General features: G+C 70.5%; 104 protein-coding genes and 2 pseudogenes (2 of these 106 cut by a window edge). 50 read left to right on the plus strand and 56 right to left on the minus strand.

All coding sequences use genetic code 11. From position 1 onward, the window contains the following. Both ACH4S7_RS21905 and ACH4S7_RS21910 read left to right on the plus strand, forming a co-directional pair. Positions 1-277, plus strand: partial view of a hypothetical protein gene (locus ACH4S7_RS21905; protein WP_398522904.1) — the 3' portion only. 113 nt of this gene lie to the left of the window's left edge; 277 of the gene's 390 nt are visible here — the last part of the coding sequence; its start codon lies off the left edge, out of view; it ends in the stop codon at positions 275-277. Positions 278-380: 103 nt separating this feature from the next. Next, positions 381-761, plus strand: a complete 381-nt coding sequence (locus tag ACH4S7_RS21910; RefSeq protein WP_398522905.1) for a hypothetical protein — start codon at positions 381-383, stop codon at positions 759-761. A gap of 16 nt (positions 762-777) precedes the next feature. Here the strand turns inward: ACH4S7_RS21910 and ACH4S7_RS21915 are convergent, their stop codons facing one another. The 6 genes and pseudogenes from ACH4S7_RS21915 to ACH4S7_RS21940 form a co-directional block, all read right to left on the minus strand. Then, on the minus strand, positions 778-2241 hold the full coding sequence (locus ACH4S7_RS21915; RefSeq protein WP_398522906.1) for an MFS transporter: 1464 nt from the start codon (positions 2239-2241) through the stop codon (positions 778-780). 101 nt (positions 2242-2342) lie between these two features. Next, positions 2343-2906 (minus strand): dihydrofolate reductase family protein, encoded by a 564-nt coding sequence (locus tag ACH4S7_RS21920; protein ID WP_398522907.1) that lies wholly within the window; start codon positions 2904-2906, stop codon positions 2343-2345. A gap of 196 nt (positions 2907-3102) precedes the next feature. Further along, positions 3103-4366 (minus strand): annotated as a pseudogene (gene mgt / locus ACH4S7_RS21925) (macrolide-inactivating glycosyltransferase). Continuing rightward, entirely contained in the window at positions 4363-5748 is a 1386-nt protein-coding gene (locus ACH4S7_RS21930; protein WP_398522908.1) for an ABC transporter substrate-binding protein, read from the minus strand. Before ACH4S7_RS21930 ends, mgt begins: the two are co-directional and overlap by 4 nt. Further along, positions 5748-6578, minus strand: coding sequence for a carbohydrate ABC transporter permease (locus ACH4S7_RS21935; RefSeq protein ID WP_398523179.1), 831 nt, complete (start codon positions 6576-6578; stop codon positions 5748-5750). Before ACH4S7_RS21935 ends, ACH4S7_RS21930 begins: the two co-directional genes overlap by 1 nt. Further along, positions 6578-7489 carry a carbohydrate ABC transporter permease gene (locus ACH4S7_RS21940; protein ID WP_398522909.1) on the minus strand — a complete coding sequence of 304 codons (912 nt, stop codon included), beginning with the start codon at positions 7487-7489 and terminating at the stop codon, positions 6578-6580. Before ACH4S7_RS21940 ends, ACH4S7_RS21935 begins: the two co-directional genes overlap by 1 nt. Before the next feature lie 253 nt (positions 7490-7742). Here ACH4S7_RS21940 and ACH4S7_RS21945 point away from each other — a divergent pair, with 253 nt between their 5' ends. Beyond that, on the plus strand, positions 7743-8594 hold the full coding sequence (locus ACH4S7_RS21945) for a phosphotransferase enzyme family protein (RefSeq protein ID WP_398522910.1): 852 nt from the start codon (positions 7743-7745) through the stop codon (positions 8592-8594). Positions 8595-8917: 323 nt separating this feature from the next. On the opposite strand, the gene ACH4S7_RS21950 is transcribed toward ACH4S7_RS21945, so the two are convergent. Both ACH4S7_RS21950 and ACH4S7_RS21955 read right to left on the minus strand, forming a co-directional pair. Beyond that, positions 8918-9640 (minus strand): 3'-5' exonuclease, encoded by a 723-nt coding sequence (locus tag ACH4S7_RS21950; protein ID WP_398522911.1) that lies wholly within the window; start codon positions 9638-9640, stop codon positions 8918-8920. A 74-nt stretch (positions 9641-9714) separates the two neighbouring features. Beyond that, the gene (locus ACH4S7_RS21955) at positions 9715-10947 is read right to left on the minus strand and encodes an SAV2148 family HEPN domain-containing protein (RefSeq protein WP_398522912.1); all 1233 of its coding nucleotides are present in this window, start codon (positions 10945-10947) and stop codon (positions 9715-9717) included. A 307-nt stretch (positions 10948-11254) separates the two neighbouring features. Between ACH4S7_RS21955 and glgX the strand changes: the two genes are divergently transcribed. Next, on the plus strand, positions 11255-13375 hold the full coding sequence (gene glgX, locus ACH4S7_RS21960; RefSeq protein ID WP_398522913.1) for a glycogen debranching protein GlgX: 2121 nt from the start codon (positions 11255-11257) through the stop codon (positions 13373-13375). Between the two features lie 102 nt (positions 13376-13477). After that, the gene (gene treY / locus ACH4S7_RS21965) at positions 13478-15823 is read left to right on the plus strand and encodes a malto-oligosyltrehalose synthase (RefSeq protein ID WP_398522914.1); all 2346 of its coding nucleotides are present in this window, start codon (positions 13478-13480) and stop codon (positions 15821-15823) included. A gap of 215 nt (positions 15824-16038) precedes the next feature. Here the strand turns inward: treY and ACH4S7_RS21970 are convergent, their stop codons facing one another. After that, entirely contained in the window at positions 16039-16602 is a 564-nt protein-coding gene (locus ACH4S7_RS21970; protein WP_398522915.1) for an FHA domain-containing protein, read from the minus strand. A 373-nt stretch (positions 16603-16975) separates the two neighbouring features. On the opposite strand from ACH4S7_RS21970, the gene ACH4S7_RS21975 reads away from it, so the two are divergent. The 4 genes from ACH4S7_RS21975 to ACH4S7_RS21990 all read left to right on the plus strand — a co-directional run bounded on the left by ACH4S7_RS21975 (position 16976) and on the right by ACH4S7_RS21990 (position 22663). After that, complete coding sequence (locus ACH4S7_RS21975) at positions 16976-17872, plus strand: GNAT family N-acetyltransferase (RefSeq protein ID WP_398522916.1); 897 nt, start codon at positions 16976-16978, stop codon at positions 17870-17872. A gap of 196 nt (positions 17873-18068) precedes the next feature. Then, positions 18069-19814: a malto-oligosyltrehalose trehalohydrolase gene (treZ, locus tag ACH4S7_RS21980; protein WP_398522917.1), complete on the plus strand. Its 1746-nt coding sequence runs from the start codon at positions 18069-18071 to the stop codon at positions 19812-19814. A gap of 76 nt (positions 19815-19890) precedes the next feature. Beyond that, a complete protein-coding gene (locus ACH4S7_RS21985) occupies positions 19891-20895 on the plus strand; it encodes an aldo/keto reductase (protein ID WP_398522918.1) in 1005 nt (334 codons plus the stop codon). A gap of 214 nt (positions 20896-21109) precedes the next feature. After that, the gene (locus ACH4S7_RS21990; RefSeq protein WP_398522919.1) at positions 21110-22663 is read left to right on the plus strand and encodes an FG-GAP-like repeat-containing protein; all 1554 of its coding nucleotides are present in this window, start codon (positions 21110-21112) and stop codon (positions 22661-22663) included. Between the two features lie 138 nt (positions 22664-22801). Here the strand turns inward: ACH4S7_RS21990 and ACH4S7_RS21995 are convergent, their stop codons facing one another. Then, positions 22802-23278 (minus strand): ArsI/CadI family heavy metal resistance metalloenzyme, encoded by a 477-nt coding sequence (locus ACH4S7_RS21995; protein ID WP_398522920.1) that lies wholly within the window; start codon positions 23276-23278, stop codon positions 22802-22804. A gap of 80 nt (positions 23279-23358) precedes the next feature. Between ACH4S7_RS21995 and ACH4S7_RS22000 the strand changes: the two genes are divergently transcribed. The 3 genes from ACH4S7_RS22000 to ACH4S7_RS22010 are packed head-to-tail and all read left to right on the plus strand — an operon-like array spanning position 23359 to position 25260. Further along, positions 23359-23757: an ArsR/SmtB family transcription factor gene (locus ACH4S7_RS22000; RefSeq protein ID WP_398522921.1), complete on the plus strand. Its 399-nt coding sequence runs from the start codon at positions 23359-23361 to the stop codon at positions 23755-23757. Next, the gene (gene arsB, locus ACH4S7_RS22005; protein ID WP_398522922.1) at positions 23754-24866 is read left to right on the plus strand and encodes an ACR3 family arsenite efflux transporter; all 1113 of its coding nucleotides are present in this window, start codon (positions 23754-23756) and stop codon (positions 24864-24866) included. Before ACH4S7_RS22000 ends, arsB begins: the two co-directional genes overlap by 4 nt. Continuing rightward, positions 24859-25260 (plus strand): arsenate reductase ArsC, encoded by a 402-nt coding sequence (locus ACH4S7_RS22010; protein ID WP_398522923.1) that lies wholly within the window; start codon positions 24859-24861, stop codon positions 25258-25260. Before arsB ends, ACH4S7_RS22010 begins: the two co-directional genes overlap by 8 nt. Positions 25261-25320: 60 nt before the next feature. Here ACH4S7_RS22010 and ACH4S7_RS22015 read toward each other — a convergent pair whose 3' ends face one another. The 3 genes from ACH4S7_RS22015 to ACH4S7_RS22025 form a co-directional block, all read right to left on the minus strand. Beyond that, positions 25321-26445: an aminopeptidase P family protein gene (locus ACH4S7_RS22015; RefSeq protein WP_398522924.1), complete on the minus strand. Its 1125-nt coding sequence runs from the start codon at positions 26443-26445 to the stop codon at positions 25321-25323. Between the two features lie 181 nt (positions 26446-26626). Next, positions 26627-27583 carry a hypothetical protein gene (locus ACH4S7_RS22020; RefSeq protein ID WP_398522925.1) on the minus strand — a complete coding sequence of 319 codons (957 nt, stop codon included), beginning with the start codon at positions 27581-27583 and terminating at the stop codon, positions 26627-26629. A gap of 81 nt (positions 27584-27664) precedes the next feature. Then, positions 27665-28285: a nucleoside/nucleotide kinase family protein gene (locus tag ACH4S7_RS22025; protein WP_398522926.1), complete on the minus strand. Its 621-nt coding sequence runs from the start codon at positions 28283-28285 to the stop codon at positions 27665-27667. A gap of 44 nt (positions 28286-28329) precedes the next feature. On the opposite strand from ACH4S7_RS22025, the gene ACH4S7_RS22030 reads away from it, so the two are divergent. Continuing rightward, positions 28330-28761: a VOC family protein gene (locus tag ACH4S7_RS22030; protein ID WP_398522927.1), complete on the plus strand. Its 432-nt coding sequence runs from the start codon at positions 28330-28332 to the stop codon at positions 28759-28761. Positions 28762-28845: 84 nt separating this feature from the next. Here the strand turns inward: ACH4S7_RS22030 and msrB are convergent, their stop codons facing one another. From msrB to ACH4S7_RS22050, 4 genes are all read right to left on the minus strand, one after another. Then, positions 28846-29253 (minus strand): peptide-methionine (R)-S-oxide reductase MsrB, encoded by a 408-nt coding sequence (msrB, locus tag ACH4S7_RS22035; RefSeq protein WP_398522928.1) that lies wholly within the window; start codon positions 29251-29253, stop codon positions 28846-28848. Positions 29254-29266: 13 nt separating this feature from the next. Further along, positions 29267-30661 carry a UDP-N-acetylmuramate--L-alanine ligase gene (gene murC, locus ACH4S7_RS22040; RefSeq protein WP_398522929.1) on the minus strand — a complete coding sequence of 465 codons (1395 nt, stop codon included), beginning with the start codon at positions 30659-30661 and terminating at the stop codon, positions 29267-29269. Between the two features lie 66 nt (positions 30662-30727). After that, positions 30728-31180, minus strand: coding sequence for an indole-3-glycerol phosphate synthase (locus tag ACH4S7_RS22045; protein ID WP_398523180.1), 453 nt, complete (start codon positions 31178-31180; stop codon positions 30728-30730). A gap of 124 nt (positions 31181-31304) precedes the next feature. Then, positions 31305-32141, minus strand: coding sequence for a pyrimidine reductase family protein (locus ACH4S7_RS22050; RefSeq protein ID WP_398522930.1), 837 nt, complete (start codon positions 32139-32141; stop codon positions 31305-31307). Positions 32142-32178: 37 nt separating this feature from the next. On the opposite strand from ACH4S7_RS22050, the gene zapE reads away from it, so the two are divergent. The 3 genes from zapE to ACH4S7_RS22065 all read left to right on the plus strand — a co-directional run bounded on the left by zapE (position 32179) and on the right by ACH4S7_RS22065 (position 35229). Then, positions 32179-33258: a cell division protein ZapE gene (gene zapE / locus ACH4S7_RS22055; protein ID WP_398522931.1), complete on the plus strand. Its 1080-nt coding sequence runs from the start codon at positions 32179-32181 to the stop codon at positions 33256-33258. A gap of 42 nt (positions 33259-33300) precedes the next feature. Beyond that, on the plus strand, positions 33301-33726 hold the full coding sequence (locus ACH4S7_RS22060) for an OsmC family protein (protein WP_398522932.1): 426 nt from the start codon (positions 33301-33303) through the stop codon (positions 33724-33726). Between the two features lie 144 nt (positions 33727-33870). Beyond that, positions 33871-35229 carry an alkaline phosphatase PhoX gene (locus ACH4S7_RS22065; RefSeq protein ID WP_398522933.1) on the plus strand — a complete coding sequence of 453 codons (1359 nt, stop codon included), beginning with the start codon at positions 33871-33873 and terminating at the stop codon, positions 35227-35229. A 188-nt stretch (positions 35230-35417) separates the two neighbouring features. Here ACH4S7_RS22065 and ACH4S7_RS22070 read toward each other — a convergent pair whose 3' ends face one another. Further along, positions 35418-36104 carry a flavin reductase family protein gene (locus ACH4S7_RS22070; RefSeq protein ID WP_398522934.1) on the minus strand — a complete coding sequence of 229 codons (687 nt, stop codon included), beginning with the start codon at positions 36102-36104 and terminating at the stop codon, positions 35418-35420. Further along, on the minus strand, positions 36101-37099 hold the full coding sequence (locus tag ACH4S7_RS22075) for an LLM class oxidoreductase (RefSeq protein ID WP_398522935.1): 999 nt from the start codon (positions 37097-37099) through the stop codon (positions 36101-36103). Before ACH4S7_RS22075 ends, ACH4S7_RS22070 begins: the two co-directional genes overlap by 4 nt. 83 nt (positions 37100-37182) lie before the next feature. Here ACH4S7_RS22075 and ACH4S7_RS22080 point away from each other — a divergent pair, with 83 nt between their 5' ends. Beyond that, positions 37183-37797: a TetR/AcrR family transcriptional regulator gene (locus ACH4S7_RS22080; RefSeq protein ID WP_398522936.1), complete on the plus strand. Its 615-nt coding sequence runs from the start codon at positions 37183-37185 to the stop codon at positions 37795-37797. A 179-nt stretch (positions 37798-37976) separates the two neighbouring features. Here the strand turns inward: ACH4S7_RS22080 and ACH4S7_RS22085 are convergent, their stop codons facing one another. Further along, positions 37977-38390, minus strand: a complete 414-nt coding sequence (locus tag ACH4S7_RS22085) for an organic hydroperoxide resistance protein (protein ID WP_398522937.1) — start codon at positions 38388-38390, stop codon at positions 37977-37979. A 132-nt stretch (positions 38391-38522) separates the two neighbouring features. On the opposite strand from ACH4S7_RS22085, the gene ACH4S7_RS22090 reads away from it, so the two are divergent. Beyond that, positions 38523-39011 carry a MarR family winged helix-turn-helix transcriptional regulator gene (locus tag ACH4S7_RS22090; protein WP_398522938.1) on the plus strand — a complete coding sequence of 163 codons (489 nt, stop codon included), beginning with the start codon at positions 38523-38525 and terminating at the stop codon, positions 39009-39011. Positions 39012-39145: 134 nt separating this feature from the next. Further along, entirely contained in the window at positions 39146-39988 is an 843-nt protein-coding gene (locus tag ACH4S7_RS22095) for a polysaccharide deacetylase family protein (RefSeq protein WP_398522939.1), read from the plus strand. Positions 39989-40069: 81 nt separating this feature from the next. Here the strand turns inward: ACH4S7_RS22095 and ACH4S7_RS22100 are convergent, their stop codons facing one another. Beyond that, a complete protein-coding gene (locus ACH4S7_RS22100) occupies positions 40070-41914 on the minus strand; it encodes a hypothetical protein (protein ID WP_398522940.1) in 1845 nt (614 codons plus the stop codon). A gap of 224 nt (positions 41915-42138) precedes the next feature. Here ACH4S7_RS22100 and ACH4S7_RS22105 point away from each other — a divergent pair, with 224 nt between their 5' ends. The 3 genes from ACH4S7_RS22105 (at position 42139) to ACH4S7_RS22115 (ending at position 43446) form a co-directional block, all read left to right on the plus strand. Then, positions 42139-42585 (plus strand): hypothetical protein, encoded by a 447-nt coding sequence (locus ACH4S7_RS22105; protein ID WP_398522941.1) that lies wholly within the window; start codon positions 42139-42141, stop codon positions 42583-42585. A 63-nt stretch (positions 42586-42648) separates the two neighbouring features. Beyond that, positions 42649-43011: a hypothetical protein gene (locus tag ACH4S7_RS22110; RefSeq protein ID WP_398522942.1), complete on the plus strand. Its 363-nt coding sequence runs from the start codon at positions 42649-42651 to the stop codon at positions 43009-43011. Positions 43012-43266: 255 nt separating this feature from the next. Next, positions 43267-43446, plus strand: a complete 180-nt coding sequence (locus ACH4S7_RS22115; protein ID WP_398522943.1) for a hypothetical protein — start codon at positions 43267-43269, stop codon at positions 43444-43446. An 18-nt stretch (positions 43447-43464) separates the two neighbouring features. On the opposite strand, the gene ACH4S7_RS22120 is transcribed toward ACH4S7_RS22115, so the two are convergent. Beyond that, positions 43465-44136 carry an AIM24 family protein gene (locus ACH4S7_RS22120; protein WP_398522944.1) on the minus strand — a complete coding sequence of 224 codons (672 nt, stop codon included), beginning with the start codon at positions 44134-44136 and terminating at the stop codon, positions 43465-43467. Positions 44137-44219: 83 nt separating this feature from the next. Here ACH4S7_RS22120 and ACH4S7_RS22125 point away from each other — a divergent pair, with 83 nt between their 5' ends. The 5 genes from ACH4S7_RS22125 (at position 44220) to ACH4S7_RS22145 (ending at position 50922) form a co-directional block, all read left to right on the plus strand. Continuing rightward, positions 44220-45062 carry a peptidyl-tRNA hydrolase gene (locus tag ACH4S7_RS22125; protein ID WP_398522945.1) on the plus strand — a complete coding sequence of 281 codons (843 nt, stop codon included), beginning with the start codon at positions 44220-44222 and terminating at the stop codon, positions 45060-45062. 201 nt (positions 45063-45263) lie between these two features. Beyond that, positions 45264-46697, plus strand: a complete 1434-nt coding sequence (locus tag ACH4S7_RS22130) for a DUF692 family multinuclear iron-containing protein (protein ID WP_398522946.1) — start codon at positions 45264-45266, stop codon at positions 46695-46697. Positions 46698-46701: 4 nt separating this feature from the next. Further along, positions 46702-47538: a TIGR04222 domain-containing membrane protein gene (locus ACH4S7_RS22135; protein WP_398522947.1), complete on the plus strand. Its 837-nt coding sequence runs from the start codon at positions 46702-46704 to the stop codon at positions 47536-47538. 312 nt (positions 47539-47850) lie between these two features. Beyond that, positions 47851-48861 (plus strand): TIGR04222 domain-containing membrane protein, encoded by a 1011-nt coding sequence (locus ACH4S7_RS22140; protein WP_398522948.1) that lies wholly within the window; start codon positions 47851-47853, stop codon positions 48859-48861. Positions 48862-49320: 459 nt separating this feature from the next. After that, positions 49321-50922: an alpha/beta hydrolase gene (locus ACH4S7_RS22145; RefSeq protein WP_398522949.1), complete on the plus strand. Its 1602-nt coding sequence runs from the start codon at positions 49321-49323 to the stop codon at positions 50920-50922. Between the two features lie 235 nt (positions 50923-51157). Here ACH4S7_RS22145 and hemQ read toward each other — a convergent pair whose 3' ends face one another. Next, a complete protein-coding gene (gene hemQ / locus ACH4S7_RS22150) occupies positions 51158-51871 on the minus strand; it encodes a hydrogen peroxide-dependent heme synthase (RefSeq protein ID WP_398522950.1) in 714 nt (237 codons plus the stop codon). Between the two features lie 4 nt (positions 51872-51875). Then, positions 51876-53351 carry a protoporphyrinogen oxidase gene (gene hemG / locus ACH4S7_RS22155; RefSeq protein ID WP_398522951.1) on the minus strand — a complete coding sequence of 492 codons (1476 nt, stop codon included), beginning with the start codon at positions 53349-53351 and terminating at the stop codon, positions 51876-51878. A gap of 225 nt (positions 53352-53576) precedes the next feature. Here hemG and ACH4S7_RS22160 point away from each other — a divergent pair, with 225 nt between their 5' ends. Both ACH4S7_RS22160 and ACH4S7_RS22165 read left to right on the plus strand, forming a co-directional pair. After that, positions 53577-54503: a DUF4349 domain-containing protein gene (locus tag ACH4S7_RS22160; RefSeq protein ID WP_398522952.1), complete on the plus strand. Its 927-nt coding sequence runs from the start codon at positions 53577-53579 to the stop codon at positions 54501-54503. A gap of 22 nt (positions 54504-54525) precedes the next feature. Further along, a complete protein-coding gene (locus tag ACH4S7_RS22165) occupies positions 54526-55899 on the plus strand; it encodes an FAD-dependent oxidoreductase (protein WP_398522953.1) in 1374 nt (457 codons plus the stop codon). A gap of 29 nt (positions 55900-55928) precedes the next feature. Here the strand turns inward: ACH4S7_RS22165 and ACH4S7_RS22170 are convergent, their stop codons facing one another. Together ACH4S7_RS22170 and hemE are read right to left on the minus strand one after the other, a co-directional pair. After that, positions 55929-56288 carry a VOC family protein gene (locus tag ACH4S7_RS22170; protein WP_398522954.1) on the minus strand — a complete coding sequence of 120 codons (360 nt, stop codon included), beginning with the start codon at positions 56286-56288 and terminating at the stop codon, positions 55929-55931. Positions 56289-56355: 67 nt separating this feature from the next. Then, the gene (hemE, locus tag ACH4S7_RS22175) at positions 56356-57420 is read right to left on the minus strand and encodes a uroporphyrinogen decarboxylase (protein WP_398522955.1); all 1065 of its coding nucleotides are present in this window, start codon (positions 57418-57420) and stop codon (positions 56356-56358) included. 92 nt (positions 57421-57512) lie between these two features. Between hemE and ACH4S7_RS22180 the strand changes: the two genes are divergently transcribed. The 6 genes from ACH4S7_RS22180 (at position 57513) to ACH4S7_RS22205 (ending at position 64604) form a co-directional block, all read left to right on the plus strand. Then, positions 57513-58202, plus strand: coding sequence for a DUF3000 domain-containing protein (locus ACH4S7_RS22180; protein WP_398522956.1), 690 nt, complete (start codon positions 57513-57515; stop codon positions 58200-58202). A 370-nt stretch (positions 58203-58572) separates the two neighbouring features. Continuing rightward, entirely contained in the window at positions 58573-59238 is a 666-nt protein-coding gene (locus ACH4S7_RS22185) for a response regulator transcription factor (RefSeq protein WP_355106390.1), read from the plus strand. 78 nt (positions 59239-59316) lie between these two features. Next, positions 59317-60600 (plus strand): HRDC domain-containing protein, encoded by a 1284-nt coding sequence (locus ACH4S7_RS22190; protein WP_398522957.1) that lies wholly within the window; start codon positions 59317-59319, stop codon positions 60598-60600. A 277-nt stretch (positions 60601-60877) separates the two neighbouring features. After that, the gene (locus ACH4S7_RS22195; RefSeq protein WP_398523181.1) at positions 60878-61096 is read left to right on the plus strand and encodes a cold-shock protein; all 219 of its coding nucleotides are present in this window, start codon (positions 60878-60880) and stop codon (positions 61094-61096) included. 164 nt (positions 61097-61260) lie between these two features. Further along, positions 61261-62481 (plus strand): thiolase family protein, encoded by a 1221-nt coding sequence (locus ACH4S7_RS22200; protein WP_398522958.1) that lies wholly within the window; start codon positions 61261-61263, stop codon positions 62479-62481. After that, a complete protein-coding gene (locus ACH4S7_RS22205; RefSeq protein WP_398522959.1) occupies positions 62478-64604 on the plus strand; it encodes a 3-hydroxyacyl-CoA dehydrogenase NAD-binding domain-containing protein in 2127 nt (708 codons plus the stop codon). Before ACH4S7_RS22200 ends, ACH4S7_RS22205 begins: the two co-directional genes overlap by 4 nt. Before the next feature lie 177 nt (positions 64605-64781). On the opposite strand, the gene ACH4S7_RS22210 is transcribed toward ACH4S7_RS22205, so the two are convergent. The 5 genes from ACH4S7_RS22210 to ACH4S7_RS22230 all read right to left on the minus strand — a co-directional run bounded on the left by ACH4S7_RS22210 (position 64782) and on the right by ACH4S7_RS22230 (position 71896). Beyond that, a complete protein-coding gene (locus tag ACH4S7_RS22210) occupies positions 64782-65852 on the minus strand; it encodes an NlpC/P60 family protein (RefSeq protein WP_398522960.1) in 1071 nt (356 codons plus the stop codon). Positions 65853-65871: 19 nt separating this feature from the next. After that, entirely contained in the window at positions 65872-66354 is a 483-nt protein-coding gene (locus ACH4S7_RS22215; protein ID WP_398522961.1) for a poly-gamma-glutamate biosynthesis protein PgsC/CapC, read from the minus strand. Continuing rightward, on the minus strand, positions 66351-68231 hold the full coding sequence (gene pgsB / locus ACH4S7_RS22220; protein WP_398522962.1) for a poly-gamma-glutamate synthase PgsB: 1881 nt from the start codon (positions 68229-68231) through the stop codon (positions 66351-66353). The genes ACH4S7_RS22215 and pgsB overlap by 4 nt, the downstream gene beginning before the upstream one ends. 6 nt (positions 68232-68237) lie before the next feature. Further along, positions 68238-70463 carry a cache and HAMP domain-containing protein gene (locus ACH4S7_RS22225; protein WP_398523182.1) on the minus strand — a complete coding sequence of 742 codons (2226 nt, stop codon included), beginning with the start codon at positions 70461-70463 and terminating at the stop codon, positions 68238-68240. Positions 70464-70696: 233 nt separating this feature from the next. Then, a complete protein-coding gene (locus ACH4S7_RS22230) occupies positions 70697-71896 on the minus strand; it encodes a CapA family protein (RefSeq protein WP_398522963.1) in 1200 nt (399 codons plus the stop codon). Between the two features lie 23 nt (positions 71897-71919). Between ACH4S7_RS22230 and ACH4S7_RS22235 the strand changes: the two genes are divergently transcribed. Both ACH4S7_RS22235 and ACH4S7_RS22240 read left to right on the plus strand, forming a co-directional pair. Then, positions 71920-72885, plus strand: coding sequence for a hypothetical protein (locus ACH4S7_RS22235; protein WP_398522964.1), 966 nt, complete (start codon positions 71920-71922; stop codon positions 72883-72885). Beyond that, positions 72885-73280, plus strand: coding sequence for an NTP pyrophosphohydrolase (locus tag ACH4S7_RS22240; RefSeq protein WP_398522965.1), 396 nt, complete (start codon positions 72885-72887; stop codon positions 73278-73280). The genes ACH4S7_RS22235 and ACH4S7_RS22240 overlap by 1 nt, the downstream gene beginning before the upstream one ends. Before the next feature lie 184 nt (positions 73281-73464). On the opposite strand, the gene ACH4S7_RS22245 is transcribed toward ACH4S7_RS22240, so the two are convergent. The 6 genes from ACH4S7_RS22245 to ACH4S7_RS22270 form a co-directional block, all read right to left on the minus strand. Beyond that, positions 73465-75012, minus strand: a complete 1548-nt coding sequence (locus ACH4S7_RS22245; RefSeq protein ID WP_398522966.1) for an amino acid permease — start codon at positions 75010-75012, stop codon at positions 73465-73467. Between the two features lie 213 nt (positions 75013-75225). Continuing rightward, positions 75226-77157 carry a 1-deoxy-D-xylulose-5-phosphate synthase gene (gene dxs, locus ACH4S7_RS22250; RefSeq protein WP_398522967.1) on the minus strand — a complete coding sequence of 644 codons (1932 nt, stop codon included), beginning with the start codon at positions 77155-77157 and terminating at the stop codon, positions 75226-75228. 266 nt (positions 77158-77423) lie between these two features. Then, complete coding sequence (locus ACH4S7_RS22255; RefSeq protein WP_398522968.1) at positions 77424-78731, minus strand: sugar ABC transporter permease; 1308 nt, start codon at positions 78729-78731, stop codon at positions 77424-77426. After that, the gene (locus ACH4S7_RS22260) at positions 78728-79543 is read right to left on the minus strand and encodes an ATP-binding cassette domain-containing protein (protein ID WP_398522969.1); all 816 of its coding nucleotides are present in this window, start codon (positions 79541-79543) and stop codon (positions 78728-78730) included. The genes ACH4S7_RS22255 and ACH4S7_RS22260 overlap by 4 nt, the downstream gene beginning before the upstream one ends. A 115-nt stretch (positions 79544-79658) precedes the next feature. After that, positions 79659-80771, minus strand: coding sequence for a substrate-binding domain-containing protein (locus tag ACH4S7_RS22265; protein WP_398522970.1), 1113 nt, complete (start codon positions 80769-80771; stop codon positions 79659-79661). A 121-nt stretch (positions 80772-80892) separates the two neighbouring features. After that, positions 80893-82092 carry an ROK family transcriptional regulator gene (locus tag ACH4S7_RS22270; protein ID WP_398522971.1) on the minus strand — a complete coding sequence of 400 codons (1200 nt, stop codon included), beginning with the start codon at positions 82090-82092 and terminating at the stop codon, positions 80893-80895. Positions 82093-82401: 309 nt separating this feature from the next. Between ACH4S7_RS22270 and ACH4S7_RS22275 the strand changes: the two genes are divergently transcribed. From ACH4S7_RS22275 to ACH4S7_RS22285, 3 genes are all read left to right on the plus strand, one after another. Beyond that, positions 82402-83340 (plus strand): endonuclease/exonuclease/phosphatase family protein, encoded by a 939-nt coding sequence (locus ACH4S7_RS22275; protein WP_398522972.1) that lies wholly within the window; start codon positions 82402-82404, stop codon positions 83338-83340. A gap of 263 nt (positions 83341-83603) precedes the next feature. Next, positions 83604-83987: a hypothetical protein gene (locus ACH4S7_RS22280; protein ID WP_398522973.1), complete on the plus strand. Its 384-nt coding sequence runs from the start codon at positions 83604-83606 to the stop codon at positions 83985-83987. A 160-nt stretch (positions 83988-84147) separates the two neighbouring features. Beyond that, on the plus strand, positions 84148-84537 hold the full coding sequence (locus ACH4S7_RS22285; protein ID WP_398522974.1) for a hypothetical protein: 390 nt from the start codon (positions 84148-84150) through the stop codon (positions 84535-84537). 28 nt (positions 84538-84565) lie between these two features. Here ACH4S7_RS22285 and ACH4S7_RS22290 read toward each other — a convergent pair whose 3' ends face one another. Continuing rightward, complete coding sequence (locus ACH4S7_RS22290; RefSeq protein WP_398522975.1) at positions 84566-85363, minus strand: aminotransferase class IV family protein; 798 nt, start codon at positions 85361-85363, stop codon at positions 84566-84568. A gap of 175 nt (positions 85364-85538) precedes the next feature. Here ACH4S7_RS22290 and ACH4S7_RS22295 point away from each other — a divergent pair, with 175 nt between their 5' ends. From ACH4S7_RS22295 to ACH4S7_RS22310, 4 genes are all read left to right on the plus strand, one after another. Then, positions 85539-86270, plus strand: coding sequence for a hypothetical protein (locus tag ACH4S7_RS22295; RefSeq protein ID WP_398522976.1), 732 nt, complete (start codon positions 85539-85541; stop codon positions 86268-86270). A 147-nt stretch (positions 86271-86417) separates the two neighbouring features. Continuing rightward, on the plus strand, positions 86418-86804 hold the full coding sequence (locus tag ACH4S7_RS22300; protein WP_398522977.1) for a RidA family protein: 387 nt from the start codon (positions 86418-86420) through the stop codon (positions 86802-86804). Positions 86805-86914: 110 nt separating this feature from the next. Beyond that, complete coding sequence (locus tag ACH4S7_RS22305) at positions 86915-87340, plus strand: VOC family protein (protein ID WP_398522978.1); 426 nt, start codon at positions 86915-86917, stop codon at positions 87338-87340. A gap of 121 nt (positions 87341-87461) precedes the next feature. Next, positions 87462-88319 (plus strand): alpha/beta fold hydrolase, encoded by an 858-nt coding sequence (locus ACH4S7_RS22310; RefSeq protein WP_398522979.1) that lies wholly within the window; start codon positions 87462-87464, stop codon positions 88317-88319. Positions 88320-88406: 87 nt separating this feature from the next. Here ACH4S7_RS22310 and ACH4S7_RS22315 read toward each other — a convergent pair whose 3' ends face one another. The 7 genes from ACH4S7_RS22315 to ACH4S7_RS22345 all read right to left on the minus strand — a co-directional run bounded on the left by ACH4S7_RS22315 (position 88407) and on the right by ACH4S7_RS22345 (position 92398). Beyond that, positions 88407-88763: a DoxX family protein gene (locus tag ACH4S7_RS22315; protein WP_398522980.1), complete on the minus strand. Its 357-nt coding sequence runs from the start codon at positions 88761-88763 to the stop codon at positions 88407-88409. A gap of 288 nt (positions 88764-89051) precedes the next feature. Further along, the gene (locus ACH4S7_RS22320; protein ID WP_398522981.1) at positions 89052-89246 is read right to left on the minus strand and encodes a hypothetical protein; all 195 of its coding nucleotides are present in this window, start codon (positions 89244-89246) and stop codon (positions 89052-89054) included. Beyond that, positions 89236-89367 carry a hypothetical protein gene (locus ACH4S7_RS22325; RefSeq protein WP_398522982.1) on the minus strand — a complete coding sequence of 44 codons (132 nt, stop codon included), beginning with the start codon at positions 89365-89367 and terminating at the stop codon, positions 89236-89238. Before ACH4S7_RS22325 ends, ACH4S7_RS22320 begins: the two co-directional genes overlap by 11 nt. Before the next feature lie 110 nt (positions 89368-89477). Next, complete coding sequence (locus ACH4S7_RS22330; protein ID WP_398522983.1) at positions 89478-89828, minus strand: hypothetical protein; 351 nt, start codon at positions 89826-89828, stop codon at positions 89478-89480. 26 nt (positions 89829-89854) lie between these two features. Next, a complete protein-coding gene (locus ACH4S7_RS22335) occupies positions 89855-90331 on the minus strand; it encodes a hypothetical protein (protein WP_398522984.1) in 477 nt (158 codons plus the stop codon). A 272-nt stretch (positions 90332-90603) separates the two neighbouring features. After that, positions 90604-91089 carry a hypothetical protein gene (locus ACH4S7_RS22340; RefSeq protein ID WP_398522985.1) on the minus strand — a complete coding sequence of 162 codons (486 nt, stop codon included), beginning with the start codon at positions 91087-91089 and terminating at the stop codon, positions 90604-90606. A gap of 94 nt (positions 91090-91183) precedes the next feature. Beyond that, positions 91184-92398, minus strand: a complete 1215-nt coding sequence (locus ACH4S7_RS22345) for a helix-turn-helix domain-containing protein (RefSeq protein WP_398522986.1) — start codon at positions 92396-92398, stop codon at positions 91184-91186. A gap of 305 nt (positions 92399-92703) precedes the next feature. On the opposite strand from ACH4S7_RS22345, the gene ACH4S7_RS22350 reads away from it, so the two are divergent. Then, on the plus strand, positions 92704-93846 hold the full coding sequence (locus ACH4S7_RS22350) for a methyltransferase domain-containing protein (RefSeq protein ID WP_398522987.1): 1143 nt from the start codon (positions 92704-92706) through the stop codon (positions 93844-93846). A gap of 89 nt (positions 93847-93935) precedes the next feature. Here the strand turns inward: ACH4S7_RS22350 and ACH4S7_RS22355 are convergent, their stop codons facing one another. From ACH4S7_RS22355 to ngcE, 3 genes are read right to left on the minus strand one after another with little or no spacing between them, the layout of a single operon-like run. Next, positions 93936-94814, minus strand: a complete 879-nt coding sequence (locus ACH4S7_RS22355; protein WP_398523183.1) for a carbohydrate ABC transporter permease — start codon at positions 94812-94814, stop codon at positions 93936-93938. Positions 94815-94866: 52 nt separating this feature from the next. Beyond that, positions 94867-95787 carry a carbohydrate ABC transporter permease gene (locus ACH4S7_RS22360; protein WP_398522988.1) on the minus strand — a complete coding sequence of 307 codons (921 nt, stop codon included), beginning with the start codon at positions 95785-95787 and terminating at the stop codon, positions 94867-94869. 56 nt (positions 95788-95843) lie between these two features. After that, positions 95844-97295, minus strand: a complete 1452-nt coding sequence (gene ngcE / locus ACH4S7_RS22365) for an N-acetylglucosamine/diacetylchitobiose ABC transporter substrate-binding protein (RefSeq protein WP_398522989.1) — start codon at positions 97293-97295, stop codon at positions 95844-95846. A gap of 515 nt (positions 97296-97810) precedes the next feature. Here ngcE and ACH4S7_RS22370 point away from each other — a divergent pair. Further along, a complete protein-coding gene (locus ACH4S7_RS22370) occupies positions 97811-101773 on the plus strand; it encodes a GH92 family glycosyl hydrolase (protein WP_398522990.1) in 3963 nt (1320 codons plus the stop codon). A gap of 108 nt (positions 101774-101881) precedes the next feature. On the opposite strand, the gene acnA is transcribed toward ACH4S7_RS22370, so the two are convergent. After that, positions 101882-104596 (minus strand): aconitate hydratase AcnA, encoded by a 2715-nt coding sequence (gene acnA, locus ACH4S7_RS22375; protein WP_398522991.1) that lies wholly within the window; start codon positions 104594-104596, stop codon positions 101882-101884. Positions 104597-105040: 444 nt separating this feature from the next. Here acnA and ACH4S7_RS22380 point away from each other — a divergent pair, with 444 nt between their 5' ends. Both ACH4S7_RS22380 and ACH4S7_RS22385 read left to right on the plus strand, forming a co-directional pair. After that, complete coding sequence (locus ACH4S7_RS22380) at positions 105041-105490, plus strand: DNA-binding protein (RefSeq protein WP_398522992.1); 450 nt, start codon at positions 105041-105043, stop codon at positions 105488-105490. 381 nt (positions 105491-105871) lie between these two features. After that, on the plus strand, positions 105872-107401 hold the full coding sequence (locus tag ACH4S7_RS22385; protein WP_398522993.1) for a helix-turn-helix domain-containing protein: 1530 nt from the start codon (positions 105872-105874) through the stop codon (positions 107399-107401). Positions 107402-107523: 122 nt separating this feature from the next. Here the strand turns inward: ACH4S7_RS22385 and ACH4S7_RS22390 are convergent, their stop codons facing one another. From ACH4S7_RS22390 to ACH4S7_RS22420, 7 genes and pseudogenes are all read right to left on the minus strand, one after another. Further along, on the minus strand, positions 107524-108741 hold the full coding sequence (locus ACH4S7_RS22390; RefSeq protein ID WP_398522994.1) for a tyrosine-type recombinase/integrase: 1218 nt from the start codon (positions 108739-108741) through the stop codon (positions 107524-107526). Between the two features lie 65 nt (positions 108742-108806). Beyond that, a complete protein-coding gene (locus tag ACH4S7_RS22395) occupies positions 108807-109100 on the minus strand; it encodes a helix-turn-helix transcriptional regulator (protein ID WP_398522995.1) in 294 nt (97 codons plus the stop codon). Between the two features lie 123 nt (positions 109101-109223). Then, entirely contained in the window at positions 109224-109913 is a 690-nt protein-coding gene (locus tag ACH4S7_RS22400; RefSeq protein WP_398522996.1) for a hypothetical protein, read from the minus strand. Between the two features lie 993 nt (positions 109914-110906). Further along, positions 110907-111449 (minus strand): annotated as a pseudogene (locus tag ACH4S7_RS22405) (SDR family oxidoreductase); the annotation flags it as partial. Further along, positions 111380-111703 carry an SDR family NAD(P)-dependent oxidoreductase gene (locus ACH4S7_RS22410; RefSeq protein ID WP_398522997.1) on the minus strand — a complete coding sequence of 108 codons (324 nt, stop codon included), beginning with the start codon at positions 111701-111703 and terminating at the stop codon, positions 111380-111382. The pseudogene ACH4S7_RS22405 and the gene ACH4S7_RS22410, both read right to left, overlap by 70 nt. A gap of 192 nt (positions 111704-111895) precedes the next feature. Then, complete coding sequence (locus tag ACH4S7_RS22415; RefSeq protein ID WP_398522998.1) at positions 111896-112438, minus strand: YceI family protein; 543 nt, start codon at positions 112436-112438, stop codon at positions 111896-111898. Between the two features lie 448 nt (positions 112439-112886). Beyond that, positions 112887-113654 carry an SDR family NAD(P)-dependent oxidoreductase gene (locus tag ACH4S7_RS22420; RefSeq protein WP_398522999.1) on the minus strand — a complete coding sequence of 256 codons (768 nt, stop codon included), beginning with the start codon at positions 113652-113654 and terminating at the stop codon, positions 112887-112889. Positions 113655-114310: 656 nt separating this feature from the next. On the opposite strand from ACH4S7_RS22420, the gene ACH4S7_RS22425 reads away from it, so the two are divergent. Together ACH4S7_RS22425 and ACH4S7_RS22430 are read left to right on the plus strand one after the other, a co-directional pair. Continuing rightward, positions 114311-115015, plus strand: a complete 705-nt coding sequence (locus ACH4S7_RS22425) for a GntR family transcriptional regulator (protein WP_398523000.1) — start codon at positions 114311-114313, stop codon at positions 115013-115015. 181 nt (positions 115016-115196) lie between these two features. Next, on the plus strand, positions 115197-115343 hold the 5' end (the start) of the coding sequence (locus ACH4S7_RS22430; RefSeq protein ID WP_398523001.1) for an NAD(P)-dependent oxidoreductase. Its footprint extends 813 nt past the window's final position; only the first 147 of its 960 coding nucleotides appear in the window; the start codon lies at positions 115197-115199; the stop codon falls past the right edge of the window.

Consider the following 115343-nt stretch of genomic DNA (forward strand, 5'->3'; position numbering starts at 1 on the left):
GCGCATCGCGGACGGGCTCGACCCCGGGTGGGCCCGGCCGATCGCGGAGACCGAGCGGGCTGCCGGCCCCGACGGGCCCACCCGGCTCCGCTCCTGGTGCCACGACGCCGGAGACCGGCGAGCGGCGCGCCTGGCCCTCAAGGACGGCGTGCCCGTCTCGCTGGTGGTGTCGGACGGCGTGAACGGCACCTACGCGCTGGCGATCCGGCCCGTCGTGGTGCGGTCGGGCGCCGACCCCGAGATACCCGCCGGCCTCCCCCCGCTCGTGCGGTCCTGAGGGCCTTCGCCGCCCCACCGGGGACTGCCCGACCTCCCCCCGTCCGCCCGCCCGAGTCACGGCCGGTGGGCATTCCGCTCACCTCTCATAGGACTGGTCCGCCGTGTTGCCATGCACCTCCGTCATCGAACTGCCCTACCTCGACATGCTGATCGAACTTTTCATCGCGGGGGAGGACACCGAGGGTGTCTCGCCCGACCACACGTACACACCCTGTGAAATCGAAGACGGCCATATCGGCGAGCACGCCAACCAGGTTGGCAACGGGGAGTCCGGGCGAGCGAGCTTATGGGTCCTCTGGACCGAGGCCGTGTTCCGGTTCGAGCTGTTGCCGTGGTGCGAGGCGCCCTCGCCGGACCGGACGGATGTCTGCGTGCTCTACGCCGGTCACCGGCTCGGCCACTCGTGGGCGGTGCGCGATCCGCTGCGGGATCTCCTCGAAGACGCGGCACGCGACGACATGACGGAGCAGGACCGGGAGTGACCCATCCGCCGCGCGCTCACGCGCGACGCGCCCGGGTGGCCAGCGCGGCCGCCAGGGCGCACGGCACGAGCAGCAGTCCGAAGGCGGCGCCGTAGCCGACGGGGGCGGTCGCGCCGAAGGCGAGGGAGGCGTTGAGGACGGCGGAGGAGACGCCCAGGACGGTGAGCTGGCCCAGGTTCTGGTTGGTCTGCATCGCACCGCTGGCGTAGCCCTGGCGGCCGGGCGGGCTGTGGGAGAGCGACAGCACGGTGAGGGACGGGGCGAGCAGGCCCATGCCGATGGCCGCGACGACCATGGCCGATCCGGCGATGTACGGGGGTGTCGCGGGGAACGTCCCGACGATCGCGACCGCGACCGCCACCGCGAGTATCAGCGCGCCGATGGCGACCAGCCGGTGGCGGGGGTGGTTCTCCAGCAGGCGGCCCTGCACCCAGGAGGCGGCGGCCCAGGCGATGGCCGCGCCCGTGAAGGCCAGTCCGATCCCGAGCGGGGACACATCGCGTTCGGTGACGAGCATCAGGGGTACGAACGCCTCCAGCGTGAAGAACACCCCCGAGCCCAGGCCGCGCAGCAGCACCGTGACCGGCAGTCCGCGGGCGGCGCGCCAGGTGCCCGGGGGCAGCAGCCGTGGCGCGAAGAGCAGCAGCAGGGCGAGCCCGCCGGCCGCGAACAGCAGATGGCGCGCGTCCCAGCCCGAGACGCCGTACTGCCCCAGGGCGGCACCCAGGCTGACGGCGGTCGCGGCCAACAGCGCGGGGCGCGGGCGGCCGTCTCCGGGCGGCACGGGTGCGGACGGTCCGGAGCGGCGGCGCAGGCTGGTCATCACGATCAGCGTGGGCGGGAGGGTGAGCACGGCCAGACCGAGGAAGACCGCGCGCCAGGACCACCATTCGGTCACCAGCCCCGCCAGCGGGGGGCCGACGAGGGAGGGCACGATCCAGCAGGTGCTCATCAGCGCCAGCACGCGCGGTTGCAGCCGGTCGGGGTAGGTCTGGCCGATGGCTGCGTTGATCGCCACGGCGACCATGCCGCCCGCGAGGCCGTCCAGGAAGCGGCCGGCCGCCAGTTGCCAGATCGAGGTGCTGGCGCCCGAGACCAGCAGGGTGGCCACCGCCAGCACCATGCCGGCGGCGAGCGGCCGGTGGGCCCCGGCGCGGTCGGACCAGTGGCCGCCCAGGACGCCGCCCAGCAGGCTCGCGGCCACGAAACAACCCGCGACGAGCGGGTAGAGCGACACTCCGTCGAGGTCCCGGGCCGCGGTCGGCAGGGTGGGGACGACGGCCAGCGCGGCGAGTCCGGTCAGGAACATCACGGCGGCGAAGACGGCGGTGGTGGCCGCGTACGCCCCGGAGAACAGGCCGTCGGCGGAGGCGGATCGTTTCCCCGCGCGGTGGGTCGGTGTCTTCCCGTCCGGTGGTGCCACGGGTTCCGTGGGTGCCTCCGCCGGGGGACTCGCGGCGCGTTGCGGATCGTCAGTCACGAGCGCACAAGCTATGCGCGCCCACTGACTCGTGCCACTTCTTTTCCGTCGCCCCTGTGTGATGGGCACGGGGGCGGTCAACGCAGGAGGCGCCGCGCCCGTCAGGCGCGCTTCGGCGCGAAGTGCAGGGTGGTGATCCCGCAGTCGAACGGCTTGGCCGCGACGAGGTCGAACCGCTGGTTCACGCCGGTGTCGGCGAAGACCGGGAGGCCGGCGCCGATCGCGGTCGGGTTGACGAACAGGTGGATCTCGTCCAACAGGCCCTGGGCGATCAGGGAGGAGGCGAGCGCGGCGCCACCGTAGGTGATGATGTCCCCGCCTGGCCGGGCCTTCAGCTCGCGCACGGTCTCGGCGAGGTCGCCACCGGCGACGACGGCGTTCTCCCACGGGGACTCGGTGAGGGTCCTGGAGATCACGACCTTGGGTGTGTTGTTCATCTTGTCGATGGCGTCCCGCGATTCGCCTTCCGGGCCGGAGGCCCAGGCCGGGATGAATCCCTCGGCGAGCCTGCGGCCCAGCACGATGCAGTCGACGGGCGCGGTGAGCGCCCCGATGTGAGCGGTGATGTCATCGGTCCAGGGAAAGGTGAGCCAGCCCATCTCGCCGTTCGGGCCCGCCATATAGCCGTCGACGGTGGTCTGGACCTGAAGCTTGAACTTGCGCACGGATCACGTCCCTCTTCTCGTTCTGGAGTACGAGAAAGGAGACTGCCACGGCGCGCGGGAATCATCGGTCCCGACCGCACGCGGCGTGGTGATCCAGCGCACATTCGGCGGGCGCGAGCGGCGGGGGCGAGACCTCGCCACCCGCCACCGCCACTCGGCACGCCCCCCCGTCAGTCGGCCCCGCCCGGGCCATGGCTCAGCCCCGGTCGGCCCCACGGCACAGCTCCGCCTCGATCAGGTCCGCCGCCCTCGGCGTACCCCCCTCGGACGCCATCGCCGTCCGGATCTCCGACAGCCGGCCCGCCACCTCCGGGTCCGCGACCAGGGACAGCACCGCCTCGCGCAGCTCTTCCGGCGTGGCCGTGTCGGAGTCCAACCGCCGGGCGACACCCAGCGACACCAGCATGTCCGCGTTGCCGAACTGGTCCACGGCCTGCGGGACCGCCACCATCGGGGTCCCCGTCGCGAGACCCTCCTGACTGCCGCCCGCACCCGCGTGGGTGATGAACGCGTCCGCCTCGCGCAGGATCGCCAGTTGGGGGACCCAGGTGTGGACCTCCACGTTCGCCGGGACGTCGCCCAGTTCGGACGGATCGACATAGCGGCCGATCTGGAGCACCGTGTGCCAGCCGGGGAGTGCGCCGAACGCCTCGACGCAGGCGCGGTAGAACGCCGGCTGCTTGGTGAACGACGAACCGAGCGACACCAGCAACACCTTCGCGGCATCGGCCGGACGCCGCCACTCCCCCTGGTCGGCCCGGTCGCCCTGGCAGGCGCCCACGAAGGTGTACACGGAGTCGTCCACCCGGTCCGCGTTCGGCTGGAGCGCCCGCGGGATGAGCACGATGGACCGCTCGGGGGCGCCGAAGCTGTCCGGGTCCAGTTCGCTGAGGCCGTTCTCGTCGAGCCAGGACTGGAAGTGGGCGAAGTACGCCTGACCCCGCTCGGACGCCTTCAGCTCCGCGAACATGGGCGCCGCTACCTCCTCCTCGTACCCCTTCCAGGCGACGAGGTTGGGTGAGAGCGAGATCGCGGGGACGCCCCACCGGTGGGCCAGCACCCGGGCCGGGTAGGCGGTGATGTCGTGGATGACGAGATCCGGCTCGTCACCGTCGAAGGCCGCCGCGAGCTGGGGCAGCGCCTGGACGGCGTCCTTGAGGAACGGCTCGATGTTGTCGATCAGCTCCGTGCCCCAGGCGTCCGGGTCCTCCTCCGTGGGCAGCACGGACTCGTAGATCACGGGGGTGGCGCCGGTGGCCGCGATCCGGTCGGCGTACGAGGCCGGGATGGCGTAGCTGACCCGGTGGCCGCGGGCCACCAGTTCCCGTACGACCTCGATGCTCGGGTTCACATGGCCGGCCGCGGCGATGGAGAACATGGCGATGTGCGCGGGGTGTCGTTCGTTCATGCCCACCACCGTAGGCGAGACGATACGTATCGTGCAAGTAGAGAAGTCTCAGCGCTGATATCTGGCCAGCACCAGATTTCCGTCCTTCACCAGCCGTTTCGCCAGCTCGTCGCGGTCGATGGCACCGCTGTAGAACTCCTGGTACGCCGGTGTCGCCACCTTGTCCTTCCACTCCGGGTACCCCCGTACCGACTGCGCGGGCGCCGGACGCAGCCGCGCCGCGAGTGCCGCACCGACCGCCCAACCGTCCTTCGGACTCCGCAGCGAGGGGTCGGCCAGCGCGGCGGTACCGGTCGGGAGCATCCAGTCCCCCTTGGCCAGCCGGACCATGTTCGCGGGCCGGAGCAGGAAGTCGATGAAGGCGGCGGCCTCCCTCTTGTGCGGGCTGTCCTCGGCGATCGACAGCGTCTGCGGGCTCACTCCCTGCGCCGTCCCATCGGCTCCGGCCGGCGCGGGCAGCACCATCCACTCGAAGCCCTCCGGTGCCTGCTGGACGATCTGCTGCCGGTACGAGAACCCCAGCGGCACCATCGCGTACTTGCCGCCGAAGAGACCGGGCAGGGTGTCCGAGCCGCCGGCGCCGAGGGTGGACCGGGAGGCGGTCCGGTCCGTGTTGACCTGATCGTGAATGGTCCCGGGGACCACCGCGTCCCGGTCCGTGAACCGGATCCTGACCTTGCCGTCGCCCTCCCGCTGGAAGAGGCGCCCCCCGGCCGAGAGCCCCAGATTGAGGGTGACCGAGACCGGCTCCTTGAGCGGCCAGGCCACCGCGTACTTCCCCTTGCCCATCGCCGCCGTCACCGTCCGGGCGATCTCCCGGAACTCCCCCCAGCTCCAGGGCCGCTCGGGGGTGGGGAGCCGGACACCGGACCGCTCCAGGATCTTCCGGTTGGCGATCAACACCCGGGGCTCCTGGAGGAACGGGACCCCGTAGATGCCCTTTCCGAAGGCCACCGTCTCCCAGCTCCGGGCCGGGATGTCGGACATCAGCCGCGCGGGCAGCAGTCCACGGAGATCGGCGAGATAGCCCCCGTACGCGAAGTCGGCCAGATCGTCGGAGGCGTCATGGATGACATCGGGGGCCTCGCCGCCCTCGAACGAGGTGAGCAACTGGTCGTGGACGCTGTCCCAACTGCCCTGCGCGTACTGGACCTGGACATCGGGGTGGCGCGCGTTCCACTCCCGTACCAGCTCCTTGTTGGCCTCGACCGACTCCTGCTGCCAGGCCAGCGACTGGAAGCGGAGCCGGATCTTTCCGTCCGCGCCGTCGCCGTCACCGTCGGAGCAGGCCGTGAGCAGCAGGGCCAGCACGGCGGCGACCACGGCGAGCCGGCGGCCCCGAGCGCGGGCGCGGGCACGGGAGGTGTACGGGTGGCGGACGTCGGGAGCGTGCGAGTGGCGGGGGCGCGGGGCGCCCGGGCGCGGGGTGGGCATCACTTGACCGCCCCCGCCAGCATCCCGCCGGTGATCCGGCGCTGAATGAGCGCGAAGATCACCAGCGAGGGGAGCGTCGCCAGGAACGCGGCGGCGGCGAGCGGACCGAGGTCGGCGACGCCCTCCGCCCCGAGGAAATGGGTCAGTACGACCGGCAAGGTCTGTTTCTCCGGGGTCTTGAGCAGGACGAGCGCGAAGAAGAACTCGTTCCACGCGGTGATGAAGGCGAACAGCGCGGTGGCCACGATGCCGGGCGCGAGCAGTGGCGCGGTCACCGAGACCAGGGTGCGGAGCCGGCCGGCGCCGTCCACCGACGCGGCCTCCTCCAGCTCGCGCGGCACCGCCCGGACATAGCCGGCGAGCATCCAGAGCGCGAACGGCAGCGCCCAGACGACGTACACCAGGATCAGCCCCGACAGGCTGTTGATCATCCGCAGGTTCTTCAGGACGACGAAGAGCGGAATGATCACCAGTACGAAGGGGAACGCCTGGCTGATCACCACCCAGCCGGTGGCGGCGGTGGCGAGCCGGCCGCGGTGGCGGGCCATGACGTACGCCATGGGGGTCGCGATCACCACCGCGATCAGGGCGGCGGAGAGCGCCACGATCAGACTGTTGGCCGCCGCCTGGAGCAGTGGCTGTTCGTCGAACGCCTGCCGGAAGTTGTCGAGCGTCGGATCGCGCGGAATCCAGCTCGGGTGGAGGGAGCCGAGCTCCCGTGCCGGTTTGAAGGCGGTGGAGATCAGCCAGAGGAAGGGGAACGCGAGGAAGACGAGATAGCCCAGCAGCGCGAGGTACTGCCCGGCGCGGCCCGCCCGACTGGTGCGGATCACTGCTCGTCGCCTCCCTTGAGCCGTCCCACGAGATAGAGCGCGAGCAGCACCGAGATCACCGCGACCATCACACAGCCCATTGCGGCGGCGTACCCGAACTGGCCGTAGCGGAATGCCTCCTCGTACGCGAAAAGCATGGGCAGCCGGGTCCGCCCGCCCGGTCCGCCGTTGGTCAGGACATAGACCAGTGCGAAGGAGTTGAAGTTCCAGATCAGATTGAGCGCGGTGATCGCGAGGGCGACGGGCCGGAGCGCGGGCCAGGTGACGGTGCGGAACCGGCGCCAGGCGCCCGCGCCGTCGAGGGCGGCCGCCTCGTGGAGTTCGTACGGGGTGTTCTGGAGCCCCGCGAGCAGCGCGATCGTCGTCTGGGGCATTCCGGCCCAGATGCCGACGACGATCACGGCGGGCAGCGCGGTGGCGAGCCCGGTCAGCCAGTCGCGGCCGTCGCCGAGGCCGAGATCGCGAATGGTCTCGTTGATGATGCCCGCGTCGGTGTTGTAGACGAGCCGCCACATGATGCCGACGACCACCTCGGGCATGGCCCAGGGGATGATCGCGAGGGCCCGCGCCAACCAGCGGAACCGCAGCCGCTGATCGAGGAGGAGCGCGAGGCCGAGGGCGAGGGCGAACTGCGGGACGGTGACGCCGACGGCCCAGACGAGCCCGATGCCGAACGACTCCCAGAAGAGGGTGTCCTGGAGCAGGTCCCGGAAGTTCAGGGTGCCGATCCACTGGGTGGGTTCGGTGCGGCCGGCCTGGGAGTCGGTGAAGGCGAGGGAGATTCCGTAGAGCAGCGGTCCGACGCTGAGGATCAGGATGGGGAGCAGCGCGGGGAGGACGACGAACCAGGCGCCGAGGTCCAGCCGCTCACCGGGCCGCCGTCGTTTCGTGGTCGTCGCCGACTTCATGAGTGCTGCCGTGCCGTGGTCGCCGACCTCATGAGTTTCGACTCCTTTGGGCGACCTTGTACCGGTATGCACACCTGGGCGGTGGGCTCCGTCATCGTGCTGACGGGTGACCTGTTCGTCAAGGACGCCACCGTGTGATGCGAGACTTTGGCGGATTCGCGCAGCCGAGACGGGTGCGCGGCGCCCGCGTGCGGCCGGCCCGCGCAGGGGACACAGGTGGGACACATCGGCGAGAAACGGGAGAGATACCGCGATGGACGAGACACGGGCCCGGAGGGTGCTGGCCGCCGCGGGGCACCCCGCCGACGCGGCACTGCTGGCACTGGGTGAGAACGCGGTCTTCGCGGCGGGCGATGTGGTCGTCAAGGTCGGCCGGTCCGAGGAACTGCTGGCCCGGGCCGAACGGGAACTCGCGGTCGGGCGGTGGCTCGCGACGGCGGGGGTGCCGGCGGTGCGGCCCGCCGAGCCGGGGGCCCGGCTCGTGGACGGTCACCCCGTGACGGTCTGGCACCGACTGCCCGACGCGGTGCGCCCCACCGAGCCGGCCGATCTGGCCGGGCTGCTGCGGCTGGTGCACGCGCTGCCGGCGCCGGACTTCCCCCTGCCGCGCCGGGAACTGCTGGGCGGGGTCGAACGCTGGCTCCGGCTGGCGGGGGATGCGATCGATCCGGCGGACGCGGCGTATCTGCGCGAGCGGCGGGACGGTTTCGCGGCGGCATCGGCGGCCCTGGTGCCGCATCTGCCGCCGGGGGCGATCCACGGTGACGCCCTGCCGCGGAACGTCCTGGTGGGCCCCGACGGTCCGGTCCTGGTGGACCTGGAGACCTTCTCGTCGGACCTGCGGGAACACGATCTGGTGGTGCTGGCGCTCTCCCGGGACCGGTACGGGCTCGCACCGGAGGCGTACGAGTCGTTCACGGCGGAGTACGGGTGGGATGTACGGGAGTGGGCGGGGTGCGCGGTGCTGCGGGGTGCGCGGGAGACGGCGAGCTGCGCGTGGGTGGCGCAGCACGCGCCGGGGAACGCGGCGGCGCGGGGGGAGTTCGAGCGGCGTGTGGGGTCGCTTCGGGAGGGGGCGGTGGATGTCCGCTGGCGGCCCTTCTGACCGGGGCTGTCGTCCCTGGGCCCCTGGGCGGGGGCCGGTCCCTGGACCCTGTGCGCGGGGCCCTGTTCCGCCGGCTCCTTGGTGCCGAGGGTCCGTCCTCAATCGCCGGACGGGCTGGAATTGAGGTCCGTCCGCAACGCCGGGCTGGAGTTGCCGGCCCTCGCCAGCGGCAGCCGGGGAAGAGCAAAGCCGAAGCGCCGCGACTCTGAGGCGCTCCTGTCGCGTCAGCCCCCTGGGCCAAAGGGTCCGTCCTCAAACGCCGGACGGGCTGCGATTGGGGTCCCGCCGTCAAACGCCGGACGGGCTGGAATCAGAGGGTGTGGTCAGGTCTGGGCCGGGGTGGGCTCGCGGAGGGGCCAGATGGCGTCGACCTCCGCGTCGGGGTTGCCCTTGCGGCGCAGGAAGGCTTGGAAGTCCTTCGCCCACTCCGCGTACCACTGGATCTGACGCTCATGCAGCTCCGCCGCCGGGAGTGCCGCGACCGAGGGGTGGCGGGCCGCCACCGCGCGGGCCACCCGGACCGCCGCCTCCGCGTCCGAGGTCGCGTCGTGGGCCGAGGTCAGCGCCACCCCGTACTCCGCGCAGACCGCTTCCAGCGTGCGCTTGCCCTTGCGGTAGCGGTCGACCGCGCGGTCGATGGTGTACGGGTCGATCACCGGGCCTATCCCCCGGCCCGCCAGCCGGTCGCTCAGTGACGGCAGTCCATGCCGCCGCAGCTCCGCGGTGAGCAGGGTCAGATCGAAGGACGCGTTGTACGCGACGACCGGAACACCACGCTCCCAGTGGTCGCAGAGCGTCCGCGCGATCTCGTCCGCCACCTCGCGCGCCGGTCGTCCCTCCGCCGCCGCCCGCTCACTGCTGATGCCGTGGATCGCGGACGCCTGCGCGGGGATGCGGACCCCGGGGTCCGCGAGCCATACGCGCCGGTCCACCGGCTCATCCGCGACCAGCCGGACGACCGCGGCCGTCACGATCCGCGCCTCGCCCGGATCGGTGCCCGTCGTCTCCAGGTCGAAGCCGACCAGCGGTTCCCCGTGCCAAGCCATCGTGGACCCCTCCTCAGTACCGCCGTGGTGCTCTCCCCCAGCTGGTACTCACCCTGCCACGCACCACTGACATCTCAGGAGACGGGGCGGGAGTCGGCCCATTCCGACTCGAATTCCTCGCGGTAGGTCTGGAAGAGTCCGTGCTCGCCCTCGGTCCCCGCGCGGACGACCGAGCGCCCGCCTCCCCTCAGCACCAGGACCGGCGCCTCCATGCCCCGCGCCTTGCGCAGGTACGTCTGGACGACGGCGAGCCCGCCGGGGCCGTCCCCGTCGACGAGGTAGGCGGTGACGCGCGGGGTCTCGTCGAAGACATGGATCTCGAACGCTCCGGGATCCCTAAGCGCGGCGCGGACCCGACGCATATGAAGGATGTTCATCTCCACCGTACGGCTCAACTCGCCCTTCTTGATGCCCAGCTCCCGCTCCCGCCGCTTGACGGCGCTGCTGGCCGGGTTGAGGAAGAGGAGGCGGGTGCGGCAGCCCGACTCGGCGAGCCGGATCAGTCTGCGGCCGGAGAAGTTCTGGACGAGGAGGTTGAGGCCGATGCCGATGGCGTCGAGCCGCCGGGCACCGCCGAAGAGGTCCTCGGCCGGAAGCTGGCGCTGGAGCCGGACCCGGTCGGGGTGGACGGAGACGACGTCCGCGTACCGGTCGCCGACCAGGTCCTCGACGGCGTCGACCGGGAGCCGGTCGGTCGCGGGGACACCGGCGCCGCTGCCGAGTATCTCCAGGAGGCGGCCGGAGGCGCGCTCGGCCTGGGCGAGGACGGCCTCGTTGAGCGCGCGGTTGCGGGAGACCACATTGCGCGCGACCTCCAGTTCGTCGAGCGCCAGTTCCACATCGCGCCGGTCGTCGAAGTACGGCTCGAAGCACGGCCAGTGCTGCACCATCAGCTCACGGAGCTGCGGCAGGGTGAGGAAGGAGAGGACGTTGTCGTCAGCGGGGTCGAGCAGATACCCCTTGCGGCGGGAGACCTCCCGGACCGCGACGGCCCGCTGGACCCACTCCTGGCCGGCCGGGCCGGCCGCGGCCACCACCCAGTCGTCGCCGTGGACCGGTTCGTAGATGGGGCGCAGCACCGCGGCGACCACGGCACGCAGCCGTTGTTCGACCAGGTTGAGCCAGATGTAGGCGCGGCCAGCCCGCTGCGCGCGGGTCCGTACCTCGCTCCAGGCGTCCGCGTCCCAGCCCAGCTCCGCGCCGATCTCCATCGGTCGGGCCAGCGAGACCGCGCCCGGTGTGACATCGGCGGCGTTCCCCTCATGACCCGTGTCACCGGGGGGTAGCTCCAGTCCTCCCGGGCTCACCCGCCCACCGCCTTCCCGTCCCCACCCAACGATCAAGGAAGGGTACTCCGCATACGGGACACGGTGCAGCCCGATCGTCAGGCTCATTTCCCAACTCCCTTGCGGCGTTCGAACGTTCCCGCTGGCGGGATCTGCCGGAGTGAGCGGATTCATAGCGGTACGGACCCGGCGCACGCCGGGGGTGCACGAGGGAACGCGATGTTGACCGCGTCGTCCACGGCCGCCGGGGGCGGGGTCGCGGTACTTTCGGAAGGATCCGGATCGTGCGTGTCCCCCTGCACCGGATCAGAACGGGATGAGTTCCTTCATGCAGGTCTGGCCGGGACAGGCGTACCCCCTCGGTGCCACCTACGACGGCGCCGGGACCAACTTCGCGGTGTTCTCGGAAGCCGCGCGGCGCATCGAACTGTGTCTGCTGCACGACGACGGCTCGGAGACGGCGGTGGAGCTGCGCGAGTCCGACGCCTTTGTCCGGCACGCGTATCTGCCGGGTGTGATGCCGGGTCAGCGGTACGGCTTCCGCGCCCACGGCCCGTACGCGCCGGATCGCGGGCAGCGGTGCAACTCCGCCAAGCTACTCCTCGATCCGTACGCGCGTGCGATAAGCGGCGGGATCACCTGGGGCGAGTCCGTGTACGGCTACCGCTTCGGCAGGCCGGACTCCCGCAATGACCTGGACTCGGCCCCGCACACCATGACCTCGGTCGTGGTCAACCCGTACTTCGACTGGGGCGATGACCGCTCCCCCCGGACGGACTATCACCGCACGGTGATCTACGAGGCCCATGTGAAGGGTCTGACGATGCTCCATCCGGAGCTGCCGCGCGAGTTGCGCGGTACGTACGCGGGGCTCGCCCACCCGGCGGTGATCTCGCACCTGACGGAGCTGGGGGTGACGACGCTCGAACTGATGCCGGTGCATCAGTTCGTGCAGGACCACCGGCTGGTGGACGCCGGTCTCCACAACTACTGGGGCTACAACACCATCGGCTTCTTCGCCCCGCACAACGCCTACGCCTCCTGGGGCGACCGGGGCGAACAGGTGCTGGAGTTCAAGCAGGCGGTGCGGGCGCTGCACCAGGCCGGTATCGAGGTCATCCTCGATGTCGTCTACAACCACACCGCCGAGGGGAACCACCTGGGGCCCACGCTCTCCTTCCGGGGGCTGGACAACGCCTCGTACTACCGGCTCGCCGAGGACCGCCGCCACTACACGGACACGACGGGCACCGGGAACTCCCTGCTGATGCGGAGCCCCCATGTGCTTCAACTGATCATGGACTCGCTGCGGTACTGGGTGACCGAGATGCACGTCGACGGCTTCCGCTTCGATCTCGCGGCCACCCTCGCCCGGCAGTTCCACGAGGTGGACCGGCTGTCGTCGTTCTTCGACCTGGTGCAGCAGGACCCGGTGGTCAGCCAGGTGAAGCTGATCGCGGAGCCCTGGGACGTGGGCGAGGGCGGCTATCAAGTGGGGAACTTCCCGCCGTTGTGGACCGAGTGGAACGGCAAGTACCGGGACACCGTGCGGGACCTGTGGCGGGGCGAGCCCCGGACGCTCGCGGAGTTCGCCTCCCGACTGACCGGTTCGTCGGACCTCTACCAGGACGACGGGCGGCGGCCACTCGCCTCCATCAACTTCACCACCTGCCACGACGGTTTCACCCTGCACGATCTGGTGTCGTACAACGACAAGCACAACGAGGCCAACGGCGAGGGCAACCGCGACGGCGAGAGCCACAACCGGTCCTGGAACTGCGGCGCCGAGGGCGACACGGACGACCCCGAGGTGCTGGCGCTGCGGGAGCGCCAGACGCGTAACTTCATCGCGACGCTGATGCTGTCGCAGGGGGTGCCGATGCTCAGTCATGGGGACGAGTTCGGCCGGACGCAGGGCGGCAACAACAACGCGTACTGCCAGGACAACGAGGTCTCCTGGGTGCGGTGGCCGGAGCCGGGCTCCTGGGACGGCCGGACGCTGCTGGAGTTCACCCGGGCGATGGTGTGGCTGCGGCGGGACCATCCCGTCTTCCGGCGACGGCGGTTCTTCCACGGCCGCCCGGTGGAGGGCACCCACGATGAGCTGACCGATATCGCCTGGTTCACTCCGGAGGGCAAGGAGATGACCCAGCGGGACTGGGGGGCCGCCCATGCCAAGGCGCTCTCGGTCTTCCTCAACGGACACGCCATCTCGGAGCCGGGCCCCCGGGGCGAGCGGATCTCCGACGACTCGTTCCTGCTGATGTTCAACGCGAGCGCCGATGACGTCGACTTCGCGGTGCCGGTGCACCACGGCCAGCACTGGCGGGTGGTGGTGGACACGGCCCGCGCGGAGGGGGTGCCACCGGGCGGCGGTGCCCAGGTGGCGGCCGGTGAACGCGTACGACTGGTGGGCCGCAGTATGGCGGTGCTACGACGGCCGGCCTAGGGAGTGTCACCCGGCGCCCGGGGTGGCGGCGCGTTCACTCGTTCGGCGGACACGCGTTCCAGGGGGTGGGAGAGAGCCCCCGGGGTGGGTACGTACGTTCGCATGAAGCCCACCGCCACCTACCGCCTCCAGCTCCAGCCCGGCTTCCCCTTCTCGGCGGCCGAGGCGGCCGTGCCGTACCTCGCCGGGCTCGGCGTCTCGCACCTGCATCTGTCGCCGGTGCTGGAGGCCGTGCCCGGGTCGACCCACGGCTACGACGTCACCGACCCCACCAGGGTCCGGGAAGAGCTGGGCGGCGAAGAGGGCCTGCGGGCGCTCGCCGGGACGGCCCGTACGCACGGCCTGAGCCTCGTCCTGGACATCGTGCCCAACCACATGGCCGCCGCGCCCGGCCACAACCCCGCCCTCTGGGAGACGCTGCGCGACGGGCCCGCCTCCCCGTACGCCCGCTGGTTCGACATCGACTGGACGGCCGGCGACGGGCGGGTGCTGCTGCCGGTGCTGCCGGGCCGGATCGGCGACGAGCTGACCGCCCTGCAGGTCGAGGGAGACGTTCTGCACCACGGGGCGCAGCGCTTCCCGCTCCGCGAGGGGACCGCCGGGCTGCCGCTCCCGGAGCTGCTCGACGCCCAGTGGTACCGGCTCGGTTGGTGGCGCCTGGCCCGCACCGAGCTGAACTACCGCCGGTTCTTCACCGTCTCCGGGCTGATCGGGGTGCGGGTCGAGGACCCGGAGGTCTTCGACGCCACCCACGCCACGATCCTCGCCCTGGTGCGGGACGGCGTCGTGGCGGGGCTGCGGGTCGACCACCCGGACGGGCTCGCCGACCCGGAGGCGTATCTGCGCCGGCTGGACGAGGCGACCGGGGGCACCTGCTGGACGGTGGTCGAGAAGGTCCTCACCGACGAGGAGCGGCTGCCGCCCGGCTGGCCGGTCGCGGGGACGACGGGATACGACGCGCTGCGCCGTATCGACGGCCTCCTCACCGATCCCGGGGGCGCCGCCGAACTCCTCGACCGGTACCGCGCGTACGCAGCGCCCGCCACCGACCGGGGCGGCGCCTGGGAGCCGACCGTGCGGCGGGCCGCGTACCGGGTGATCACCCATGAGCTGGCCGCCGAGACCGCCGCGCTGACCCGGATCGCCGAACGGATCTGCGCCCGGGACCCCGCCCTGCGCGACCACGCGCCCTGGGCGCTGCGGACCGCCATCCGGGAACTCCTCGTCCGGGTGCCGGTCTACCGGCCCTACCGGGTCGGCGGCGACGAGGTGCTCACCGTGCGGGCGGCGGCCTGCGCCAAGGGGGCGTTCGCCGTCGCGGCGGAGGCCACGGCGGTCGACGCCGTACGGGATCTGGCGCTGGGGCGGCTCGGCGCGGGCCCGGACCACGACGCCTTCCGGGCCAGGTTCGCCCAGACGGCGTCCGCGCTGCGCGCCAAGTCCGTGGAGGACACCGCCTACTACCGCTACACCCCGCTGCTCTCGGCGAACGAGGTCGGCGGGGACCCCGGCACTCCGGCGGTCAGCCCGGACGCCTTCCACGCCTACGGGGAGCGGCTGGCCCGCGACTGGCCCACCACCGGCACCGTACTCACCACCCATGACACCAAGCGGAGCGGGGACGTCCGGGCCAGGATCGCCGTCCTGTCCGAGTGCCCCGACCACTGGGCCGACTTCCTGCGCCGGGTCACGGAGGAGTCCGAGCGACTGCCCGGCGGGCGGGCGCCCGATCCACAGCTCGCCTGGGTGGCCTGGCAGACGGCGGTGGGATTCGGCTTCCCCTACGGCGAACGGCTCTCGGCCGCGCTGCTGAAGTCGGTGCGGGAGGCCGCCCTGCACACCAGTTGGACGGAGCCGAACGAGGCGTACGAGAAGGCCGTCACCGATTTCGTGGCCGCCGCCCCGGCCGGTGGCGCGCTCGCCCCGGTGGCCGCCTTCGCCCGCGAACTGGAACCGTACATCCGGGCCAACACCCTTGCCGCGACCCTGCTCCACCTCACGATGCCAGGGGTGCCGGACCTCTATCAGGGCAGTGAGGGCGAGTACCTGGCACTGGTGGACCCGGACAACCGGCAGCCGTTCCAACCCCTCGCCGATGGCCCGGCACACGAGAAGACGGCGCTGACCCGGCGGGCCCTGCGGCTGCGGCGCGACCGCCCGGAGGTCTTCGGCGCATCGGGCACCTATGTACCGCTGCGGGCGGCCGGCCCGACCGCCGAGCACTGCGTCGCCTACTGCCGTACGGGGGAGGTCGTGGCGGCCGTCACCCGGCTCTCCCGGCGGCTGGAAGTGGCCGGGGGCTGGGGGGAGACGGAGCTGTCACTGCCGGAGGGCCGGTGGAGCGATCTACTGGGGGCCGGGCCGGAGTGGAGCGGCGGGGAGCCGGTGCGGGTGGCGGAGCTGTTCGCGGAGCGTCCGGTGGCGCTGCTGGCCCGGGAGCGGGGGTAGTGCGCGAGCCGGGGCGTACGGGGCAGGGGCGGGGTCATTCGGATGCAGGGTCGTCCGGGGCGAGGAGAGCCCGGGGCCAGAAGGGTTCGGGGCCAGAAGGGTTCGGGGCCAGAAGGGTTCGGGGCCAGGGTCGTCCGGGGCGAGGAAGGTCCGGGGCCAGGAGAGCCCGGGGCGGTCGTCGCGGGTGGTGGTGGGGCGGTCCGGGGGGGGGTGGCTCAGCGCTCGGTCAGCCGGAAGCTCATCCGACCGAACCCCACCATGTCCCCCGCGCGCACCGTCACCGCACCCGTCACCCGGAGCCCGTTGACGGTCGTGCCGTTCATGGAACCCAGATCGCGAAGCACCCAGACACTGCCCCGGCGTATCAACTGGGCGTGGAGCCGGGAGACGCTCTCATGGCTCAGCCGCAGGCCGTTCTCCGGATCGCGACCGATTCTCAGGGGGTACGGGCCGGGCTCGGGCAGCAGCAGCGGCGGCAGCTTCCCCGCCTGCCAGGCCCTGCGGAGCCCGACGAGGAAGGCGGACGCCCCACCCACCGCTCCGATCACCCGGCGGCCGAACCCGGCCTCGGGGCCGTCGAGTCCGAGATCGGCGGTGAGCGCCTTCAGCTCCTCCGGGCGGCGGGCGATGAGGGCCAACTCCATCCGCCGCAGAAAGGTGTCGTGCGACAGCCTGCCCTCGGCGGCGCCTTCGCGGAGCACGTCCACGACACGGTCTCGTTCGGCGTCGGACAACCGCGCCGGAAAGGAGTAGGTCGGGTGCTCGGAAGGGGACGTCACCCGGCGATTGTCGGCCCGAAGGGTGTGGGGTGTCCAGAAAACGGCCGGGTCCGCTCGCCGCCGCGCCCGGCTGACCTGCATGGAAGCAACCATTCCGGTGACGCGGAAGCCCACCGCCACCGGCTGTGGGCGGGCTGTGGCCAAGCCCCCCCGGCGGCGAGTGGCGGTCGGCGGCCCCGGCTGACGCCCCCCGGCGGAAACCACTGGACGGGGCCAACCGTGTTCGATTAACGTGATCATGACGCCAGTGACCGACGGAGAGGAGGCGAGCAGCGTGTCCATCACACCGTTCCCGCGCTCCCGCCCCGTCCGCCCGGCGTTCGTCGTCTGACCGGGAGCGCACCAGCAGCTTCTCTCCCGGAGGACATCTCCCATGACCGACCTGGTCATTCGCGCGCTCGACACGAGCGACGCCCATCTCTTCGACTCCCTGCCCGACCCCCTCGGTGTGGGCGCCGCCCTCGCGCGGACCTCCCACCGGCCCGAGTGGCAGCGGGTGGCCGTCCGCGACGGCGTGGTCGTCGCGCGCGCCGCCTGGTGGGGCGGCCCTGACGACACCTCCCCGGTCAACGTCAACTGGTTCGACTTCGCCGAGGGCGAGGAGGCTGCGGGCGCGGAACTGCTGCGCAGCGCCCCGTACCGCGTCGAGTACCAACTGATCCTGCCCGCGGGCTGGCGTGACGACCCCGCACTGCTGGCGGCCGGTGAGGCCCGGCTGCGGGCCGCCGCGGCCGCCGGGATGCGGGTGCTGGTCGAGCGCTACCAGTACCGCTGGACCCCCGCGTGCGGGCTCCCGGGCCGGCCGGGCCGGCTGGTCTTCCGACCCGAGCCCGACGACGCCGTGATCCTCGACGTGCTGCGGCGCGTGCACTCGGCAACACTCGACGCGCACGCGCTGCTCGACATCGCCGAGGGCGGGCTCGACCGGGCAGCCCAGGCGGAGCTGGACTTCTTCCACTGGTGCCCGTCACCGCGCGAGTGGTGGCAGCTCGCGCACACCCCGGACGGCGCGTTGGTCGGTCTGCACATCCCGGCGCACAATCCGTCGGGTCCGTGCGTCGGCTTCATCGGGGTCGTGCCCGAACAGCGCGGCCGCGGCTACGCCTACGATCTGCTCGTCGAGTGCACCCATGTGCTGGCCGGGCATGGCGCCGAGTTCATCGCGGGCGCCACCGACCAGAGCAATATCCCGATGGCGAGGCAGTTCGCCAAGGCCGGGCACCCGATCACGGAGGAACGGATCAGTCTGGTCCCGACCGCCCAGAACTGATCCCACGGCGCTGAACCCGCACTGATTCGCTCGCGGGGGTGTCCACCCGTACGGGCGCCCCCGCGACGACGCCGTGACGGCCGGTCCATGACCTCAATGGCCGCAAGGACACGCCTTACCGGCCCCGGGGTTGCCAGGATGGACCCCGGGGCCGGATGCCCCCGGCCGATCAGCGACGACGAGGGGACGACCGCCAGTGTTGTTCGAGGTGTGGGCGCCACGGGCCGATGACCGGGTCGCACTGTGGCTGGCGGGTGTGGAGCACCCGATGGCGCCGGTGGCGGACCGGGCGGGCTGGTGGGAGGTGACGGCCGGGGCCACCGATGGCGACCGCTACGGCTTCGCCCTGGACGGCGGTCCCGTCCTGCCCGATCCGCGCTCGCGCCGCCAGCCGGACGGCCCAGAGGGTACGAGCGCGGTGGTCCTGCCCGACTCGTACGTCTGGCGCCACGACTGGCGGGGCCGGGGACTGCGGGGCGCGGTCCTGTACGAGCTGCACATCGGCACGTACACCGTCGAAGGCACCCTGGACGCGGCCGCCGACCACCTCGACGAACTGGCGGAGCTGGGGATCACCCATGTCGAGCTGATGCCGCTCTGCTCCTTCCCCGGGACGCACGGTTGGGGGTACGACGGGGTGTCGCTCTGGGCGGTGCACGAGCCGTACGGCGGCCCGGAGGCACTGAAGCGCTTTGTCGACACGGCACACGGTCACGGTCTGGGCGTCGTCCTGGACGTGGTCCACAACCACGTCGGACCGTCCGGGAACACCCTGCCCGCCTTCGGCCCGTACTTCACCGACACCCACCACACCCCCTGGGGCGCCGCGGTCAACCTCGACGCGCCCGGCTCGGACGAGGTACGGGCGTTCCTGCTGGGGAGCGCCTTGCGGTGGCTGCGGGAGTTCCGGCTGGACGGGCTGCGGCTCGACGCGGTGCACGCCCTCGCCGACACCCGCGCACTCACCTTCCTCGAAGAGCTGTCCGCCGCCACCGACACGCTCGCGGGCGAGCTGGGCCGGCCGCTCTTCCTCATCGCCGAGTCCGATCTCTGCGACCCCCGGACCACGACACCGAGGACCGCGGGCGGCATCGGCGTGCACGCCCAGTGGAACGACGACTTCCACCACGCGCTGCACACCGCGCTCACCGGCGAGTCCCAGGGCTACTACGCGGACTTCGCGGCGGCACCGCTGGCGGCCGTCGCCAAGACCCTGACCCGGGTCTTCTTCCACGACGGTACGTATTCGAGCTTCCGGGGCCGCAGCCACGGCCGGCCGGTGGAGGTGACGACGACCCCCGCACACCGTTTCCTCGGCTACGCCCAGACCCATGACCAGATCGGCAACCGCGCGCTCGGCGACCGGCTCTCCGCCACCCTCTCCCCCGGCCTGTTGGCCTGCGCCGCGACGCTGGTGCTGACCGGTCCGTACCCGCCGATGCTGTTCATGGGCGAGGAGTGGGGAGCCCGTACGCCCTGGCAGTTCTTCACCGACCACACCGATCCGGAGCTGGCGGCGGCCGTACGGGAGGGCCGCCGCAGGGAGTTCGCGGCGCACGGCTGGTCCGCGGCGGAACTCCCCGACCCCCAGGACCCGGCGACCCGCGACCGCTCCCGGCTGGACCGCTCCGAACGGGAGCGGGAGCCGCACGCCCGACTGCTGGCCTGGTACCGGGAGCTGATCGCGCTCCGCCGCGACCAGCCCGATCTGACCGATCCGGATGTGTCGGCGGTGAAGGTGGCGTACGACGAGGAGGCCCGGCTGCTGGTGATGCGGCGGGGCGAGGTGCGGATCGCGGTCAACCTCGGGACGGCACCCGCCGATGTGCCGGTGGGCCCGCGCGCCCGGGTCCTGGCGGCCTGGGAGCCGGTCACCGCGCCGGGCCCGGACGGGACACTGCGGCTGGCGGCGGAGTCGGGGGTGGTGCTGTCGGACGTCTGATCGTCGGCCCTGTCCGGGTGGTGCGGTCCCGACAGGATCGCCCGGACAGGGCCTAGTCTCGGCAGGTATGACGGTGATGCAGCAACGCAATCTGGGGCGGACCGGCCTGCGGGTCAGCGAACTGTGCCTGGGCACGATGAGCTTCACGGACGATGCGAGCGCCCACCGCGTCCTGGACGGGTTCACCGAGGCGGGTGGCACGTTCATCGACACGGCGGACCTGTACGACCGGGGCGAGTCGGAGGCGATCCTCGGCCGCTGGCTGCGCCGGCGGCACCGCGAGGACCTCGTCATCGCGACCAAGGTGTGGGGCCGGATGGGCACCGCGCCCAACGACGGCGGGCTGAGCCGGAAACACGTCGTGGCGGCGGTGGAGGCGAGTCTGCGGCGGCTGGGCACGGAGTACATCGACCTCTACCAGACCCATATCTGGGACCCCACCACCCCGGTCGAGGAGACGCTGTCGACGCTCGACACCCTGGTCCGGGCCGGGAAGGTCCGGTACGTGGGCGCGAGCAACGTGACGGCGTCGCAGCTCCAGCGTTCCCTGGACCTGGCGGGCCACCGGGGCTGGGAGCCGTACGTCTGCCTCCAGCCGCTCTACAACCTGCTGCGCCGGGAAGCGGAGTGGGAGCTGCTGCCGCTGTGCGCGGAGCGCGGTGTCGGTGTGATCCCGTGGAGCCCGCTGGGCGGCGGCTGGCTGACGGGCAAGTACCGGCGCGGGATGTCCACGGTCCCGGCCGGTTCGCGGGAGGCCCGCTTCCAGGAGCAGTCGGGCCGGGAGGTCTGGCGCGAGCGGGCCACCGAGGAGACCTGGCGGGTGGTGGACGCGGTCCTCGCGGTCGCGGAGGAGACCGGGCGCACCGCGGCGCAGGTGGCGTTGCGCTGGGTGCTGGACCAGGACGCCGTGACGGCGCCGATCATCGGCCCCCGCACGGTGGAGCAGTTGGTGGACAACGTCGGTGTGATCGGCTGGGAGCTGACGGCCGATCAGTCGGCGCGGCTGGAGTCGGCGAGCCGGCGCCCGGTGCCGTACCCGTACGAGATGCAGGGCCGGTTGAACGATCACGGGACGCTGTGACGGCGGGCGCGCCACGGCCACGGCGGGAACCAGCGGCCCGGTGATACCGCCCGCGCCGGACCCGGGGGCACCCCCGGGTCCGGAATCACCTGCCCGGTGCTGGGCAACCTCTGACGCCTCTCATGGGTCTCCTGAGCGAACCACAAGTGATCACCGGTGCTCCCGTGACCGCCCGGGAGCACCGGTGACACCACGAACCACAGGGGGACTCATCTTGCGCACACGCACCTTGGTCATCGCCGTCGCGGTCACTTCCGCCTGTCTGGTCACCGGGGGCATCGCGCCCGCCGCGATCGCCGCGCCCACCACCGGCCCGGAGACGGCGGCGGCCAACGCCCCCGCCCAGCAAGCCAAGGCCCCCGCCAAGAACGCGGCGGACTTCAACCGCGACGGCTACCGGGACCTCGTCATCACCGTCCCGATGTACAGCTCACCCACCGACCGGGTCTACGCGGCCGGGGCCGTCGTCGTGCTCTACGGTTCCGCCCGGGGCGTCACACCGGCCGACCGCCAGATCATCACCCAGGCGACCCCGGGCGTCCCGGGGGCATCCGAACGGTCCGATTACTTCGGTCACCAGGCCGTCGCGGAGGATTACGACGGGGACGGCTACGCCGACCTCGCCGTCTCCAAGACCGGTGAGGACATGACCATCGGCGATATGTTCCACCACAACGCCGGTCAGATCAGCATCATCTGGGGCGGCAGGAAGGGTCTGACCCAACACGGCGCCACCACCGTGCGCCAGACCGCGCCGATCGGCGCCGACGTCCGCCGGGGCGCCTCCCTCGCCGCCGGGGACTTCAACGGCGACGGCCGGGCCGATCTGGCCACCGGCGACTACAGCCAGGGGCGGGGCGGTGAGGTCCTGTACGGGCCGATCACCCGCGCCGGCAAGCCGAAGTCCGCGATCTCGCTCGGGCTGCGGGACGGTCAGACCTACGTCCACACCGCACTCGACAGCGGCGACGTCACCGGCGACGGCATCACCGATCTGGTGGTGCAGGTCTATCCGGGCCGGACCGGGCCGGTCAGCCGCATCGAGATCCACCGGGGCACCCGCAAGGGCCTGATCAGGACCGGGAACCTCAAGGACGCGCAGGGGCAGCCGCTGATCAACCGGTCGGCCACGGACGGACATGTGGCCGTCGGCGACCTCGACAAGGACGGCCACGCGGACATCGTGGTCGGCGAGGAATGGGCCCAGGGCGCGACCGGCAACTACACCGGGAAGTTCACCGTCGTCCACGGCGGGAAGAACGGCCAGGACACCGGCCGGACCCCGCAGGTGTTCACCCAGGACACCGAGGGCGTGCCGGACACCGCCGAGAAGGACGACTACTTCGGCGCCTCGGTCTCGGTCGGCGACATCAACGGCGACGGCTATGCGGACGTCGCGGCGGGCGCGCCCGTCGAGGACGTCGGCGCACTGTCCCACTCCGGTACGGTGACCACCTTCCTCGGCGGCCCCGGGGGGCTCACCGGCCGGGGCGCCAAGGTCTACGACCAGGACACCGCCGGCGTACCCGGCATCGGCCACGACGGCGACCGGTTCGGCGCAGCCCTCGGACTGACCGACCTCAACGGCGACCGGCGCGCCGACCTCGTCGTCGGCTCGCCCGGCGAGGACTCGGAGCGGGGCGCGGTCTCGGTACTGCCCGGTTCCCCGAAGGGCACCACAGGACTCGGCGCCAAGACCTTCGGACCCACCGACCTGGGGCTCCCCAACTCCATGGAGGCCGGGTTCGGCGAGTCCTTCGGCGGCTAGGTCGTGTCTGACGCATACCGGTCCGACGGCCCGTACCCCGTCAACCACCGACCTCCCGATCAGCACGCCGGCCCGGCCCGTACCCCCCGTCGGGGTCCCCCGCCATCGCGTGGGACCCCCCGGAGGCCCCTCCGCCGTTCAGGTGCCGCAGGCGCAGTCGGCCGCGACCGGGGCGGTCTCGCCCACGACGGGCGCCCCGGTGGGGCGGGCTTCGGCATCGGCGAGGGCGGGGCCGCCGCCCATCCGGTCGGCATCGGCCTTGACCACATAGACCTCCCAGGGCTCGCGGCCGGGTCCGTGGACCCAGACCTTGTCCTGGAGGGCGTAGCAGCAGGAGGTGTCCTCCTCCTCGAAGGTGGCGAGCCCGGCCTCCTTGAGGCGGTCGGCCGCGGCGGTGACCTGGTCGGTGGAGGCGACTTCGACGCCGAGGTGGTCCAGGCGGGTGTCCTGGCCCGGCTCGCCCTCGATGAGGACGAGCTTGAGCGGGGGCTCGGTGATCGCGAAGTTCGCGTACCCGGGCCGGCGCTTGGCGGGCTCCACTCCGAACAGCCGGGTGTAGAAGGTCACCGAGGCTTCGAGATCGGCGACGTTGAGGGCGAGCTGGACGCGGGACATGGCGGTCTCCCCGATCGATCTGCATTGATACCTGTCGATACAACCTTGCGCCTTGAATCGAATAACGTCAATATAGAAAGATGTCGAAAGAAGAGCTTCCGGTGATCGGACAGGACGCCACGGTGGAGGGGTGCTGCCCCGGACTGCTGTCGGCACCGCTGGACGAGGACCAGGCGGTCGTGCTGGCGAAGGTGTTCAAGGCGCTGGGTGATCCGGTGCGGCTGAGGCTGCTGTCGATGATCGCCTCCCGCGCCGGTGGAGAGGTCTGCGTCTGCGATCTCACCCCGGCCTTCGATCTGTCCCAGCCGACGATCTCGCACCATCTGAAGCTGCTGCGCGAGGCGGGGCTGATCGCTTCCGAACGGCGGGGGACCTGGGTGTACTACCGACTGCTGCCCGCGATGACCGACAGGCTGGCCGCCATCCTCACCCGCCCGGCCGGCGAACCGCTGCCCGAGACCGCCGGGGTCGGCGCGTGACCGCCCCCGCAGCGGCGGCGGGACCGGTGGCGTCGCGACTGTCGTTCCTCGACCGCTACCTCGCCCTCTGGATCCTCGTCGCGATGGCCGTCGGCCTCGGCCTCGGACGGCTCGTCCCGGGTCTGGGCGACGCGTTGGCCGAGGTCACGGTCGACGGGGTGTCGCTGCCGATCGCGCTCGGCCTGCTGGTGATGATGTACCCGGTCCTCGCCAAAGTCCGCTACGACCGGCTGGAGACCGTCACCCGCGACCGCCCCCTGCTGGTCTCGTCGCTGGTGCTGAACTGGATCGTCGGCCCGGCCCTGATGTTCGCACTGGCCTGGATCTTCCTGCCGGACCTGCCCGAGTACCGGACCGGTCTGATCATCGTCGGGCTCGCCCGCTGTATCGCCATGGTCATCATCTGGAACGATCTCGCCCGCGGCGACCGCGAGGCCGCCGCCGTCCTGGTCGCCCTGAACTCCGTCTTCCAGGTGCTCGCCTTCGGTCTGCTCGGCTGGTTCTACCTCGACCTGCTGCCCGGCTGGCTCGGCCTGACCACCACCGGCCTGGACGCCTCCGTCTGGGACGTCGCCCGCGCGGTCCTCATCTTCCTCGGCATCCCGCTCGCCGCGGGGTTCCTCACCCGCCGCATCGGTGAGCGGACCCGGGGGCGCGACTGGTACGAGACCAGGCTCATCCCCCGCATCGGCCCCTTCGCCCTCTACGGACTGCTGTTCACCATCGTGGTCCTCTTCGCCCTCCAGGGCGAAGCCATCACCTCCCAGCCCCTCGACGTCGCCCGGATCGCCCTGCCGCTGCTGGTGTACTTCGCCCTCATGTGGATCGGGTCCATGGCCCTGGGCAGGGCCGTCGGACTCGACTACCCGCGGGCGACGACGCTGGCGTTCACCGCCGCCGGCAACAACTTCGAACTCGCCATCGCGGTCGCCATCGCCACCTTCGGCGCCACCAGCGGCCAGGCACTCGCCGGGGTCGTCGGCCCGCTGATCGAGGTCCCGGTCCTCATCGGACTCGTCCATGTCGCCCTCCGAACCCGCCGCTACTTCCCCCGGACCACCACGGCGGCCGGACCGGCCGTCTCCCCGGAAGGCCCCGCCCGTGTCTGAGCCCAAGCCCTCGGTGCTGTTCGTCTGCGTCCACAACGCCGGGCGCTCCCAGATGGCCGCCGCCTTCCTCACCCACTTCGCGGGTGACCGCGTCGAAGTCCGCTCGGCCGGGTCGGCCCCCGCCGACGCGGTGAACCCGGCCGTGGTCGCGGCGATGGCCGAAGTCGGTGTCGACATCTCCGCCGAGACCCCGAAGGTCCTCACTGTGGAAGCGGTGCGGATGTCCGATGTCGTGATCACCATGGGGTGCGGCGACACCTGCCCCGTCTTCCCGGGCAAGACCTACCTCGACTGGCGGCTCACCGACCCGGCCGGCCGGGGGATCGACGCCGTACGACCGATCCGGGACGAGATCGCACGGCGCGTCCGGACGCTGATCGACGAGATCGCGTAACGGGCGGGGGCCGGGGCGGCCGGAGTCCGGGACGGGCGGAGGCCGGAGTGGTCCCCGGGACTACTCCACCACCGCCATTTCCCGGTCGGTGTTGTTGAAGCGCCGGCCGCCGTCCGGCGTCACCGTCACGATGTCCTCGATCCGCACCCCGAACCGCCCCGGCAGATAGATCCCCGGCTCCACCGAGAAGCACATCCCCGGCACCATCGGTTGCTCCTCGCCCTCGATCATGTACGGCGGCTCGTGCGTGGTGACCCCGATGCCGTGCCCCGTACGGTGGATGAAGAGGTCGCCGTACCCCGCCTCCTCGATGATCTCGCGGGCGGCCCGGTCCACCTCCTGACAGGCCACTCCCGGGCGCACCGCGTCGAAACCGGCCTGCTGCGCCTCGCGGACGACGTCGTGGATGTGCTGCTCGGCGGGGGACGGCTCGCCGACGTGGACCGTACGGCTGGTGTCGGAGCCGTAGCCGTCGCGGAGGCCGCCGAAGTCAAGGACGACCATGTCACCCCGCTCGATCGTCCGGTCGCCCGCCTCATGGTGCGGATTGGCGCCGTTCGGGCCGGAGCCGACGACCGTGAAGTCCACCTGGGAGTGGCCGAACCGGCGCAGCAGGGCGGCGAGATCGTCCGCGATCTCCGTCTCCGCGCGGCCGGCGAACGGGACCTTCAGGATCTCCCCGTACGTCGCGTCGGCGGCCTCGCCCGCCGCCGCCAGCCGGGCCAGCTCGGGTTCGTCCTTGACCGCCCGCAGCATCGGCAGCGCCCCGGTCAGCGAGATGTAGGACGCAGTCGGCAGGGCCCGCTGGACGCCGAGGAGATGGAGCGCCCAGGCGTTGTCGCTGACGGCGAACCGGCCGGACGGCTCCAGCAGCCGGGCCGTGAGCGCGTAGGGGTCCGTGCCGTCGGTCCAGTCGAGCAGGGTCGTGGCGGGGGCGCCCACCGCGCGCTCGGCGTCGGGCGCCTCCAGCTTCGGGACCACCAGCACCGGGTCGGCGCCGGGGACGAGGACGAGGAGGGTGAGCCGTTCGGTGGCGGCCGGGGGGCGGTAGCCGGTGAGGTGGGCGAGGTCCGGGCCGGGGGCGATCAGCACCCCCGCGAGGCCCGCGTCGGCGGCGGCACCCGCCGCGCGGTCCATCCGGGCGCGGTAGTCGTCGGTGGTGAAGGGCGCGAGGGTGGCAGGCATAGGCCCATCGTGCCCGCCGCCCCCGGCCCCCGCGAGCCCGGCCGTGGCCGGGCGCGGGCGGCGGGGGGCGGCGACCGGTACCCAGGGCCGCAGCGGACTCAGGGGGCTCAGGGGCCTCAGCGGACTCGCGGACTCAGGGGTGCGGGCGCTCAGGGGGTGCCCCGGCCGTCGGGGCGGAGCCTCAGCCCTCGCCCTCCGCCACCAGCCGTTCCAGTAGTTCCTGGAACTCCTCGCCCACGGTGATCCGCAGCCCGTCCCCGTCCTCGTCCCGGTCGCTGAGCTGCGTCAGTGTCCCGTCACGCCACCAGTAGACGTACGGACTGATCGCCCCCGGGGTGTCGGCGTACCCGGCGGCCGCGAACGACGCCATGGCGTTGAGCGTGGGGATCACCGTGGTGTCACGGATGACGTGGTAGGCCAGTTGGTGCCGGAAGGGCAGCGCCACCAGTACGCCGTTGGCCGTCAGCGCCTCCCCGGTGACCTCCCGTACGACGCTCTCCAGCGCGAGCACCCGGCTGGCGGTGTAGAAGGAGTCACCGAGGACCACTTCGAAGCGCATTCCGGCGTCGCCCTTGACCGTCTCATGGCCCTCCAGCGGCAGCCCGCGCAGGTTGTAGAGCGCCTGTTCGCGCAGGTACGGCAGGTCACCGAGGGGTTCGAGGGCGTCGTCGGTCAGCATCATGACGCTCTCGGGGAGGTCGAGCGCGATGATCTCGTACAGTCCGGGCGCCAGTCGGCGCGCATAGCCGAAGCTCTCCGGGTCGAAGCCCTCGGAGCCGAGGACACGGGGGTAGATCTGGGATCTGATCTGGTCCGTCGGGAGCGTTTCGAGGGCGGAGGGCGCGTCCATGGTCCGCAGCACCATGCCGACATGGCGGCGGACCAGTTCGGGCCAGGAGCGGGGGCCCCGGTCGTCGTTGTGCAGCACCGCCGCGAGGTTGGCGAGGCCGAACTGCCGGCCCGCGCTGTCGGAGACGACATCCGCGTAGACCGACACCTCCAGGCCCTGTTCGGCGAACGCCTCCCGCACCTGGGCACGGAAAAGCGCCCCCTCGTCGGCGGAGAAATAGTCGAACTCGGGGTCCCGGGGTGCGTCGCGTCCGTCGCGCTTCGGCCCTCGCCGCCGGAACAACCCCACGTCATCCGCCTTTCGTTCGACGGCTGTGTGCCGCGCTGTGAGCGTACCCACCCGGCTCGGCGGGCCCGGCGAAGGGCCGGTTCAGGCCATCGGCACGACACGGTCGGCCCGGTCCCTGCCCCGGGCGACGAGCCGTGCGTTGACGTCGTCCGACTCCCGCACCCAGCGTTCGGCGCGCTCCCTCCCCTTCCCGTACCGGACATGCCGGTCGACCAGCCGGCGCGTCCGGACCCCGGCGTCCAGCTCCAGGAACCAGACCTCGTCGAGCAGCGGTCGCACGGCAGCCCACGGTCCTTCGTCATGGAGGAGGTAGTTCCCCTCGGTGATGACGAGGGGGATGTCCGGCGGTACGGGGACGCTGCCCGCGATCGCCTCCTCCAGGGCGCGGTCGAACGCGGGCGCGTAGACGGTGACGCCGGGGGCGGGAGCGCGCAGCCGGGCGAGGAGCGCCGCGTAGCCGGCCGCGTCGAAGGTGTCGGGGGCGCCCTTGCGGTGGGCCCGGCCGAGCCGGTCGAGTTCGGTACGGGCGAGGTGGAAGCCGTCCATGGGGACGAGGACGGCCCGCCCGTCGAGGGCGTCGACCAGCCGTTCGGCGAGCGTGGACTTACCGGCGCCGGGGGCGCCCGTGATGCCGAGGAGGCGGCGGCCGGGGGCGGCGAGTTCGAGGGCTCGGGCCGTCAGTTCGGCGGGGAGTGCGCGCATGAAGGCATTGTCCCATCGATGGTCATACGTATAACGTGCTTCCTATGCCCTCCATCGCCCTGGTCACCCTGGTCGTTCGCGCGTACGACGAGGCCATCGCCTTCTACACCGGAGCCCTCGGCTTCGACCTCGTCGAGGACACCGACCGGGGCGACGGCTCCCGCTGGGTCGTGGTCCGCCCGCCACGCGGCGAGGGCACCGGACTGCTGCTCGCCCGCGCCAAGGACGAGACCCAGGGGGCGAGCGTGGGGGCGCAGACGGGCGGGCGCGTCGGCTTCTTCCTGCACACCGACGACTTCGCTGGCGACCACGCCCGGATGACGGCGGCGGGCGTCCACTTCCTGGAGGAGCCCCGCCATGAGCCCTACGGCTCGGTGGCGGTCTTCGAAGACCTCTACGGCAACCGCTGGGACCTCCTCCAGCCCGCCCACTCCAGCCCGTCCGGGCGCACCAAATCCAGCCCGTCCGGCGTTTGAGGACGGACCCTCCGCCCGGAGAACCCGACACAGCCGAGACGCCTCCGCCCAGGAACCCCGAGAACCGGGGGGCGCCAGCCCCCCTCAGCTCTCGTCGGGCGTCAGCCGCAGCGAAACACTGTTGATGCAGTACCGCTGATCCGTAGGGGTCGGATACCCCTCCCCCTCGAACACATGACCGAGGTGCGACCCACAGCGCGCACACCGGACCTCCGTACGGACCATGCCGTGCGACCGGTCCTGGATCAGCTCGACCGCGTCCGTGTCCTTGGGGTCGTAGAACGACGGCCACCCGCAGTGCGACTCGAACTTGGTGTCGGAGCGGAACAGCTCCGATCCGCACGCCCGACAGGAGTACACCCCCGCCGTCTTGGTGTCCGTGTACTCACCGGTGAACGCGGGCTCGGTGCCCGCCTTCCGCAGGACCTGGTACTCGGCCGGGTTCAGCTCCGCGCGCCACTCGTCGTCCGGCTTCTCGATGTCATACGCCATGAAAACCGCTTCCTCAGCTCGACAGACGCGCCAGGATCGCCGGACCGAGGTCCGTGACGTCACCGGCGCCCATGGTGAGAACGAGATCGCCCGGCCGCGCCATTCCCGCGATGACATCGGGGACGGTCGCCGGATCGCTGACGGCGGTGATCTCCGCACCCGCCGCGCGCCCGGCCGCGCCGATCAGTTCGCTGGTGACGCCGGGGATCGGGTCCTCGCGCGCCGGATAGATGTCCAGCAGCACCGAGGCGTCGGCGAGCGCGAGCGCCTGACCCATCTCGGTGCCCAGTTCCTGGGTGCGGGAGAAGAGGTGCGGCTGGAAGACCACGAGCAGCCGGGCGTCGGCCGCCGCACCCCGCATCGCCTCCAGGTCGGCGGTCATCTCGGTCGGGTGGTGCGCGTAGGAGTCGATGACCTGCACGCCCGCCGCCTCGCCCTTGAGCTGGAGACGGCGCTTGACCCCGGTGTACGTGCCGATCGCGGAGGCCAGGTTGTGCGCCGGGATGCCGAGCGCGACGCCGGCGGCGAGCGCGGAGACGGCGTTGTGCGCGTAGTGGCGGCCGGGGACGGAGACGGTGAAGGTCAGGAAGCGGCCGTCGAGGACCACCGTGACCTCGCTGGTCAGCCCGCGCGGGGTGACCTTGTGGATCCGGACATCCGCGTCCGCGGACTCACCGTAGGTGACGATCCGCAGGTCGGAGCGGTCCCGCAGCCGTGCGGTCAGCTCGACGGCGCCCGGCTGGTCAGCGGCGATCACCAGCGTCCCACCGGGGACGATCTTGCCGGCGAAGATCTCGAAGGACTCGTAGATCTCGTCCATCGACGCGTAGTTCGCGTGGTGGTCCAGCTCCACATTGAGGACGATCGCGACCTCGGGGTCGTACTTCTGGAAGCTCCGGTCGCTTTCATCCGCCTCGGCGACGAAGATCTCGCCGTCACCGTGGCGGGCGTTGGTGCCCGGCCCCTCCAGATCGCCGCCGATGGCGTACGAGGGGTCCAGACCGAGCCCGCCGAGCGCCACGGCCAGCATGGACGTGGTGGTGGTCTTGCCGTGGGTGCCCGCCACCGCGATGGAGCGGAGGCCGGTCATCACGGAGGCCAGCGCGTCGGAGCGGTGGACCACCGGGATGGACAGCTCGGCGGCCCGCGCCAACTCGGGGTTGTCGGCGCGGATGGCGCTGGAGACGACGACACAGCTCGCGTCGTCGGCGAGATGGCCGGCCTCGTGCCCGATGTGGACCGTGGCGCCCAGGGCGCGCAGCGCCTCGGCGGTCGGTGACTCCTTGGCGTCGCTGCCCGCGACCTTGGCGCCGCGCTGGGCGAGGATCTTCGCGATGCCGGACATCCCGGCGCCGCCGATGCCGATGAAGTGCGGGCGTTCCAGGGCGCTGGGGATGGCCGGTGCCATGCGTATGTCTCCCGAGGATGAGCGTCTGTACCGGCCCTCGCTGCGCGGGCCGGAGGTGTGTCCAGCCTATTCGCTGTGTGCGAAGAGCTTGAGCACCGGGACGCCGACCAGGTGACGGGCGCGGGAGGCCCAGTCCCGGTGGAAGAACTCCTCGACGTAGTGGGGCGCGGTCAGCACGATCACCTCGTCGGCGCCCTTCTCCTCCACGACGGTCTTGAGCCGGTCGAGGGGGTGGTTCTCGATCACCTGCCCCTGCGCGGCGCAGCCCGCCGCGCGCAGGGCGGCCAGCGAGAGCGCCAGTCCGCGTTCGGCGGGCCCCTTCGCCTCACCGCCCTCCGGTTCCTCGCCCTCGTGGGCGGCCTCCTTGAGCTCTCCGAGCGCCACATCGTCGATGGCGCGCAACAGCAGGTCGGCCTGGTCCCCCCGGGGCTGCATCAGGACGACGAAGGAGACGTCCTCGTCCCCGTGCAGGGTGGTGACGAAGTCCACGTCCTCGGACGTCAGCGGCTTCTCGATCATCAGTACGCTTGTGAACACGTCAGGAGCCCTTCTGCGGAAACCATCCTTCCCCGTGGCCCCACGGGGTCTGCGAGAGTAAGTGTGCCCAGCCGCAGCAAACCGGAACGGTAAATTCCGCAGATTGTCAGATGCGACGGTAGCGGGCGAAAAGGAACCCCGCCTCCTCCAGCAGGGAGGCCAGGGCGAACCGCTCCGGAACGGCCGGACCGGGGCCGCCGGCGATCCGCTGGGCATCCCCGGCGGTCAGGGCCGGCGAGACGGTCAGACAGAGCTCGTCCAGCGTCCCGGAGGCCACGAACTGGCCCAGCAGCCTCGGCCCGCCCTCGGTGAGCAACCGCTTCAGACCGCGTTCGCCCAGCGCCCGGACGGCCCGTACGGGATCGACACCGGGCCCGTCGCCGGCGATCACCACCTCGGCACCCGCCTTCTCCGCCGCGCGGATCCGGTCCGGGGGCGCGGCGGCCCCCGTCAGTACCAGGGTCGGCGTCAGCGGCTCGGTGAAGAGCGGCAGCGAGAAGTCCAGCGCGAGCGAGGCGCTGACCACCGCGATGGCCGGGGCGGGGGGCTGGCCGGCGGCGGCCCGCCGTGCGGCGAAGACCTCCCGGGCGCGGGCGGGGCGGTACCCCTCCAGGCGTACCGTTTCCGCACCGACGACGACCGCGTCCGCGAGCGCCCGCAGCGTGCCGAAGATCCGCATGTCCGTGTCGGAGGAGAGCGGCTGCGAACGGCCGTCGTGCTGGGCGGCGCCGTCCAGCGAGGAGACCATATTGGCCCGCAGCCAGGCCCCGCCGCCGCCACCGGAACCACCCGAACCGCCTGAGCCGCCCGAACCGCCTGAGCCATCAGAGCCGTCGGCACCTGAGTCGTTTGAGGGGTAGGCATATGCCTCGGCCAGCTCGTCCAGGGACCATTCACGGTCCTCGACGGCTGTCTGATCGGTCACAGGGAGCAGGCGTCGCATGTGATCCAGTCTGGCACGCCCCTTACAGTGGGGAACTGTGTCGACCCGTGCCACCAGCGCCATATCCGAAGTGACCCCGCTGTCACTCGCTGCCCGCGAACCGTTTGTCCGCGCCGACCGGCTGGTCGCCGAGATGGTGCCGCCACCGCGCTTCGACTCCGTCCGCTTCGACACCTACGTCCCGGCCCCGGACCAGCCGAGCCAGCGCGAGGCCGTCACCGTCCTCGCCTCGTTCGCGGCGGGCCTCGGCGGAGCGCACGCGAGCGGCGCCGGCCGGCGCCGCTGGTTCGCCAAGAAGCCCCCGGCCCCCACCGCCCCGCGCGGTGTCTACCTCGACGGCGGCTACGGCGTCGGCAAGACCCATCTGCTCGCCTCCCTCTGGCACGCCACCCCGGCCGAGCCCTCGCTCAAGGCGTTCGGCACCTTCGTGGAGCTGACGAACCTCGTCGGCGCGCTCGGCTTCCAGGAGACCGTACGGACGCTCAGCGGCCACCGGCTCCTCTGCATCGACGAGTTCGAGCTCGACGACCCGGGTGACACCGTGCTCGTGTCCTCCCTGCTCGGCAAGTTGGTGGCGGCGGGCGTGGCACTGGCGGCCACCTCCAACACCCTGCCCGGGAAACTGGGCGAGGGCCGGTTCGCCGCAGCCGACTTCCTCCGCGAGATCCAGGGCCTGTCCGCACACTTCCGGCCGCTGCGGATCGACGGCGAGGACTACCGCCACCGGGGGCTGCCCGAGGCCCCGGCCCCGTACTCCGAAGAGGTGGTCACCAAGGCCGCGTACGCCACCGACGGCGCCTCCCTGGACGACTTCCCCGGGCTGCTGGAGCATCTCTCCAAGGTGCACCCCAGCCGGTACGGCGCCCTCACCGACGGCGTGCGCGCGGTCTGTCTGACCGATGTCGGGCCGGTGCCCGATCAGTCCACCGCGCTGCGTCTGGTGGTGCTCGCCGACCGGCTGTACGACCGCGAGGTGCCGGTCCTCGCCTCCGGTCTCCCCTTCGACCGGCTGTTCGGCGACGAGATGCTGAACGGCGGCTATCGGAAGAAGTATTTCCGGGCCATCTCACGGCTGACGGCACTGGCCCGTGACGCGAAGGGGCTGGCGGACCAGTAGGTTCGGGGGCGTAACCCACTTTTACGTCTGAAGGGATTCACCATGGCCACCACACGCACGGCGCACACGGTCTGGGAAGGCGAACTGCTCAAGGGGTCGGGCACGGTCACCTTCGACTCCTCCGGCATCGGTTCGCAGCCGGTCTCCTGGCCGTCCCGCGCCGAGCAGGCCAATGGCAAGACCAGCCCGGAGGAGCTGATCGCAGCGGCTCACTCCAGCTGCTTCTCGATGGCCCTCTCGCACGGCCTGACCGGCGCCGGTACCCCGCCCACCCGGCTGGAGACCAAGGCCGATGTGACGTTCCAGCCCGGTGAGGGCATCACCGGTATCCACCTCACCGTGCGCGGCGAGGTGCCCGGTGTGGACGCCGCCGCCTTCGGCGAGGCCGCCGAGAACGCCAAGAAGAACTGCCCGGTGAGCCAGGCGCTCACGGGCACGACGATCACGCTCACCGCCGAACTGGCCTGATGCGCGTGGCCGCGCCCCGGTGAGCCTCCGGTTCACCGGGGCGCGGCCCGTCCGAGGTGCCGTGGCCCGCACTGTTCACTCGCCGTCAGGCGCGTGATACACACGTGCGGGTCACATCTCTGTCCCCCAACAGGGAGTTGCCTCATGTCAGCGACACGACGTCAGATCCTGACCGGCACCGGTGCGTTAAGCGCCGGGATCGCGTTCACCGGAGCGTTCCCCGAACTCTTCGCGGGTACCGCCGTCGCCCGTGGCCACCGCGGCTACGGGCCGCTCGTCCCCGATCCGGCCGGTCTGCTGGACCTGCCGAAGGGCTTCCGCTACACCGTCCTCTCCCGGGAGGGCCAGGAGATGAGCTCCGGTGAGGGCAGGGTCCCCGGGCGGCCCGACGGTATGGGCGCCCTCCCCGGCCGGCGCGGGCGCGTCCATCTCGTACGCAACCACGAGAACAGCCACACCTCCGCGCTCGGCGTCCCGACCGTCCCCGGTCTCACCTACGACCCGATGGCCAGAGGCGGCTGTACGGCGCTGGAGCTGGACGGGCGCGGCAATGTGCTCTCCGAGCGGGTCGCCGTCGCCGGTACCGCCGTCAACTGCGCGGGCGGGCCGACCCCCTGGGGCACCTGGCTGACCTGCGAGGAGAACGAGTCGAAGGCCGGGACCAACGGCTACACCAAGGACCACGGCTTCGTCTTCGAGGTGGACGGCGCCGATCCGCACCGCACCGGCGCGGTGCCGCTGACGGCGATGGGCCGCTTCCAGCACGAGGCCGTCGCCCTCGATCCGCGCAGCGGGATCGTGTACGAGACGGAGGACGCCTTCCAGCCGCCGTTCGGGCTCTTCTACCGCTTCCTGCCGGAACGGCCACTGGGCGGCTCGGGCTCGCTGCGCGCCGGCGGAGAGCTGGAGGCGATGCGGGTGCCGGGCGTGCCGGACCTGTCGGCGATCGACGAGCCGGGCGCGGTCTTCGACCGGATCGAATGGGTGCCCGTACCGGACAGTCAGGCCCGCGAGACCCCGATCCGGGTCCAGGACTTCGGCCCGAGGGGCATCACCCACGCCCAGAAACTGGAGGGCTGTTACTGGGGCGGGCGGGCGGCGTACTTCGTCTCCAGCTTCGCGCGCAGCGCCCAGGGGTCGGCGGGGGACCACTACGGGCAGGTGTGGAAGTACGAGCCGGATCACCGTCGTCTCACACTGGTGATCGTCTTCGGTCCGAGCACGGACATCCAACTGCCCGGCGAGTCCCCGGACAACATCTGCCTCGCGCCCAGCGGCGGGCTGATGGTGTGCGAGGACGGGGACGGCGCACAGCATGTGTACGGGCTGACGCGGCACGGCGAGCTGTACACGGTGGCCCGGAACCGGCAGAACACGGGGACGCCGGAGGCGCCGCGGTGGGGTGAGTTCGCGGGGGTGGCGTTCTCGCCGGACGAGGAGACGATGTACGTCAACGTCTATCGGCCGGGGACGACCTTCGCGATCACGGGGCCGTGGTGCTGAGTCCTCCCTGAGGCTCGGCCGCGCTGGGGTGGGGCCGGCGCGCGGCCGGCCCCGGGTTCCGGGTCCGTGATGCGCGCGGCCGGCCCGGTCGGTGGGCGCGGCCGGGACGCTGCGGCCCGTCCCGTTCGTACGGTACGAGGAGTGGTTCGTACGGTACGGGGACGGGCCGGCAGGTCCTGGCCCGGGGCTCACCCGCGCGGACAGCCCGATTCCGTGGGCGCCGCGCCCACGGCGTCCCGCGCGGCCGCTTCCGGCCCCCGCTCTTCGGTGGGTGAGGCGAGACCGGTGAGTAGAGCGGGTCCGGTGGGTGAGGCGGGTCCGGTGAGGGGAGCGGGCCCGGTGGGTGAGGCGAGACCGGTGAGTCGGTGGTAGCCCCGGCCCGCGTAGAGCAGCGCCCCCGCCCGATCGTCGGCCGGCGCCACCCGGGCCCGGCTGACGGTGGCGATGATCAGCGAGTGGTCGGCGACCTCGACACGCTCCGTCGTACGGCAGGTCAGAACGGCGAGGCCGCCCTCCAGTTCCGGTCCCCCGCCGTCGGGGGACGGCCGGCGGCGCACTCCGTCGAACTCGTGCTCACCGATCTCCCGCCGCCTGGTGAACCGGTCGGCGAGTTCCCGCTGCTCTCCGGCGAGGATGTTCACGGTGAAGCCGGGTGTCCGTTCGAGGATGCCGTGGGTGCGGCTGCCGCGCTTCAGCGAGATCAGCAGCGTCGGTGGGTCGAGGGATATCGAGAGCAGGGAGTTGACCGTCATGCCGTGCGGCCCGTCGGGGCCCTCGGTGGTGACGACGGCGACACCGGTCGCCCAGCGCCGCATGGCGTCGCGGAACTCGGCGGCGGCCGGGCCGCCGGTGCCCGCGCCGGTCAGCGGGGTCACCACGAGGGTGCCAACGGCGCGGGGGCGGCCAGGGCCGGGAAGTGCGGTACGACCTCTTCACCGAGCTGGGCCACCACTTCGGCGGCGGGCCTGCGGCCGTGCTGGACACCGAGGGCGCCGTGGTTGACGCCAGCCTCCTTCCAGCGGCCCAGGAGTTCGAGCAGCCCCTCGGTGCCGGTCCGCAGGACGAACCCGCCGCGCAGCGGGGTCGGTGGGTGCTTGGGGTCCTCCACCAGGTCGATCCACTCATTGGTGGCGACCGGGCGGAACTCCCCCGCCGGCAGCAGATCCCGCCAGGCGGCGATCTTGCGGCCGAGGGCTCGCGGCCCCTCGGCGGTCGCGGTGGCCATCGGGTAGATCAGCCAGCCGTCGGCCTTCTTCGCGATCCAGCTCGGCGACTGCTGGGACGAGCCGGTGACCAGCAGGGGGACACCTCCGCTCACCGGCTTGGGCAGCAGGTCGGCGCCGTGGGCCAGCTCCCTGGGCACATCGGTGCCGAGGAGTTCGCGGAAGGCGTCGAACGTCTCCCGGTAGCGGATTCCGCGTGTCTCGTAGTCGACGCCATACGCGGGGAACTCGGCCGGCCGGTCACCGGAGGCGGCGCCGAGCACCAGCCGGCCGCCGCTGAGGTGATCCACCGAAGCGGCCTGCTTGGCGAGGTCGATGGGGTGTCGGAGGGTGAAGACGACGCTGCCGGTCGCGAGTGCGATCCGGGAGGTGTGCGCCGCGAGCCAGGTGAGCGCCGACCAGGGGTCGTACACCTGCCCGACATCGCCGAAGGAGGGATCGGCGAGCGGGACGTCCCGGACCCAGGCCGCCGCGAAGCCCGAGCGGTCGGCCTGCTGGACGACCTCGGTGTGACCGCGCATCCCGGTCATTTCGCCGGCGTACGGCCACAGGGGCAGGAACAGGCCCACGGTCAGCTCTCCGGGCGCGAACATCCGCCCGTACCCGGGGTGGCTCGCCCACGGAGCCACCGGTGCTGCTGTTGTCATCGCTACCCTCATCACTGGTTGGAACGTTCAGTCCAGACTATAACCATGACTGGACCGAACGTTCCAACCAGTAGGATGGGCGCATGGAAGCCAGGGAAGCGACACCACCGCCGAACCGCCGGTCCGAGGCCGACACCCGCCACCGGATCATCGAGGCCACCGCCGGACTGCTCCAGCGCCAGGGGTACGAGAGCACCTCGGTCAAGCTCATCGCCGGCGCCGCGAAGGCGTCGCCCAGCTCCGTCTACCACTTCTTCCCCGGGGGCAAGCAGGAGCTGGCCATCGAGGCGATGCGGCACGGCGCGGCGGAGTTCAGCGACCTGCTGGCCGAAGGGCTCGCCTCGTCCCCCGACCCCGCCGAGGCCACGGCCGCCTGCGCCCTGCTGCTCGCCGACAGCCTCAGGGAGTCGGACTGGAGCGACGGCTGCCCCATCGCGGTCACCGCGCTGGAGACCATCGGCCGGGTGCCCGGGCTCCAGGAGGCCGCCACCACGGCGCTCGTGCACTGGCAGGGTCTCGTCACGGTCAAGCTCGAAGACAGCGGCATCGACCCGTCGGCGGCCCGGTCCCTCGCCGGGACGGTCATCAGCCTGCTGGAGGGGGCCGAGCTGTTGAGCCGGGTGACGGGCGACGACACACCGCTACGGGACGCCGCCGTGCATCTCGGCCGGCTCGTCGGAGCGACACCCCGGAGCTGAAGCCGCGCGACGGAACGGCCGCCAGGGGATCACCCCTGACGGCCGTTCCGTCGCGCGGCCGCCCGTCCGTCGGACCAGGCGCCGTGCGCTTCTTCGCGTATTCGATTGTGCGACTGTCCGACCGCTGGGTGCTGGCCGCTGGGCCGCCACCACGGCCGCTGGGCATTGCACCCATTCGGTTACTCGGCGACCACCTCGACCGCGATGTTGCCGCGCGTCGCCTTGGAGTACGGGCAGGTGGCGTGCGCCTTCTTCAGGAGGGCGTCGCCCGCCTCACCCTGGAGGTGGTCGGGCAGCTCCACCCGCAGGACCACGGCGAGGCCGAAGCCACCGTCCTCCTCCTTGCCGATGGAGACCTCGGCGGTCACCGAAACGTCCTTGACGTCGATCTTCTCCTGCCGGCCGACGGCACCCAGCGCACTGGCGAAGCAGGCGGCATAACCGGCGGCGAAGAGCTGCTCGGGGTTGGTGCCCCGACCGTCACCACCGAGGGCCGCGGGGAAGGCCAGCGGCAGATCGACCTGACCGTCGGAGCTGACGGCCCGGCCCTCACGGCCATTGGCGGTGGCGACGGCGGTGTAGATCGCGTCCATGAGACGTACCCCTCTTCATGATGCTGCGCGGTGATTCTTCGGTCTTTGCTCCGGGGTGAGCCCCTCGGCGGATTCAGTCAAGCACGCAATTCAGTTGTGCACAACTAAATGATGCGCGGGTACGATGAACCCATGGAAGAGCAGCCCATGCCGACCGAGGCGCCGACCGAGCGGTACCTCCGCCTGGACCAGCAGATCTGCTTCTCGCTGCACGCCGCGTCCCGGGCGTTCAACGGCGTCTATCGGACCGCACTGAAGGATCTGGGACTGACCTATCCGCAGTATCTGGTGATGCTGGTGCTCTGGGAGCACGGCGAACTGCCGGTCAAGCGGATCGGCGACCATCTGCGCCTGGACTCGGGCACCCTGTCACCGCTGCTCAAGCGACTGGAGTCGGCGGGGTACGTGGAGCGCCGACGCAGCCTGGAGGACGAGCGCTCGGTGACCGCCCGACCCACCGAGGAGGGCGCGGCGCTGCGGATGCGGGCGCTGGAGGTCCCGAAGCGGATCACGGCGGCGACGGGCCTGCCGCTGGAGCGCATCCGGGCGCTGCGGGACGAGCTGAACGCACTGACCGAGGTGCTGGACTCAGCGGACCAGCGGGCACTCGCCGGATCTTGAGCCCGTAGGACTCACCGCGGGCAGGGCCCCGGCCTGAGGCATCACCACATCGCGTCGACATCCCGATCCCGACACGGAAAATATGTCCATTATTTAGTGGAATGATCGTATATTTTCCTTTGGTGATCATTGCCATGAGAAGACTGCTGGCCGTCGCCGTCCTGGGCGCCGTCGCCATCGGCTGCGGCGCCGAGCGGGGGCCCGTCACCCATCACTCCCCCGGTCCGGCTGGCCCTTCCTTCGCTGGTCCTGCGCCCGGGAAGCCCCACGCCCTGGCCCCGGTCGTCAACCGCGCCGCAGCCGGGCCCGAAGCGGCGGCCAAGACCGTCGCCCTCACCTTCGACGCGGATATGACCGCCGATCAGGGCCCCCGCGCGCACAGTGGCGAGCGATTCGACAACCCGGGGCTCATCGCCTCCCTGCGGCGGCTGAAGGTCCCCTCAACGATCTTCATGACCGGCCGCTGGGCCGAGGAGTACCCGGACCAGGCGAAGGCCATCGGCAACGACCCGCTCTTCGAGATCGCCAACCACTCCTACAGCCACTACGCCTTCACCTCCCCCTGCTACGGCCTCCCGGTGGTCGCCCCGAACGCGATGCGCGCCGATGTGGAACGGGCCTTCGCCGCGTTCCGTACGGCGGGCGTGCGCCGCGTGGTGCCGTACTTCCGCTTCCCCGGCGGCTGCTACGACACCGCCGCGCTGCGCGCCATCGCTCCGACCGGGGTGACGGCGATCCAGTGGGACGTCGTCAGCGGGGACGCCTTCGCGACGGACGCGGAGGCCGTCGCCGAACAGGTCCTCGCGGGAGTGCGACCGGGCTCGCTGGTGGTGCTGCACTGCACCACCAGCGCGGCGCCGGTCACCGAGCGGGCGATCCAGCGGATCGTGCCCGAGCTGCGCCGGCGCGGCTACCGGATGGTGACGGTCTCCGAGCTGATGACGCGTGCCCCTTCGGCTCGCTCGCCAAGGGGGTGACTGGTCATCCCCTTGGCACCCGCACGGGACTTCGACTCACTCGCCAACCCCCCGTGACCAACGCCAACGCGCCGGCGCCGGTCATCCGCTGACCGTCAGGGCGACGGCCGCGCCGCCGATCCGAGTCCACCCCGCGCCGGGCCGGTCGCCCGCTGCCCGATGGATCGCCCGCCGGTCCGGAGCCAGCCGGAAGACATGATCGGCAGTGACGGCGAGATCAGCTCCCGCCGTACCGGCGTCGGCCCAGGACGCGGGAGCACGGGTGTGCCGCAACAGGCGGTCACCGTCCGCGCTGGTGGCGAACAGCGCGGCCGGACCCGCGTGGAGATGGTGCGCGGGTCCCCCGATCCGGGTCCACGCGGACCCCCTCCCCTCCCACCGGAAGACCGTGCGCCGGTCGGGCGAGAGCCCGTACAGATGGTGGTCGCCGACGGCGAAGTCGGCACCCTCACCGCCGATGTGCTCCCAGAGGTCCCGCCGGGGGTCGTAGCGGAAGAGCCGCCCGTCCTGCGGGTTGGTGGCGAACATGCCCGCCCCGCCCCCGTACAGCCGTCCGGCCGGGCCACCGATCTTCGTCCAGCACCCGCCCGCGCCCTCCCACCGGTGAACGGCACCCCGGTCCGGGGCCAGCCGGTAGAGATGGGCGCCGCTCATGACGAAATCGGCGCCGGGTCCACTGACGGGCACCCACTTCCCGGGTGTGCCCGTATAGCCGAACAGTCTCCGGTCACCGGCGCGGACGGCGAACACCCCGGCCCGGCCGGCGAGGACCTTCGCCGCCCGACCGCCCATGCGCGTCCAGCCCCGGCCGGGCCCACCCCACTGCTGAACGACACGATCCCGGGGAGTGATGGCGTACAGCGTGCCGGGCGGGGTGGTGACCACACGCGGGCTCGCCACCGGGGAGGGGAGCGGATCCGGATGCCGACCGATGTCCGGGACCGCAGTCACCGCCACCGACCCGGGCGCGCGGTGACCACCGATCAACACCCCCACCGCCAGCAGAGCGGCGGCGGCGGCCAGGAAACCGGCCGCCCGGAACCCGCGTCGCGCCGCCCGGCGGAAGGTGCCCGGAGGCGGCGGGCCCGCGCGGCGGGGACCGATCGGCACGATCGCCCCCAACGGCCGGGCAGCCGGGGCCACTGCCACCACTTCCCCGCGCACCGGGCTGAGTACGGTCACGGCCGGTTCGACGCCCAGCAGCAGGGCCACCTCCCGGCCCCGGTGCGCCAGCTCCGCACGCGTCCGGGCGATCCCGACCTCCACCCGCCACAGCGCGGGCAGATGGACATCGACGTCACCGAACGGAGCGATCCGGGCCCCCGCCGCCGCCCGGCCGCCCCCGCCACCGGGCGGGATCCACTGCCGGGCCGCGAGGAGTCGGTGGATTTCGTGTTCGTGCCGGGCCGCCCGAGCGACCTGCCCCGCCGTCCGGTGCAGTTGGCGCAGCCCGGCCAGGCATTCCGCCGCCGCCAGCGCCCCGGGCTCGACCCCGGACCCGCCCCGCACGACGGGCCCCGCCGTATCGCCGACCCTCCGGCCCGTGGTGGTCGGCGGCCCGGTGCCCGACCGGTCGCGCAGCTCATCCGCGACCGACGCGAGGAGTTCGATCAGCCGCGCGGACTCCCGCACACTCGACTCCGCCTGCCGCTGCGCCTCCCGCGCCCGGTCGAGCATCTCGCGGGCGGCCGAGCGGGCGTCGGTCCGTGGCCGGGCCCCCTGCGCCGCGTCGGTGGCGTGCGCGTGCAGATTCCTGGCCCGCTCCAGCAGCGTCAGCCGCGTCCGCGCGTCCGTGACCCGGTCGGAGATGAGCCGTTCCAGCCAGTGCAGCGGGATGTCCCGGGCCCCGGAACGGTACTCGCCCCAGGTGGTCTTGCCGAGGGGATAGCGCTGTGCGAGTTCACGGACGGTGATGCCTCGCGTCACACCCCGAACAAAAGTGGCCAATGCGTTCGCTTCATCGGTTTCTCCCTTGAGTCGCCCTTGCGGTCTGCCTGCCTTGCGCATGTTCGTGACCCCCGTACCGTGCCGGACAATCCAGATTGTCCGTTGCCCACATGGGCGTTCATCACTTTCCGTCGAAGGACAATCAGCCTAGAAGGCACGTTGGGACCTCCACCGACTCTTCGGACAACTCTGGAGGTTCTTCCGTGTCACGGACACTCACCGGCGCCCCGTCCACGCGACGGCGCCGCCCCTTCGGTCACACCGTGCGCCGGGCGGCCACCACCGCGGCCGCCGCCGGTCTGCTCCTGTCGCTCGCGGCGACGACGGTGAACGCCAACGCCGCCGCCACGGACTCACCCACGACGGCCATGACGGCCGGATCCGCGGCCGCCCCGACCGCCGTCGACCTGTGGACCCCGCGCGGAAACGCACAGGCCGTCTTCAACGCGGCCACCAACAAGATCGGCATCTGGAAGGCCCGGGCCGGTAACGCGACCCTGCGGTGGTCCTACGACGGCCAGCACTTCACCTCCACGCACACCGGCGCGGTCCGGACGTGGCGATCCGTCTCCATCCCCAACGGGAAGTACATCTCCTGGAACATCTGCGCCGGCGATGGATGCAGCCCGACCGTGGGCACCCGTAGCTGATTTTTGGAGGCTCGCACCGAACTCCGTATCGCGGGCTCACCACCATCAACAGGAGGAAACACCATGCGCATTCACCACCACGTCGCCGCCGTCGTCGCGTCACTCGCCCTGGCCGGCACCGGACTGATCGGCATGGCATCGTCGGCCAACGCCGCCTCGCCCGCCCCCGCCTCGCGGACCTCGGCGGCCCCGGCCGCCGTCGCGGCGCTCTCCTGCGAGCGACCGGTCTACCGGACCGGCAGCGGCGGTCACCACGGCGCCTCGATCAGGTGCTTCGGCGGCTCCTTCACGGGCTTCGTGGACTGCCACAAGCCGGGACACCCCGTCTACCGCCACTACGGCAACAGGGCGGGATCGGGCGGCACGTCCACCACCTGGTGTGACCTCGGCGCGAGGGTCGTCGCCGCGGGCGCCGTCAACAGCTGAGCATTTCGGGGGGCCCGGTTCGCCTCCGGGGCGCTGTGAGCGTGCGCCGACGGTCGATCGAGCTCGGTCCCTCGTACCTCGGGACCGCTCGGGTTACGTCCGGCCCTCCCTTTCGGCACCCGTGCACCCCTCCGGCTCACTCGCCGGAGGGGTGCACGGGGCCGCCGAGGGACGGAGCCGTGACACCAGCGCGCCCGGGGCCGGGGCGCGGCACGGGAGGGACGGCCCGCGTGGAGCGGGCGTAGGCTCCAGCGTATGGACGATCCGTACTGCGTGGGGCAGAGTCCCACGCCCGCGAAGGCGGCCGCCGAGGGCCCCTTCGCCGAATGTGTGCTGTGTCGGGAACCGACCGAGTATCCGGAATCCACCAAGGGCAGCACCCTCTGTCCGGTCTGCGCCTGGCACGAGGCCCAGCGCACGGCCTGCTCGGGTTAGCCCTCCCGCAAAGGGAAACTAGCTCGCCTTCTGGGGCACCAGCTCGCTGGGGCGGACGATCACGAAGCCCTCGCCCTTGAGCATCAGCTGCACCGCCTCGCCCGAGCCGCCGCGCACCATGGAGCCGATGGACTGCGAGCGGTTCAGCGAAGTGTCCAGGTGGGCGCTCCAGCCGACGACCGCGTCGGTGTCCACACAGACCGGCTGCTGGGGGGTGACCGGGATCACGATGGGGTTGCCCTCGCAGATGACGGCGAGCTTGCCCTGTCCGGTGAAGACGCTGTTGAAGAGGCCGCCACCGGCCGCGCCGGCGCCCTTCACCGTCTTGATCTCGTACGAGAGGGCGGCGTCGAAACAGAGCACATTGCGGCCGTTGACGGTCAGCGCGTCGCCCTGCTCGATGTCGATGATGAAACAGTTCGCGGCCTCGTGCGCGAACCACGCCTCGCCTTGACCGCGCACCGCCATCACGGGCAGGCCCTCACCGGTGACGGCGCGCTTGAGCATGCCGCCTATGCCCTGGCTCTTGCGCTCGAACTGGAGGTCGCCGCGGAAGGCGATCATCGAGCCCTGCCGGGCGTACATCTCCCCGCTGACGACGTACTTGATCGACTTGGCGTTCTGCTGGGTCATTCCGGGGACCGTCGCCGGCTGCGCCATGTTCTCGGAGGCAAAGAGATCGCTTTTCATGACACGCATACTCACCCGGAGAGGCCCATTACGCCAAGAAGCCAGCACCGCCCATGACCCGGCCCGCTGGCACACTGTCCGGTGTGACCAGCGAATCTCCCCGCCCCGACACCGAAACCGGTTCCGAGCGCCGCCCCGAGACCGGCTCCGAGCCTCACCCCGGCACCGAAGCCGGCAACGGCGCACCTCCGCTCCCCGGCCCCGGCCCCGGCCCCGGCCCCGGCGACAGCCCCTTCCGGCACCAGGACACGGACCGCGACGCGGCGCCGCAGTTCGTGCTGCCCCTGGTCGTACGGATCGAGAAGGCCGCGCCCCCGGCCCGTACCGACGCGCTGGAGGCCGCGGCCCGCGCCGTGCTCACCATCCTCGGCGACGAGCGGTCCACCGGCGACGGCCCGTGGGCCGAGACGATGCGGGACTGGCAGGACGCCCGGATCCGCAAGGTGGTGCGGCGGGCGCGGGGCGCCGAGTGGCGCAAGGCGTCGGCGCTGCCGGGGATCACCGTGACCGGCGGGACCGCGGAGGTGCGGGTCTTCCCGCCGGTACCGCTGGACGGCTGGCCGAAGGAGCTGGCCAAGCTCCAGGTGTCGGGGACGGACCTGGACGACCCCGAGCCGCCCACCGCGCCCGATCCGTCGGGCACCGTGCTCTGGCTCAGTCCCGAGCTGGACATGTCGGCGGGGAAGGCGATGGCCCAGGCCGGCCACGGTGCGCAACTGGCCTGGTGGGAGCTGTCGGACGCGGACCGTGCGGCATGGGCGGCGGCGGGGTTCCCGCTCACCGTACGGACCGCGGAGCCGGACCAGTGGGCGCGGCTCACGACCGCCGGGCTGCCGGTGGTGCGGGACGCCGGGTTCACCGAGATCGCGCCCGGGAGCTGCACGGTGGTCGCGGATCATCCGGCGCTCCGGCACCCGGCCCGGTGAGGCGCCCGCGTGCCCTGAGCCCCGGCCCGTGATCCGGCCGTCCGGGAGCGGTTCCGCACACCGATGGAGAGTCGAACCCGGACTCCGGGAACCTCAAATCAACCTCTGAACGTCCCCCTTTCTGGATTCGCCGCGGCCTGGCAGGGCCATGACTGCTGCACGCGGCAGTGCCGTACGGCGCGGTCCGCAGAGGAGGGGGACATGGAACTCGGTATCGGAATCGGTTGGCGACCCGAGATCGCGGACGCGGTGGAGGGGCTGCCGAACGTCGATTGGGTCGAGGTCGTGGCGGAGAACCTCTGCCACGACCATCTGCCGGACTCGCTGATCCGGCTGCGCGCCCGCGGCACCCGGATCGTCCCGCACGGCGTCTCGCTGGGTCTCGGCGGTGCCGACCGGCCGTCGGAGCGGAAGCTCAAGGACCTGGCCGAACGGGCGGCGGTGCTGGGGGCGCCGCTGGTGACGGAGCACATCGCCTTCGTACGGGCCGGAGGCGAGCTGACCGCTTCCCCACGGCTTGAGGCGGGCCATCTGCTGCCCGTGCCCCGTACCCGGGAGGCGCTCGCGGTGCTCTGCGAGAACGTCCGGATCGCCCAGGACCTCCTTCCGGTGCCGCTCGCGCTGGAGAACATCGCGGCGCTGATCTCCTGGCCCGGCGAGGAACTGACGGAGGGGCAGTTCCTGGCCGAGCTGGTGGAGCGCACGGGGGTGCGGCTCCTGATCGACGTGGCCAATCTGCATACGAACCGGGTGAACCGGGGTGAGGACCCGGCGACGGCGCTGGACGAACTGCCCGTGGAGGCCATCGCGTACGTCCATGTCGCGGGCGGCATCGAACGCGACGGGGTCTGGCACGACACCCACGCCCACCCGGTGACCGAGCCGGTCCTGGAGATACTGCGCGAGCTGCGGTCCCGGGTCTCGCCGCCCGGTGTGCTGCTGGAGCGGGACGACAACTTCCCCGCGCCGGCTGAGCTGGCGGCCGAACTGGAGACGATCCGGCGGACCCTGCGGGAGTCGGTCCGGGTGACCGTACCGGCGTCGGAGCCGGTACGGGTGGGAGCGGCGGGCTCGCCGGGTGCCGCCGGACGGCCGCCGTCCACCACGGGCGCGGCGCGGACCACCGGCGCATCGACCGGGCCCGTCGGCGCCCCCACCGGTGGCACGGGTGACACCAGAGATATAGGGGGCGTGGGGGACGGAGGTGGCACGGGGGACGGAGGTGACGCCGCCCGGGAGCGGCTCGCGATAGCCCAGACCGCCCTGCTCTCCGCCCTCGTCGCGGGCACCCCCGCCCCCGAGGGCTTCGACTCCCGCCGACTCCGCGTGCAGAGCCGGGCGCTGGCCGCCAAGCGGGCCGATGTGGTCGCCAAGGTCGCGCCCGAGCTGCCCGAAATCCTCGGCGACCGCTACCGGGCCACCTTCCTCGCGTACTCCAGGACGCGCCCCATGCGGTCCGGCTACCGTCGTGACGCGCTGGACTTCGCGGAGCATCTGCTCATCGCCGGCCGGCCCGCCGACGACCGGGCCCGCCGACTACTCACCCGCTGGTGGGAGGAGCGGGTGGCGCCCCGGCCGCCCCGGCGCGCCATCCGCATAGCGCGTGCCGCCCGCGCGGCGCTCACCAGGAGGTAGTCCCGTGGTCATAGCCGCCGTCCTCGTCGCCGCCGTCGTGGCGGTCTCATCGGCCACCCTGGTCCTGCGGCAGTTCACCACCCGCCGCGACCACCTGCCGCCCGATGTCGACCGCGACTACGACGCGTACTCGGTCGCCTATCTCAGCGGCGGCCCCGTCCGGGTCGTGGACGCCGCCATCAGCGCCATGCACGCGGACGGCCGGTTGGCGATCGGCGGGCCCGGCATCGTCTCCCTCAACCGCCCTGAGGCCGGCGACCAGGTGGAGCGCGCGGTCGTGAAACGGCTGGAGGACGGCTGGACCCGGCTCAACGATCTCCGTCACCGGCTGAGCCACAGCGGCGCGGTCCAGGCAGTGGGGGACCGACTCGCCACCCGTGGGCTGTTGGTACGGCCAGGACCGGCCCGGGGGACGCTGGTGACGTGGGCCACGACACAGGGGGTGCTCTGTCTGCTGGCACTGATCGCCGCCCTCGCCGTCATCCTCCTGGGCGGGGTGGAGGGCCGGGCGGCCGAACCGCTCATCAAGATCGTCGTACCCGCGCTCGTGGTGGGCACGCTGATCGGCTTCCGCATCGGCCGCCTCTCCCAGCGCCGGATCAGCCCGCCCGGGGAGAGCGTGCTGCGCCGGTACCGGAAGGAGCGGGCCGGGCAACCGTCCCCGGCGTGGCGGGTGGCGCTCCAGGGACCCCAGGGGGCGTCGTCGCCCACTCTCGCGATGCTGCTGGCCGTGGCGGTGGTGGCACCGGCCGCGACGCACGGCGGCGCGGGCGCCGATTCCGGCGACGGGGACGGAGGTGGCGGAGACGGGGGCTGCGGCGGTTGTGGCGGCTGCGGCTGACCGGCACCGCGCCCGGCCGGCGCCGCGACTGATCCGTATCGCACCGGGAGCCGCACCCGGACAGCGCCGGCACTGACCGGCACGGCACCAGAGACCACACCGGGACACCCGGCCACCGCCCCGCGGCCGTTCGCCTCCCGGCGCCCCCGCCCCACCACGCGCACGGCAACCACGCACCCACCGCCGCGCGCGCCACAGCCGACGCCACACGAGCCTGCCCCATCCGATCCGGACGGCTCCCCCTCGGGCGCACCGGCACCTGACATCACCATCACCCGGGCCGCTCGGCCCGCGTCCGTACGGAGGTACACCATGCCCATGTCCGTACTCACCGTCCTCGTCTATCTCGTCGCGATTGCCCTCTCCGTCCGGCTGTACCGGGAGGAGACCGCATACCGGCGCCACCGCTCATCGGGGCACCGGACCGCCGGGCTGCACAGCATGTATGAGGCGGCCTTCCTCGCCGGGGGCCCCGGCCGGGTCGTGGACACCGCTGTCACCGCGCTGCACAAGGCGGATGTGCTGCGGATCGGCGGCCCTGGCGTCGTCGCCGCGCGGCAGGACCACGGGGCGGCGCCCGCCGATAGACATCCGGTGGAGACCGAGGTGCTCCGCGCGCTGGCGGCGGCACCGAACGGCTCGCTCAGCATGTTGCGCAACGAGGTGATGCGTACGAGCGTCGTGCAGGACATCGGCGACGCGCTGGCGGCCCGTGGGCTGCTCCTGCCCGGGGGGTCACGGGCCCGGTTGGCCGACCGGGGACTGTTGCAGGGCGTCTTCTCCATCATCGCGCTGCCCCTCTCCATCCCCCCCACCGTGCTGAGCGAGGTGCTGGACTGGCCCCGGTTCGGAGTGCCGTTCATCTTCCTGATCCTGCCCGCGCTGGTGGCGAGCGGCTGGACCGGATTCCTGGTCCACACGCGTGCCACCCGTCGCATCACGACCTCCGGCCGACGGGCCCTGCGCGCCTGGGCGACCCCGGCCGTCCTCCAGGGCGCCCCGGAGGCGCTGGTCGCGGCGAAGGGTCCGCGCGCGGCATCGGACGCCGCGCTCCGGCCGGTACTGGTCGCGGCGACGGCGCCCTTCATCTATATCGCCGCCTCGTCGGGCTCGGACGGTGGAACGGCCATCTGGTGCGGTTCCAGCAGCAATTGGGGCGGTAGCGGAAGCGGCTCCGGTGGCAGCGGCGGCGGTTCGAGCTGCGGGGGCGGCGGGGGCGGCTCCAGTTGCGGCGGGGGCGGCGGTTCGAGCTGCGGTGGGGGCGGGGGCGGCTCCAGTTGCGGCGGAGGTGGCGGGGGCGGCTGCGGAGGCGGCGGCTGCTGACCGGAGACGACCTGAGCGGCCCTCCCGCCCGCGATCACACGCCCACCCGGCCGCACCGGAGTTGCTCCGGCTGCGCGAGCAGCGCACGGGAGGGCCCGACACACCCTCGCCGAGCGAGCCGAGTGCCGGGCCAGGGAGGGTCTTGCCCCCGGCGAGTGAGCAGAAGCCCACGTCAGGGAGGCCCTGGCACCCTCCGGCGAGTGAGCCGAAGGGGCGCGCGGGTGTCGAAAGGGAGAACGCGCGGAGGTCCCGAGGAACGAGGGATCGAGCACGATCGACCGTCGGCGCACGCTTAAAGCGCCTCGGAGGCGAACCGAGCCCTAAAAAGAAAGGTGCGCCCCGGAGGCGAACCGAGCCCCAAAAACATGAGCGAGCCCCGACACTCCCCCATGGTGCTTTACACCGCATACGCCCCCGCGAATGCTTGCGGCTCTATGCCGTCGGCACGAAGGGAACGCGATGAGAGCAGCGGCGAAGTACGGGGTGCCGGTGGGAGTGGGTTCCCTGATCGCGACCGCGCTGGCCGTCGCCCCGGCCGGAGGTGCCACGGTCGCGGATGCCGAGTCGCGGGGCACGGCGGTCGCGGCCGGCCGCGCGGCGGCGGCCGGCATCGACTTCGGTGTCTGCCCGGCGGTCGAGCGCCTGCCGGCTTCGGTGTCGTGCGGCACGGTCACCGTCCCGCTGGACTACGCGGACCCGTCGGGACGGCAGATCCGGCTGACCGTGAGCCGTATCCGGGCGACCGGTGAACCCGCCGACTACCAGGGGGCCTTCGTCTACAACCCCGGTGGCCCCGGCGCCTCCAGTATGTACTTCCCGCTGGCCGGCCAGCTCCCGGAGTGGGAGCGGATCGCCCGCGCGTACGACATCGTGGGCTACGCCCCCCGTGGCGTGGGGCGTTCGGCGCCGATCTCCTGCGCCGACCCGAAGGGTTTCGTCAAGGCGCCGACTCTGGCGCCGACGCACCCCACCACCGCCGAGAAGGCGGCGCGGATCGAAGAGGCGCGGGCGTACGCGGAGGGCTGTGCCCGCCGTTCGGGGCCGGCGCTGCGGCACTACACCTCGCTCAACAACGCCCGTGACCTCGATGTGTTGCGCGCGGCGCTCGGCGAGGAGCGGTTGACGTTCATGGGGGCCTCGTACGGCACCTACTTCGGTGCCCTGTACGCGACGCTCTTCCCGTCCCACGTGCGCCGGATGGTCTTCGATTCGGCGGTCAATCCGGCGCGCGACAAGATCTGGTACCGGAGCAACCTCGATCAGTCGTTGGCGTTCGAGGGCCGTTGGGCGGACTTCCGCGCCTGGGTCGCCAAGCACGACGGCACCTACGGGCTCGGTGCCACTCCGGAGGCGGTGGCGGGGAGTTTCGAGGAGGCGCGGGTCCGGCTCGCGGCGAGGCCGGCGGGCGGGAAGGTCGGCCCCGGCCAGCTCCAGTCGGCGTTTCTCGGGGCCGCGTACTACGACGACTACTGGGTGCCGCGGGCGACCGCCCTGTCGGAGTATCTGCGGGGCAACGAGAAGCCGCTGATCGCCCAGGCCGCGCCCCGGCCGGGTTCGGACGCGGGCGCGGAGAACGGCACGGCCGTGTACACGGCGGTCGAGTGCAATGACGCGCCCTGGCCGACCGACTTCGCCGTCTGGGACCGGGACAACACGGCGCTCGCCCGCAGGGCGCCGTTCGAGACCTGGGACAACGTGTGGATGAACCTGCCGTGCGCGTTCTGGACGGCGCCGCGGCAGGCGCCGTTGGAGGTCCGGACGAAGCGGGGGGCGCTGCCGCCGGTGCTGATCCTGGCCGCCGAGCGGGATGCGGCGACACCGTACGCGGGGGCAAGGGAGTTGGCCCGGCGGCTGAAGGGCGCGGTGCTGATCACCGAGGAGGGCGCCGGTACGCACGGTATCGGCGGGGGCGGCAATGACTGTGTCAACGCCCATATGGAGAACTACCTGCTGCGGGGTGAGACGCCGGTGCGGCGCGCGTCGTGCGCGCCGCACCCGGAGCCGGACCCGGTGTCGCTGGAGCGGCGGTCGGTGCAGCCGAAGCTGCCCAACACCGTCTGACCTTCCGGGTCTGAGAGGCCGGGGACCGCTGGAGTGCGGCCCCGGCCTTCGTCTGTGCGGCCGGGGGCCCCGTACGGGACGGGGTGCCGGACGCGACAGCCCTGTGCGGCAGCCGTAAGCCCCGTGTCACACCTGGGACTGTACGGGCGTGAGGGGCTGCGGGGCGGGCCTTGTCCGAGACCGGTCACCAGTTCGGCGGCGGACTCGGGGCGCCTCCCCGGCTGGAGGGACGGGCTCAGGCGAGCCCGGCCACCAGTTCCGCGACCGACCTGCGGCGGCCGGTGTAGAACGGGACCTCTTCGCGGACGTGCAGCCGGGCTTCGGAGGCACGCAGATGACGCATCAGGTCCACGATGCGGTGGAGTTCGTCCGCCTCGAACGCGAGGATCCACTCGTAGTCGCCGAGCGAGAACGAGGCCACGGTGTTGGCGCGCACATCGGGGTAACCGCGGGCCATCTTCCCGTGGTCGGCGAGCATCCGACGACGGTCCTCGTCGGGCAGCAGGTACCAGTCGTACGAGCGCACGAACGGGTAGACGCTGATGTAGTCGCGCGCCGTCTCGTCGGCCAGGAAGGCCGGGATGTGCGACTTGTTGAACTCGGCGGGGCGGTGCAGCGCCATGTTCGACCAGACCGGCTCCAGCGCGCGGCCGAGCCGGGTGCGGCGGAAGAGGTTGTACGCCTCCTGGAGTTCGTCCGCGGTCTCGGCGTGCCACCAGATCATGAGATCGGCGTCGGCGCGCAGCCCCGAGAGGTCGTACGTGCCCCGCACGGTGACGTCCTTCGCGGCGAGCTGGTCGAACAGCTCCTGGACCTCGTCGGCGTAGCCGGAGCGGTCGTCGGGCAGTACATCGCGCAGCTTGAAGACGGACCACAGCGTGTACCGGATGACCTCATTGAGGTCCTTGGCCTTCTTGCCTGCGTTCGGGATCTTTTCGGGCGCACTCATGACGCTATTGTCCCGCGTCGCGATCAGTGCCCCGCGCCAGGGTCGGCGTGGCAAGGATCTCTTCCGCCGCGCGCCGTCCGTCGGCGATGCAGGCGGGGATGCCGACCCCGTCGTACGCGGCCCCGCAGATCCGCAGGCCGGGAAGGCTCGCCAGCTCGGCGCGGATCCGGGCGACGCGGGCGAGATGGCCGACCGGGTACTGGGGCAGCCCGCCGTGCCAGCGGGTGACCTCGGTGGCGACCGGCCGGGCGGTGATGCCGGTCGCGGCGGCGAGATCGTGGCGGGAGACGCCGACGAGATCGGTGTCGTCGCGCCGGAGCTGCTCCTCCTCCCCGTACCGGCCGATGGAGGTCCGCAGCAGGAAGAGTTCGGACGAGCCCCGGCCCACCCAGTCCCACTTCTGGCTGGAGAAGGTGGACGCCTTGATCGTGTGGCCGTCGACGGGCGGGACGAGGAAGCCGCTGCCGGCCGGCAGTCCGGTCAGATCGGCGCGTCGGAAGGCGAGGGTGACCAGGGCCATGGAGGCGTACTCGATCAGCCCGAGGTCGGCGGCGGCGGTCGGGGCCTCGGCGGCGAGCAGCCGGGCGGCGACCCCGGCCGGGGTGGCGACGATCACGGCGTCGGCTTCGATGGTGCCGGCCGACGGGGCGCCGAGCCGGAGCCGCCAGCCGGCGGCGGTGCGGCTCAGTCCGGCGACGGGTGTCCCGGTGCGGATGTCGCCGCCACCGGCGCGTACGGCGTCGGCGACCGCGCCCGGCAGGGTGCCGACACCGCCGTCGATGCCCAGGAAGACCGGGCCGGTCCGACGCTGCTCCTGGGCGCGCCGCTGGATCTCCCGTACGCCGGCGAGCAGGGAGCCGTGGGTCTGGGCGGCCTCGAAGAGCTGCGGGACGGCGGCGCGCATCGAGATGCGGTAGGCGTCGCCCGCGTACACCCCGCCGAGCAGCGGTTCCACCAGCCGGTCGACGACCTCACGGCCGAGGCGGTCGGCGACGTACGCGCCGACGGCGATGTCGTCTCCGAGGTCGACGGGGTCCAGTTCGGGTTCCCGGGCGACGCGGGCGACGCCCTCCGGGGAGAGGAGCCCGGCGAGCGCATCGGGGGTACCGGGGACGCCCATCACATGCCCCTGGGGCATCGGGCGCAGCTCGCGACGGCTCCAGACGGACGCGGTGGCGGTGGCGGGCGGCTGGAGCCGGTCGCCGAGTCCGACGGCGCGGGCCAGTTCGATCGCCTCCGGGCGGCGGGCGAGCATCGATTCGGCGCCGAGGTCGACGGGCAGCCCTTCGATCTCCCCGGTGTACAGCTTGCCGCCGAGTCGTTCGCCGGCCTCGACGAGGGTGACCCGGAGGCCGGCCGTGACGAGCCGGTGGGCGGCGGCGAGGCCGGCGATACCGCCCCCGATGACGACGGTGTGGCCGGGTCCCGGCGGGGTGGGTCGCGCGGGTGTGACGGTGCCCGGACGCTGCGAAGGCTGCATGTCCCCCACTGTCTCAAACGGACACGGGACCGATTCGGGAGGGCTCGGGGCCGCTGGGACCGTCTCGTACGGGCGTACGGCATCCGCACGCCGTTCCGAGTCCTGACCGTGATCGGTTCGGGACCGGGAATCGGCAACCCGGTCCGGGGACGCGCCGTCGAATCGGAGACATCGGAACGACCGCCCTGGGGGGCCGACATGCGTGTTCGACACGCCTTTTCCGTAGTGATACTGACCGCGGCGCTCGCCGTGACCGGATGCAGTGCGGGTGGCGACGGGGGTTCGGAGAAGGCGGAGGGGGCGGCGGCGAAGGCCGATTCGAGCCACCCGGACGACGGGCGGGCGGCCGGGAGCACCGTGCCCGAGGGGGAGAAGGCGAAACCCGCGAAGCGGAGTGTCAGGCTGGCGCCGACGCACATCATCCGCACCGCCGAACTGGAGGTACGGGTCAAGGACGTGGCGAAGACCCTGGTGGTGGCGCGCCGGGCGGCCGAGGGCGCGGGCGGCCATATCGCCGACGAGACCACCGAGCGGCTCGACTCGGACTCCGGCATCACCTCCCGGGTGGTGCTGCGGGTGCCCCAGGAGCGGTACGACGCGGTGCTGGCGGAGTTGGAGGGGGCGGGGAAGCTGCTCGCCCGCCGCGCGGACGCCAAGGACGTCACCGATCAGGTGGTGGACGTGGAGAGCCGGATCGCCACCCAGCGGGCGAGCGTGGTCCGGGTGCGGGCGCTGATGGACCGGGCGGAGAAGCTCGCCGATGTGGTGACGCTGGAGGGTCAGCTCAGCAGCCGCCAGGCGGAGCTGGAGTCGCTGCTGGCGCAGCGGGCGTCGTTGAAGGACCGGACGACCCTGTCGACGATCACCCTGACGCTGTCGGAGGCGGCGGGGAAGGAACGGAAGGAGCCGGCCGACGATGACCCGGCCTTCCTGGACGCGCTCGGTGGCGGTTGGGACGCGCTGGGGACCACGGTGCGGTGGATCGGGGTGGTGATCGGCGCGGTGGCCCCGTTCGCGGCGGTGCTGGCGGTGTTCTACGCGGTCTGGCGGTGGCTGGTGCGGCCCCGGCTGTCGAAGCGGCGGACCGCGGTCACCGGGGCGCCGGCGCCGCTGCCCGCGTACGGCACGGCGCCCGCCCCTGAGCGGGACTGAGGGGTCCCGATAGCGTGGCCCCATGACAGCGGAACGACTGGTGGTCATCGGGGGCGACGCGGCGGGCATGTCCGCCGCGTCGCAGGCGCGCAGGCTCAAGGGCCCGGACGAGCTGGAGATCGTCGCGTTCGAACGCGGCCACTTCAGCTCGTACTCGGCGTGCGGGATTCCGTACTGGGTCGGCGGGCAGGTCGGCGACCGGGACGAGCTGATCGCCCGTACGCCCGAGGAGCACCGTGAGCGCGCGATCGATCTGCGGATCCGTACCGAGGTCACCGAGGTGGATCTGCCGGGCGGGCGGGTGCGCGCCCGCGACCTGGAGACCGGCGACGAGGGGTGGACGGGTTTCGACAAGCTGGTGATCGCGACCGGCGCCCGCCCGGTCCGCCCGCCGTTGCCGGGCATCGACGCGCCCGGCGTCCATGGGGTGCAGACCCTCGATGACGGCCAGGCCCTGCTGGACACGCTGACCGGGGTGACGGGCCGGCGTGCGGTGGTGGTCGGCGCGGGTTACATCGGCGTCGAGATGGCGGAGGCCCTGCTCAACCGGGGCTTCGAGGTGACCGTGCTCAACCGGGGCGAGCAGCCGATGGCGACCCTCGACCCGGATATGGGCCGGCTGGTCCACACGGCGATGGACGGCCTCGGCATCACCACGGTCAACGGGGCCGAGGTCACGGCCGTCCGCACCGGGGCCGACGGCCGGGTCCGCGCGGTGGCGACCGAGGAGGCCGAGTACCCGGCGGACGTGGTGGTCCTGGGCATGGGCGTGGCACCGGAGACATCGCTGGCCCGGGCGGCCGGACTGCCCGTGGGGGTGTCCGGGGGCCTGCTCACGGATCTGTCGATGCGGGTCCGCGGCCAGGAGAACGTCTGGGCGGGCGGCGACTGCGTCGAGGTCCTCGACCTGGTCTCGGGGCGGGAGCGCCATATCCCGCTGGGTACCCACGCCAACAAGCACGGTCAGGTCATCGGCGCCAATGTGGGCGGCGGGTACGGCACCTTCCCCGGCGTCGTCGGTACGGCGGTGAGCAAGGTCTGCTACCTGGAGATCGCCCGGACCGGTCTGCGCGAGAAGGACGCGGCTGCGGTCGGCCTCCAGTACGTCACTGCCACGATCGAGTCCACCAGCCGGGCCGGCTACTACCCGGACGCGTCCCCGATGACGGTCAAGATGCTCGCGGAGCGGCGTACCGGTCGGCTGCTGGGCGTGCAGATCGTGGGCCGGGAGGGGGCGGGCAAGCGGGTGGACATCGCGGCGGTCGCCCTGACGGCGGGTATGACGGCGGAACAGATGACCACGCTGGACCTGGGTTACGCGCCGCCGTTCTCACCGGTGTGGGACCCGGTCCTGGTGGCGGCGCGGAAGGTGGTCGCGGCGGTCCGGCAGGACTGAATCGTCCCCCCTGCCGGTCCGGACAGGGCCTACCGGCCCTCGATGCCGACGACGGTCCCGAACGGGTCGCGCAGCTGGGCGATCCGCCGGCCCGGCTCGATCGTCAGCGGGCCGCGGTGGTGCTCGCAGCCGGCGACGAGCAGTCGCTCACGGGCCCGGTCGACATCGTCCACTCCCCAGTAGACGACCGGGCTGCCGCCACGAGGATTGCGCTCGTCGTCCACCGGGTGGAAGCCCAGCTCGACGCCCGCGACCTCCACCCACGCGTAGACGGCTCCGGTGTCGCCGATGTCGAGCCGTACGGGGGCGTCCAGCAGCTCACCCCACCAGCGGGCGGACGCCTCGGGGTCCGGGGCGAAGGTCATCACGGTGCGTACGCTGTCGAACACGCCCACCTCCGGACGGTGCCGGCCCCCTCGTGCGGGGGCGCGGCGGACGGGGCTCTGCGGGGACTCCCTAGCGGCGGGTGTTCTCGTGGACGAACGCGACCAGGCGGGTCAGCGCGTCCGGGTCCATCGTCGGGAGGACGCCGTGGCCCAGGTTGAAGATGTGGCCTTCGAGGTCCGCCGCCGCGTCCAGGACCTCGCGGGCCTTGGTCTCCACGGCCGCCGGCCCGGCGAAGAGCACGGCCGGGTCCAGATTGCCTTGGAGCGCCTTGCCGGGGCCCACCCGGCGGGCCGCTTCGTCCAGCGGGACGCGCCAGTCGACGCCGACGACATCGGCGCCCGCCTCGCCGAGCAGGCCGAGCAGTTCGCCAGTGCCGACGCCGAAGTGGATGCGCGGCACCTCGTAGGACGCGACGGCGTCGAACACCTTCGCGGAGGCGGGCAGTACCGAGTGGCGGTAGTCGGCGGGGGCGAGGGCGCCCACCCAGGAGTCGAAGAGCTGGACGGCGCTCGCGCCGGCCTCGATCTGGACCTTCAGGAAGGTGCCGGTGATGTCGGCGAGCCGGTCCAGGAGGTCCGCCCAGAGCTGGGGGTCCCCGTACATCATCGCCTTGGTGTGCTCGTGGTTGCGGGAGGGGCCGCCCTCCACGAGATAGCTGGCGAGGGTGAAGGGCGCGCCCGCGAAGCCGATCAGCGGGGTGGCGCCCAGTTCGGCGGTGAGCAGCCCGATGGCCTCGGTGACGTACCAGACGTCGTCGGGGGTGAGGTCGCGCAGCCGGGCCAGGTCCGCGCGGGTGCGGATCGGTTCGGCGACGACCGGCCCGACGCCGGGCTTGATGTCGAGGTCGAGTCCGATGGCCTTGAGCGGGACCACGATGTCGCTGAAGTAGATCGCGGCGTCGACGTCGTGCCGTCGTACGGGCTGGAGGGTGATCTCCTTGACCAGCTCGGGCCGCATGCACGACTCCAGCATCGGAATGCCTTCGCGCACCTTCAGGTACTCGGGCAGTGAGCGCCCCGCCTGTCGCATGAACCAGACCGGGGTGTGCGGTACCGGCTCCCGCCGGCATGCCTTGAGGAAGGCGGAGTCGTACGGAGTCGGCTGCTGGCCCGAGGGGCGGTCGTTGACGCTCACGACCCAAATCTTCGCACGGCCCGCGGAAGTGGCTGCCCCGCCCCGGGTGTCCTTCCCTGCGCGAAGGCCCCGTTCCGCCTACTCTTCCCCGCATGGCTGCGGCTCAGGGACATTCTTCCGATCATCCGGATCATTCTGACAGTGCCGGTTCCACGGACGGCGCGGAGAGCCCGGAGCACCAGGCCGTCCCACGGGCCTTCCGGCTCGCGGTCGACGCGCTGCGCGGGGCCGGGCTCCGCCCCGAGCTGGAGGTGGATCCGGCGCGGCCACCGCAGCGGCTCGCGCCGTACTCGTACGCCCTGGAGGCCGCGGTCGTGGACGGTGACGAGGATCTGGCGGACGGGCGGCTGGTGCTGCTGCACGATCCGGCCGGTCATGACGCCTGGCAGGGCACCTTCCGGCTGGTGACGCTGGTGCGCGCGGAGCTGGAGCCGGAGATGGCGGCCGATCCGCTGTTGCCCGAGGTGTCCTGGTCCTGGCTGACGGGCGCGCTGGAGGCGCGGGGGCTGGCGTACGGGGAGCCGAGTGGCACCGTCACCCGCGCGGGGTCTCACTATTTCGGTGGACTCGCGGAGCGGCTGCCGGCGACCCAGATCGAGATCCGGGCGTCGTGGACGCCGAGGGAGGACGCCGGCGGGGTGCCGGACACGGCCGCACACCTCGCGGCCTGGTGCGATCTGCTCTGTCAGATCGCGGGACTGCCACCGTCGCCGGCCGGTTCACCGGACGGCGGGGCGGGTGTGGTGACGCTTCCGCAGCGGCGGGATCCGCAGCACCGGTGACCCGTCGCATGAGGTACCGGGGGTGTGGGGCGGTCGCGGACCGGGAGACTGGCGTGTGAACCGTGCCGTACGGGCTCCGCTCCCCCCGTCCGGGGGGTGCCTCCCTCCCCGGACCATCCCCGGACGGGGGGGCCTTCCCTGCCGGCCAACCCCCTCATCAGCGATAGCCCCATTCGTAACACAGCGTCAGCTCGTTCGTAGGATGATCGATCACCCGTCCGAATTGCACCAAATTGTTACTCACTGAATCGTGATCATTCTCTAAAGGCGAACGGGTTCGGTGCCGAAGAGGTCAGTGACCCGCACTGCATGGTTCGCCCCGGCGTCATCCCGAGCCGGCCCGTCCCGTCATCCTTCCCCAGGAGGCCTGGTGTCCGTTCTTCTTGAGCAGCCCGCAAGCCTGGTCGCCTACCGCCCGAACAAGCCGACGGCCATGGTCGTCGTGGCCGACCCGCGCGTCCGCTCCACCGTGACCCGCCATCTGTGGGCTCTCGGAGTGCGCGACGTGATCGAGGCGTCGTCCATCGCGGAGGCTCGTCCCCGCGTCGGCAACCCGCGCGACATCTGCGTAGCCGACGTCCATCTGCCCGACGGTTCCGGGCTCACCCTCCTGTCCGAGACTCGCGCCGCGGGGTGGCCCAACGGCCTCGCCCTGTCCGCGGCCGATGACATCGGCGCCGTCCGCAATGCACTCGCGGGCGGCGTCAAGGGCTATGTCGTCACCGGTACCCGTACGAACATCGGGCACCCGATCCGTCCCGGCGCCGCCCCCATCGGCGCCGCGGCGGCCCGCCTCGGCCACCGCCGCCCCCCGGGTGCTCCGAGCCACCCGGGCGGCTACCGCGAGCTCTCCGGCCGTGAGGTCGAGGTGCTCCGGCTGGTCGCCGAGGGCCAGTCCAACAAGGCCATCGGCGTCTCGATGGGCCTGTCCGCCCTGACCGTCAAGAGCCATCTCGCCCGTATCGCGCGCAAGCTCGGCACAGGTGACCGGGCCGGTATGGTCGCGGTCGCCCTGCGCACCGGCATCATTCACTGACCCCTTCCCGACTCCCCCGCGCCTGTCGACGGAACGTTCCGTCGACAGGCGCGCTCCGTTCACAGATACCCTTGACACGTGACCGACGCCCAAGACACCGCAGCAGAGACCGCACTGCGAACCGCCGGGGGCGCTCCCCCGGACGCCGGCGTCGCAGCCGAAGAGGCACCCATTCCGTTGCTGGAGCCCCGCGAGGGGATCCCCGAGGTGGTCGCCGACGACGCCGCGCTGGCCGAGGTGATCGCCGCCTTCGCCGCCGGGACGGGCCCCGTCGCCGTGGACGCCGAGCGCGCCTCCGGCTACCGCTACGGCCAGCGCGCCTACCTCGTACAGCTCCGCCGCGAGGGCGCCGGCAGCGCCCTCATCGACCCCATCGGCTGCCCCGACCTCTCCGGATTGGGCGAGGCGCTGGCCGACACCGAATGGATCCTGCACGCCGCGACGCAGGACCTGCCCTGCCTGCGGGACATAGGCATGATCCCCACCAGGCTCTTCGACACCGAGCTGGCCGGCCGGCTCGCGGGCTTCCCCCGGGTCGGACTCGGCGCCATGGTCGAGTCGGTCCTCGGGTACGCCCTGGAGAAGGGTCACTCCGCCGTCGACTGGTCGACCCGTCCGCTGCCCGAGCCCTGGCTGCGTTACGCGGCGCTCGATGTGGAGCTGCTGGTCGACCTGCGGGACGCGCTGGAGGAGGAGCTGGCCGGGCAGGGCAAGCTGGAGTGGGCCCGTCAGGAGTTCGACGCCATCGCGTCCGCCCCGCCCGCTCCCCCGCGCAAGGAGCCCTGGCGGCGCACCTCGGGGATGCACAAGGTCCGCCGGCGCCGCCAGATGGCGGTGGTGCGGGAGCTGTGGGAGGCCCGGGACAGGACCGCGCAGCGGCGCGATGTGTCGCCGGGCAAGGTGCTGAGCGACCACGCGATCGTCGAGGCCGCCCTGGCGGTGCCGGCGAACGCGAACGCGCTGAGTGCGCTGACCGGATTCGGCCACCGGATGGGACGGCGGCAACTGGAGCAGTGGCAGGCGGCGGTGGACCGGGCGAAGTCGCTGCCGGACACCGAGCTGCCGCAGCCCGGCCAGCCGCTGAACGGTCCCCCGCCGCCGAGGTCGTGGGCGGACAAGGACCCGGTCGCAGCGGCGCGGCTGTCGGCCGCTCGGGCCGGGGTGTCATCGCTCGCCGAGCGGTTGAATCTGCCGCAGGAGAATCTGATCACGCCGGACACGGTGCGGCGGGTCTGCTGGGAGCCGCCCGCCGACCGGTCGGCGGCGGGGGTGTCGGAGGCGCTGGCGGCGCTGGGGGCGCGCCCGTGGCAGATCGAGCTGGTGACGCCGGTCCTGGCCGACGCGCTGGCGGCGTCGGCCTGACGGACGGCGGTGGCGGTCGGGCGTCTCCCCCGCCTGGGGACGACGCGCCGCGGTGGGTCCGACCCGGGATTCACCGCGCCGCCCGCGGCCCCCCGGGCTCCGCCCTGGCCCTGCTCCGGCGGACTAGCGCGCACCCTCCGCCCCGTACCTCGTCCGCACCCATGCCGGTGACGTTCCGCGCCAGGTTGCGCACTCACCGTTGCGATGGGGGGATGATCACTTCAGTGGTGGCCGTGGTGGCCCTCACGGATCGCACCCCCAGGGAGTCGGCATGAGTGTGAGTGAACGGGAAATCGGCACGGTGAAGTGGTTCAACGACGCCAAGGGCTTCGGCTTCATCAGCCCCGACAGCGGTTCGGCGGATGTCTTCGTCCACTTCCGGGCCATCGCGGGGAGCGGCTTCAAATCCCTCAGCGAGGGCGACAAGGTCTCCTACGCCCCGGCCGCGGGCCTGAAGGGCCCCCAGGCCGAGGACGTCCAGGTCGTCACCGTCTGAGCAACGCCATCCGGGGAGTGCGCGGTGAAGACCACATGTGACCTTCACCGCTCCCCGCCCCGGGGCTGGGCACGATGGTTACCCGCAAGTAGCATGGGTGGCGAGCGCGCGCTTAGCGGCGCGCCCCGCAGCAGTGCCACCCAGCACCCTGGAGGAGAGCCATCGTGCCTCGTACCGTCAGGGACGTCGTCTTCGTCGACGGCGTCCGCACCCCGTTCGGCAAGGCGGGCCCGAAGGGCATCTACCACGAGACCCGGGCCGACGATCTCGTCGTCAAGGCCATCCGGGAGCTGCTGCGCCGCAACCCCGGGCTCGACCCCGCCCGGATCGACGAGGTGGCCATCGCCGCCACCACCCAGATCGGCGACCAGGGCCTGACCCTGGGCCGGACGGCCGGCATCCTCGCCGGGCTGCCGCAGTCGGTCCCCGGTTACTCGATCGACCGGATGTGCGCGGGCGCGATGACCGCCGTCACCACCACCGCGGGCTCCATCGCCTTCGGCGCGTACGACGTCGTCGTGGCCGGTGGCGTCGAGCACATGGGCCGCCACCCGATGGGCGAGGGCGTCGACCCCAACCCCCGCTTCGTGAGCGAGAAGCTGGTGGACGAGTCCGCCCTCTTCATGGGCATGACGGCGGAGAACCTGCACGACCGCTATCCCGCCATCACCAAGCTGCGCGCCGACGAATACGCCGTGCGCTCGCAGGAGAAGGCGGCCAAGGCGTACGCCAACGGCGCGATCCAGCAGGACCTGGTGCCGATCTCGGTCCGCCGCACCACCCCGGAGACCGGCGAGACCGGCTGGGGCCTGGCGACCGAGGACGAGCCGATGCGTCCCGGCACCACGCTGGCGAACCTCGCCGGTCTGAAGACCCCGTTCCGCCCGCACGGCCGGGTCACCGCGGGCAACGCGGCCGGTCTCAACGACGGCGCAACCGCCTCCCTGATCGCGTCCGAGGAGTTCGCCCGCGAGAACGGCCTCCCGGTCCGGATGCGACTCGTCTCCTTCGGCTACGCCGGTGTCGAGCCCGAGGTCATGGGGTACGGCCCGATCCCGTCGACCGAGAAGGCCCTCGCCAAGGCCGGTCTGTCGATCGAGGACATCGGCCTGTTCGAGATCAACGAGGCGTTCGCCGTCCAGGTGCTCGCCTTCCTGGAGCACTACGGCATCGCCGACGACGATCCGCGCGTCAACCAGTACGGCGGGGCCATCGCGTACGGCCACCCGCTGGCCTCCTCCGGCGTCCGGCTGATGACCCAGTTGGCCCGCCAGTTCGAGGAGCAGCCGCACGTCCGCTACGGACTGACCACCATGTGCGTCGGCTTCGGCATGGGCGCATCGGTCGTCTGGGAGAACCCGCACTTCGACGGAGGCACCAAGTGAGTACCGCTGAACTCCTCAAGGGCGCGGCCGGGCTGTTCCCCGACGAGGTCGTCACCCAGGCGCACGTACGCCACCTGAACCTGCCCGCGGGCGCCGGTCGGTTCGCGCTGATCACCCTCGACAACGGCCTGGACCACACCAAGCCCACCACCTTCGGGCCGCAGTCGCTCGCGCACCTGGACGCCGCGATCGACCAGGTCGAGAAGGAGGCCGCCGAAGGCTCGATCGTCGGTGTCGGGCTCACCGGCAAGCCGTTCATCTTCGCCGTCGGCGCCGACCTGAAGGGTGTGGAGCTGCTCCGCACCCACGACGACGCACTGGCCATCGGCAAGGGCGGCCACGACGTCTTCAAGCGGCTCGCCGGGCTCGCGGTGCCGACGTTCGCGTACTACAACGGCGCGGCGATGGGCGGCGGCGTCGAGATCGGCCTGCACTGCTCGTACCGTACGGTCTCCCGCGCGGTCCCCGCGTTCTCGCTGCCCGAGGTCTTCCTCGGCCTCGTCCCGGGCTGGGGCGGCTGCGCGCTGCTGCCGAACCTGATCGGCGCGGAGAACGCCGTCAAGGTCATCATCGAGAACTCGCTCAACCAGAACCGTCAGCTCAAGGGCGCGCAGGTCTTCGACCTCGGCATCGCCGACGCGATCTTCGACGGCGCCGACTTCCTGGAGCGGTCGCTGGACTGGACGTCAGCCGTCCTGCGGGGCGAGACCGCGGTGGAGCGCGCCACGATCGACCGTGGCGAGGCGTGGGACGCCGCTGTGGCCCGTGGCCGGGCCGTCGCGGACTCCAAGGTCCACGGCGCCGCTCCGGCCGCCTACCGGGCGCTGGAGATCGTCGCGGCGGTCAAGGACGGCGACCTCCAGGCCGGTTTCGACGCCGAGGACCGCGCACTGGCCGATCTGATCATGGGCGGCGAGCTGCGCGCCGGGATCTACGCCTTCCACCTGGTGCAGAAGCGCGCCAAGCGCCCGGTCGGTGCCCCGGACCGGAATCTGGCCCGACCGGTCACCAAGGTCGGTGTCATCGGCGCCGGTCTGATGGCCTCCCAGTTGGCGCTGCTCTTCCTGCGCCGCCTTGAGGTGCCGGTCGTGCTGACCGACATCGACCAGGAGCGGATCGACAAGGGCGTGGGCTATGTCCACGCCGAGGTCGACAAGCTGCTCGGCAAGGGCCGGATCAATCAGGACCAGGCCAACCGGCTGAAGGCCCTGGTGACCGGCGTGCTCGACAAGGCGGAGGGCTTCGCCGACGCCGACTTCGTCATCGAGGCCGTCTTCGAGGAGATGAGCGTCAAGCAGCGGGTGTTCGCCGAGGTGGAGGCCGTCGCCCCGGCGCACGCGATCCTCGCCACCAACACCTCCTCGCTCTCGATCACCGAGATGGCGTCCGAGCTGAAGCACCCCGAGCGGGTCGTCGGCTTCCACTTCTTCAACCCGGTCGCGATCCTGCCGCTGCTGGAGATCGTCCGCGGTGAGCGGACCGACGACGCGGCGCTGGCGACGGCGTTCGGGGTGGCGAAGAAGCTGCGGAAGACCGCGGTCCTGGTCAAGGACGCCCCGGCGTTCGTGGTGAACCGCATCCTGACCCGCTTCATGGGCGAGATCCAGAACGTCATCGACGACGGCACCCCGGTCGACGTCGCCGAGCGGGGCATCGAGCCGCTCGGCCTGCCGATGTCCCCGCTGGTGCTGCTGGAGCTGGTGGGGCCGGCGATCGGTCTGCATGTCTCCGAGACCCTCAACCGGTCCTTCCCCGACCGGTTCACCGTCTCACCGAACCTGAAGGCGGTCGTCGAGGCGGGGAAGCGCGGCTTCTACATCTACCCCGAGGGCACTCCGGTGCTGGACCCCGAGGTCGCCGCACTGCTCCGGCAGGGCGACCAGGTGCTCACCGAGGAGCAGGTCCGCGCGCGGGTCCTCGACGCGGTGGCCGAGGAGATCGGCCTGATGCTGGCGGAGGGGGTCGTGGCGGAGGCCCAGGACATCGACCTCTGCCTGATCACGGGCGCGGGCTGGCCGTTCCACCTCGGCGGCATCACCCCGTACCTGGACCGGGAGGGCGTCTCCCAGCGGGTGAACGGCAAGCCGTTCCTGGCGCCGGGCGTGGCGAGCGTTCCCGCGTAACGGCGGATACGGGGAAGGGGCTGTACGGGAGTGTCCCGTACAGCCCCTTCCCCGTGGTCCCGGTGTGTCCGTGGTACCGGTGTGTCCGTGGTACCGGGCGACACACCCCGGAGTCAGAACACCGCCGGGAGCCACCCGGCCCGGAGCGACGCGGCCCCGGGGCCGGGCCCGTCCTGATCAGAGCCGCTTGGCGCTGCGCAGGGTCTTCGCGTAGTAGCCCTCTCCATTGAGGCGGGAGGCACCGCCCTTGTCACCGATGGTGGGGCCGTTGACCTCTTCCCGGCTCGACAGGAACACCATGTTGCCGTCGGTGTCATGGCCGAGGTAGGTGCCCATGTGGTCCAGGCGCTCCTTGGTGCGCGCGTCCAGCTTGAAGAAGACCAGATCGCCGGGCTGGAGCACATTGATGGACTTGGGCCGGTCCGCCGCGCCCACGCCCTTGAGCGGGATGACGTCCGCGCCGAGGTCCGAGCGGGCCATGCCGTTGGCGGTACGGGGCAGCCCGTCGGGCGACTTGTCCGTGGAGGCCAGCGGGTAGCGCGAGCGGTAGCCCCAGAGCAGGCGCATGAAGCCCGAGCAGTCGGCGGCGCGGGCGCGCTTCTCCTCCGGCTGGATGGTGCGGCCGTCCCGGAAGGTGTAGGAGATGCCGAGGTAGTCGTAGAAGTCCGACAGCTCCTCGCGCAGGTCGTTGCCGGAGCTGCCGTTCGGGTTGAGCGGCCCGAACTCGGCGTCGCCCGCGTAGGCGATGCCCTCGTCGTCCTTCTTGACCGGCGCGTCCTGGACGTACTGGAAGCCCATGGCGAAGACGTCGTCCTCCTGGCTCCCGTAGAACTCCTTGAACCAGTCCTTGAACCACTTCTCCTTCTCGGCACCCTTGCGCCACGCCTCGGGCATCAGCCGGACCCAGTTGTCCGTCACCACCCGGGACTTGGTGTTGGCGGGCTCCGAGAAGGTGCGGCTGGGCCCCTTGAGGGTCGCCGTGCGCGCCTTGTCGGTGAAGGTGGCCACGACCTGGCCCTTGTCGTCGCGCAGCACCGAACGGTCCGGGGCCTTCAGCCGCTCCCAGGTCTGGGCGGCGGTCTGGCCGCCGGAAGCCGAATCGAGCTGCGGCGTGTCCGTGACGGTCTGCACCTTGGGTGCCGCGGCCTGCTCGTCCTTGCGGAGCTCCACCGTCAGGTACGCGCTGCCGCCCAGGAGGGCGATGACCGTAGCGATGTGGACGACGGGCCGCTTCTTCTTGGGACTCATGAGTCTGCTCCGGTTGAGGTCAGGCGGTCGGCATGACGCCGAGCAGGATTCCGGCGGTGAGGACGACATAGGCCATCAGCGTCACCGAGCCGGTGGCCAGGAGTGTCGGCCCCTTGGGCTGACGGACGAGCTGATAGGCGATCAGACCGGGCACGATGAAGCCCAGGGTCTGGTTGCTGTACATCAGCGGGAACTCCATCGACAGCACGATCATCACGGTGGCCTGGAGGATGACACCGGTCAGCACGACGGCCGCGAACAGCCGCTTGCCGTACAGGATGATGAACTTCTGCATGACCAGCGTCGACACGTACGTGAGCACCGTGACACCGAGCACCATGGCGGCCCGCTGGAGGTCCTCGACGAGGGTCAACGCGAGCCAGCCGGGGGTGATCATGCCACCGGGCGACAGGTTGGTCGTGAGGTAGCAGACCAGCGAGAAGAGCAGCCCCAGGGCGATACCGACGGCGGCTATCTCTGGGGTGAGGACGGACGGGATCAACGCTGGTCTCCTGGGCTGTGCCACTGCTGCTCGTCGGCGGCTTCGGGTGCGGGCTGGGCGCGGTGCGGCGGCTCCGCGTGGGTCTCCGGATAGGGGCGCTCGCCGGTGGGCTGCGCGTACTGGTTCGGATAGGACGGGTCACCGGTCGGCTGCGCGTACTGGTCGCGGTAGGCGTCGTCACCGGACGGCCGGCCGTACTGGTTCTGGTTCTGGTTCTGGTTCTGGTTCTGGTAGGAGCCATCACCGGCCGGCAGCGCGCGGTGCTCCGCGTAGGAGTCACCAGCGGGCAGTGCGTACTGGTTCTGGTACGCCCCCCCGCCAGGCGGCAGTGCGTGCTGCTGCTGCTGCGGGTAGGACCCGTCGGCACTCTGCTGGGGATTCTGCTGCTGGTACTGCTGGTGCTGCTGCTGGTACGACCCGTCGTTCTGCTGAGGAGGCTGCGGGTGCTGCTGCTCCTGGTAAGAACGGTCGCCGGTGGGCTGCTCCGGGATGTGGACCCGGGTGATCGGCTGGGTGGAGTACCGCGTCTCGTACGCCTCGGTGTACTGCTGGTACGGGTCGATCCGCGGGACGTACAACTGCATCGTCTCGGACGGATCGGTCTTCGTCGCGGTCGCCGGCGCGGAAGCGGTCTCGGTCGAGGTCTCCGCTGCCGCCGCGGACTGGCCGGGGCGGGTGATGCCCTCGTCCTCGCTCTCGTCCGGCGGCAGCTCCGCGAGGTGCTCCAGAAGTACCTCGCCCTGACCGTGGATGTTGCCGATGGCGACGATCGAGGAGTCCGGGGCGAGCCGCCCGAGCAGTTCGGCCATGAACTCCTCGGGGTCACGGCGGTCACCGCCGAGGTCGACCGCGCGGGACCGGAACTCGCTGGGTATCGCGTCGATGGCGGACTTCGCCGGGTGGCCGATCACAAAGACCTGGTCGGGGTCGAGATCGGGGATGATCTCGCCCATCTGGCCATTGCGCTCGACCCGGTCGGGGCGGCAGTTGATGACGACGTTCAGCGGCCGATTGATGGCGCCGAGGTCGAGCAACTGGTTGATGTTCATCAGCGTCGACTCGGGGTCGTTGGCCGCGAAGACGTTCGCGAACCGCACCCGCTTCCCGTCCGGGGTGACATACCGCTCGACGGAGAGGACACCCGGGTCCGGCGGCGCGTCGTACATGCCCTGGAGAGCGGTCTCCCGCTCCACGCCCACCAGCTCGGCGACGGTCAGCGCGATGGCCACGTTCTCCTTGAAGGTGAACCAGCTAAACCCGCGCAGCTCCTCGTCCGAGACCGTCTCCGGATCCGCATAGATGAGCTGGCAGTTCCTGGCGTCCGCCTCCATCTGGAGGATGTGGAAGCGGTCCTTCTCGGCAGTGACGCAGATGCCGTTCTCGGGCATCGACCGGCACAGTGAGCGGGCCACGTCGTCCAGGGTCGGGCCCATCTCGGCGAGGTGGTCCTCACGGACGTTGCACAGCACACCGATGGTCGAGCGGATCAGCTTCGACTGGTTGATCTCCTGGAGCGCGGGCATGACGGCCATGCACTCCATGACCAGCGCGTGCGGCCGGTAGGCGGCGGCCCGCCGGACGATGCCTATCTGCTCCACCACGTTGGCGATGCCGAACTTGCGGTAGACCGGCTCTTCGGTGGCGTCCGGGTGGATGAACCGGGCGGCGGTGCCCGTGGTCTTGGCGACCGTGATCAGCCCGCCGCCGCGCAGGGCACCCGCGCAGAGCCGGGTGATGGACGACTTGCCGCGGATGCCGTTGACCAGGACCCGGGTGGGGAGGTGTTCCAGGTTGGTGAAATGCCGCCGCTGCTCGATGACGCCGGCCACCAGCAGGATCGCGCTGCACACCACCAGCACGGTGTAGAGGAAGAGCACGGCGGTTCAGTTCCTTCCGGCGAGCGACTTGGAGCCCTCGCGCTTGCGCGCCTCCGCCAGCTGCTGCCGGAGGAGTTCCAGGCTGCGGGTGACGGCTCCGACCTCGTCGTGGTGACGGGGGTAGAGAACGGTGCGGCGGTCGCCGCCCGCGAGTGCCTCGGCCTGATCGGTGAGGGCGCGCAGCGGGCGTACGACGATGATGTGCAGCCAGCCCAGGCAGGCCGCGGCGGCGGTCGCGCCGAGGAGTCCGGCCAGGACGGTGCGGTTCTGGAGGCGGTACTCGGGGATGGCGAGACCAGAGGCGGGCTGATAGCTCACCACGGTCCAGCCGAGCGCCTTGGCCGCGCCACCACCGACGAACGGGGCGGCGGCGGCTATCTGGATGTCGCCGTCCTGCCGGTAGAGGACACCGCTGGGGCGGGGGCTGAGGCCCACCTTCTGGTTGGTGCCCTGGACCAGCGCGTCGAGACGGGAGCCGGACAGCTTCTCGAAGGCGAGGTAGCCGGTGTTGCTGGCGATGACCCGACGGTCCGCGTCGACCACCCGGACCTGGCCGAGGCCGGGCCGCTTGAGCAGCGAGTTCAGGAAGTCGATGCGCAGCTCGCCGACGACGGCCGTCCCGTTGCTCCCGGAGACGGGGGCGGTGGCGACGATCACGGGCTCCTCGGCCTTGTCGTCGAGGATGCGGATCGGCTGGGTGGAGGCGGCCTTGCCGTTGGCGGAGTGGAGGTCGCCACCGGCCTTGGCGAGGACATCGCCCTTGCCGTTCACGATGTAGAGGGACTCGTACCGCAGGTGCTGGGCGACGGTGCGCTTCAGGACCTCGGTCATCGCGGAGCGGTCGTTTCCGTCGCCGATGAGCGAGGCGACGGAGGCGAGGTCGGCATGGCCCTCGTTGAGGGCCCGGCGGACCCGGTCGGTGAGGGTGTCGGTCCGCTCGCGCTGGTCGTTGACGATCTGCTGCGGCACGACGACGGAGTCACCGGCGCGGTTGAGCAGCAGCAGCAGGGGCGCGCACCAGACGAGGAGGACGACACCGGCGACGACGAGCAGGGTCCGGGCGCCGAAGCGGCTGCGCCGGGGGGCCTCGTCGGCGGCGGCGGTGTCGCCGTTGAGCTGCCGCCTGATGCGCTCCAGGGCGTCGCCGATCCGGGCCGTCTCGCCGTAGCGCGGTGTGGTGACGGGCCGGGTGAGGTCGCCGCGGGTCAGTCGGCGGCTCTCCAGGAAGAGCCGGATCAGCGGGCGCTGGACGGTGCCGAGCAGCAGGGCGATGGTGAGACCGCCGATGAGCAGCAGGGCGCCGGCCGCGAGGAGTCCGAAGACGGAGTCGCTGGCGACGTTGGGGTCCTCGGCGACCTTGACCATGGCGACGACGGTGAGGCCGAGGCTGGTGGCGACGGTCGATTCGCCTGCTTCGGGCGCGGCGAGGTTCGCGTAGCCGGCGACCGAGCGGTCACCGAGGTAGCGGTCCCCGATGAGGTGGCCGCTGACCCCGCCGAAGCCTCCGGAGCCGGGTTCCTTGGACTTGACCCAGTTCTGCTTCGACTTGACCGAGGCGATCTTGGCGAATGCCTTGAGCTGCTTATTGGACTCGGCGACCTCCTTGCGCTGGAGGTCGGTGAGCACCTGCTCGGGCTCGGGGATTCCGTCGCTGCTGAGGACCTGCGCGTCGTGGTCAATGACGGCGATCGAACGGAACTTGCCGAGGCTGATGCCGGGGAACCGGAAGCTGCTGGAGGCGACGAGCAGCTTCTGCGGCTCACCCTTCCAGGACAGCACGGCGAAGGCGAGCAGGCGGGTCTCACCGTTGTCGAGCCGCACCATGCGCGGCGCGAGACCGTTCTCGCCGGAGAGCTTGCTCCGGTCGATCACGGTCAGCGGCACGTTCTCACCGCGGGCGGCGAGCAATTTGCCCGACTTGATCTCGACGACGGCCATGCCCATCCACTTTTGGTAGACGTTGCCGATCTTGTCGAGGACCGCATCGCCGGAGACGGGTCCGGCGGCGCTGAACAGGGAGGCGGTACGGGTCAGGTCGGTGACGCTCTCATCGATGCCGGCGCGCAGGGCGATGGCGCCGTCCTCGGCGAAGTGCTGCTGCGAGGTCAGGACCGCGTCGGGGACGCGGTCCTGGTCGACGCGACCAAGGCTGAGAGCAGTGACGCCCGCGAGGGCGAGGAGCAGAACTGACAGTACGGCGATGGGCGGACGAATCCCGCCCAACAGGGACATGTCAGCCCGTCGGCGGACCTTGTGCCGCCGCTTCATACGTGAAGCGGCCAACAGGGGCTCCTCTCATGGAAATGCCTTGAACGCCCGAATTTTCCGACATAACGGGAAGGGCGTATTCATAACCGGTGTCTCAGGCGCCACAAGGCGACACGTGCGACCCGGAAAGATCAGACTGACAGTATGGGCAAAGGGTTGTACAAGTTAAAAAGAGTGTGAGCTACAACGCGTACCGGTCAGTCGGAAAGGGGCTGAAGCGGTCGCAATCCATCGTCGGCGGCGCCCCGGTTGAGCATCGTGCCCTCGGTGCGCTCGAAGGCCAGCCGATAGCGGGAGCGCTGCTGCTTGGTGAGCTTGTCGCCGTCCCGCAGGACGGCGGCGACATCGAGCAGTCGGTGGTCCTTGACGGCCCCCTCGGGCAGCTTGCCCGCGTCGTCGGGGTCCGGGGGGATGTCGACGAAGGTGGGCACGTACTTCGCCTGGACGTCCCAGCCCTTGCCCTTCTTCGTGAACTCGAACCAGCCGATGACGCCCTCCTCGGTGAGTCCGGTGGGCACGTCGTGGCGGGCGATCTGGTTACCGACGCCGTACGCGATCCAGGTGCCGGCGACCTTCTCCATCGGCTGCACCACATGGGCGTGATGGCCGATGATCAGGTCGATACCCGTCTTCTCCGCGAGCCGGCGACCCAGCGAGAGCTGGGACCGGCTCGGGTTCGGCCAGTTCTCCCGGCCCCAGTGGATGCTGAGGATCACCACGTCGGCGCCGTCCTTGCGCGCCTTCTTCTCCGCCGCCTTGATCGCCTTGAAGTCGGTCAGATTGGCCATCCACGCCTTGCCCTTCGGGGGCTCCTTGCCGTTGAACCCGAAGGCATAGGACAACTGGGCCACCTTGACGCCCTTGACGTTCTTGATCAGGGTCTTCTCCGCCTCCGCCTTGGTACGGGCCGAGCCGGTGTGCTCCACACCCGCCTTGTCCAGTGCGTCCAGCGTGTCGGTGACACCCGTCGGACCGTGGTCGAGGGTGTGATTGGAGGCGGTGGTGCAGGTGTCGTAGCCGACATCCTTGATCGCGGTGACGATCTGCGGCGGCACCAGGAAGGCCGGGTAGCTCTCGAAGGGGCCCTCGGGCTTGCCCGTGACGGGCTCGAAGTGGCAGATCGCGAGATCCGCCTTACTGATGACAGGTTTGATTCCGGCCATTGTCGGGCCGAAGTCGATCCCCTTCTCCCCCTTACCCGTCACCTTGGCGTCCTTGCGGGCCTGCTCGGTCAACTGGGGGTGGATCAGGATGTCGCCCGCTGCGGCGACGGTGAACGTGGGGTCGCCGGAGGAGGCGGCCTTGTCGTCCCCGAATGGGCCACAGGCGACGGCTGTGGAGAGCGTCGCGAGCAGGGCCACGGATATCGTCACGGAGCGGCGGTAACGGCGTTTCATCACTCGGCTATCTTTATACAACCATGAAGGTCAACCGGACGAAGACGGTAACAATTGCAACAACGATCGTGGCCGTCGCGGCCACGCTCGCTGTCTTGCTGACCCTCGCGCTGAGCGGGGATCGCACGGACGATCGGGCGCCCAGAGCCACCGGCTCCGAGGGCGCGGTACGCACCGACCTGACGGATCGGGTCAAGGAGTACACCGCACGTTTCGAGGAGAACGCCGGCTACCGACCGCCGACCAGAACCGACCGCCGTACCGTAGCGCACGGCGTGGCACTCCTTCTCGACGGCCACCGTAACCAGGCCGAACAGCGGCTCTCGGACGTCGACTTCGATGTCACCACGGTCACTGACAGCTCGACCGGACGACGGTTCGCCGAGATCTCCGACCGTACCGAAGACACCCGGGCACCCCGCGGCTGGGGCCGGATCTACATCGGTCTCGACGGTCCGGCACGCTGGTCGGTCCAGGTGCCGCACCCGGTCGCCGACCGCACGACGGAACGGCTCGGAACGCGGGTGCTGCTCGGTTCGCCGGGAGGTGTTCTGGTGATTGCAGGCGCGCATCGCAAATCCGGTAAGGGGAATGAGGCGGATGTCGCGCACCGGACGGACACGGTCTTCGACGCCGTCTGCGACGAACTCACCGAGCGCGGACTCCCTGGTATCCAGATACACGGTTTCGCCGACGATTCGGTTCCCGATCATGATGTGGTGGCCTCCACGGGCAAGGGCCGGGTCGCCATCGCCGAGGTCCGTCGGCTCACCGATTCGCTGCGTGATCGCGGTTTCGTGGTCTGTAAGGCGTGGGTCCGGGACTGTCCACTGGAGGGCCGCACCAACGTGCAGGGACGCAAAGCAGCCACCGAGCAAGTTCGCTTTCTGCACATCGAGTTCAGCAACCGGCTCCGGACCGATGAGCGGCGCGCGGACCGGGCCGCTGCCGCCATGGACACCGTGACCGCGGTCTGGGCGCGCGGCTGATGCCGTCCGGGCCGACCGGACCGCTGCTGATCGTGGACGGCGCCAATGTCGTCGGCTCGGTGCCGGACGGCTGGTGGCGGGACCGCCACGCCGCCGCCGAGCGACTGCGGGACCGGCTGGCCCGCCTCGCCGACGACGGCATCCCGGACCTTCCGGGGCCGCTGGACATCGTGCTGGTGGTCGAGGGCGCGGCGCGCGGGGTGACCTCCGTCCCTGGCGTACGGGTGGAGGCGGCGGCGGGTAGCGGTGACGACCTCATCGCCGAGCTGGCCGCCGAGGCCCGCGGTCGGCCGTGTGTGGTCGTCACGGCCGACCGGGAGCTGCGCCGCCGGGTCACCGCCGTGGGTGCGACGACGGCCGGCCCGCGGTCGGTCCACGGGCCCGTGAGCGACTGAGAGCCGACCCTGGCCGATTGACGGGCCCGGTCGCTGGGCCCCGAAGCTGGGCCCCGAAAGCTGGCGGGCCCCAGGCCGCTGGAGCCCCGGTCGTTGGAACACCCCCGGTCGCAGGAAGGCTCCCGGTCATAGGAAGGCTCCCGGTCGCAGGAAGGCTCCCGGTCGCTTGCGGGCCCTCGGTCGATCAAGGGCTCTTGGTGACCCCGCCATGGCTGCCGCGCCCGCCGCGCCCATCTCTGCCGGGTTCCAGCCTGCTGTGCCGCCGCCCGTAGACGTAGTACACGACCACGCCCAGCGCCATCCAGACGCCGAAGCGCAGCCAGGTCTCGGTGGGCAGATTGAGCATCAGCCAGAGCGAGGCGGCCACCGAGACGATCGGCAGCAGCGGGACCAGCGGGGTGCGGAAGGCGCGCGGGAGGTCCGGGCGGGTGCGGCGCAGGATCACGACACCGATCGCGACGACGACGAACGCGAAGAGGGTGCCGATGTTCACCAGGACGGCGAGTTCCTCGATGTTGGTGCAGCCGGCGATGACCGCGATGAGGCTGCCGAGGAGGAGGGTCGCCCGGTACGGGGTGGCGAAGCGCGGGTGAACCCGGGAGAAGAACCGGGGCAGCAGCCCGTCCCGGCTCATCGCGAAGAACACCCGGGTCTGGCCGAGCAGCAGGATCATGCAGACCGAGGTGAGCCCGATGACGGCGCCGAAGCTGATGACCCCCGCGTACCAGGGGTGGCCGGTGGCCTTGAAGGCGTCGGCGAGCGGGGCGTCGATCGACAGCTCGGTGTAGTGCTGCATCCCGGTGACGACGAGCGAGACCGCCACGTACAGCACCGTGCAGATGAAGAGGGAGCCGATGATGCCGCGCGGCATGTCCCGCTGCGGCAGTTTCGTCTCCTCGGCGGCGGTCGCCACGATGTCGAAGCCGATGAAGGCGAAGAAGACCACGGACGCGGCGGTGAAGATGCCCATCACACCGAAGTTCGTGGGCGCGTATCCGAAGATCAACTGAACCAGTGGCTGCTGGAGCCCCGAAGCGCCCTCCTCCTTCACCGCCGGGGGGATGAAGGGGCTGTAGTTGGCCGCCTTGATGAAGAACGATCCGGCGACGATGACGATCAGGACGACGGCCACCTTGATGGCGACGACCAGGGTGGTGACCCGGGCGGAGAGCTTCATGCCCAGGACGAGAATCCCGGTGAGCCCCAGGACCAGCAGGAACGCCAGCAGATCGAAGGCGAAGCCGTAGCTGTCGTTGGTGCCGGCGAGCGCGCCCGGCAACTGCCAGCCCGCGTTGTCCAGCAGCGAGCGCACATAGCCGGACCAGCCGACCGCCACCACCGCCGTCCCGAGGGCGAACTCCAGCACCAGGTCCCAGCCGATGATCCAGGCGGGCAGCTCCCCCAGGGAGGCGTACGAGAAGGTGTACGCGGAACCCGCGACCGGGACCGTGGACGCGAACTCCGCGTAGCAGAGGGCGGCGAGTCCGCAGACGACCGCGGCGAGCACGAAGGCGAGCGCCGTGGCGGGGCCCGCGTTCTCCTTGGCCACCGCGCCGGTGAGGACGAAGATGCCGGTGCCGATGATCACCCCGACGCCGAAGACCGTGAGGTCGAGTGCCGACAGGGTGCGTCTGAGCGCGTGCTCCGGCTCCTCCGTGTCACGGATGGACTGCTCGATGGACTTGGTCCGGAAGACACCCGCCCGGCCTGCGGGGTCTGTCTCTGTGCTCACCGCGCACCTCCACACTCGTCGTCCCCGACATGATCGGGACGGCGGACGGCCACAGCGTCCGTATGGGTGGATTCACGGGTGGATTTCACGCGAATGGGCCGGGAGGACCACCCATCCAGGGTGACCCTCCCGGCCCGTCTCGCGGCGGAGCCGCCACGGCCCTGCTCTAGGTCGTGTCTTCAAAGTCCCGTCTGGCTGCTTTGAAGACACTCCCTAGTCGCGCGCGGGTTCCACCGTGCCGCTGACGGTCTCGTCGTCAGCCGCGTACCGTCCGTCGAGCTTGGCGACGAGTCCGGTGACCTGCCGGGCGATGTCCGGGGCGGTCAGCCCGATCTCGGCCAGGATCTCCTTGCGGGAGGCGTGGTCGAGGAAGCGCGGCGGAATGCCGAAGTCGCGCAGCGGCACATCGACGCCGCCGTCCCGCAGCGCCTGGGCGACGGCGGAGCCGACACCACCGGCCCGGCTGTTGTCCTCTACGGTGACGACGACCCGGTGCCCCTCGGCGAGCGGTACGAGCGCCTCGTCCACCGGCTTGACCCAGCGGGGGTCGACCACGGTGGTGGAGATGCCCTGCTTGTCCAGCAGGTCGGCGATCTCCAGACACATCGGGGCGAGCGCACCGACGGAGACGAGCAGCACATCCGGCCGCTCGGCCTCCGCGTACCGCAGGACGTCCATCCCGCCGACGCGGCCCACGGCCTTGACCGAGGGGCCGACGGCGCCCTTGGAGAAGCGGACCACGGTCGGCGCGTCCTCGACGGCGACGGCCTCGCGCAACTGGGCGCGGACCTGGTCGGCGTCGCGCGGGGCGGCGATCCGCAGATCGGGGACGCACTGGAGGATCGACATGTCCCACATGCCGTTGTGGGAGGCGCCGTCGGTGCCGGTGACCCCGGCCCGGTCCAGCACGAACGTCACTCCGCACTTGTGCAGGGCCACGTCCATCAGCACCTGGTCGAAGGCGCGGTTGAGGAAGGTGGCGTACACCGCGAAGACGGGGTGCACTCCCCCGGTGGCGAGTCCGGCCGCGGAGACGGCGCCGTGCTGCTCGGCGATGCCGACGTCGTAGACCCGGTCGGGGTACGCCTTGGCGAACTTCTCCAGGCCGACGGGCTGGAGCATCGCGGCGGTGATCGCCACGATGTCCTCGCGCTCCTGGCCGAGCTTGACCATCTCCTCGCCGAAGACGGAGGTCCAGTCGAGACCGGAGCTGGCGATCGGCAGCCCGGTGTCGGGGTGGATCTTACCGACGGCGTGGAAACGATCCGCCTCGTCCTGGAGGGCGGGCTGGTAGCCGCGGCCCTTCTCGGTGAGGCAGTGCACGATCACGGGGCCGCCGAACCGCTTGGCGCGGGCGAGCGCCGACTCCAGCGCCTCGATGTCATGGCCGTCGATGGGCCCGACGTACTTGAGGCCGAGGTCCTCGAACATGCCCTGCGGGGCGATGAAGTCCTTGAGGCCCTTCTTGGCGCCGTGCAGGGTCTCGTACAGCGGCTTCCCGACGACGGGTGTCCGGCCGAGGATGTCCTTGCCGCGGGCGAGGAAGCGCTCGTAGCCGTCGGTCGTGCGGAGCGTCGCCAGATGGTTGGCGAGGCCGCCGATCGTCGGCGCGTAGGAGCGCTCGTTGTCATTGACCACGATGACCAGCGGGCGGTCCTTGGCGGCGGCGATGTTGTTCAGCGCCTCCCAGGCCATGCCGCCGGTGAGCGCGCCGTCACCGATGACCGCGACGACGTGGTCGTCCTTCTTCAGCACCTCATTGGCCTTGGCGAGGCCGTCGGCCCAGCCGAGGACGGTGGAGGCGTGCGAGTTCTCGATGATGTCGTGGTCGGACTCGGCCCGCGCCGGGTAGCCGGAGAGGCCGCCCTTCATCTTGAGGCGGGAGAAGTCCTGGCGGCCGGTGAGCAGCTTGTGCACATAGCTCTGGTGGCCGGTGTCCCAGAGGACCTTGTCCTGGGGGGATTCGAAGACCCGGTGCAGGGCGATGGTCAGCTCGACCACACCGAGGTTGGGACCGAGGTGGCCGCCGGTCTTGGACACGGCCTCCACCAGAAAGGTCCGGATCTCCGCGGCAAGCTGATCCAGCTGCTCCGGGCTGAGCCGGTCCAGATCGCGCGGTCCCCTGATACGGGTAAGCAGTGCCACCCGTGCCTCCTCTTGAGCTGGTCGAGCATTGCCGATTGCGTCGAGTCTAATGTTCCGCCACGGGGCGGTACGGGCGGGCGGTGCGATACCCGTCACGCCACTGGCCGATATCGGGCACCGTACGCGACCGGGCCGAGCGGCGCCGTACGGGGCCGAGCACCGCGGGGAGCCGGGCGCCGTACGGGGCCGAGCACCGTGGGGAGCCGGGCGCCGTGCGGAGCCCGGGGCCTCCTCCCCGCCGGTACGTGTGCCCCGTGACGGACAGGTCAGGCGCGGCCGGCGGTCCGCTGGGTCCGGCGGGTGACCGAATCGATCACGACGGTGGCCAGCAGGACCCCGCCGGTGATCATGTACTGGATCGGGGTGGCGATGCCCTCCAGCGCCAGTCCGTACTGGATGGAGACGATGACCATGACACCGAGCAGCGCGTTCCAGGTCCTGCCCCGGCCGCCGAAGAGGCTGGTGCCGCCGATGACGGCCGCCGCGATGACGTTCATCAGCAGGTCACCGGCGCCGGCGCTCTGATTGGCGGAGGCGATCTTGGAGGCCCAGAAGAGACCGCCGACGGCAGCGAAGGTGCCCGCGACGGCGAAGACGGAGATCCGGACGGCGGTGACATCGATACCGGCACGACGGGACGCCTCCACGCTGCCGCCGAGGGCGAAGACCTTCCGACCGTAGGGGGTCCGGCGGAGCACGAAGTCGGTGACGACCAGGACCGTGAGAAAGAGCACCACGGCCAGTGGCAACCCCTTGTACTGGTTGAACATGTACGCCGCGGCGAAGGCGACCACCGCCAGGGCCGCCGTGCGGAGCGCGATGTCGGAGAGTGGCCGCGAGGGGATGCCGGCCGCCGCACGGCGACGGCTGTCGAGGAACCCGGCGAGGAAGAACCCGGCGACGGCGAGCGCGGCGAGACCGTAGGCGGCGGCCACATCGGTGAAGTGGTACGTGGTGAGGCTGCCCACCACACCGTCGCCGTCGAGGTTGATGGTGCCGTTCTCGCCGAGGATCTGGAGCATGAAGCCGAGCCAGAACAGCAGGCCGGCGAGGGTGACGGCGAAGGCGGGGGCGCCGATCCGGGCGAAGAAGAAACCGTGCAGGGCGCCGATGGCCGCGCCGCCCGCGACGGCCGCGGCGATGGCCAGCCATTCGTTCATCCCATGGGTGACGGTCAGCACCGCGACGGTGGCCCCGGAGACGCCGCTGACCGAGCCGACGGACAGATCGATCTCGCCCAGCAGCAGGACGAAGATGATGCCGACGGCCATCATGCCGGTGGCGACCATGCTGACCGCGATATTGCTGAGGTTCTCGGCGGACAGGAAGTTCGGGTTCAGGCCCTGGAAGACCCCGCCGATGGTGATCAGTCCGACGATCACCGGCAGGGAGCCGAGATCTCCGGCGCCGATCCGGCGCCGGAACTCGGAGAGATAGCCGGCGAAGCCCTGCTCGCGGACGAGGAGCCGTGGGTCGACGACGGTGACCGCGTCCTTGGCTGCGTCCGGGTTCCCGGCCGGGACGGCGTCCCGGGGGCCGGCCGCGGCCTTCTGGAGATTGACTTCCGGTTTCACTGCTGGACCTCCGCGGTGCGGGCCGCCCGACGGGTCACGGCGTTCTCCGTGGCGCCGGTGATGGCGGAGACGATGTCCTCCTGCGAGGTGGACCTGACGTCGAAGACGCCGTTGTTGCGGCCGAGCCGGAGCACCGCGACCCGGTCGGCGACCGCCTTGACGTCGGCCATGTTGTGGCTGACGAGCAGGACCGCGAGGCCGCGTTCCCGGAGGCGTTCCACCAGGTCGAGCACTTGGGCGGTCTGCTCGACGCCGAGGGCGGCGGTGGGCTCGTCCAGGATGACGAGCCGGGGCTCGCCGAGCAGGGAGCGGGCGATGGCGACCGTCTGGCGCTGCCCGCCGGAGAGCGAGGCGACCGGGATACGGACGCTGGGGATCCGGATCGCCAGGGTGTGGAGCAGCTCGCGGGCGCGGCGCTCCATCTCCACCTCGTCCAGGACACCGCGCCGGTGCAGCTCCCGGCCGAGATAGAGATTGCCGACGACATCGAGGTTGTCGCAGAGCGCGAGGTCCTGGTAGACGGTCGCGACGCCCAGGCGCTGGGCGTCCTGCGGCCGGTCGATCGACACGGGGACGCCGCCCCACTCGATCCGGCCCCCGCCACCGCCACCGCCCCGGCTGCCCCGATCAATGGGGTGCACTCCGGCGATGGTCTTGACCAGGGTGGACTTACCGGCGCCGTTGTCGCCGACGAGCGCGACGACTTCTCCGGCGTAGATCTCCAGTTCGATATCGATGAGCGCCTGGACGGCACCGAATCGCTGGGAGACACCGCGCAACGCCAGCACGGGCGTAACGGACATGTGAACCATCTCCTTACTCCGCCAAGGGGGCCGGGGGCGGCTCCGGGGCCTCCGGCCACGGCTCTCCGACCCGACCGCTCAGACCCGACCGCTCCGACCCGCTGATCCGGCTCGTTCGCTCCCGCTAGGACAGTCCGAGGCGGTCGCAGGCGGCCTGGTACTTCGGGGTGCAGATCTCCTGAACGGTGTAGATGCCGTCCTTGACGACCGTTTCGGCGATGTTGTCCTTGGTCAGGGAGACCACGGGGACCAGGACCGTCGGAACGCCCTTCTTCGACGCGCTGTCCACCGTCTCCTTGGCGATCGCGTCGAGCTGCTCGCCCTTCGCGAGCGCGACGGCCATCTCGGCTGCGGCGTCGGCCTCGCCCGCGTAGGGCTTGTAGACACTCGCATACTGCTCACCGGCGACGATGCGCTGTACGGCAGCGAGTTCGGCGTCCTGACCGGTGACCGGGGGCAGCTTGGTGACGCCAGCGGCCTTCAGCGCGGTGATGATGCCGCCGGCCATCCCGTCGTTGGCGGAGTACACCCCGACGATCTTGTCCTTGCCGAGCGCCGCGATGGCCGCCTCCATATTGGCGTTGGCGTTCTCCGGCTTCCACTCCTTGGTGTCGTACTCCTTGCCGATCTTCACCTTGCCGTCGAGTTCGGCGTGTGAGCCCTTCTTGAAGAGGGCGGCGTTCGGGTCGGTGATGGAGCCATTCATCATCACGATCTGGCCGCCTTCGGCCTTGGCGCCGAGGGCGGTGAGCAGCGCCTTGCCCTGGACCCGGCCGACCTCCTCGTTGTCGAAGGAGGTGTAGGCGTCAATCGGGCCCTCGGCGAGACGGTCGAAGGCGACCACCGGGATGCCCGCCTCCTTGGCCTTCTTCACCGCGCCCGCAATGGCCTTGGCGTCCACCGCGTCGAGGATCAGCACATCCACCTTGTTGGTGATCACCGTGTCGACCTGCTGCGTCTGGAGGGTGGCGTCCTGCTTGGCGTTGGCGTAGACGACCTTGCCCTTGCCGTTCGTCAGCTCGCTGATCTTCTTCTCGATGAGGGGCTTGTCGAACTTCTCGTACCGGGCGGTCTGGTTCTCGGGCAGCAGCAGGCCGACCGTGATGGCATCGCCCTTCGCTCCGTCCGTCGCCTTGGGTTTGTCACCGGACTCCTTGGCGCTGCCGCAGGCCGCGAGCGAGACGGCCGTCACTGCGGTGGCGACGACGCCGGCCACACGACGCAGAGGTGCGTTCATCCGTGGAACCTCCCTGACGGGGCCGCGTCATTGCGGCCGAGGTGGCAGGCAGTCAACTCGGCCCGACAGTCAGGGTCAAGGAGTAAATCCTTAACGAGATGACAACGGTGCCATGTGTTCTTTAAGTGAAGACGGGATCCGGACCGAGGAGTGCACCGTCGAGAAGGGTGGAATCGCCCATCTCGCTCAGGACCAGGGCCAACGCCCCCAGCACCTCGGCCCGGCCGCCCAGTGCGCCCGTCACCACGGACACCTGACGGGCCGCGCTGGGAATGGCGTACCGGGCGACGGAATCGCGGATGGGGCCGAGCACCAGTTCGCCCGCGCCGGCGAGGGTGCCGCCGAGCACGACCCGGCCCGGGTTGAGCAGATTGCAGACCATGGCCACCCCGCTGCCGATGTGACGGCCGACGTCGGAGATGACGCGACGGCAGCCGGGGTCTCCGTCGACGGCCATCCGGACCAGATCGTCCATGGTGATGTCGGGACCGTGGCTGGACCGGAGCAGCGGCAGGACATGGCGGGCGGCGGTGAAGGTCTCCAGACAGCCGCGGTTGCCACAGCGGCAGACCGGGCCCGACTCGTCGAGGGTGATGTGTCCGATCTCGCCGGCCGTGCCGCCGGGGCCCCGGTAGACCCGCCCGTCCATCACCAGCCCCGCGCCGACCCCGTCGGCGACCTTGATGTAGGCGAGGTCCCGCGCGCCCCGGCCGCCGCCCCAGACCAGTTCGCCCAGGGCGCCGAGATTGGCGTCGTTGTCCACCTGGACCGGGACACCGAGTCGCCGGGAGAGTTCCTTGCCGGGGCTGATCCCGGTCCAGCCCGGCAGTATGGCGGAGGAGCCCAGGGTGCCGGTCTCCAGGTCGATGGGCCCCGGGACGCCCAGCCCGACACCGATCACCTTGCCCCGCTCGGTCCCGGTGGCCGCGAGGAGCCGGGTCACCAGCCGCTCCGCCCGGTCGAAGCCGTCCTCGGCCGACGCGTCCACGTCGAGCGGCTCGCACTCCTCCGCCAGCACCCGGTGAGCGAGGTTGCCGATGGCGACGCGCAGATGGGTGTGGCCGAAGTCGACGCCGACGACGACCCCCACGGCACCGCTCAGCGACACGCTCCGCGCCCGGCGACCGCCGGCCGAGGTGGGGGTGACCTCCACGGTGCCGGCGTCCTTCAGTTCACGAACGATATTGGAGACGGTGGCCGCCGACAGGCCGGTGCCCCGCGCGATCTCGGCCTGCGTTAGCGAACCGGCCATCCGCACGGCCCGTACCACCCGTTCGAGATTGGCCCTGTGCAGCGAAGTCTGCGATCCCGGAGTCGCCATTGCCTCATCCACTCCTGCCCACCGGCGGGCGGCGCGACGGCCACCCCACCGGCCGGGAAGCCCCCTCGGACCACCCGGTATCTCTCCAACTTATGAATGCAAGGCTCGTGCTCCGAGGGTTATTACGTCAAGACCTTGAGCCTGCCGGTCACCGGGCGCCCGATGTCCCACAGCTCCCCGGCACCGGGTGTCCTCCGGCTCCCGCCTCCCTGGGCGTTCTCTCCGTACCGCCTTATGATCATCCGAGCCGCTCGACCGACGGGGTCCATCCGGCCCGTCCCACAGCGGGATCGGGAGGGAAGTCCATCCATGCGCCACCGCTCACGAACGGCCACCTTGTTGGCAGCGCTGTCCGCGCTCCTGCTGCCGCTGCTGCCCACCGCGACCGCCCAGGCGGACGCGCTCGGCCCGAAGACGTACAACGTCTGGCACTGGAACGTCGCCGGGGACAAGATCCACGATGGCGCGACCGGCAATGGGCTGATCTCCCAGGCAGCCTCCTCGATCGTCAACCGCGCCGCCGACTTCGCCGCTTTCAACGAGCTGTGCCAGAACCAGTTCGACGCGCTCATCCGCGATCTGCGCACCCGCGCCTGGCCCCAGGACCCGCAGAACTTCGCCCGCTTCGAACCCAGCCGCCAGCCCGGGAACGCGTCGGTCTGTCAGGGCGGCGCCTTCGGCAACGCCATCTTCAGCAAGCGACCGCTGGGCACGGCCGACCGTCTCGCACTGCCCCACGACGGCACCGCGGAACAGCGCAATATGCTCTGCGCACCGCTCGTGGACGGCTCGGGGACCCGCTTCTGCACCACCCACATCACCACGAGCCAGACCCACAACGTCAGCCAGCTCACCTTCGTACGCGATCGGCTGGAGTCGTACCACACGGCCGGTGAAACGGCCCTGATCGCCGGCGACTTCAACGCCCAGCCGAACTACGGCCGGCTGAATTCGTACTACTCCCCCAGCCTGAACGTACCGAACAACCCGAACAACACCGGCCAGTACCGAGAGCTCGACGACAACGACAGCGCCAACTGCGTGGGGTACGGCGAGTGGACGGCCGAGGGCACCCCGGGCACCGCCCCGCCCTGCGGCACCAAGGCCAAGATCGACCTGATCTTCGTCCGCGAATCGGCCATCGCGGGCCCGTACAGCGCGGACTCCCTCTCCATCTCGACCAGTTGCACGGGTGTCACGGCCTGCTCGGACCACCGCATCCTGACGGGTACGGTGACCGTCGCCTGAGCCGGACCGGCTCTCGGGGAGGGGGCCCTGACCTGCGGTGACAGCCCCCTCCCCGCGACCCGTTCGAACCGGTGGGCGACGAGAACGAGCCTCCCCACCCGGCCCACCCGCCACCAGGACACCGGCCGACCACCTCCCACCAGGGGAGAAGCCGACCCGTCGCCCGGGGTGAGGCTGGCGAGTCCTCGACTGTCCGGACCTGGCGACGGCCCACACAATGAACCAACCCCGGGGCCCACACCGGGCGTACCCCGGGAGGGACCGTGCTCGCTCCGCTCCGTCATGCCCTGCGCGCCGCCGCCTGTACCGCCACCGCCGCCGTCTGCGCCCTGACGGCGGTACCCGCCGCGACCGCCACCACCGCGCAACCGGCCACCACCGCCCCGACCTCGACGATCGCGGTCGGTCAGACCCTGTGCCATGTCGGCGCGGTCGGCGGAACACGCTGTGGCCGGGTGCTCGGGGTGAACCAGACCGTCAATCTGGGCGGCGGCAATTTCATCTACAACGCGATCATCTCCAACGCGTGCGGCCTGCCCGGGGACATCGGCAGCCCGGTGTACACGGTGAGCAACGTCCTGGTGGCCAGGATCGTGCATGCGTCCGGCTGTCCCGGGCACTCCGCCTACAAGCGGCCCGGCACCTGAGGGCTGTCCCGTGGGCCGCTCGTTCGGATCTCGCTGACCCGCCTGATCCGGCCTGATCCGGCCTGATCCGGCAGAGACGCCCCGCCCCCGCGCACACCACCACATGCCAACCCCGGGGCCCCCGCCCACCGGTGTCCCCGGCCGACTTGGGGAGATCACCTTGCGCACTCTGTTACGGCACACCCTGCGGGCCGCCGCCGGTACCGCCACCGCCATCGTCTGCGCCCTGACGGCGGTACCCGCCGCGACGGCGGCACCGGCGCCTCAGTACGCACCGACCGCCTCCTTCGTGATCGGCCAGAACGTCTGCCACCAGGGCGCGGTGGGCGGACTGCGCTGCGGCCGGATCCTGGCGGTGAACGCCACCATCAACCTGGGCGGCGGCAACATCATCTACGGCGTGGCCCAGTCGACCGCGTGCTCGGTGTCCGGAGACGTCGGGGGCCCGGTGTACGCGGGATCCACCTTGGTCGGGAAGATCGTGCACGCGACCGGGTGCCCCTTCGGATACTCCTACTACAAGCCGCTCGGCAGCCCGCTGACGAAGTAGCCGCCGCCCGGATCCCGGGCGCCGCCCTTCACGGCGCGGTGAGCGGCTCCGTCTCGTACGCCCGGTGGAGCAGCTCCACGAAGGACGGCGCGGCGGGCAGGGGTACGGACCCGATCCCGTGCACGGCGATCCCCGGCGTCCAGGAGTTCATGACCACGGCCCCGGTCAGCGCGGGCAGGTCGGCGAGGGTGACCTCCTGGACGCGCTGGGCGACACCGAGGCGGTCGAGCTGCCGACGGACGATGCCCATCGTGGTCCCGACCAGCATCTCGGCCGAGGGCCACACCACCGATTCGCCGTCCCAGAAGGCCAGATTCCAGATCGACGCCTCGCTGAGCCGCCCCTGCCGGTCCACGAAGGCGGCGTCGTCGAAGCCCTCTCCGACGGCCTGGCGCAGATAGTACGTCTTGGCCATCTCGCCGACGTGCTTGAAGGCCGGGACGGCCCGCTCATGCTCCACGGCGGCCAGCGTCAACGGCCCCTCCGGGCCTGACGAGGGCGGTCCGGTACGGACGAGCACATCGAGCTCCGCGTCGCCGACCGTGAACTCCCCCACTGGCGAGTACACGGTGGCCGTCAGCGAGACGTCGTCCGGGCCGCCTTCCAGCGCCGCCCGCAGCAGCTCCCGCACCCGCTCATCGGGCAGCGCCCGCCCGAACAGCTCCAGGGACGCGCCCCGCAACCGCGCCAGATGAAGATCGATCCCCCGGACCCGGCCGCCACGGACCTGCATGGCGGTGAAGTGGGCGTAGCCGGCGAAGGCGAGCGGGGTCAGCTCATCGGCGGTGGCGGGGTGGCCGTTACGGTGCACAACAAAGGAGGTCATGTCTGGCGCAACACCCTTGGTGACGTGCCGATTCCCGTAGTCCTCCCCCCTCTCCCCCGGCCCTCCTCCCTCGGCCATCACATCCGTCGGTGGCCCGGTTGATCCGACTCAGGTTCTGCTCGACCGGCCAAGTGGGAGACTCAGTTGGGATGTGACGACCTAAGGAGTTCAGGGCATGGCGATAGGTGACCCGGATGGACCGGATCCGGCAGCGGGCGCACGCGGACAGCGAGCCCTCGACCTCCTGGACAAGGCGATCGACCTCCAGAGCCCACTGGTGCGCAAGAACATCGCCCGGGCCCGCCAGCGGAACCCGGAGGCGACACCGGCACAGGTCATCCGCACTCTGGAGCGGATGTACGTCAGCGCCCTGACCGGCACGGGCGCCGCGGTGGGAGGAACCGCGGCGGCGCCCGGCGTCGGCACGGGAGTCGCACTGGCACTGTCGGCGGGCGAGGCACTCTCCTCTCTTGAGCTGAGCACCCTCTTCGCGCTCTCGGTCGCCGAGGTCCACGGAGTCCCCATCGACGAGCTGGAGCGTCGCCGGACGATCGTGATGGGAATCCTGCTCGGCGGGTCCGGCTCCGCCACGATCGCCAGTGTCGCCGAGCGCACGGGGCAGCACTGGGGTCGTCAGGTCGTCGCCAAGGTGCCTGTCGAGACGCTGCGTCAGATCAACAGGATCCTGGGGCGGAACTTCGTCACGAAGTACGGGACCAAGCAGGGGATCATCGTGCTCGGCAGGGTGGCACCGTTCGGTATCGGCGCCGTGATCGGTGGTGGCGCCAACGCGGCCATCTCCGCGCTGTCCGTGCGGGCCAGTCGTCGCGCCTTCGGCCCGCCCCCTCCGTCGTGGCCAGGGCTGATGGCCGGCACCCCGCCGACGTCCGAGCAGTCGCCCGGCTGACCCCTGGCGCGGCCGGCGTCCACTACCGGACTGCGCGGAGAGCACCGGCGGGGGCGTTGATCATCGGGTTACTCTCACCTCGGAAACGCGACTCCGGGCTCGCCCCAGGCCGAGCCCGACTCGCAGGCGACGACCCCGGGGGATCCCATGCAGCAGCACTACGTCCGGCCTGACGGTCTGCCTCCGGTCAATGGGTACAGCCATGCGGTCTCGTTCAGCGGCAGCATGGTCGCCATCTCCGGTCAGGTACCGCTGGACGCCCAGGGGCGGCTTGTCGGACCGGACGATCCGGAGGCCCAGGCCAGGCAGGTCTTCGAGAACCTCACGACAGCTCTCGCCGCGGCCGGCGCCGGCATGGGGCAGGTGGTCAGGCTGACGTTCTACCTGACCGACCTAGCGGACCTGGCGGCCCTCCGACGAGTGCGCGACGAGTACATCTCGCTGGAGAAGCCCCCGGCCAGTTCGCTGGTGCAGGTCAGCGGCCTGGTGAACCCGGCGTTCCGCATCGAGATCGACGCGCTGGCCGCGCTCTGAGCGGCCGGCACTCGACTGCCCGAGCACCGGGTGAACGGAGCTGACCCACCCGGCCAGTTGCGCGGACAATCCCGGATGCCGGCCCGTCGCATGCCCCCTAGGGTGGACCGATGACGTCGATCAAGCAGTTCCAAGTCACCTTCGACTGTGCGGAACCCGAGCGCCTCGGCCGCTTCTGGTGCGAGGTGTTGGGGTACACCGCACCGCCGCCGAAGGGTTTCGCCACCTGGGACGAGTACAAGCTCTCGCAGCCGACTGAGCAGCAGGATTCATGGTTCGTCTGCGGTGATCCCTCAGGTGCCGGCCCGCGACTGTACTTCCAGCGCGTCCCCGAAGGTAAGGCCGTCAAGAACCGGCTGCATCTTGATGTACGGGTCGGCACGGGACTCGTGGGTGAGGAGCGCCTCGCCGCACTTGAGGCCGAACGCGCACGGCTGGTCCCACTCGGCGCGGTCCACGTGCGCACGCTGTACGACGGTACTGATTCCTGCATCCCGATGCAGGACATCGAGGGCAACGAGTTCTGTATCGACTGAGAGCCCGCGAAAGGGCCCTCCCGGATCTGTCATCGGAGTCCGAGCGGCGTCCGAGGTCAATTTTGTGGCCCATCGGTGCCTATCGGACTACCTTGGGAGGGCTCTTTCACCTGGGGGTCTGATGCCGCAGATAGTGCTGTCGCCGGGAACGATCGACTATCAGGACACCGGGGGCGACGGGCCGGTGCTGCTGTTCGGCCACGGCCTACCGATGAACGAGACGCAGTGGCGCAAAGTGGTACCACTGCTGCCCGGATACCGCTGCATCCTGCCCACGCTGCCCCTCGGCGGACATCGCCGGCCGATGGCCCCGGACGCCGACCTGACCCATCGCGGTATCGCACTCCTCCTGGGTGAGTTCATCGAACGGCTCGGCCTTGATGATGTGACGCTCGTCCTCAACGACTGGGGCGGTGGTCAGTTCCTGGTGTCGGAGGGGAAAGCCCAGCGGGTCGCGCGCCTGGTGCTGGTGGCCTGCGAGGCATTCGACAACTATCCCCCTGGTGCGGCCAAGGCGGCGGCAGCGGTGTGCAGGGTTCCCGGTGGCGTCTGGCTCCTGACGCGCCTCATGCGCATCCCCGCATTCCGGAACAACCGCAACGGATACGGCGGAATGAGCCTGCGCGGGATCCCGGACGAGATCATGGACGACTGGTTCGCCCCCGCGACCCGGAGCAAGGCGATTCGCCGGGACTTCGCCAAGTTCGCCACGTCGGCTCCCAAGCGGGAGACCTTGCTGGCCTGGAGCGATCGATTGCGTGCCTTCGACCGTCCGGTCCTGGTCGTCTGGGCGACGGAGGACAGGCTGATGCCGCGTGAGCACGGCCACCGCCTGGCCGAGCTGTACCCGCAGGGCCGACTGGTCGAGATCACCGACTCGTCCACCCTCATCCCCGAGGACCAGCCCGAACGACTCGTCGAAGTGCTCACCGACTTCCTGATCCAGACCGGAGCTGAACCGGTCCGACCCGCCGACTGAGCCAGAAGCGACGGGGGGCCAGACCTCCGCCTGCCTCGTGCCGGGGCGGTCCGAGGGCTCCCGCCCCGCCCGGGTCAGGAATGCGGCTCACCAGGCGCCCTGGTGGACCAGGCCCAGAGTGAGGGCGGCCAGCGCGGTGGAGAGGAAGACGATCCCGCCCACGATGTCGCGGGATCCCACCCGCAGATGGGCGATGATCGCGCCGATGAAGTACAGCACGAGGCCGGAGGCGGCGAGGGTCCCCAGCAGCGGCACGACGAACCCGGCCAGCAGCCCCCCGGTGCCCGCTGCCAGCAGCAGCCCGAGCACCGGTACCCACTTCCGGGGTATGCCCTTCATGTCCGCCTGAGCCTTGGGGTATTCGTGCCCGATCAGGTAGGTCACGGCGGCGGCACCGTTGAAGACCGCGCCGAGGATGGTGACTGTGGCGTAAGCGGCGAACACGATTCTCCGTTTCTGTGGGGAAGGGTGCTGTTGGGCACTCCGTCGTCGGATCCCGTTCTCCTGGACGACGAGCCGGCGACTCGGTTTGTGACATCTCCCTGCCTACGCGCCTGAGGCGCCCATCCGCGCCAGGATCACATCGCAGGTGTGACCACCCCGCGAAGGACGGCGACGTGGCACCTGTGTCATCGGCCCTCCGCTGCCCTCTTCCGCCACTGGATGAGAACAGTCCGACGGCCCCGTCCGCCCGCCGGTTGGCGGACGGACGGGCTCGTGTCGTGCGGTGCATCAGTGGGCGCGGGATTCCTCGCCCACGCAGTGCCAGCACACATACCGGGCCCGGAGGATGAGAGTCATGGCGTCCGGGTCCTGATGGACCTCACAGAGCCATGACAGCTCGGAGAGTTCCGGCAGGTCGTGCTTGAGGAAGGTTCGCAGCGTGGCACGTACGCCGCCGCCCTCCGGGGTTTCGCTAGCTGCCATTCCCGTTGTCGTCCTCGCTGCCACCGGTGTCCTCGGGCGGGGTCGGCGGGGTCGCCGGAGTGATGATCTCCTCCGCGCCGAGGTCATGACCGTTGGCGTGTTCGATCTTTTCCTTACCCACGGGGTTCTCCTTCTTTTGTAGCGGGTTGGGGTGGTGCGGGGAACCGCCCCTGCCGGGGATCACCTGTCCGTGGGGGACACGAGCGGGTCTCGTCCCGGCAGGGACGGGGCTCATTTGCCGTCAGGCGTCCGGACGGGGGCACGACGGAAGGTTGTGACCTGACCGTCGGGGACGGTCGCCGACTCGGGGGCTTCGGTGTCGCTCCCGGTTCTGTTGCTTCCGGCCGGGACCGTTGTCGGCAGAGTCATCCTGGGCGGGTCGTGCGGATGGTTGTTGATCTCGACGGAGCAGTCGACGGCTCGTGACAGGTCGTGCGCCCGGTGGTCGAGGTCCTTGTGCACCGTCCGCCATACGTCCAGCAGGGTGCACAGGTGGCAACCCGCCGTGGGAATGGGTTCCAACGGTTCCGGTTGCATGGGCAGCTCGATCGGCCGCCCGGGGTACCGGCTGGGTTCGCTCATTCCGCGCTCGCTTTCTCGCGCTGGTCTCAATACCGCTCGGGGTGAGGGATGTCCGTGTAGGCCCGTACGCGGAGGGGGCGGTCGGCGCGTATCTCCGGGGCGGGGTCCGGCCGTACGGTCATGGGCCAGATCGCGAGGCGGAAGGTGCCGTTGACTCCGTCGTCCACGGTGAAGGACACCGGGGCGCCGGTCTTGAGCTGGTCACGGACGGCACGGTGTCCACCGATGTCATCGGCCCACGCGCGGAGCCCTGTCGGCCCGTCCGAACGGTTCCCGTAATCGGTCCCGGTGACTGGTCGTGCCCACGGTGAGGACCTCGGGTCGGGGTCGAGCCGGTCCGCGATGCGCCGAGCCTGCCCGCATATCCACAGCAGGGCGCGGCGCGGAGAGAGCTCCGACGTCGTCGCGAGAACGTACACAGCGGGCTCACCGGTGCCGTACACGGCCCCTTCGGCGATCACGTCGCAGTGGTACGCGCGTCTCGGCTCGGGAAGCCGGTTCATCCGGAATCTTCTCCGTCCGACCGCCCACACGCGAGCTTGGAGAGTGCCCTGTCGAACTCGGCTCTTCGCCATCCCTCGGTAGCCTCCGCGCGCCATTCGGCGGCGAACTCCGCATCGTTGTCGAAGCGCCGAAGCTCCGCACGGAGCACACGACGCTCACGCCCTCGGATGTCAGCGCCTCCGCCAGCAGGAGGAAGCACGACCGTAACCAGACCTCGGCGATGCCGACGGCACGGGGAAGATTCACGTCTACGCGACACACAACGGCCCCGTCAGTACTGCTCGTCATGTGAGGCCGCGCAGTCAATGTCGATCACCTGGAGGAATCCGCCCGATGATTCGACCTTGTGCGCGATCTCGTTGTACTCCTGCGGCACGGGCGAGATCATCGACCGCGAGGGCGTCAGTATCGCCCCCGCCCGCTTCTCCGCGATGCGCCCCATTGCCTCCTGAAGGCCTGGACGCCCATCCGGAGGGTTGAGCCCGTCCCTGTCCTCAACCACTCCGTCGACGGACCACCCCAAGGCCTCGGCGTAGTCGGTACAGGTGCGGCGCGGTGCCGTCAGGTCGGCGTTCGGCGCTCCACAGAGGTAGATGACGACACGGAACCGTTCGATCCGCATTGCCTGAACCAGCCGATCGGGCACGCCCGGCTCAACTCCGGCGCCCGCGTCCACGAGGTTCCGACGCCGCACGCGGTCACACTCGGTGCGTACAGAAGGCGGCCCGTGCCGCTCTTCGCTGCCAGTTCTGACCATGCATCAAGCGTGATGGTTCGATCACATACAGTGAAGAGACGGGGCGTAGGCGCAGCCGAAGTGACCGATGGCCGACTCCTACGCTCCGTAGGCGCTACGCGATCAGGGGAACCCCGATCAGTTCACTGAGACTCCGGACCCGGGCCGTCGACACCTTCGCCAGACGCTTCCCGATAACGCTCGGGAGCGCTTGATGCTTGACCCAATCAGGTGCGTCGAGAGCTACCTCGATCAGGGTGCGTTCCGCCGCGTCGTGCAGGCCGGCCGCACACTGCGCGAGGGCCACATCGAGCCGGTAGCGATTCCGCGCCACCTTCGACATGGCCTTGGGGAGCGTCTTCATATCAGGGTGGTTGGCAAGTTTGAGCGCCCGCCCGTAGTCCTTCAGCGCGACATGGATTCCCACGGCCTCCGTCTTGGCCGCGGTCGGACCGAAGCTGGTGCCGTACAACTTCTCATCGCTACCGAGCCTCGCAGCCGCCGCGTGGGCCTGCGAGATGTAGTCGTCGGCCGCGCTCTCGTTCTCGCTACGCGACGCGGCGACGGCGGCGGAGATCATCAAGCGCCCGTAGGCGAGCAGTCGGGGACGGGGCGCCTTGCTGAAGCTCGGTTCGATCGCGAGAGCCGCACGCTCCGCGACGGCGACGGCGCGCGGGAGGTTGGCGCTGCGGAGGTAGACCCATGACAGCGTTGAATCGAGAAGCGCCGCCATGACAGGGTCGCCCGCCTTTGTGGCGAGGTGCTTGGCGGAAGTGAGCGAACTCAGAGCGAGATCCCGTTGCCCGAACCCGTTCGCACAGGACGCGGCCACGCGGTACGTACTCGCCAGGATGACACCCAGGCGCTCCCGCTCGGCGCCCATGGCAGTGATGTACCTGGCCTGTCCCTCCATGAGCACCTTCGCTGCGAGTGTGCTCATACGCGCCGTATCACTCGCCCAGTAGGCACTCCAGGCGAGGTCACGCGCACAGCCCAACTCGTCCACCGAACTGGGGTCGTCGATGCCCTCCCACTCGCCGAGGGCGCTCTCGTGCACGGCGTCCGACAGCTGACGCAGTGCGGCCCGCTCGCTCTGTCCCATGCCCCGGCGCGGAGCTTGCTGACCGAGGAGGACAGCTACGTCTGTGTTCAGTGCCGACGCCAGTTTGAGCAGTGAGCCGATAGACAACTCACCACGGTCCTGCTCGGCCTTCTGGACTGTTGCGTACGACAGGCCCGACGCCTCCGCCAGCCCTTGCTGCGTCAGATCGGAGCCCCGCAGGTGCTTGATCCGCTCACCGTTGGTCAGATCGGCCCAAAGGTTACTCACGTTCACCTCAGTGGTTGACTCCGGTGCGTGCCTTCCTCCTCGATGGTAGGCCCCTGGGACAGGGGACATCGGGCCCCCGAACCGGACTGCCCGCGTCGCCCTGCCGGGTGACGGCACCCTCGTGTGATCAAGATTCAGTCCAGTCGGGTGTCGGCCGCCGATCCCGTCGTCGTCATCATCGAGTTCCCGCGCGGTGATGGACGCCCGGGACTCCGCGACAACCTCAATACCCCTCTGTGCCAGGCGAGTTGCGTACGGTTCGCACACATATCGTGGCGACTCCGCCTACGAATGACGGAGCCCCCATGAACTGGACGACGCCCGGCCTGCGGCTCGCCGAGCAGGTCACCGACCCCGATTCGCGCTGGCGGACCCCCGTGGCGAGCGTGCCCCGACATGAGCTGGTCCCCCGGTGGTGGGCGCGGGACGATACGGGAAGCTGGGTGCTCCGGGACGGGGCCGCCGATCCGGAGGCGTGGCTGGCGGCCTCGTACGCCGACACCTCGATGGTCACCCGGGTGGGTGCGCTCCACGCAGACCGGGCCGCGCCAGGCGACCGGCCGGACGGGACACCCACCTCGTCGGCGACGATGCCGAGCCTGGTCGTCACGATGCTGCGGCACGGACGAGTCGGGGACGGGCTGGACCTCCTGGACATCGGCACCGGAGCGGGCGGGCTCGCCGCGTACGCCGCGCGCCGGATCGGCGATCAGCGGGTGACCAGCCTGGACATCGACCCGTATCTCACCGGTACGGCGGCGGAACGCCTCTCCCGCATCGGACTCCACCCGCGCTTCCTCACACAGGACGCCACGACCGGAATCCCGGGAAACTACGACCGGATCATCGCCACGGTGGGAATGCCGCCAGGACCGGGGCTCCGCCCCCTGATCGGAGCGGTGCGTACGGGTGGGCGCCTGGTCACCACCCTCGCCCGGACGACGATCATTCTCACCGGGTGGAAGCAGGCGGACGGGGAGGTCGTCGGGATCGTCGAACGCGATCTCGCCGGGTTCATGCCCACCCGCTCCGGGGACACCGACCCGCCCGGCCTCGCCGATCTCCTCGGCCACGCCCGGCGGGCCGACGGCGAGGTCTCCACGGGCCGGTACCCCGTACTCGATGTCTCCCGCACCTGGGAGTTGCGGACCATGTTGGAGATCGCCGCCCCTGGAACCGAAGCGCACTTCAGGGCGGAGGGACGGCGTCGCACGGCCTGTCTTATCCACCCGGAGGGATCCTGGGCGCGGGCGTCCGCCGAGTGGGCCGACCCGCCCACCGTTCACCAGGGCGGCCCGCGACGGTTGTGGGATGTGCTGGAGCGCATCCGGAACCGTCTCAACATGGAGGGCGCACTGCCACTGCTCGGGGCCCGGGTCCGGATCACCCCCGACGGAGTGGTTCACCTGTCGCGTGGGCGGTGGCGAGCCTCCCTGGGCGAGGAGTGACGCCGAGGCCCCCGGGCCACAACGCGCCCACCCGAAAGCCCCACCACCGGACCGGAGGTCCAGCAGTGGGGCTTTCGCGTGCGATCGGGCTACTTCACCGCGCCCGCGGTGAGGCCCGCCACCACCTGGCGCTGGAAGATGATGTAGGCCGCCAGGACCGGCAGCATCGCCATCACCAGGCCGGCGAAGAGGCCGGACCAGTCGCCCTTGTAGCCCTGGCTCACGGCCAGTTCCACCAGGCCCTGGGAGAGCACCTTTTTGTCCGGGTCGTTGTTGAGCACCGTCGGCAGCATGTATTGATTCCACTGGCCGAGGAAGTTGAAGATGCCGACGCTGATCAGCCCGGGGCGGGCCATCGGCAGCATCACCTGGAAGAAGGTCCGGGTGTGCGAGGCGCCGTCGATCATGGCGGCTTCGGCAACCGACGATGGCAGCGTTCGGAAGAACGCGGTCAGGAAGAACACCGTGAACGGCAGTGAGTAGGCGATGTACACCAGGATCAGGCCGTGCGTGGTGTTCAGCAGTGACATGTTGCTCATCACGTAGAACAACGGCACCAGGGCCAGCATGACGGGGAAGCTCATGCCGCCGACGAACAGGTAGTAGATGAAGCGGTTGCCCGGGAATTCGAACCGGGACAGCACATAGGCCGCCATGGAACCCAGCAGCAGCGTGCCGATGAGTGAGCCTCCCACCACCAGAATGGTGTTGAAGAAGTACTCGCTCATCTTGGCCTCGGTCCAGGCCCGGCTCCAGTTCTCGAAGTGCAGCTTGTCCGGCAGCTCCCAGGGGGTGGAGAGGATCGAGTTGTCGTCCTTGAAGGACGACATGACCGCCCAGAGCAGCGGGATGACGACCATGAAGGACCAGAGGACCAGGATCCCGTGCGAGAAGACGTTGAGGATGCCGCCCTCGCCGCTCTTCTTCTTGGGCTTGACCGGCTTGGTCTCGATGACGGTCGTGCGGATCGCGGAGGGCTCGGTGGCGTCCGCGGGCGGGGTGGTGTCGGTCGTCTTCACTTCAGTACTCCAACCGCTCGCGCCGGCCCAGCTTCATCACGATGGCCGCGAAGGCCAGGGTCACGAGGAGCAGGGCGACACCGATCGTCGTTGCGTACGCGGCCTGTCCGTCGCGGAACGCCGTCTGGTAGACGTGCAGCGGCAGCACAGTGGTCGCGTAGTCGGGACCACCAGGCCCCACGGACATGATCTGCACCACCGCGAACGCCTCCGCGCCCAGCGCCAGAATGCCCATGTAGACCCAGCCGGACTGGATGGTGTCCCACAGCAGCGGCAGGGTGATGCGGAAGAAGGTGGTGATGCGATTCGCACCGTCCAGCAGCGCGGCTTCGTAGAAGTCCTTGGGAATGGACGCCATACCGGCCGAGAAGAGGACGACGAAGAACCCGACCGTGCTCCAGACGAGGACCGCCATGATGCACCAGAGCGCCAGGTTCGGATCGCCGAGCCAGAGCGGCTGATTCTCGAACCCGAGGGCTTCGAGGACGGAGTTGATCGCCCCGTCCTTCGGGTTGTACGCGAACTGGAACAGCAGCGCGACGATCGCGATCGAGAGCACCTGGGGGAAGAAGTAGGCGATTTTGTAGAAGGAGGAGCCGCGCACGCCGGAGATGACGGCGTTCTTGCGGCGGCGTCCACCGACGTTGAGCATGAAGGCGAAGAACAGGGCCAGGCCCAGTGTCACCAGCGGCAGCAGGAGCGCGAGAAGCACACTGTGTTGCAGGGATTTCCAGAAGACCTCGTCGTCCCACATCCGGGTGTAGTTGTCGAAGCCGACCATCTTGAAGTCCGGGCTCAGACCGGTCCAGTCCGTGAAGGAGTAATAGATGGACTGGATGAATGGCCAGATGACGAAGAGTGCGTACAACGCCAGTGGGAGTGAAAGGAATCCCACAATGAACCGGTACTTGCCGTGTTGCATGGTTTACCGACCTCGATCTTCCCGCGGTTGTCTCCGCCGCCGCTGGTGACAGTCGCTCACTGGTGCTTGTAGTGCTTGATCGACTGGTCCTTGGCAGCCTTGTCCGCGTAGCCCTGGATCTTCTTGATGGCCTCGGCCGGGGTGAGCCGGCCGGCCATCATCTCGCCGATGCCACTGATGCCGATCTGCTCCTTCTGGAGCTTCACGTACCAGTCCTGCATACGCGGGTTGACGACATTGGTGCCGGCCTTGTCCAGGGCGGCCACGGCGGCCTTGAGGCCCGGGGTCAGCGCGACGCCGTCGGTGCCGCCGTTGAGCGCGCTGAGCGACTTGACCTGGCCGGTGAAGTTCTTGGAGGACTCCTCGCTGAGCATGATGCGCAGCTGCTCCATACCGCCCTGCGGGTTCTTCGCCTTGGCCGGGACGATGAAGGGCTCACCGCCGGAGGCCCAGATGGTGCCGAACGGCATCTTGTCGGATGCGTCCAGGCTGGACGGCGCCGAGACGGCCAGGTTGAAGTCCTTCGGGAGGACGCTCGCGGCCTCGTTCTCCACCCAGGAGCCGTTGGGGATGAAGAGCGCCTGGCCCTTGGCCCACTCGGTCTGGGACTGGATGTGGGTCATACCGGGGGTGCCCTTGAGGATGTACCCCTTCTTGTACAGCTCGTAGTACGCCTCGAAGGCGGCCTTCACGGCCGGGTCCTTCCAGGCGTTGGGCTCCAGGTTGTCGATCTTGTCGAGAACCTCGGCCCCACCGATCTTGGCGATGAAGGGGGAGAGCGAGAACGGCAGGTAGTACGGGAACTTGCCGGGGTACGTCCAGCCGGCGATGCCCTTCTTCTTCGCCTTGGCGCAGAGCGCGAGCATGGCGTCCCAATCCTCCGGGTACGTCGCGTCGAGCTTCTCCAGCGCGGTCTGCGAGTACCAGACGCCGTACACGGTGTAGGCGTAGTACATGATCCAGATCGGGTCGCCCTCGAACTGACCCATCTCCAGCACGCCCGGCCGGAGGGTGTCCCGGACCTTCTTGTTCGGGTCGTCGATGGACGGCGCGTCCATCAGCGGCGTGAGGTCCATGAGCTGGTTCTTACCGACCAGGACGCCCATGTCCATCTGCTCGGCGCCCGAGTTGTCGATCAGGTCGGGCGGGGTGCCGCCGTTGAACCGGGGCTGCAGGATCGACTGGATCTTCTGCGTCGACTGGTGCTTGACCTTGGGAGCCTTGGGGAAGGCCGCCTCGTACTTCTTCTCGGCGTCCAGCGCGTACTTGTCGCCGAAACCGCCGTTGAAGAGGACGACCTCCAGCTGGGCGGTCTCATTGACACCCAGCGGGTTCTTGGCGCTGACCTTGCCCTTGTCGACTTTCTTGTCTTCCGAGCTGTCGCCGCTCGCACAGCCGGACAGGAAGCTCATCGTGGGGACCGTCAACAGGCCGAGCGCTGCGGAGCGCTTGATCAGACTACGACGGCCGAGGCCCTCATTGGAGTTGTGGGCGGAGGTGGATCCCATGCTCAAGTCCTCGCCTTCATCAGGACTCAGGCGGTGAAGCGGACGCCCGTCCGTCTCGCCTCAGGCGAAGGGCCCCGTTACCGCGGTTCAGTTGCTGTGTTTTTCCGCGGCGTGCGCGGGAAAAATCAGTGAAGCTTGGGTCATGCACGGTCGACAGCGAGACCGGATCACGGGCAGCGGCGAATAGACACACGTCCGACAGCCTCTCCGGTTCCCCCTCACCCGCCACTGTGTGCAACAGCGGTGCGGATGCCGACAGGTATAGTCCACTTCCCGTCGGGGGAGCAAGATCGAAAGCAAGGTTGGACTGCAGTCTTTCCCGAGTTGAGACCTCACGGATATCTGGGTCCCACGCCAGCTCATTCGACCACATCATTCTTTACGGAACCATGCATTCCGAATCCGACACGGCGTCAACACCCCTGACACTGTGCGTCACTTACCTTCCTATCGACAGCCCGTACGGCGCATTGACAACGTTGTCCCATGCGACTTCTCTGGAGGAAGGGCCCGTGATGGCCGAATCCGGATCCGAGCAGAGTCCAACAAGACCTCACCAGAGTCCAACGCGCGTGGCCCTTCTCCTGGCGGTCGCCGCCCTGCTGGTGATGACGGCACCCCCGGCCGCCATCGCCCTCCCGGCGGCCACGAAGGCGACCGAGCGGGAATTCAGTTCGTCGTTCGAGTCGGATGAACGACCACCGGACTGGAGCAATACGGTGGACATCGCCCCTGATGGCCAGAAACGGTCATCCGGTGTCGACGGCGGCTTCACCAGCGGAATACCGGGCAATATCACTGACAGAGTGACAGAAGTGCGAGCCAGCGGCGAAAACGCCGCAGCAGGTGAGATCAAGGAGAATCTGGTCGATATCCAGCCCAGTACAAAATGGCTGGAATTCGCGGCGACCTCCTGGATCGAGTTCGACACGGGCACTCCCGTCAAGGTCGCCACCTATGCTCTGACCTCGGCGAACGACGCCGCCGATCGCGATCCTAAGGACTGGACCCTCAAGGGGTCGACCCATGGCACGGAGTGGCGGGTTCTCGACACCCGGGCGGGCCAGACCTTCGAGGGACGCCACCGGACCGCGACGTACGACCTCGGCGAACCGGCCCGATCGACCCCGTACGCCCACTACCGACTGGAGATCACCGCGAACAACGGCGCCGCGCTCACCCAGCTCGCCGATGTGCAGTTCTCCGACGGGAGCGGCACCGTCCCCGCCCCCGAGGACATGCGGACACAGCTCGACCGGGGCCCCGGCAGCTCCCCCACCGCCAAGGCGAACGTCGGATTCACCGGCAAGCGGGCGCTGCGGTACGCCGGCACCCACCGGGCGGCCGGCCGGGCGTATGCGTACAACAAGGTCTTCGACACGCACACCGCCGTGCGCCGCGACACCGAGCTGTCGTACCGGATCTTCCCGGCGCTCCCGGAGACCGACCTCGACTATCCGGCCACCCACGCGTCGGTGGATCTCGTCTTCACCGACGGCACCCTGCTGAGCGAGCTGGGTGCCACCGACGCGCACGGCGGAGCGCTCAACCCGCGCGGCCAGGGCGACGCCCGGAGGCTCCAGGTCAACCAGTGGAACCAGGTGCGGTCCGCTATCGGCTCGGTCGCGGCCGGCCGGACCGTCGACCGGATCCTGGTGGCGTACGACTCCGTCAAGGGACCGGCACGGTTCCAGGGCTGGATCGACGACCTCGCACTGCGGCGCGCGGCACCCGTCGAGCGGTACGACAACCACGTGGAGTACGCCTCGACCATCCGGGGCACCCACTCCAGCGGCTCCTTCTCGCGCGGCAACACCTTCCCCGCGACGGCCGTCCCGCACGGCTTCAACTTCTGGACCCCGGTCACCAACGCCGCCTCCACGAGCTGGCTCTACGAGTACGCCCGGGGCAACAACGCGGACAATCTGCCCACCCTGCAGGCGTTCGCCGCCAGCCATCAGCCCAGCCCCTGGATGGGCGACCGGCAGACCTTCCAGCTCATGCCGTCGGCGGCGCCGGGCCGCCCGGAGACCGACCGGGTCAAGCGGGCGCTGCCGTTCCGGCACACCAGGGAGACCGCCCGCCCGCACCACTACGGGGTCACCTTCGAGAACGGCCTCCGCGCCGAGGTCACGCCCACCGACCACGCGGCCATGATGCGCTTCACCTACCCGGGCGACGACGCCGCCGTCGTCCTCGACAACGTCACCCGGGCCGGCGGCCTCACCCTCTCCGCCGCCACCCGGTCGTTCAGCGGTTTCTCGGACGTGCGGAGCGGGCTCTCCACCGGCGCCGGCCGGCTCTTCGTGTACGGGGTCTTCGACGCGCCGGTCACCGCAGCGGGCGCCGACGGGGTGACGGGCCACCTCCGCTTCGACGCCGGCCGGGACCGCACGGTCATACTGCGCCTGGCGACCTCCCTGATCTCCGTGGACCAGGCGGCGCGGAACCTGGCCGACGAGATCCCCCCGGGCACCGCCTTCGAGCGGGTACGGGACCGGGCGCGGGACGCCTGGGACGAGCTACTCGGCCGGGTGGAGGTCGAGGGCGCCACCCATGACCAGCTCGTCACGCTCTACTCGAATCTGTACCGGCTCTACCTCTATCCCAACTCCGGTTACGAGAACACCGGCACCCGGCGCCACCCCCGGTACCAGTACGCGAGCCCGTTCGCCCCCAGGTCCGGCGAGGACACCCCCACCCGTACCGGCGCGAAGATCGTCGACGGCAAGGTGTACGTCAACAACGGCTTCTGGGACACCTACCGGACCACGTGGCCCGCGTACGCCCTGCTCACCCCCCGGAGGGCGGGCGGACTGATCGACGGTTTCGTCCAGCAGTACAAGGACGGCGGCTGGATCTCCCGCTGGTCCTCCCCCGGCTACGCCGACCTGATGACCGGCACCAGCTCGGACATCGCCTTCGCCGACGCCCACGTCAAGGGCGTCGACTTCGACGCGACGGCGGCGTACGAGGCGGCCCTGAAGAACGCGACCGTCGTCCCCCCGGCACCCGGTGTGGGCCGTAAGGGCATGGAGACCTCGCCCTTCCTCGGCTACGCCTCCACGCGGACCCATGAGGGCCTCTCCTGGTCGCTGGAGGGGTATCTCAACGACCACGGTCTGGCGGCGATGGGCGAGTCCCTCCACCGGAGCACCGGCGAGGCCCGGTACCGGGAGGAATCCGCGTACTTCCGCGACCGGGCGCGCGGTTACGGCGCACTCTTCGACAAGCGGGCCGGCTTCTTCCAGGGCCGTGACCCCCAGGGCGGCTGGCGGGTCCCGAGCGAGCGCTACGACCCGCGCGTCTGGGGCCACGACTACACCGAGACCAACGGCTGGGGCTACGCCTTCACCGCACCGCAGGACAGCCGGGGGCTCGCCAACCTCTACGGAGGACGCGCCGCGCTCGGCGACAAGCTGGACGCCTACTTCACCACCCCCGAGACGGCGTCCCCCGAGTTCGCCGGCTCGTACGGCGGTGTCATCCACGAGATGACGGAGGCCCGGGACGTCCGGATGGGCATGTACGGGCACTCCAACCAGGTCGCCCACCACGTCCCGTACCTGTACAACGCGGCCTCGCGGCCCTGGCGGACACAGGAGAAGGTGCGCGAGGTGCTCTCCCGGCTGTACACCGGCAGCGAGATCGGCCAGGGCTACCACGGCGACGAGGACAACGGCGAGCAGTCGGCCTGGTGGCTGTTCTCCGCGCTCGGCTTCTACCCGCTGGTGATGGGGAGCGGGGAGTACGCGATCGGCTCGCCGCTCTTCACCAGGGCGACCGTACGGCTGGACAACGGCCGGACGCTGGTGGTCCGGGCCCCGGCGAACAGCGCCGAGAACATCTACGTCCAGGGGCTGCGGGTCAACGGCAGGCCCTGGCACTCGACCGCGCTGCCGCATGAACTGATCGCCGAGGGCGGCACGCTGGAGTTCGCCATGGGGTCACGGCCGTCCGCGTGGGGCACCGGCGAGGACGCCGCGCCGGCCTCGCTCACCGGGGACGATGCCGTTCCGGCACCGCCCCGGGACGCGCTCCGAGGGGCGGGCGAGCTGTTCGACGACACCTCCGCGACGGCGCGCGAGATCGCGGCGGCGGAGCCGGTGGAACTGCCGGTGCCGGCCGTTTCGGCTGTGCGGCCGGAGGTGCCGGCCGTGCGGTCGGACGCGACGGGGGTGCGGGCCGTGCGGTCGGCGGCGATGGGGGTGCGGGCCGTGCGGTCGGCGGCGATGGGGGTGCGGGCCGTGCGGTACACCCTGACCGTACGGGAGCGGGCGGCGGCGCCGGAGGACTGGGTGCTCCAGGGCTCGCACGACGGCATCCGCTGGCGGGAGCTGGACCGCCGGTCCGGCGCGGAGTTCGACTGGGACCGGCAGACCCGGGTGTTCTCGGTCGCGCGACCGGGCTCGTACGACCGCTACCGGCTGGTCCTCGGCCGGTCGGCGACGCTGGCGGAGGTCGAACTCCTCGGCTGAGGGAGCCGCCCCGGGACGGATACGGCGGAGCGGGCCGCACCCCTGTGGGTCAGGGGTGCGGCCCGCTCCGGGTGCCCGGGTGTCCGGGTGTCCGGGTGTCCGGTGGCATCAGCCGCGGATCAGGTTCCGCAGGACGTACTGCATGATGCCGCCGTTGCGGTAGTAGTCCGCCTCACCGGGGGTGTCGATGCGGACGACCGCGTCGAACTCCACACCGGTGTCGGTGGTGACCTTGACCGTGCGCGGCGTGGTGCCGTTGTTCAGCTCCGTCACACCGGAGAAGGAGAAGGTCTCCTCGCCGGTCAGCCCGAGCGCCTCGGCGGTCGCGCCCTCCGGGTACTGGAGCGGCAGCACGCCCATGCCGATCAGGTTCGAGCGGTGGATGCGCTCGTACGACTCGGCGATGACGGCCTTCACACCGAGGAGCGCGGTGCCCTTGGCCGCCCAGTCGCGGGACGAGCCGGAGCCGTACTCCTTGCCCGCGAGGATGACCAGCGGGATGCCCTGCTCGATGTAGTTGCGCGAGGCGTCGTAGATGAACGACACGGGGGCGTCAGCCTGCGTGAAGTCACGCGTGAAGCCGCCCTCGGTGCCCTGCGCGATCTGGTTGCGCAGCCGGATGTTGGCGAAGGTGCCACGGATCATGACCTCGTGGTTACCGCGGCGCGAGCCGTAGGAGTTGAAGTCACGGCGCTCGACGCCGTGCTCCGTGAGGTACTTGCCGGCCGGGGTGTCGGCCTTGATCGCACCGGCCGGGGAGATGTGGTCGGTGGTGACCGAGTCGCCCAGCTTCGCCAGCACCCGGCCACCGGTGATGTCGGTGACCTGCGACGGCTCCATCTCCATGCCCTCGAAGTAAGGGGGCTTCCGGACGTAGGTTGACTCGGGGTCCCACTCGAAGGTGTTGCCGGTCGGGATCGGCAGCGCCTGCCACTGGGCGTCGCCCGCGAAGACGTCCTGGTAGGACTTGTTGAACATGTCCTCGCCGATGGCGTTGGCGACGACGTCGTTGACCTCGGCCTCGGAGGGCCAGATGTCCTGGAGGTAGACCGGCTTGCCCTCGGTGTCGATGCCGAGCGCGTCGCGGGTGATGTCCACCTTCATGGAGCCCGCGAGGGCGTAGGCGACCACCAGCGGCGGGGAGGCCAGGTAGTTCATCTTGACGTCGGGGTTGATCCGGCCCTCGAAGTTACGGTTGCCGGAGAGCACCGAGGTCACGGCCAGGTCGTTGTCGTTGACGGCCTTGGAGACCTCCTCCGGCAGCGGGCCGGAGTTGCCGATGCAGGTGGTGCAGCCGTAGCCGACGAGGTTGAAGCCGACCTTGTCGAGGTAGGGGGTGAGCCCCGCCTTGTCGAAGTAGTCGGTGACGACCTTGGAGCCCGGGGCGAGCGTGGTCTTCACCCACGGCTTGCGGGTGAGGCCCTTCTCGACCGCCTTCTTCGCCACCAGCGCGGCGGCGACCATGACGTACGGGTTCGAGGTGTTGGTGCAGGAGGTGATCGCGGCGACGGTGACGGCGCCGTGGTCGATCTCGTACGTTGAACCGTCGGGAGCGGTGACCAGCGTCGGCTTGGTCGGCACTCCGTTGGCGGCGGCCGGCGAGTCGGAGGCCGGGAAGGACTCCTTGCCCGCCTCCTCGTCGTCCTCGACGTAGTTGCGCACGTCGCGCGCGAACTGCTCGGCGGCGTTGGCGAGGACGATGCGGTCCTGCGGGCGCTTCGGACCGGCGATCGAGGGGACGACCGTGGAGAGGTCCAGCTCCAGCTTCTCGGAGAAGTCGGGCTCGGCGGTCGGGTCGAGCCAGAGGCCCTGCTCCTTGGCGTACGCCTCGACCAGCGCGACCTGCTGCTCGGCGCGGCCGGTGAGGCGCAGGTACTTCAGGGTCTCGTCGTCGATCGGGAACATCGCGGCGGTGGAGCCGAACTCCGGCGACATGTTGCCGATGGTGGCGCGGTTGGCGAGCGAGGTGGCGGCGACACCCTCACCGTAGAACTCCACGAACTTGCCGACGACGCCGTGCTTGCGCAGCATCTCGGTGATGGTGAGCACCAGGTCGGTGGCGGTGGTGCCGGCCGGCAGCTCACCGGTCAGCTTGAAGCCGACGACGCGCGGGATGAGCATGGAGACCGGCTGGCCGAGCATGGCCGCCTCGGCCTCGATGCCGCCGACGCCCCAGCCGAGCACACCGAGGCCGTTGACCATGGTGGTGTGGGAGTCGGTGCCGACGAGGGTGTCGGGGTACGCCTGGCCGTTGCGGACCATGACCGTACGGGCCAGGTGCTCGATGTTGACCTGGTGGACGATGCCGGTGCCCGGGGGGACGACCTTGAACTCGTCGAACGCGGTCTGGCCCCAGCGCAGGAACTGGTAGCGCTCCTTGTTGCGGCCGTACTCCAGCTCGACGTTCTGCGCGAAGGAGTCCTTGGTGCCGAACTTGTCGGCGATGACGGAGTGATCGATGACCAGCTCGGCCGGGGCCAGCGGGTTGATCTTCGCCGGATCGCCGCCCAGCTCCTTGACGGCCTCGCGCATGGTGGCGAGGTCGACGACACAGGGAACACCGGTGAAGTCCTGCATGATCACGCGGGCCGGCGTGAACTGGATCTCCTGGCTGGGCTGCGCCTGGGAGTCCCAGCTTCCGATCGACCGGATGTGGTCGGCGGTGATGTTCGCGCCGTCCTCGGTACGGAGCAGGTTCTCCAGGAGGACCTTCAGGCTGTACGGGAGGCGCGCGGAGCCCTCGACCTTGTCCAGCTTGAAGATTTCGTACGACTCGTCACCCACGCGCAGCGTGCTGCGGGCGTCGAAGCTGTTCGCCGACACGACAGTCTCCTTCATCAATGTGCGCGTTCTACGTCCATGCTGCCGCCACGGCTGCCAGCGATCCGCTAAGGTAGGGCTTAGTTAGGTAACCCTTACCGAGTGGCGGCTGCGGCGCGTCTTCGGCAGATATCTCGATGTCGAGATAACTCTAGTACATCGGTGCGGATCGGTCATGCCCAGGGGCCGCCGACCGCCCCTCGCCGACCTCCGCCACCCACGAGCGGCGGCCGTCGCCGCCCGCAGGCGCACCCGGCCACTCGGCGACTTCCGCGCCGATCGAGGCTCGGTCGGCCGAGCCTGAACCGAAGACCACGCACCCTTCTCAGGGATCCCCCTGGAATCACCCCCGGCAGGCACTGCGGGGGCGACCCCCGTGATCCATGCAAACAGATTGTTCACAACACTTCATTGACATCGATTCATGCGCACCTTCATGCTGGACCCATGCCAACGACCCCGGACCAGCCTGCCGACCCCGCTGACCCCTTCACTCCCCCGGATGCGGACGAGGCGCGGGCGCGCCGTACCCACGCCTCCCTGTTCCGCATCGCCGAGCGGCACGCCGCCACCGACGAGCAGCGCCGCCGCCAGACCCACCCCTCGATCCTCGGCCCGCACGAGGCCGTCCGGCTGGTGGCCTTCCTGCTCAGCGGGGCGGCACGGCCCGAGGATGGCGAACCCGATGTGGACCGGGCGGACATCACGGCCGCCCTGAGCCTCGTCCCGCTGGCGCGCGGGGAGATGGACGAACTGGAGACGGGCCTCCTCCAGATGGCCCGGGGCCGGGGCATGACCTGGCCGGAGATCGCCTTCGGGCTCGGGCTCGGCACCCCGCAGGCCGCCCGGCAGCGCTATGAGCGGCTGGCGGGACGCATCGCCACCGAGACGGATTAGCCGACGGATCAGTCGGCGGCCGGAAGGGCGCGAAAGCGCGCATCGACCCGACGGACGGCCTGCGGCCACCCGGGGGCGCATCGACCCGGGAAGCGGCGGGCGGGCGGGCAGGTCGACCCGGGGAGCGGCGAATGGGCCGGGCCCGGGTCGAACGGGCCGATGACCGGGCGGGCCGGCCGCGAGGAGCCCGCTCGGTGGCGGGCTCCGGTGGCGGTCTCAACGCCCCATCACCCGTTCGGCATCCGCCCGCTTGACCCCGCCGACCTTCCGACGGACCGTCAAGGAGCGCCCACCACCCGCCTCACCCGGCTGGCGCGAAGCCTCACCCATCCGCCACCCCCAGCGCGCGAGTCATCTCATATCTGAGATAGCCTCCTCGTCATGGCAGACGACTACCTCGTACGCATCGGCAAGCTCATCCGTGACGCGCGACAGCATCGCGGCTGGACCCAGACGCAGCTCGCCGAGGCGCTCGGCACAAGTCAGAGCGCGGTCAACCGCATCGAACGCGGCAACCAGAACATCAGCCTTGAGATGATCGCGCGCATCGGTGAGGCCCTCGACAGCGAGATCGTGTCCCTCGGCTACGCAGGTCCGATGCATCTCCGAGTCGTCGGCGGACGTCGTCTCTCCGGTGCCATCGACGTCAAGACGAGCAAGAACGCGTGTGTGGCGCTGCTCTGCGGATCGCTGCTCAACAAGGGCCGCACGGTCCTGCGCCGGGTGGCGCGCATCGAGGAGGTCTTCCGGCTGCTGGAGGTCCTCAACTCCATCGGCGTACGCACCCGCTGGATCAACGAGGGCGTGGACCTGGAGATCGTGCCGCCCGCGCGACTCGACATGGACGCCATCGACGCCGACGCCGCCCGCCGGACCCGCTCCATCATCATGTTCCTCGGCCCGCTGCTGCACCGGATGGAGTCCTTCAAACTGCCGTACGCCGGCGGCTGCGACCTCGGTACGCGCACGATCGAGCCCCATATGATCGCGCTCCGCCGCTTCGGTCTGGACATCACCGCCACCGAAGGGCTCTACCACGCGCAGGTCGAGCGCGCGACGACCCCCGGCCGGCCGATCGTGCTGACCGAACGCGGCGACACCGTGACCGAGAACGCCCTGCTGGCCGCCGCGCGCCACGACGGTGTGACCGTCATCCGCAATGCGTCCTCCAACTACATGGTCCAGGACCTCTGCTTCTTCCTGGAGGCGCTGGGCGTACGGGTGGAGGGCGTCGGCACCACCACGCTGACCGTGCACGGCATCCCCACCATCGACGTGGACGTCGACTACTCCCCCTCCGAGGACCCGGTCGAGGCGATGAGCCTGCTGGCGGCGGCGGTGGTGACCGAATCCGAACTCACCATCCGCCGGGTGCCGATCGAGTTCCTGGAGATCGAGCTGGCGGTACTGGAGGAGATGGGTCTCGATCACGACCGCTCCACCGAGTACACGGCGGACAACGGCCGCACCCGACTGGTGGACCTGACGGTGCGCCCGTCCAAGCTGGAGGCGCCCATCGACAAGATCCACCCGATGCCGTTCCCCGGTCTGAACATCGACAACGTGCCGTTCTTCGCGGCCATCGCCGCGGTGGCCCAGGGCCAGACGCTGATCCACGACTGGGTCTACGACAACCGCGCCATCTACCTCACGGACCTGAACCGCCTGGGCGGCCGACTCCAGCTCCTGGACCCGCACCGGGTCCTGGTCGAGGGCCCCACCCGCTGGCGCGCGGCGGAGATGATGTGCCCACCCGCGCTGCGCCCGGCCGTCGTGGTGCTGCTGGCGATGATGGCGGCGGAGGGGACCTCGGTGCTGCGGAACGTGTACGTGATCAACCGGGGGTACGAGGAGTTGGCGGAGCGGCTCAATTCGGTGGGGGCGCAGATCGAGATCTTCCGCGACATTTGACATATGGGCACCGCCGCACCCCGTCTGACCTGCCAAAACAAAGGTCTGATGGGGGTGCGGCGGTGTCTGTGGGACTTCTCTGGGACTTTGGGCCCGGGAGCACTCCCGGGCCGCAATCTCGGTTAGCCGAACAGGGCGTCGATGGCGGCGGTGCCGCGGGCGCCCGCCCGGGGCAGGAAATGCGCGTACTTCCTCAGAGTGAACCCCGGGTCGGAGTGTCCCAGCCACTGGGCGAGTGAGACGACCGACTCACCGGCCTCCAGTTGCTCCGAGGCGTAGAAGTGGCGCAGCGCGTGGAAGCCGTGTTCGCGGGAGGGTTCCCAGACGCGCTGTCCGTCGGCGCGCTGCTCCAGGCCGCCGATTACGCCGGCCTTGGTGAGTGCGGGTTTCCAGATGTAGGAGTTGAAGTAGTTCCGGTTGATGGCCTTGCGCTCGCGGCCGGTCACGAGCAGGTTGTACGTCCGGGGTCTGCGGTGCTTGGCCTCCACCGGTGTCTCCGGTGGGCGGGGGTCGTCCCAGGCCATGGTGACCGGCACGGGCGGGAACACGTCCGCGTACTTTCGTGCCGCTTCCGCCACGCTGGAGGGCAATGCCACGTCGCGGACCTTGCGGCCTTTGGGGAGCGCGAAGCAGAGGCTTGCCCGCACCATCTTGATCTGGCGGCGGATGTGGACGACGCCCTCGTCGAAGTCGAAGTCGTCCAGGCTGAGCCCGAACGCCTCGCCTTGGCGCAGGCCGAGACCGGCGCCGATCTCCACGAGGATGCGGTAGCGGTCCGGGAGGGCGGCGCGGACTGTCAGTACGTGTTCCTGGGGCCATGCCTCCAGCCTGCCCGGAGCAGCTGCCGGCGGCCGGACGGTCTTCGCGCGGCACGGGTTGCGTGCGAGCCGGCGGTCCTCGACGGCGGCCTGGAGCACGCTGGACAGCGTGGCCCAGACGAGGCGGATGGAGGTGGGCCCGAGGTCCTGTTCCAGCCGCTTCTTCCAGCTCCGGAGGACGTCGGTCCCCACGGCGTTCAGGGAGAGTGCTCCCAGGTGCGGGAGGATGTGGCGCCGTACCCGCTGTTCGATACGTTCGATCGTGGACGGGTCCCCGCTCTGGGAAGGCCACCAGTGCACACTGATGTAGTCCTTGACGGACAGGTCGCCGTCACGGGGGTCGACGAATTCCTGGCGCCGCACATCGGTCTGGGCCGTCGCGAGCCAGGTCTTGGCGTCGTTCAGTACGTCGAAGGAACGGTCCTTGACGCCCGGGATCGCCTTCACCCGGTAGCGGGTGCACTTTCCGTACATGGCGGTGCGTTCACGCTTGCCGGTCTCCCGACTGGGGCGCTTCTTCAACCACCGGTCTTCTATATAGCCGGGCAAATCTGTCCTTCGAACGGAAACGGGGGGCGACCGATCGGTCAGGCGACCGCTGTGCTGCCGGATCGGTAGTGATGCGGAGTGTTGAGGGGGCTCAACGCCGTGTTGCAGCGGGAGTCGGCTTGTTCCTGTTCACGGATCCAGGCGTTCAGGGCTTCCCGGCGGTACATGACGCGGCCTCGTGGGCCCATACGGAAGCTCGGCGGCCCCAGCCTCCGGTGCCGCCAGACGTAGAGGGTGTGTGGCGAGAGACCGAGGTACTCGGCCGCGTCTTTGACATTCAGGAACGCCGCACCGACAGCGACGGAGGGCGCGGCAAGTGGATATGCAGGCATGGAAAGTCCTGTGTGAGTGAAGCGAGTGGCCGCGGGCGGTGAACGGCGAGGGCCCCCGCCCGCGGCATTTGCTGGGAACGTGCTGGGATCTGCGACCCGGCCGCCGATCGGAACGCGTTGCGGCTACCGTGCGGCGCGCGCCGGTTCGCAATACAGGTCGGCTATGGCGAAGGCGGCTTCGATGAGGGCGTTGGAAGCTTCGGCCGACGCGGGCGGCTGGAAGCAGTGCGGGAAGCGCCGGGCGAGTGAAGAAACGCTGACGCCGGTCCGATCAGCCACCATGATGATCTTCCAAGCGGTGCGGGGACCGCTCAACCAAGTTGCAATGCAGGTGTCCCGGAGGTCGGAGACGCTCCTGACCAGTGGCGAGCTGAACTCGCTTGCTTCCAGGACGGATTCCCGCACCTGGCGCCATGCCCTGCGGTAGACGGCCCCGGTCAACGGCCGACCGTCATCGCGGGTGAACATCAGGTCTTCGGGGCCAAGGCCGCGCCGGGCGACCTCCGCCTTCAGGATCTCCACGAGTTCCGGGCTCGCCGGAACTGCCCGCACAACACGCGCCCCATCCACCGCGCCGCGCCCATCCTTGAGACGGCAGGGATGAATCATCAACTCACCCGGGCCTTGGTCAGGCAGATCCACGTCACGCACACGCAGGGCCGATGCCTCCTGCGGCCTCAGTGCCGCCAGGGCAACGGACGACAGGAAAGCACGCAGTACGTGCCCGTTCTGCGGACATTGGCCGATCCGATCCAGCAAGTCGTCTCGCTGGCGATCCGACAGCAGGAACCTTTCATCAACAGCGGCAGCCACAGGGGGACTCCTTGCACTAGGGGTGCGCTTGCAGCGCAACAAGACGCCCTTCCGGCTTCACCGCCGAAGGACATCTACAAGGCTCCGGACAATCCCCGGTTTCGCGAACCGGGGATTGCGTGGTAGGGGTAGGTGACGAAGCTCGGCTTGTCATTCTTGGACGAGTTATGAAGTCGGCGCCTCATGAGATTCGGGTCCGCCGAGAGGCTCAGCAGGTGCTCGAACAAGGGGCTCGGCCTATTTCCCTATGGCCCTTCAGCAGGCCCCTCGCAGCGACATGATCAAGGTTGACATGTCTCTGGCGAGAATATCCAGTCAAATCGAGCACGGATTGGTCTGCCGTCGGCGAACTGCCTCCAAAGCGAATCGCGCTCGACGCCCCCCAGGAACTAAGGGGGCATCCGGGAAGAGAGTTCAACCAGGATTGCAACCGCCCTGGCCGACGACGCGCCAGAGCCTGTCGCAACCCTCAAATCCGCTGCCGGTTTCCCGCTCTGCCCGCTCCATCGCTACGAGAAATGCGCAACGGCCTCCGGAGCCGTGTGCGCAGGTTCGAATCCTACTGGGGGCACTACAGATTGCATCCGGCTCACCGCACCCGACGGCGTGCCAGACGATGCTGTGGGCGCAGTCCGCACCGATGACCTCCGCAAGATGACCCTGCGCCGCGTTCCAATCGGCGTCGGCGCACTCCGCCAACACAGAGCCCTCATCGACGGTGAGCTCCGTGACCACCGCGCCGAGATGTATAGTCCCATCGCCCATCTCGCCGAACTCGAAGTCGTTCAGACGCATTCGCCACTTGCCGACCTTGCCGTCCGGAGAAAATCTCAGGTGGACTTTCCTCCCTCCCCCTTGCCGCGCCCCATTCCAGGCAGATCTCGATGTTCTGGAGGCGGCCACCGCTTGCCCTTTGAGTAAAGCGTGAGACTTCGCCACGCCACTCCAGAACCAGCCCACGGAGTCCGGGCTGGCCGAGGGAGGAAGCGCCGCTCAGGCCGAAAGCGACTTCAGCAGCACTCCGTGCTCGCGGTCGAGCAGATACTGCAGCGGTGCGTCGCTGTGCAGACCGCTACCGGCGATGAGGAGACCCGCATGATCGCCCAGGTCCTCGGCGCTGTACCAACTGGGGCTGTCCGCGCCGATCGCAGCGCGGGGGCGGGTCCCGATTGGCCCGATCACCAGTTCGTAGACGCGTGGCCCTGCCTCTTCGAGCTCGGCGGTGAGCGAGCGTACGAGCGACTTTTTCGCGGCGTTGGTAGCACCTACGAGTGGTGCGGACGGGAAGGGGATGTCTGCGTTGTATCCGCTGAGATGGACCAGTGCGCCCTGTCGGCTGAGCAGCGGGGTCAGGCTGCGCAGCGCGTGAAAGTGGCTGGTGAGATTGGATTCGATCATCCGCGCCCAGCTCTCGTCCGAGGTGTCTAGCAGTCGGGCCTGTCCTCGTGGATCGGCGTTGCCGATCGTCACGACCACGCCGTGGAGCTGGCCGTGCTCGGCCACTGCCCGGCGTACGGCTTCGGTGTCCGGGCCCCTACATTCAGTTGCCGTGTGAACAGCACGCCCGGCCCCAAGTCGCGTGTGTAGTCGGCGAGTTGCTCCAGCGTTGACGCGTTGCGTCCGGTGGCCACCACGGTGGCGCCCTGGCGCAGCAGGGAGCGGGTCATACCCTCGCCGATTCCGCCGGTGGCGCCGGCCACCAGGACGGTCCTTCCGGTCAGAGGGTGGTCGCCGGTCTCGGTCATTGCGGCCCTCCGCAGTGATACTGGGCGCAAACGCTGGCTGCCCATGGCAACGACGACCGCTGCAGCGAATGCGCTATGAAATTCGCATACAGCTATGAAACATATAGCATTGCGTGATCAGCCGTCGGCGGCGCACCTCTCCTTCGTGCAGACCCATCCCGCCGCCCCAGGTGCGACGGACATGGCGATCTCATTGACGCCGGCAGCTTCGGTACGCGCCGCAGCCGGCGTGGGTGGTCAGCGTTTGGTGAAGGCGGCGTGGAGGGTGAGGGTGTTCTTCATCCCCGCCATGCCCAGGATGTTGTGGGAGACGCCGAAATCTCCCCGATCGATCATCGCAACGCCGTCGAGCGTGACCGTCTCGGCGCTCACCGACACCTGCGCCGGGAAGGAGATCGGCAGAGCCCGGTCGCGCACGGTGAGGGTTCCCGCGACGTTCACATGATCGGCGTCGGGGGTGATCCCGTCCAGTACGAAGACGATGTTCGGGTACTGCTCGGCGGCGAGGAAGAGGTGGCCGTGCAGACGTTTGTCCCGTCCCGCGTGATCGGTGTCGAGGGAGGCGGCGCCCACTGACAGTGTGCCGCTGATCTTCCCGTCCGGGGTGACCGTGCCCTGCCCGGCTACGGTGCGGAAGATACCGCGTACTGGCGCCATGCCCCATGCGTGCCGGGTGCTGAGCTCGACTGTGGACCGCGCGGGGTCCAAGGCCCACTCCCCTGCGTGGGTCGCCACGTCACGCAGCGCCGCCGGTGGTTCTGGACGTTCTGAGAGAGTCATCTCTGATCCTTTGCTTCGGCGCCTCGGCCTGGACGGCCGGGCCGGCGAGGTCGCGGCCCGCGAGGGGGGTGGTGGCATCGGCAGCGGGGTGTTGGGCAGTGCGCAGCCGAGGAAGCCGCCGGTCTGTCGCATGGCGTTGACGGCGGTGGAGGCGACGTAGGTGTCCTGGGGTGCGACTGCGTTGGTGGCGAGGGCCATCTCGGCGGGAGTACCAGGTCCATGCCGATGCAGGGGAAGACAAGGCCGGGCAGGACATCACCGATGCAGGCGCTGTTCAGGTCGCCGAGGCGAGTCAAGTGTCGGCGGTGGTGGGACTTTTGGCCCATTGTCGGCGGCGCTCACCAGCGGGGAATTCTGGGCCGCCAGCCGACGCATCCATACTGTGAGAAATCTTGCTGGTCGGAGCATCCGCCGGGGCCGGGCCGGCCGGTTGCGCAGCGATGAGGCGCTATCCGTTGCCGGTGGCCATGGGGGACCATCCGGCGGTGTTGTCGGGTGGGGTCAGTTCTGCGGGGTGGGCCTGTTCGATGCGGTCGCGCTTTGTGTACATGTCCCAGTAATGCTGGGCGAGTTCGTCCGGGTGGACGGTGGGGATCTCGCCGCCGACGCCCTTGGTGTCGCCGGTCCGGGCGCGTCGGGCGGACTCGCTGCCGGTGACCAGGGAGGCGACGGTGAGGGTGCCGGCGTAGACGCCGGTGTCCTTGAGTTCGCCGCTGAGGGAGTAGACGTAGTTGCGGGCGGCGGCGGCGAGGGGGCCGGGGCCGCTCATGAACGGCATCGGCTGTACGGCGGTGTAGCCGGTGGTCATCAGGAGCGCGCCGTCGCCGCGTCCCGTCATCTCCGGCAGCACGGTGCGGAAGAGTTCCACCGGCGTGAGCAGCAGCAGCCGCGAGAACTCCTCCAGCGTGGCAGCGTCCACCCGGGTGGCCGGGGTGAAGGCCATGTCACCGGCGATCGGCCCGTACTCGACGACATCGATCCGCCCGAAATGCTCGCGGATGGCATCGACGAGAATCGGAACCACCGCGGGAAGGGACAGGTCGCCGGAGAACCCCGCGGCCTCGATACCTTCCTCTGCCAGCTGTTCGACCAGGGCGTCCAGCCGTTCCTTGCGGCGGGCCACCAAGGCGACCCGGAACCCCTCACGACCGAAGCGGCGGGCCAGGGACACTCCGAGGCCAGTACCAGCACCGAAGACGGCGATCACTTTCGACATATGGCTTCCCTTGCCGGAGAGCTAACTTGACCCGCAGGTCGACTTGCACTCGACCGTAACACATATCTTGACCCGCAGGTCAAGTTGCGTTGTCAGGGAGTACCCCGCAGGCGCGGGGTACGGGCGGATCCGGTCGCGGCTTCGGGAGGCAGCGGGGCAGGGCAGCGTTCGTCAGGCGTCGTGCGGACCCCGCGCCACCCGGGCGGGCCCCGGATGGCGGCCCGTATCCGCGAGTCGGAGGGGCGCCCCTCCATGGGCCGGCCACGCGCCTGACCAGGACCGGATGCCACCTTGACGCAGGCAGGGGCCGCCTGCCACCCGGCATGCCGATCTGGGAGACGTTCAGCCCCCACGGTTATGGGATCTTCGGGGCCGAGGCTTCACGCCGATCATCAACCACCGGAGGCGGGCGTCTTCGGCGCCGGGGTGGATCACCGGCAAGCCGCGGGCCGTCGACCGTGCACTCGCCTGCGCAAGGTCACGCGGCTGTCGTTCTGCTTCGGCCGCCGGGCGGGCGACAGCGGCATGCTCGGAGATTTCCGTGCTGCGTGGTCGACAGCCGGCCCGTCGTGACGCGCCCGGCGCCGGACGGACGCGTTGACCCGTCTCACATATGCCAGATATTTTTCTGGGATCTGAGAAAGGCGGCGCGTGAGATGAGCGAGCAGCAACGGTCCATTCTTCCGGCCGGGGCGCGGCACGACCACCCCACGCCCCGGCTCTCGCTCACCGAGCAGGTGCACCGGCGGCTCAAGGACGACATCCTCGAAGCCCGCTGCGGTCCGGGCCAGTTGCTCCTGGAGCCGGAGCTGGCGGACCGGTACGGCGTGTCCAAGACGCCCGTGCGTGAGGCGCTGCGACTGCTCGCGCAGGAGGACTGGGTCACCGTGATGCCCCGCAAGGGCTACATCGTGCGCCCGGTCCAACTGGAGGACATCCGGGAGATCTTCGAGATCCGCCACATGCTGGAGCCGGCGATGGCGGCCACGGCCGCCGCCCGGCGCTCCGAGGCCGACCTCGAACAGCTCTCACACCTGTGCGCCGAACAGTCGCAGGCCGGGCGGGACCTCGTGTCGCCGCTGCGGGCCGCCCGGTCGTTCCACACCCGGGTGGCGGCCGTCACCGGCAATCAGCGGGCCACGGTCATCCTGGAGGGCCAACTGGACGAGGTACGGCGGCTGCACCATCTGATGCCGGACGCGGAACGCCACCTGACGTCCGGTGCGGAGCTGGCGGCGCACCACGATCTTCTCGCCGCCATCCGCGACGGCGACCCCGGCAGGGCCCGCCGACTCATGAGCGAGCATCTCACCGAGGTGACTGGCGCGTTGGTCGACGCTTTCGTGGGCATGCGCCCGTAGCCATTTCGGCTGACAGGGGCTCCCTGCGTCGGGTCACCGGGTAGCTCTCCACACCCGTCGCGCAAGATATATCTGTAAGACACCATTGACATCTCACAAATACTCCTGAAACTTGAGGTGTTCCGCCTGGCACCGGCAGGCCGTGCGGAGCGGCGGAGGGGACGACTGCGAAGGAGCAGGCGTGAGCGGATTGCCACGGGTCGGTTTTGTGGGCGCAGGAGTCATGGGGCTTCCCATGGCCTGGCATCTGCTGTCCGCCGGATACCCGCTGACCGTCTACGCCCGCACTCCCGCGAAGGTGGCGGCACTGACCGGCGCCGGCGCCACG

It is taken from the genome of Streptomyces sp. NPDC020965 (assembly GCF_044333555.1).
GTDB lineage: Bacteria > Actinomycetota > Actinomycetes > Streptomycetales > Streptomycetaceae > Streptomyces.

Bases quoted from the DNA above. Each gene is read 5' to 3' on its own strand.
- ACH4S7_RS21930 (WP_398522908.1), bottom strand. From the start codon at position 5,748: ATGCCCACCCCGCGCCCGGGCGCCCCGCGCCCCCGCCACTCGCACGCT.
- ACH4S7_RS21940 (WP_398522909.1), bottom strand. From the start codon at position 7,489: ATGAAGTCGGCGACGACCACGAAACGACGGCGGCCCGGTGAGCGGCTG.
- ACH4S7_RS21945 (WP_398522910.1), top strand. From the start codon at position 7,743: ATGGACGAGACACGGGCCCGGAGGGTGCTGGCCGCCGCGGGGCACCCC.
- ACH4S7_RS21950 (WP_398522911.1), bottom strand. From the start codon at position 9,640: ATGGCTTGGCACGGGGAACCGCTGGTCGGCTTCGACCTGGAGACGACG.
- glgX (WP_398522913.1), top strand. From the start codon at position 11,255: ATGCAGGTCTGGCCGGGACAGGCGTACCCCCTCGGTGCCACCTACGAC.
- treY (WP_398522914.1), top strand. From the start codon at position 13,478: ATGAAGCCCACCGCCACCTACCGCCTCCAGCTCCAGCCCGGCTTCCCC.
- ACH4S7_RS21975 (WP_398522916.1), top strand. From the start codon at position 16,976: ATGACCGACCTGGTCATTCGCGCGCTCGACACGAGCGACGCCCATCTC.
- ACH4S7_RS21985 (WP_398522918.1), top strand. From the start codon at position 19,891: ATGCAGCAACGCAATCTGGGGCGGACCGGCCTGCGGGTCAGCGAACTG.
- ACH4S7_RS21995 (WP_398522920.1), bottom strand. From the start codon at position 23,278: ATGTCCCGCGTCCAGCTCGCCCTCAACGTCGCCGATCTCGAAGCCTCG.
- ACH4S7_RS22000 (WP_398522921.1), top strand. From the start codon at position 23,359: ATGTCGAAAGAAGAGCTTCCGGTGATCGGACAGGACGCCACGGTGGAG.
- ACH4S7_RS22015 (WP_398522924.1), bottom strand. From the start codon at position 26,445: ATGCCTGCCACCCTCGCGCCCTTCACCACCGACGACTACCGCGCCCGG.
- ACH4S7_RS22025 (WP_398522926.1), bottom strand. From the start codon at position 28,285: ATGCGCGCACTCCCCGCCGAACTGACGGCCCGAGCCCTCGAACTCGCC.
- ACH4S7_RS22030 (WP_398522927.1), top strand. From the start codon at position 28,330: ATGCCCTCCATCGCCCTGGTCACCCTGGTCGTTCGCGCGTACGACGAG.
- msrB (WP_398522928.1), bottom strand. From the start codon at position 29,253: ATGGCGTATGACATCGAGAAGCCGGACGACGAGTGGCGCGCGGAGCTG.
- murC (WP_398522929.1), bottom strand. From the start codon at position 30,661: ATGGCACCGGCCATCCCCAGCGCCCTGGAACGCCCGCACTTCATCGGC.
- ACH4S7_RS22045 (WP_398523180.1), bottom strand. From the start codon at position 31,180: ATGATCGAGAAGCCGCTGACGTCCGAGGACGTGGACTTCGTCACCACC.
- ACH4S7_RS22050 (WP_398522930.1), bottom strand. From the start codon at position 32,141: ATGCGACGCCTGCTCCCTGTGACCGATCAGACAGCCGTCGAGGACCGT.
- ACH4S7_RS22060 (WP_398522932.1), top strand. From the start codon at position 33,301: ATGGCCACCACACGCACGGCGCACACGGTCTGGGAAGGCGAACTGCTC.
- ACH4S7_RS22065 (WP_398522933.1), top strand. From the start codon at position 33,871: ATGTCAGCGACACGACGTCAGATCCTGACCGGCACCGGTGCGTTAAGC.
- ACH4S7_RS22075 (WP_398522935.1), bottom strand. From the start codon at position 37,099: ATGACAACAGCAGCACCGGTGGCTCCGTGGGCGAGCCACCCCGGGTAC.
- ACH4S7_RS22080 (WP_398522936.1), top strand. From the start codon at position 37,183: ATGGAAGCCAGGGAAGCGACACCACCGCCGAACCGCCGGTCCGAGGCC.
- ACH4S7_RS22085 (WP_398522937.1), bottom strand. From the start codon at position 38,390: ATGGACGCGATCTACACCGCCGTCGCCACCGCCAATGGCCGTGAGGGC.
- ACH4S7_RS22090 (WP_398522938.1), top strand. From the start codon at position 38,523: ATGGAAGAGCAGCCCATGCCGACCGAGGCGCCGACCGAGCGGTACCTC.
- ACH4S7_RS22095 (WP_398522939.1), top strand. From the start codon at position 39,146: ATGAGAAGACTGCTGGCCGTCGCCGTCCTGGGCGCCGTCGCCATCGGC.
- ACH4S7_RS22110 (WP_398522942.1), top strand. From the start codon at position 42,649: ATGCGCATTCACCACCACGTCGCCGCCGTCGTCGCGTCACTCGCCCTG.
- ACH4S7_RS22115 (WP_398522943.1), top strand. From the start codon at position 43,267: ATGGACGATCCGTACTGCGTGGGGCAGAGTCCCACGCCCGCGAAGGCG.
- ACH4S7_RS22120 (WP_398522944.1), bottom strand. From the start codon at position 44,136: ATGAAAAGCGATCTCTTTGCCTCCGAGAACATGGCGCAGCCGGCGACG.
- ACH4S7_RS22130 (WP_398522946.1), top strand. From the start codon at position 45,264: ATGGAACTCGGTATCGGAATCGGTTGGCGACCCGAGATCGCGGACGCG.
- ACH4S7_RS22140 (WP_398522948.1), top strand. From the start codon at position 47,851: ATGCCCATGTCCGTACTCACCGTCCTCGTCTATCTCGTCGCGATTGCC.
- ACH4S7_RS22145 (WP_398522949.1), top strand. From the start codon at position 49,321: ATGAGAGCAGCGGCGAAGTACGGGGTGCCGGTGGGAGTGGGTTCCCTG.
- hemQ (WP_398522950.1), bottom strand. From the start codon at position 51,871: ATGAGTGCGCCCGAAAAGATCCCGAACGCAGGCAAGAAGGCCAAGGAC.
- hemG (WP_398522951.1), bottom strand. From the start codon at position 53,351: ATGCAGCCTTCGCAGCGTCCGGGCACCGTCACACCCGCGCGACCCACC.
- ACH4S7_RS22165 (WP_398522953.1), top strand. From the start codon at position 54,526: ATGACAGCGGAACGACTGGTGGTCATCGGGGGCGACGCGGCGGGCATG.
- ACH4S7_RS22180 (WP_398522956.1), top strand. From the start codon at position 57,513: ATGGCTGCGGCTCAGGGACATTCTTCCGATCATCCGGATCATTCTGAC.
- ACH4S7_RS22210 (WP_398522960.1), bottom strand. From the start codon at position 65,852: ATGAGTCCCAAGAAGAAGCGGCCCGTCGTCCACATCGCTACGGTCATC.
- ACH4S7_RS22225 (WP_398523182.1), bottom strand. From the start codon at position 70,463: ATGTCCCTGTTGGGCGGGATTCGTCCGCCCATCGCCGTACTGTCAGTT.
- ACH4S7_RS22230 (WP_398522963.1), bottom strand. From the start codon at position 71,896: ATGAAACGCCGTTACCGCCGCTCCGTGACGATATCCGTGGCCCTGCTC.
- ACH4S7_RS22235 (WP_398522964.1), top strand. From the start codon at position 71,920: ATGAAGGTCAACCGGACGAAGACGGTAACAATTGCAACAACGATCGTG.
- ACH4S7_RS22240 (WP_398522965.1), top strand. From the start codon at position 72,885: ATGCCGTCCGGGCCGACCGGACCGCTGCTGATCGTGGACGGCGCCAAT.
- ACH4S7_RS22260 (WP_398522969.1), bottom strand. From the start codon at position 79,543: ATGGTTCACATGTCCGTTACGCCCGTGCTGGCGTTGCGCGGTGTCTCC.
- ACH4S7_RS22265 (WP_398522970.1), bottom strand. From the start codon at position 80,771: ATGAACGCACCTCTGCGTCGTGTGGCCGGCGTCGTCGCCACCGCAGTG.
- ACH4S7_RS22270 (WP_398522971.1), bottom strand. From the start codon at position 82,092: ATGGCGACTCCGGGATCGCAGACTTCGCTGCACAGGGCCAATCTCGAA.
- ACH4S7_RS22275 (WP_398522972.1), top strand. From the start codon at position 82,402: ATGCGCCACCGCTCACGAACGGCCACCTTGTTGGCAGCGCTGTCCGCG.
- ACH4S7_RS22290 (WP_398522975.1), bottom strand. From the start codon at position 85,363: ATGACCTCCTTTGTTGTGCACCGTAACGGCCACCCCGCCACCGCCGAT.
- ACH4S7_RS22295 (WP_398522976.1), top strand. From the start codon at position 85,539: ATGGCGATAGGTGACCCGGATGGACCGGATCCGGCAGCGGGCGCACGC.
- ACH4S7_RS22300 (WP_398522977.1), top strand. From the start codon at position 86,418: ATGCAGCAGCACTACGTCCGGCCTGACGGTCTGCCTCCGGTCAATGGG.
- ACH4S7_RS22305 (WP_398522978.1), top strand. From the start codon at position 86,915: ATGACGTCGATCAAGCAGTTCCAAGTCACCTTCGACTGTGCGGAACCC.
- ACH4S7_RS22310 (WP_398522979.1), top strand. From the start codon at position 87,462: ATGCCGCAGATAGTGCTGTCGCCGGGAACGATCGACTATCAGGACACC.
- ACH4S7_RS22320 (WP_398522981.1), bottom strand. From the start codon at position 89,246: ATGGCAGCTAGCGAAACCCCGGAGGGCGGCGGCGTACGTGCCACGCTG.
- ACH4S7_RS22330 (WP_398522983.1), bottom strand. From the start codon at position 89,828: ATGAGCGAACCCAGCCGGTACCCCGGGCGGCCGATCGAGCTGCCCATG.
- ACH4S7_RS22335 (WP_398522984.1), bottom strand. From the start codon at position 90,331: ATGAACCGGCTTCCCGAGCCGAGACGCGCGTACCACTGCGACGTGATC.
- ACH4S7_RS22340 (WP_398522985.1), bottom strand. From the start codon at position 91,089: ATGGTCAGAACTGGCAGCGAAGAGCGGCACGGGCCGCCTTCTGTACGC.
- ACH4S7_RS22350 (WP_398522987.1), top strand. From the start codon at position 92,704: ATGAACTGGACGACGCCCGGCCTGCGGCTCGCCGAGCAGGTCACCGAC.
- ACH4S7_RS22360 (WP_398522988.1), bottom strand. From the start codon at position 95,787: ATGCAACACGGCAAGTACCGGTTCATTGTGGGATTCCTTTCACTCCCA.
- ngcE (WP_398522989.1), bottom strand. From the start codon at position 97,295: ATGGGATCCACCTCCGCCCACAACTCCAATGAGGGCCTCGGCCGTCGT.
- ACH4S7_RS22370 (WP_398522990.1), top strand. From the start codon at position 97,811: ATGGCCGAATCCGGATCCGAGCAGAGTCCAACAAGACCTCACCAGAGT.
- ACH4S7_RS22380 (WP_398522992.1), top strand. From the start codon at position 105,041: ATGCCAACGACCCCGGACCAGCCTGCCGACCCCGCTGACCCCTTCACT.
- ACH4S7_RS22385 (WP_398522993.1), top strand. From the start codon at position 105,872: ATGGCAGACGACTACCTCGTACGCATCGGCAAGCTCATCCGTGACGCG.
- ACH4S7_RS22395 (WP_398522995.1), bottom strand. From the start codon at position 109,100: ATGCCTGCATATCCACTTGCCGCGCCCTCCGTCGCTGTCGGTGCGGCG.
- ACH4S7_RS22410 (WP_398522997.1), bottom strand. From the start codon at position 111,703: ATGGGCAGCCAGCGTTTGCGCCCAGTATCACTGCGGAGGGCCGCAATG.
- ACH4S7_RS22415 (WP_398522998.1), bottom strand. From the start codon at position 112,438: ATGACTCTCTCAGAACGTCCAGAACCACCGGCGGCGCTGCGTGACGTG.
- ACH4S7_RS22420 (WP_398522999.1), bottom strand. From the start codon at position 113,654: ATGTCGAAAGTGATCGCCGTCTTCGGTGCTGGTACTGGCCTCGGAGTG.
- ACH4S7_RS22425 (WP_398523000.1), top strand. From the start codon at position 114,311: ATGAGCGAGCAGCAACGGTCCATTCTTCCGGCCGGGGCGCGGCACGAC.